112 protein-coding genes, 1 pseudogene, 1 riboswitch and 1 other annotated feature (2 of these 115 running past the window's edge) are annotated in these 115,343 nt (G+C 51.6%); of the genes and pseudogenes, 51 read left to right on the forward strand and 62 right to left on the reverse strand.

Annotated features, from left to right (window positions below; translation table 11 throughout):
- The 8 genes from LDO05_RS17515 to LDO05_RS17550 form a co-directional block, all read right to left on the reverse strand.
- Nucleotides 1-1,190 carry the 5' portion of an oligosaccharide flippase family protein gene (locus LDO05_RS17515; RefSeq protein WP_251376592.1) on the reverse strand. Its footprint begins 739 nt before the window's first position, so the window shows 1,190 of its 1,929 coding nt (coding positions 1-1,190); its start codon is at nt 1,188-1,190; the stop codon falls past the left edge of the window.
- Between the two features lie 6 nt (nt 1,191-1,196).
- Nucleotides 1,197-2,321: a DegT/DnrJ/EryC1/StrS family aminotransferase gene (locus LDO05_RS17520; protein WP_251376593.1), complete on the reverse strand. Its 1,125-nt coding sequence runs from the start codon at nt 2,319-2,321 to the stop codon at nt 1,197-1,199.
- Between the two features lie 3 nt (nt 2,322-2,324).
- A complete protein-coding gene (locus tag LDO05_RS17525) occupies nt 2,325-2,906 on the reverse strand; it encodes an acyltransferase (RefSeq protein ID WP_251376594.1) in 582 nt (193 codons plus the stop codon).
- Nucleotides 2,907-2,999: 93 nt separating this feature from the next.
- Complete coding sequence (locus LDO05_RS17530) at nt 3,000-4,337, reverse strand: nucleotide sugar dehydrogenase (protein ID WP_251376595.1); 1,338 nt, start codon at nt 4,335-4,337, stop codon at nt 3,000-3,002.
- 26 nt (nt 4,338-4,363) lie between these two features.
- Nucleotides 4,364-5,377 carry a Gfo/Idh/MocA family protein gene (locus LDO05_RS17535; protein ID WP_251376596.1) on the reverse strand — a complete coding sequence of 338 codons (1,014 nt, stop codon included), beginning with the start codon at nt 5,375-5,377 and terminating at the stop codon, nt 4,364-4,366.
- Between the two features lie 343 nt (nt 5,378-5,720).
- Nucleotides 5,721-6,362, reverse strand: a complete 642-nt coding sequence (locus LDO05_RS17540) for a YveK family protein (RefSeq protein WP_346657593.1) — start codon at nt 6,360-6,362, stop codon at nt 5,721-5,723.
- 50 nt (nt 6,363-6,412) lie between these two features.
- The gene (locus tag LDO05_RS17545; RefSeq protein ID WP_251376598.1) at nt 6,413-7,465 is read right to left on the reverse strand and encodes a polysaccharide deacetylase family protein; all 1,053 of its coding nucleotides are present in this window, start codon (nt 7,463-7,465) and stop codon (nt 6,413-6,415) included.
- A 127-nt stretch (nt 7,466-7,592) separates the two neighbouring features.
- Nucleotides 7,593-8,972, reverse strand: coding sequence for a glycoside hydrolase family 55 protein (locus tag LDO05_RS17550; RefSeq protein WP_251376599.1), 1,380 nt, complete (start codon nt 8,970-8,972; stop codon nt 7,593-7,595).
- A 273-nt stretch (nt 8,973-9,245) separates the two neighbouring features.
- Between LDO05_RS17550 and LDO05_RS17555 the strand changes: the two genes are divergently transcribed.
- Complete coding sequence (locus tag LDO05_RS17555) at nt 9,246-10,211, forward strand: GNAT family N-acetyltransferase (RefSeq protein WP_251376600.1); 966 nt, start codon at nt 9,246-9,248, stop codon at nt 10,209-10,211.
- A 59-nt stretch (nt 10,212-10,270) separates the two neighbouring features.
- Here LDO05_RS17555 and LDO05_RS17560 read toward each other — a convergent pair.
- Nucleotides 10,271-10,639: pseudogene (locus LDO05_RS17560) on the reverse strand (HNH endonuclease); the annotation flags it as partial.
- A gap of 969 nt (nt 10,640-11,608) precedes the next feature.
- On the opposite strand from LDO05_RS17560, the gene LDO05_RS17565 reads away from it, so the two are divergent.
- Together LDO05_RS17565 and LDO05_RS17570 are read left to right on the forward strand one after the other, a co-directional pair.
- On the forward strand, nt 11,609-13,153 hold the full coding sequence (locus LDO05_RS17565; protein WP_251376601.1) for an alpha-amylase: 1,545 nt from the start codon (nt 11,609-11,611) through the stop codon (nt 13,151-13,153).
- Nucleotides 13,154-13,264: 111 nt separating this feature from the next.
- Nucleotides 13,265-13,438, forward strand: coding sequence for a CsbD family protein (locus LDO05_RS17570; protein WP_251376602.1), 174 nt, complete (start codon nt 13,265-13,267; stop codon nt 13,436-13,438).
- Nucleotides 13,439-13,642: 204 nt separating this feature from the next.
- Here LDO05_RS17570 and LDO05_RS17575 read toward each other — a convergent pair whose 3' ends face one another.
- Nucleotides 13,643-15,106 (reverse strand): MFS transporter, encoded by a 1,464-nt coding sequence (locus LDO05_RS17575; RefSeq protein ID WP_251376603.1) that lies wholly within the window; start codon nt 15,104-15,106, stop codon nt 13,643-13,645.
- A 175-nt stretch (nt 15,107-15,281) separates the two neighbouring features.
- On the opposite strand from LDO05_RS17575, the gene LDO05_RS17580 reads away from it, so the two are divergent.
- Nucleotides 15,282-15,875, forward strand: a complete 594-nt coding sequence (locus LDO05_RS17580) for a TetR/AcrR family transcriptional regulator (protein WP_251376604.1) — start codon at nt 15,282-15,284, stop codon at nt 15,873-15,875.
- Nucleotides 15,876-15,992: 117 nt separating this feature from the next.
- Here LDO05_RS17580 and LDO05_RS17585 read toward each other — a convergent pair whose 3' ends face one another.
- Nucleotides 15,993-17,000, reverse strand: a complete 1,008-nt coding sequence (locus LDO05_RS17585; RefSeq protein ID WP_251376605.1) for an iron-hydroxamate ABC transporter substrate-binding protein — start codon at nt 16,998-17,000, stop codon at nt 15,993-15,995.
- Between the two features lie 238 nt (nt 17,001-17,238).
- Between LDO05_RS17585 and LDO05_RS17590 the strand changes: the two genes are divergently transcribed.
- The 5 genes from LDO05_RS17590 (at nt 17,239) to LDO05_RS17610 (ending at nt 20,632) form a co-directional block, all read left to right on the forward strand.
- Complete coding sequence (locus LDO05_RS17590) at nt 17,239-17,472, forward strand: helix-turn-helix transcriptional regulator (protein ID WP_346657594.1); 234 nt, start codon at nt 17,239-17,241, stop codon at nt 17,470-17,472.
- Nucleotides 17,465-17,794, forward strand: a complete 330-nt coding sequence (locus LDO05_RS17595; RefSeq protein WP_251376606.1) for a hypothetical protein — start codon at nt 17,465-17,467, stop codon at nt 17,792-17,794. The genes LDO05_RS17590 and LDO05_RS17595 overlap by 8 nt, the downstream gene beginning before the upstream one ends.
- 142 nt (nt 17,795-17,936) lie before the next feature.
- Entirely contained in the window at nt 17,937-18,563 is a 627-nt protein-coding gene (locus tag LDO05_RS17600; RefSeq protein WP_251376607.1) for a TetR/AcrR family transcriptional regulator, read from the forward strand.
- Between the two features lie 36 nt (nt 18,564-18,599).
- Complete coding sequence (locus tag LDO05_RS17605; RefSeq protein ID WP_251376608.1) at nt 18,600-19,874, forward strand: MFS transporter; 1,275 nt, start codon at nt 18,600-18,602, stop codon at nt 19,872-19,874.
- 308 nt (nt 19,875-20,182) lie between these two features.
- Nucleotides 20,183-20,632 (forward strand): hypothetical protein, encoded by a 450-nt coding sequence (locus LDO05_RS17610; RefSeq protein ID WP_251376609.1) that lies wholly within the window; start codon nt 20,183-20,185, stop codon nt 20,630-20,632.
- 369 nt (nt 20,633-21,001) lie between these two features.
- Here the strand turns inward: LDO05_RS17610 and LDO05_RS17615 are convergent, their stop codons facing one another.
- On the reverse strand, nt 21,002-21,328 hold the full coding sequence (locus LDO05_RS17615; protein WP_251378774.1) for an MGMT family protein: 327 nt from the start codon (nt 21,326-21,328) through the stop codon (nt 21,002-21,004).
- Between the two features lie 176 nt (nt 21,329-21,504).
- Here LDO05_RS17615 and pepT point away from each other — a divergent pair, with 176 nt between their 5' ends.
- Nucleotides 21,505-22,740, forward strand: coding sequence for a peptidase T (gene pepT, locus LDO05_RS17620; protein ID WP_251378775.1), 1,236 nt, complete (start codon nt 21,505-21,507; stop codon nt 22,738-22,740).
- 145 nt (nt 22,741-22,885) lie between these two features.
- Here the strand turns inward: pepT and LDO05_RS17625 are convergent, their stop codons facing one another.
- The 4 genes from LDO05_RS17625 to LDO05_RS17640 form a co-directional block, all read right to left on the reverse strand.
- Nucleotides 22,886-23,425 carry a DinB family protein gene (locus LDO05_RS17625; protein WP_251376610.1) on the reverse strand — a complete coding sequence of 180 codons (540 nt, stop codon included), beginning with the start codon at nt 23,423-23,425 and terminating at the stop codon, nt 22,886-22,888.
- 104 nt (nt 23,426-23,529) lie between these two features.
- Nucleotides 23,530-24,474, reverse strand: coding sequence for a helix-turn-helix transcriptional regulator (locus LDO05_RS17630; protein WP_251376611.1), 945 nt, complete (start codon nt 24,472-24,474; stop codon nt 23,530-23,532).
- 165 nt (nt 24,475-24,639) lie between these two features.
- The gene (locus LDO05_RS17635) at nt 24,640-25,674 is read right to left on the reverse strand and encodes an NADH:flavin oxidoreductase/NADH oxidase (RefSeq protein ID WP_251376612.1); all 1,035 of its coding nucleotides are present in this window, start codon (nt 25,672-25,674) and stop codon (nt 24,640-24,642) included.
- 258 nt (nt 25,675-25,932) lie between these two features.
- A complete protein-coding gene (locus tag LDO05_RS17640; protein WP_251376613.1) occupies nt 25,933-27,078 on the reverse strand; it encodes a GGDEF domain-containing protein in 1,146 nt (381 codons plus the stop codon).
- A 260-nt stretch (nt 27,079-27,338) separates the two neighbouring features.
- Here LDO05_RS17640 and LDO05_RS17645 point away from each other — a divergent pair, with 260 nt between their 5' ends.
- Complete coding sequence (locus LDO05_RS17645; protein ID WP_251376614.1) at nt 27,339-28,379, forward strand: LLM class flavin-dependent oxidoreductase; 1,041 nt, start codon at nt 27,339-27,341, stop codon at nt 28,377-28,379.
- Between the two features lie 316 nt (nt 28,380-28,695).
- Here the strand turns inward: LDO05_RS17645 and LDO05_RS17650 are convergent, their stop codons facing one another.
- From LDO05_RS17650 to LDO05_RS17680, 7 genes are all read right to left on the reverse strand, one after another.
- Nucleotides 28,696-29,073, reverse strand: a complete 378-nt coding sequence (locus LDO05_RS17650) for a winged helix-turn-helix transcriptional regulator (protein ID WP_251376615.1) — start codon at nt 29,071-29,073, stop codon at nt 28,696-28,698.
- A 237-nt stretch (nt 29,074-29,310) separates the two neighbouring features.
- The gene (locus LDO05_RS17655) at nt 29,311-31,164 is read right to left on the reverse strand and encodes a zinc ribbon domain-containing protein (RefSeq protein ID WP_251376616.1); all 1,854 of its coding nucleotides are present in this window, start codon (nt 31,162-31,164) and stop codon (nt 29,311-29,313) included.
- Nucleotides 31,165-31,304: 140 nt separating this feature from the next.
- On the reverse strand, nt 31,305-32,141 hold the full coding sequence (locus LDO05_RS17660) for a zinc ribbon domain-containing protein (RefSeq protein WP_251376617.1): 837 nt from the start codon (nt 32,139-32,141) through the stop codon (nt 31,305-31,307).
- Nucleotides 32,142-32,352: 211 nt separating this feature from the next.
- Entirely contained in the window at nt 32,353-32,880 is a 528-nt protein-coding gene (locus tag LDO05_RS17665; protein WP_251376618.1) for a hypothetical protein, read from the reverse strand.
- A 103-nt stretch (nt 32,881-32,983) separates the two neighbouring features.
- Complete coding sequence (desA, locus tag LDO05_RS17670) at nt 32,984-34,045, reverse strand: Delta(5) desaturase DesA (RefSeq protein ID WP_251376619.1); 1,062 nt, start codon at nt 34,043-34,045, stop codon at nt 32,984-32,986.
- A gap of 93 nt (nt 34,046-34,138) precedes the next feature.
- Nucleotides 34,139-35,749, reverse strand: a complete 1,611-nt coding sequence (locus LDO05_RS17675; protein WP_251376620.1) for a phospholipase D-like domain-containing protein — start codon at nt 35,747-35,749, stop codon at nt 34,139-34,141.
- A gap of 218 nt (nt 35,750-35,967) precedes the next feature.
- Nucleotides 35,968-36,309: a hypothetical protein gene (locus LDO05_RS17680; protein ID WP_251376621.1), complete on the reverse strand. Its 342-nt coding sequence runs from the start codon at nt 36,307-36,309 to the stop codon at nt 35,968-35,970.
- A 194-nt stretch (nt 36,310-36,503) separates the two neighbouring features.
- Between LDO05_RS17680 and LDO05_RS17685 the strand changes: the two genes are divergently transcribed.
- Complete coding sequence (locus LDO05_RS17685) at nt 36,504-37,445, forward strand: TRM11 family SAM-dependent methyltransferase (RefSeq protein WP_251376622.1); 942 nt, start codon at nt 36,504-36,506, stop codon at nt 37,443-37,445.
- Here the strand turns inward: LDO05_RS17685 and LDO05_RS17690 are convergent.
- On the reverse strand, nt 37,429-38,106 hold the full coding sequence (locus tag LDO05_RS17690) for a L,D-transpeptidase family protein (protein WP_251376623.1): 678 nt from the start codon (nt 38,104-38,106) through the stop codon (nt 37,429-37,431). The two genes, LDO05_RS17685 and LDO05_RS17690, sit on opposite strands and share 17 nt — an antisense overlap.
- 275 nt (nt 38,107-38,381) lie before the next feature.
- Between LDO05_RS17690 and LDO05_RS17695 the strand changes: the two genes are divergently transcribed.
- Together LDO05_RS17695 and LDO05_RS17700 are read left to right on the forward strand one after the other, a co-directional pair.
- A complete protein-coding gene (locus LDO05_RS17695) occupies nt 38,382-38,735 on the forward strand; it encodes a DUF4181 domain-containing protein (RefSeq protein ID WP_251376624.1) in 354 nt (117 codons plus the stop codon).
- Between the two features lie 122 nt (nt 38,736-38,857).
- Nucleotides 38,858-39,205, forward strand: a complete 348-nt coding sequence (locus LDO05_RS17700; protein WP_251376625.1) for a VOC family protein — start codon at nt 38,858-38,860, stop codon at nt 39,203-39,205.
- A 185-nt stretch (nt 39,206-39,390) separates the two neighbouring features.
- On the opposite strand, the gene LDO05_RS17705 is transcribed toward LDO05_RS17700, so the two are convergent.
- Nucleotides 39,391-40,839, reverse strand: coding sequence for a DEAD/DEAH box helicase (locus LDO05_RS17705; RefSeq protein WP_251376626.1), 1,449 nt, complete (start codon nt 40,837-40,839; stop codon nt 39,391-39,393).
- 212 nt (nt 40,840-41,051) lie between these two features.
- On the opposite strand from LDO05_RS17705, the gene LDO05_RS17710 reads away from it, so the two are divergent.
- The gene (locus tag LDO05_RS17710; protein WP_251376627.1) at nt 41,052-41,417 is read left to right on the forward strand and encodes a DUF948 domain-containing protein; all 366 of its coding nucleotides are present in this window, start codon (nt 41,052-41,054) and stop codon (nt 41,415-41,417) included.
- Between the two features lie 107 nt (nt 41,418-41,524).
- On the opposite strand, the gene LDO05_RS17715 is transcribed toward LDO05_RS17710, so the two are convergent.
- The 4 genes from LDO05_RS17715 to greA form a co-directional block, all read right to left on the reverse strand.
- Nucleotides 41,525-42,514, reverse strand: coding sequence for a sigma-70 family RNA polymerase sigma factor (locus LDO05_RS17715; RefSeq protein ID WP_251376628.1), 990 nt, complete (start codon nt 42,512-42,514; stop codon nt 41,525-41,527).
- Between the two features lie 139 nt (nt 42,515-42,653).
- Nucleotides 42,654-43,100 (reverse strand): carboxymuconolactone decarboxylase family protein, encoded by a 447-nt coding sequence (locus LDO05_RS17720; protein ID WP_251378776.1) that lies wholly within the window; start codon nt 43,098-43,100, stop codon nt 42,654-42,656.
- Nucleotides 43,101-43,187: 87 nt separating this feature from the next.
- The gene (locus tag LDO05_RS17725; RefSeq protein ID WP_251376629.1) at nt 43,188-44,297 is read right to left on the reverse strand and encodes an MBL fold metallo-hydrolase; all 1,110 of its coding nucleotides are present in this window, start codon (nt 44,295-44,297) and stop codon (nt 43,188-43,190) included.
- Between the two features lie 193 nt (nt 44,298-44,490).
- On the reverse strand, nt 44,491-44,967 hold the full coding sequence (gene greA / locus LDO05_RS17730; protein WP_251376630.1) for a transcription elongation factor GreA: 477 nt from the start codon (nt 44,965-44,967) through the stop codon (nt 44,491-44,493).
- A 259-nt stretch (nt 44,968-45,226) separates the two neighbouring features.
- Here greA and LDO05_RS17735 point away from each other — a divergent pair, with 259 nt between their 5' ends.
- Complete coding sequence (locus LDO05_RS17735) at nt 45,227-46,090, forward strand: AraC family transcriptional regulator (RefSeq protein ID WP_251376631.1); 864 nt, start codon at nt 45,227-45,229, stop codon at nt 46,088-46,090.
- 206 nt (nt 46,091-46,296) lie between these two features.
- Here LDO05_RS17735 and LDO05_RS17740 read toward each other — a convergent pair whose 3' ends face one another.
- Nucleotides 46,297-47,985, reverse strand: coding sequence for a methyl-accepting chemotaxis protein (locus LDO05_RS17740; RefSeq protein ID WP_251376632.1), 1,689 nt, complete (start codon nt 47,983-47,985; stop codon nt 46,297-46,299).
- A gap of 342 nt (nt 47,986-48,327) precedes the next feature.
- Entirely contained in the window at nt 48,328-49,155 is an 828-nt protein-coding gene (locus LDO05_RS17745) for an undecaprenyl-diphosphate phosphatase (RefSeq protein ID WP_276575524.1), read from the reverse strand.
- A gap of 386 nt (nt 49,156-49,541) precedes the next feature.
- Between LDO05_RS17745 and LDO05_RS17750 the strand changes: the two genes are divergently transcribed.
- Both LDO05_RS17750 and LDO05_RS17755 read left to right on the forward strand, forming a co-directional pair.
- A complete protein-coding gene (locus tag LDO05_RS17750) occupies nt 49,542-49,823 on the forward strand; it encodes a transporter (protein WP_346657597.1) in 282 nt (93 codons plus the stop codon).
- 77 nt (nt 49,824-49,900) lie between these two features.
- Entirely contained in the window at nt 49,901-50,083 is a 183-nt protein-coding gene (locus LDO05_RS17755; protein ID WP_251376634.1) for a DUF2524 domain-containing protein, read from the forward strand.
- A gap of 114 nt (nt 50,084-50,197) precedes the next feature.
- On the opposite strand, the gene LDO05_RS17760 is transcribed toward LDO05_RS17755, so the two are convergent.
- Entirely contained in the window at nt 50,198-50,563 is a 366-nt protein-coding gene (locus LDO05_RS17760) for a winged helix-turn-helix transcriptional regulator (protein WP_251376635.1), read from the reverse strand.
- Nucleotides 50,564-50,689: 126 nt separating this feature from the next.
- On the opposite strand from LDO05_RS17760, the gene LDO05_RS17765 reads away from it, so the two are divergent.
- Entirely contained in the window at nt 50,690-51,904 is a 1,215-nt protein-coding gene (locus tag LDO05_RS17765) for an MFS transporter (protein WP_251376636.1), read from the forward strand.
- 131 nt (nt 51,905-52,035) lie between these two features.
- Here LDO05_RS17765 and LDO05_RS17770 read toward each other — a convergent pair whose 3' ends face one another.
- Together LDO05_RS17770 and LDO05_RS17775 are read right to left on the reverse strand one after the other, a co-directional pair.
- Complete coding sequence (locus tag LDO05_RS17770; protein WP_251376637.1) at nt 52,036-52,332, reverse strand: hypothetical protein; 297 nt, start codon at nt 52,330-52,332, stop codon at nt 52,036-52,038.
- Between the two features lie 18 nt (nt 52,333-52,350).
- Nucleotides 52,351-52,488: a hypothetical protein gene (locus tag LDO05_RS17775; protein ID WP_251376638.1), complete on the reverse strand. Its 138-nt coding sequence runs from the start codon at nt 52,486-52,488 to the stop codon at nt 52,351-52,353.
- Between the two features lie 140 nt (nt 52,489-52,628).
- Between LDO05_RS17775 and LDO05_RS17780 the strand changes: the two genes are divergently transcribed.
- The 7 genes from LDO05_RS17780 (at nt 52,629) to thiE (ending at nt 58,542) form a co-directional block, all read left to right on the forward strand.
- Entirely contained in the window at nt 52,629-53,099 is a 471-nt protein-coding gene (locus LDO05_RS17780) for a ferritin-like domain-containing protein (protein ID WP_251376639.1), read from the forward strand.
- 92 nt (nt 53,100-53,191) lie between these two features.
- Nucleotides 53,192-53,293: riboswitch (TPP riboswitch) on the forward strand.
- A gap of 106 nt (nt 53,294-53,399) precedes the next feature.
- Entirely contained in the window at nt 53,400-54,257 is an 858-nt protein-coding gene (locus LDO05_RS17785; protein WP_251376640.1) for an ABC transporter ATP-binding protein, read from the forward strand.
- On the forward strand, nt 54,254-55,066 hold the full coding sequence (locus tag LDO05_RS17790; RefSeq protein ID WP_251376641.1) for an ABC transporter permease: 813 nt from the start codon (nt 54,254-54,256) through the stop codon (nt 55,064-55,066). The genes LDO05_RS17785 and LDO05_RS17790 overlap by 4 nt, the downstream gene beginning before the upstream one ends.
- A gap of 41 nt (nt 55,067-55,107) precedes the next feature.
- Entirely contained in the window at nt 55,108-56,133 is a 1,026-nt protein-coding gene (locus LDO05_RS17795; RefSeq protein ID WP_251376642.1) for an ABC transporter substrate-binding protein, read from the forward strand.
- A 61-nt stretch (nt 56,134-56,194) separates the two neighbouring features.
- Nucleotides 56,195-56,986 (forward strand): hydroxyethylthiazole kinase, encoded by a 792-nt coding sequence (thiM, locus tag LDO05_RS17800; protein WP_251376643.1) that lies wholly within the window; start codon nt 56,195-56,197, stop codon nt 56,984-56,986.
- 61 nt (nt 56,987-57,047) lie between these two features.
- Nucleotides 57,048-57,872, forward strand: coding sequence for a bifunctional hydroxymethylpyrimidine kinase/phosphomethylpyrimidine kinase (thiD, locus tag LDO05_RS17805; protein ID WP_251376644.1), 825 nt, complete (start codon nt 57,048-57,050; stop codon nt 57,870-57,872).
- Nucleotides 57,859-58,542 carry a thiamine phosphate synthase gene (gene thiE, locus LDO05_RS17810; protein WP_251376645.1) on the forward strand — a complete coding sequence of 228 codons (684 nt, stop codon included), beginning with the start codon at nt 57,859-57,861 and terminating at the stop codon, nt 58,540-58,542. The genes thiD and thiE overlap by 14 nt, the downstream gene beginning before the upstream one ends.
- A 14-nt stretch (nt 58,543-58,556) precedes the next feature.
- Here thiE and LDO05_RS17815 read toward each other — a convergent pair whose 3' ends face one another.
- A complete protein-coding gene (locus LDO05_RS17815; protein WP_251376646.1) occupies nt 58,557-59,039 on the reverse strand; it encodes a GyrI-like domain-containing protein in 483 nt (160 codons plus the stop codon).
- Between the two features lie 34 nt (nt 59,040-59,073).
- On the reverse strand, nt 59,074-60,039 hold the full coding sequence (locus LDO05_RS17820; RefSeq protein WP_251376647.1) for a helix-turn-helix transcriptional regulator: 966 nt from the start codon (nt 60,037-60,039) through the stop codon (nt 59,074-59,076).
- Between the two features lie 270 nt (nt 60,040-60,309).
- Here LDO05_RS17820 and LDO05_RS17825 point away from each other — a divergent pair, with 270 nt between their 5' ends.
- Nucleotides 60,310-61,674: an MATE family efflux transporter gene (locus LDO05_RS17825; RefSeq protein WP_251376648.1), complete on the forward strand. Its 1,365-nt coding sequence runs from the start codon at nt 60,310-60,312 to the stop codon at nt 61,672-61,674.
- 188 nt (nt 61,675-61,862) lie between these two features.
- On the opposite strand, the gene LDO05_RS17830 is transcribed toward LDO05_RS17825, so the two are convergent.
- The 3 genes from LDO05_RS17830 to rlmN all read right to left on the reverse strand — a co-directional run bounded on the left by LDO05_RS17830 (nt 61,863) and on the right by rlmN (nt 64,638).
- Complete coding sequence (locus LDO05_RS17830; protein ID WP_251376649.1) at nt 61,863-62,318, reverse strand: hypothetical protein; 456 nt, start codon at nt 62,316-62,318, stop codon at nt 61,863-61,865.
- 17 nt (nt 62,319-62,335) lie between these two features.
- Complete coding sequence (locus tag LDO05_RS17835) at nt 62,336-63,217, reverse strand: PhzF family phenazine biosynthesis protein (RefSeq protein WP_251378778.1); 882 nt, start codon at nt 63,215-63,217, stop codon at nt 62,336-62,338.
- 326 nt (nt 63,218-63,543) lie between these two features.
- The gene (gene rlmN / locus LDO05_RS17840) at nt 63,544-64,638 is read right to left on the reverse strand and encodes a dual-specificity RNA methyltransferase RlmN (RefSeq protein ID WP_251376650.1); all 1,095 of its coding nucleotides are present in this window, start codon (nt 64,636-64,638) and stop codon (nt 63,544-63,546) included.
- Nucleotides 64,639-64,990: 352 nt separating this feature from the next.
- Between rlmN and LDO05_RS17845 the strand changes: the two genes are divergently transcribed.
- Entirely contained in the window at nt 64,991-65,992 is a 1,002-nt protein-coding gene (locus LDO05_RS17845; RefSeq protein WP_251376651.1) for an aminoglycoside phosphotransferase family protein, read from the forward strand.
- Nucleotides 65,993-66,109: 117 nt separating this feature from the next.
- On the opposite strand, the gene LDO05_RS17850 is transcribed toward LDO05_RS17845, so the two are convergent.
- Nucleotides 66,110-66,481, reverse strand: coding sequence for a DUF423 domain-containing protein (locus LDO05_RS17850; protein ID WP_251376652.1), 372 nt, complete (start codon nt 66,479-66,481; stop codon nt 66,110-66,112).
- 274 nt (nt 66,482-66,755) lie between these two features.
- On the opposite strand from LDO05_RS17850, the gene LDO05_RS17855 reads away from it, so the two are divergent.
- Nucleotides 66,756-67,520, forward strand: a complete 765-nt coding sequence (locus LDO05_RS17855) for a carbohydrate-binding protein (RefSeq protein WP_251376653.1) — start codon at nt 66,756-66,758, stop codon at nt 67,518-67,520.
- A gap of 212 nt (nt 67,521-67,732) precedes the next feature.
- Nucleotides 67,733-68,620 carry a TIGR01777 family oxidoreductase gene (locus LDO05_RS17860; protein ID WP_251376654.1) on the forward strand — a complete coding sequence of 296 codons (888 nt, stop codon included), beginning with the start codon at nt 67,733-67,735 and terminating at the stop codon, nt 68,618-68,620.
- A 131-nt stretch (nt 68,621-68,751) separates the two neighbouring features.
- Here the strand turns inward: LDO05_RS17860 and LDO05_RS17865 are convergent, their stop codons facing one another.
- The 7 genes from LDO05_RS17865 to LDO05_RS17895 all read right to left on the reverse strand — a co-directional run bounded on the left by LDO05_RS17865 (nt 68,752) and on the right by LDO05_RS17895 (nt 74,297).
- Nucleotides 68,752-69,192 carry a DUF2269 family protein gene (locus LDO05_RS17865; RefSeq protein ID WP_251376655.1) on the reverse strand — a complete coding sequence of 147 codons (441 nt, stop codon included), beginning with the start codon at nt 69,190-69,192 and terminating at the stop codon, nt 68,752-68,754.
- 8 nt (nt 69,193-69,200) lie between these two features.
- Nucleotides 69,201-69,548: an ASCH domain-containing protein gene (locus LDO05_RS17870; RefSeq protein WP_251376656.1), complete on the reverse strand. Its 348-nt coding sequence runs from the start codon at nt 69,546-69,548 to the stop codon at nt 69,201-69,203.
- A 138-nt stretch (nt 69,549-69,686) separates the two neighbouring features.
- Complete coding sequence (locus tag LDO05_RS17875; RefSeq protein ID WP_251376657.1) at nt 69,687-70,427, reverse strand: Bax inhibitor-1/YccA family protein; 741 nt, start codon at nt 70,425-70,427, stop codon at nt 69,687-69,689.
- Between the two features lie 120 nt (nt 70,428-70,547).
- The gene (locus LDO05_RS17880; RefSeq protein WP_251376658.1) at nt 70,548-70,706 is read right to left on the reverse strand and encodes a FeoB-associated Cys-rich membrane protein; all 159 of its coding nucleotides are present in this window, start codon (nt 70,704-70,706) and stop codon (nt 70,548-70,550) included.
- A 25-nt stretch (nt 70,707-70,731) separates the two neighbouring features.
- A complete protein-coding gene (feoB, locus tag LDO05_RS17885) occupies nt 70,732-72,744 on the reverse strand; it encodes a ferrous iron transport protein B (RefSeq protein WP_251376659.1) in 2,013 nt (670 codons plus the stop codon).
- Nucleotides 72,741-72,968, reverse strand: a complete 228-nt coding sequence (locus tag LDO05_RS17890) for a FeoA family protein (RefSeq protein WP_251376660.1) — start codon at nt 72,966-72,968, stop codon at nt 72,741-72,743. The genes feoB and LDO05_RS17890 overlap by 4 nt, the downstream gene beginning before the upstream one ends.
- Before the next feature lie 216 nt (nt 72,969-73,184).
- Entirely contained in the window at nt 73,185-74,297 is a 1,113-nt protein-coding gene (locus LDO05_RS17895) for an NADH:flavin oxidoreductase (protein ID WP_251376661.1), read from the reverse strand.
- Nucleotides 74,298-74,534: 237 nt separating this feature from the next.
- On the opposite strand from LDO05_RS17895, the gene LDO05_RS17900 reads away from it, so the two are divergent.
- Together LDO05_RS17900 and LDO05_RS17905 are read left to right on the forward strand one after the other, a co-directional pair.
- Complete coding sequence (locus tag LDO05_RS17900; protein ID WP_251376662.1) at nt 74,535-75,866, forward strand: diguanylate cyclase domain-containing protein; 1,332 nt, start codon at nt 74,535-74,537, stop codon at nt 75,864-75,866.
- Nucleotides 75,863-77,104 (forward strand): extracellular solute-binding protein, encoded by a 1,242-nt coding sequence (locus LDO05_RS17905; protein WP_251376663.1) that lies wholly within the window; start codon nt 75,863-75,865, stop codon nt 77,102-77,104. The genes LDO05_RS17900 and LDO05_RS17905 overlap by 4 nt, the downstream gene beginning before the upstream one ends.
- A 2-nt stretch (nt 77,105-77,106) precedes the next feature.
- Here LDO05_RS17905 and LDO05_RS17910 read toward each other — a convergent pair whose 3' ends face one another.
- From LDO05_RS17910 to LDO05_RS17930, 4 genes are all read right to left on the reverse strand, one after another.
- Complete coding sequence (locus LDO05_RS17910; protein ID WP_251376664.1) at nt 77,107-77,349, reverse strand: hypothetical protein; 243 nt, start codon at nt 77,347-77,349, stop codon at nt 77,107-77,109.
- 13 nt (nt 77,350-77,362) lie between these two features.
- Complete coding sequence (locus LDO05_RS18875; protein ID WP_276575525.1) at nt 77,363-78,286, reverse strand: methyl-accepting chemotaxis protein; 924 nt, start codon at nt 78,284-78,286, stop codon at nt 77,363-77,365.
- 116 nt (nt 78,287-78,402) lie between these two features.
- Nucleotides 78,403-79,308, reverse strand: a complete 906-nt coding sequence (locus tag LDO05_RS17925) for an HD domain-containing phosphohydrolase (protein WP_251376665.1) — start codon at nt 79,306-79,308, stop codon at nt 78,403-78,405.
- A 94-nt stretch (nt 79,309-79,402) separates the two neighbouring features.
- Nucleotides 79,403-80,086 (reverse strand): hypothetical protein, encoded by a 684-nt coding sequence (locus tag LDO05_RS17930; RefSeq protein ID WP_251376666.1) that lies wholly within the window; start codon nt 80,084-80,086, stop codon nt 79,403-79,405.
- A 237-nt stretch (nt 80,087-80,323) separates the two neighbouring features.
- Between LDO05_RS17930 and LDO05_RS17935 the strand changes: the two genes are divergently transcribed.
- From LDO05_RS17935 to LDO05_RS17945, 3 genes are all read left to right on the forward strand, one after another.
- Nucleotides 80,324-81,220 carry a phosphotransferase gene (locus LDO05_RS17935; RefSeq protein WP_251376667.1) on the forward strand — a complete coding sequence of 299 codons (897 nt, stop codon included), beginning with the start codon at nt 80,324-80,326 and terminating at the stop codon, nt 81,218-81,220.
- A gap of 167 nt (nt 81,221-81,387) precedes the next feature.
- The gene (locus LDO05_RS17940; protein ID WP_251376668.1) at nt 81,388-82,608 is read left to right on the forward strand and encodes an NAD(P)/FAD-dependent oxidoreductase; all 1,221 of its coding nucleotides are present in this window, start codon (nt 81,388-81,390) and stop codon (nt 82,606-82,608) included.
- A 147-nt stretch (nt 82,609-82,755) separates the two neighbouring features.
- On the forward strand, nt 82,756-83,784 hold the full coding sequence (locus LDO05_RS17945) for an N-acetylglucosamine kinase (RefSeq protein ID WP_251376669.1): 1,029 nt from the start codon (nt 82,756-82,758) through the stop codon (nt 83,782-83,784).
- Between the two features lie 89 nt (nt 83,785-83,873).
- Here the strand turns inward: LDO05_RS17945 and LDO05_RS17950 are convergent, their stop codons facing one another.
- Nucleotides 83,874-84,149, reverse strand: a complete 276-nt coding sequence (locus LDO05_RS17950) for a hypothetical protein (RefSeq protein WP_251376670.1) — start codon at nt 84,147-84,149, stop codon at nt 83,874-83,876.
- A gap of 254 nt (nt 84,150-84,403) precedes the next feature.
- On the opposite strand from LDO05_RS17950, the gene LDO05_RS17955 reads away from it, so the two are divergent.
- Nucleotides 84,404-84,829, forward strand: coding sequence for a MarR family winged helix-turn-helix transcriptional regulator (locus LDO05_RS17955; RefSeq protein ID WP_251376671.1), 426 nt, complete (start codon nt 84,404-84,406; stop codon nt 84,827-84,829).
- Nucleotides 84,830-84,855: 26 nt separating this feature from the next.
- Nucleotides 84,856-86,487, forward strand: a complete 1,632-nt coding sequence (locus LDO05_RS17960; RefSeq protein WP_251376672.1) for an MDR family MFS transporter — start codon at nt 84,856-84,858, stop codon at nt 86,485-86,487.
- Nucleotides 86,488-86,666: 179 nt separating this feature from the next.
- On the opposite strand, the gene LDO05_RS17965 is transcribed toward LDO05_RS17960, so the two are convergent.
- From LDO05_RS17965 to LDO05_RS17980, 4 genes are all read right to left on the reverse strand, one after another.
- The gene (locus tag LDO05_RS17965; protein WP_251376673.1) at nt 86,667-87,170 is read right to left on the reverse strand and encodes an EVE domain-containing protein; all 504 of its coding nucleotides are present in this window, start codon (nt 87,168-87,170) and stop codon (nt 86,667-86,669) included.
- 118 nt (nt 87,171-87,288) lie between these two features.
- Nucleotides 87,289-87,645 (reverse strand): nucleotide excision repair endonuclease, encoded by a 357-nt coding sequence (locus tag LDO05_RS17970; RefSeq protein WP_251376674.1) that lies wholly within the window; start codon nt 87,643-87,645, stop codon nt 87,289-87,291.
- Nucleotides 87,646-87,664: 19 nt separating this feature from the next.
- Entirely contained in the window at nt 87,665-88,006 is a 342-nt protein-coding gene (locus LDO05_RS17975) for a zinc ribbon domain-containing protein YjdM (protein WP_251376675.1), read from the reverse strand.
- A gap of 179 nt (nt 88,007-88,185) precedes the next feature.
- A complete protein-coding gene (locus LDO05_RS17980; protein WP_251376676.1) occupies nt 88,186-89,247 on the reverse strand; it encodes an LLM class flavin-dependent oxidoreductase in 1,062 nt (353 codons plus the stop codon).
- A gap of 295 nt (nt 89,248-89,542) precedes the next feature.
- Between LDO05_RS17980 and LDO05_RS17985 the strand changes: the two genes are divergently transcribed.
- The 7 genes from LDO05_RS17985 (at nt 89,543) to LDO05_RS18015 (ending at nt 97,817) form a co-directional block, all read left to right on the forward strand.
- Entirely contained in the window at nt 89,543-91,015 is a 1,473-nt protein-coding gene (locus LDO05_RS17985) for a sensor histidine kinase (RefSeq protein ID WP_251378780.1), read from the forward strand.
- Between the two features lie 6 nt (nt 91,016-91,021).
- A complete protein-coding gene (locus LDO05_RS17990; RefSeq protein WP_251376677.1) occupies nt 91,022-91,714 on the forward strand; it encodes a response regulator transcription factor in 693 nt (230 codons plus the stop codon).
- Nucleotides 91,715-91,850: 136 nt separating this feature from the next.
- A complete protein-coding gene (locus LDO05_RS17995; protein WP_251376678.1) occupies nt 91,851-93,347 on the forward strand; it encodes an S-layer homology domain-containing protein in 1,497 nt (498 codons plus the stop codon).
- A gap of 546 nt (nt 93,348-93,893) precedes the next feature.
- A complete protein-coding gene (locus LDO05_RS18000) occupies nt 93,894-95,291 on the forward strand; it encodes a phytase (RefSeq protein ID WP_251376679.1) in 1,398 nt (465 codons plus the stop codon).
- A 302-nt stretch (nt 95,292-95,593) separates the two neighbouring features.
- Nucleotides 95,594-96,127: a sigma-70 family RNA polymerase sigma factor gene (locus LDO05_RS18005; RefSeq protein WP_251376680.1), complete on the forward strand. Its 534-nt coding sequence runs from the start codon at nt 95,594-95,596 to the stop codon at nt 96,125-96,127.
- Nucleotides 96,114-97,244, forward strand: coding sequence for a DUF4179 domain-containing protein (locus tag LDO05_RS18010; RefSeq protein ID WP_251376681.1), 1,131 nt, complete (start codon nt 96,114-96,116; stop codon nt 97,242-97,244). Before LDO05_RS18005 ends, LDO05_RS18010 begins: the two co-directional genes overlap by 14 nt.
- 15 nt (nt 97,245-97,259) lie before the next feature.
- Nucleotides 97,260-97,817 carry a VanZ family protein gene (locus LDO05_RS18015; protein WP_251376682.1) on the forward strand — a complete coding sequence of 186 codons (558 nt, stop codon included), beginning with the start codon at nt 97,260-97,262 and terminating at the stop codon, nt 97,815-97,817.
- 194 nt (nt 97,818-98,011) lie between these two features.
- On the opposite strand, the gene LDO05_RS18020 is transcribed toward LDO05_RS18015, so the two are convergent.
- Nucleotides 98,012-98,860 (reverse strand): SDR family NAD(P)-dependent oxidoreductase, encoded by an 849-nt coding sequence (locus LDO05_RS18020; protein ID WP_251376683.1) that lies wholly within the window; start codon nt 98,858-98,860, stop codon nt 98,012-98,014.
- A gap of 275 nt (nt 98,861-99,135) precedes the next feature.
- On the opposite strand from LDO05_RS18020, the gene LDO05_RS18025 reads away from it, so the two are divergent.
- On the forward strand, nt 99,136-99,789 hold the full coding sequence (locus tag LDO05_RS18025; RefSeq protein ID WP_251378781.1) for a TetR/AcrR family transcriptional regulator: 654 nt from the start codon (nt 99,136-99,138) through the stop codon (nt 99,787-99,789).
- A 224-nt stretch (nt 99,790-100,013) separates the two neighbouring features.
- Here LDO05_RS18025 and LDO05_RS18030 read toward each other — a convergent pair whose 3' ends face one another.
- The 3 genes from LDO05_RS18030 to modA all read right to left on the reverse strand — a co-directional run bounded on the left by LDO05_RS18030 (nt 100,014) and on the right by modA (nt 103,879).
- A complete protein-coding gene (locus LDO05_RS18030; protein WP_251376684.1) occupies nt 100,014-101,825 on the reverse strand; it encodes a serine hydrolase domain-containing protein in 1,812 nt (603 codons plus the stop codon).
- Between the two features lie 313 nt (nt 101,826-102,138).
- Nucleotides 102,139-102,900, reverse strand: a complete 762-nt coding sequence (locus tag LDO05_RS18035; RefSeq protein ID WP_251376685.1) for a GNAT family N-acetyltransferase — start codon at nt 102,898-102,900, stop codon at nt 102,139-102,141.
- 127 nt (nt 102,901-103,027) lie between these two features.
- Nucleotides 103,028-103,879: a molybdate ABC transporter substrate-binding protein gene (gene modA / locus LDO05_RS18040; protein WP_251376686.1), complete on the reverse strand. Its 852-nt coding sequence runs from the start codon at nt 103,877-103,879 to the stop codon at nt 103,028-103,030.
- A 229-nt stretch (nt 103,880-104,108) separates the two neighbouring features.
- Between modA and LDO05_RS18045 the strand changes: the two genes are divergently transcribed.
- Genes LDO05_RS18045 through LDO05_RS18060 form a run of 4 tightly spaced genes read left to right on the forward strand, consistent with a single transcriptional unit; the run spans nt 104,109 to nt 108,056 of the window.
- Nucleotides 104,109-105,179: an iron-siderophore ABC transporter substrate-binding protein gene (locus tag LDO05_RS18045; protein ID WP_251376687.1), complete on the forward strand. Its 1,071-nt coding sequence runs from the start codon at nt 104,109-104,111 to the stop codon at nt 105,177-105,179.
- Nucleotides 105,176-106,216 carry a FecCD family ABC transporter permease gene (locus tag LDO05_RS18050; RefSeq protein ID WP_251376688.1) on the forward strand — a complete coding sequence of 347 codons (1,041 nt, stop codon included), beginning with the start codon at nt 105,176-105,178 and terminating at the stop codon, nt 106,214-106,216. Before LDO05_RS18045 ends, LDO05_RS18050 begins: the two co-directional genes overlap by 4 nt.
- Nucleotides 106,213-107,244, forward strand: coding sequence for a FecCD family ABC transporter permease (locus LDO05_RS18055; RefSeq protein WP_251376689.1), 1,032 nt, complete (start codon nt 106,213-106,215; stop codon nt 107,242-107,244). The genes LDO05_RS18050 and LDO05_RS18055 overlap by 4 nt, the downstream gene beginning before the upstream one ends.
- Nucleotides 107,244-108,056 (forward strand): ABC transporter ATP-binding protein, encoded by an 813-nt coding sequence (locus LDO05_RS18060; RefSeq protein ID WP_251376690.1) that lies wholly within the window; start codon nt 107,244-107,246, stop codon nt 108,054-108,056. The genes LDO05_RS18055 and LDO05_RS18060 overlap by 1 nt, the downstream gene beginning before the upstream one ends.
- Before the next feature lie 151 nt (nt 108,057-108,207).
- On the opposite strand, the gene leuA is transcribed toward LDO05_RS18060, so the two are convergent.
- The gene (gene leuA / locus LDO05_RS18065; RefSeq protein WP_251376691.1) at nt 108,208-109,884 is read right to left on the reverse strand and encodes a 2-isopropylmalate synthase; all 1,677 of its coding nucleotides are present in this window, start codon (nt 109,882-109,884) and stop codon (nt 108,208-108,210) included.
- A gap of 82 nt (nt 109,885-109,966) precedes the next feature.
- Nucleotides 109,967-110,228: a binding site (T-box leader), on the reverse strand.
- Between the two features lie 137 nt (nt 110,229-110,365).
- Entirely contained in the window at nt 110,366-112,804 is a 2,439-nt protein-coding gene (locus tag LDO05_RS18070; RefSeq protein WP_251376692.1) for a M13-type metalloendopeptidase, read from the reverse strand.
- Nucleotides 112,805-112,984: 180 nt separating this feature from the next.
- On the opposite strand from LDO05_RS18070, the gene LDO05_RS18075 reads away from it, so the two are divergent.
- A complete protein-coding gene (locus tag LDO05_RS18075) occupies nt 112,985-114,505 on the forward strand; it encodes an MDR family MFS transporter (protein ID WP_251376693.1) in 1,521 nt (506 codons plus the stop codon).
- Nucleotides 114,506-114,552: 47 nt separating this feature from the next.
- Nucleotides 114,553-115,343, forward strand: the 5' portion of a protein-coding gene (locus LDO05_RS18080) for a helix-turn-helix transcriptional regulator (RefSeq protein WP_251376694.1). Its footprint extends 172 nt past the window's final position; only the first 791 of its 963 coding nucleotides appear in the window; it begins with the start codon at nt 114,553-114,555; the stop codon falls past the right edge of the window.

Below are 115,343 nucleotides of genomic sequence, written 5' to 3' on the forward strand. Positions count from 1 at the left end.
ATCTCCGGCGTCTGGTTCGTGTACAGTGCCAGAACCAGTGCCGAGGCAATGATGAATGCACGGATAATCTCCCGGTATAAATGGAGCTCCTGCCTCTCCATAACATCAATGGTGCTGCCAACGGAATTGGCTACGAACTGGCTTAAATACATCACCGACAGAATACGAATGTAGTGTCCGGACTCCCTCCACTCATCACCGAACAGGAGAGAGAACGCAGCCGGACCGATGGTGAAGAAGACCGCAATGATGGCAAGTCCCAATACGAAGACATGCCGCACAGTCTTGAGGAACAATGGCCGCAGCTGGCCGGGGTCCGAAATCATATATTGGGATGACTCTGCCAGATACACATTGCGGACAGAGCTCATAATGAGTGTCATCGGTGAACCCAGAATACGCTGTCCCAGCGCGAACCAGCCGGCTACATGGACTCCATAAAAGGTTGCCAGCCATATCGTCGGCAGATAGATGACCACGCTGTTAAGCATATTGGATGCCAGTGACAGCTGAGGGAAACGCCTATACCGATAGGCGCTCTCCCGCAGATCCGGCCACTTGAGCCGAATGGAATGCTGCCGCATGTCACTGCGCCACTGCTTCCACTGGGGAAGCAAGCCGCCGAACCTTCCGAGAATGTCCCCCGCAATCAGTCCGAGCGGCCCGAAGTGAAATAAGCTTAGGGTTATCTGCGAGGACACCTGCCCGATGCTCTGCGTATACTTGGTTCTGGCGAGCTTGTGGTAATGCTTCTTCCGGATCAGCCAGTAGTTCAGAATCTGGTAACAGCCCCCGAAGAACAGGCTGATAGCGAACAGCAAGGAGTAGTGGGGCAGGTCTCGGTCCTGCAGCCAGACCGAGAGCGGCTGCTGGAGCAGATAGATCGCAATCCCGCTGACCACACTCACCCCGCTGCAGATCAGCAGACATAGTCCGAGAACGCTGGAGGCTGTCTTGTCGTCTTCGGGCAGCGTGACGGCATTTTCATAGGAGAAGGACACCAGCATTAGCAGAATACCCATGACGGACAAGTAGATAGAGTAGGTGCCGTATTCAGCCGGGGTATATAATCTTGTCACTAGCGGCAGTGTCGCAAGAATGATCAGCTGGCTGATCAATGTGCCGCTGGCAAGCACAAGGACACTGCGTAAGAATTTATCCAGCGCTAGCTTTCTGAAATAATTCCGCATGGGTTCCTACCCGAGAGCCAGGATCACAGACTCAGCCACAAATTGTTGTACAGAGACTTCGATCTTCGGTCCGATCGGCAGAGACAGAACCTCCCCGGCAAGCTGCTCCGCAGCCGGCTGGCTGATTCTCAAGTGATGATAGACAGGCAGCTGATGCACAGGAACCGGATAGTAGACCACCGAGCTGATTCCTTTTGCCGCAAGCTTGTTCTGAATCTCATCGCGTCTTCCATCCAGCACACGGATCGTGAACTGATGATAGACATGCCTTCCATAGCCCTCTTCAGCAGGCAGGAGAATCCCCGGAGTTCTGTACAGCAGCTCCCGGTATACACCGGCTGAGTTTCTGCGCGCTTTATTCCATTCGTCGATATAAGGAAGCTTCACCCTTAGAATGGCGGCCTGTATTTCATCCAGACGTGAGTTATAGCCGACAAGCTCGTTCAGATACTTTTTCTTCGATCCATGGGCTCTGAGCATAGAAATTTTCTCCGCGAACACCTCATTGTTCGTCGTAATCATTCCCCCATCCCCATATGCCCCCAGATTCTTGGAAGGGAAAAAGGAGAAGCAGCCGAAATCCCCGATCGTACCGGCCTTCCTCCCTTTATACTCAGCTCCAAAGGCCTGGGCGGTATCCTCCACAACATAGAGCCCGTAGCGGTCCGCCAGCGCCAGAATCGGATCCATGTCCACCACTTGACCGAATAGATGAACAGGAATCACCGCCTTGGTCCGCGGGGTAATTACGTCCTCAACCCGGTTCACATCCAGATTGAAGGTCCGGGGATCGACATCGGCGAATACCGGGGTTGCTCCCACCTGGCTGATGGCCTCGGCCGTAGCGAAGAAGGTGAACGGGGTGGTAATTACCTCATCGCCCGGGCCCACCCCGGCAGCCAGCAGCGCGAGTACAAGCGCGTCTGTTCCCGAATTGAGTGCAATCGCATGCTGCACACCGAGGTATTCCGCGGCTTCCCGCTCAAATTCATGCACATTCTCCCCCATGATGAACGCGCCTTTGTCCAATACGTCCTCAATCGAACGCAGCAGTTGGGGCTTCAGCTCCAGAATCTCGTGGCTAAGATCCAGGACTGGGACGCGCTTTAAGGTTACTTGCGGCTGCTCCATCCTCTACACCTCTTTCGTTAAATGAACTATGTCCTGGTCCAATTCATATTCGCGTCCGCATGCCGCGCAGACAGCATCTCCATCCGCGAACTGAAGCGTCACCCCGCACTTGCACACCCAGCCGATCCGGCGGGCTGGAACTCCCGCACAGAGGGCATGGGACGGCACGTCCCTGTGAACAACGGCCCCTGCCGCAATCAGGGCCCACTCGCCAATCGTCACCCCGCATACCACAGTGGCATTGGCTCCGATCGAAGCTCCCCGCTTCACAACAGTTCTCCGGTAATCTTCGCTTGTATTGCGGGGAAATGCCGCTCTCGGCGTCAACACATTCGTGAACACCATACTGGGCCCACAGAATACGTCATCCTCAAGCACGACCCCTTCATACACGGAGACATTATTTTGGATCTTCACTCCAGTGCCAATCGTGACATGATTCCCGACGTATACGTTCTGCCCCAGGCTGCACCGGCTGCCAACAATAGAGGCCGAAGACACATGCGTGAAATGCCAGATCCTCGAATCCTCCCCAATGACGGCCCCGTCATCAATGACCGCGGTGGGATGTGCATAATAAGTCATGAGTACCTAAGCTCCTTTGGAATTGCTCTAAAATAACTCTGGAATGCGGACTGCATGCAGCCCGTTCAAGCCGCGTTACACCCCGCACCACAGCTATAACAGGTAGTAGTCCTTGGGCTTATCCATTCCCCTCAGCCCATTGCGCGTATCGAACAGGCATCGGCACGAGCTGCGGATAAGCTCGTAATCAAATCCCGAATGATCCGTTGTGATGACCGTAATGTCCGCTGCCTGAGCCCGGCCTGCGGTCAGCTCCACACATTCGTAATCCCGCCCGCCATGTCTGAATGCCTGAATGTGGGTATCGCTAACCCACACCTCGGCGCCCCGCTCCTCCAGCTGTTCAATGATCTTGAGCACCGGCGACTCCCGGTAGTCATCGATGTCCTTCTTGTAGGCGACGCCAAGCAGATAGACCCGCGAACCGCTGATGGGCTTCTTGTATTTGTTCAGAATCTCACCTATTCTTTGTACAACGAACTCGGGCATCGCATGATTAATCTCTCCGGCAAGCTCGATGAGCCGGGTATGGTAGTTGTATTCCCTAGCCTTCCAGGTCAGGTAGAACGGGTCGATCGGGATGCAGTGCCCGCCAAGTCCCGGACCAGGATAGAATGCCATGAACCCATAGGGCTTCGTCTTCGCCGCGTCGATGACTTCCCATACATTGATGCCCATTCGGCTGCACAGCACGGCCATTTCATTGGCCAAGGCAATGTTAATATGCCTGAACGTATTCTCGTAGATCTTCTCCATCTCGGCGACAGAGGGACTGGAGACCACATGGACATGACCATCCAGCACCTCGGCATACAAGGTCTGTGCCACCTTGGAGCAGGCTGAAGTAATCCCGCCCACCACCTTGGGCGTGTTCTTCGTGTTGAACGATTTATTGCCCGGATCCACCCGCTCCGGCGAATAAGCGAGGAAGAAGTCCTCTCCGCATCTTAGGCCCGTCGCCTCCAGGATCGGTCTCACCAGCTCCTCGGTCGTCCCTGGATATGTAGTGCTCTCGAGCACCACCAGCATGCCCGGATGAAGGTATCTGGCGATCTCCCGGGTGGAATTCTCCACATAACTCGTATCCGGCTGCTGATAAGTATCGAGCGGAGTGGGCACACAGATCGCTACTGCATCCACTTCCCGGAGAAAAGAGTAATCCGGCGTAGCCTGCAGCAGCCCCTTCTGCACAATACTCCGCAAATCCTCATCCACCACATCTCCAATGTAATTGACACCGCTGTTCACCATATCGATCTTGCTCATCTGCACGTCAAGACCAATCACACGGTAGCCTGCCTTCGCCTTCTCTACAGCCAGCGGCAGTCCAACATAACCAAGACCGATCACTCCGATTACCGCTGCCCTGCTCAGCAGCTTCTCCATCAAGAGCGCGCTGTAATCCTGCTGCTTAGCCTTTTCCCCAAGCATGATCTAGCCTCCGTCCTCATATTCGGTCAGGTATGAATCTCCTGCCGGCCGGCAGCCGCGATGATCTCATCCACCAGCCGGACAGCGCGAATTCCGTCGTCCACCGTTACAGCCGGATTCCGGTCCTCCTCAATCGCCCGCATCATGTCCTCAAGAATCCGCTGATGGCCGGGTATTCCATAAGGGTCCAGCTCCACCCGCTGGGTGATCATGTCGATCTCCCCCTGGGTCATGGTGGAGCACTTCCATTGCTTGATCCAGTTCGCGGTAGGTCCTCCGATCATCACATAACCATGCTCGCCGAATATACTGATCGACTCCTCAAGGTTATGTTCATATACAGTCGTTGCCGCCTCTACAACTCCCAGCACCCCGCTGTTGAACCGCAAGGCCGCGATCGCCACGTCCTCGGTCTCGATCCGGCGCAGTCTCGTATCCGCCATGGCCTGCACCTTGGCGACAGGGCCCAGCAGCCAGAGCAGCAGATCAAGGCTGTGTATAGCCTGGTTCATCAGCACCCCGCCATCCATCTCCCTTGTGCCGCGCCAGGCCGCCTGATCGTAGTAAGCCTGGGACCGGTTCCAGCGTACGGTAGCATTCACATGGCTGATCTTGCCGAGCAGCCCGCTGTCCAGCGCCCATTTCAAATAACGGATGGCCGGCCGGTACCGGTTCGGGTGCACGACAGCCGCCTTGACTCCGCTAAGCCTGACCGCCTCCCGGATGATCTCCCCATCCCGGAGCGTCAGCGCCACCGGCTTCTCGATTACCAGGTGCTTGCCCGCCAGGGCCGCCGCCTCAGCGAGCCTTGCATGAGTTCCGCTCGGCGTGCAGATGCAGACCAGGTCAATCTCCGGCATCTGCCGGAGCATCTCGTTCATGCTGGTGAATGCGGCTGCTCCGCATCTCGCCTGCAGCGCCTCCAGCTTGACCGGGTCTGTATCGCACAACGCGGCCAGCTTGGCACCCTCCAGTGCCCGGATAGCCTCTATATGCCTCAGGGCAATATGCCCACACCCTACGATGGCGCATTGGATCATAAGTAACTCCTCCATGTCTTTTTTCTATTTGCAAATATAGGCTTAGCTGAAATGTTCACTTGTCAGGGTACGGTCATAACTTGGGAAGATGCTGGGTTTGCTGGGTTTGCTGGGTTTGCTGGGTTTGCTGGGTTTGCTGGGTTTGCTGGGTTTGCTGGGTTTCCTGGACTCTTGGATCTCCTGGATCTCCTGGATCTCCTGGTTACCCTTGGTCACTGCCCATCTCCAGGGTTCTTTGGTATATAACGCAACCACGGCTGCATTCCGTATACACAGGCGCAGGTGTCCGCTGCTGCAGTTCCAAGCATCCCCCTTTGCCCGCGGCTCCCTGTATGCCATTTTGCTAAGCCGACTTCCCGATTTTGCCGCTCCGCGTGCCGCTGCCCGGGCGCGACAACCGCCGCTTCTCCAGCAGCAGAGAGAGGCTTAAGGCGGTAAATACACCGATAAGCACGCCCAGCGCCAGGTTGAACATCTTCTTCGGGCTCACCGGCTCGGAAGCCTGATCCATATCCGCATAATCGAGCACCGTCACCTTGGCGCTGGAGACAATCCCTTTGGACTTGCTGATGAAGGTATCCGCGAAAGCATTCACAATAGATACCGCGCTCTGTGGATCACGGTCTGTGGCATACAAATGAATGACCAGCGTGCCGGGATCGGTGCGTACCTTGATTTTCCGCAGCAGCAGGGTCGGGGACTCTTTCAGGGACAGCTTCCTCTTCACTTCACCCGCCACACTGCGGCTCTGGATTGTGTCCTCATAGGTCTTGGTCAGCATCTGACTCGCCAAAAGCTCATTGTAGGTGCCTGATTCATTCGACTGGGAGATATTCGCCATCAAGCTGGCGGAGGCCTGATACTGCGGCTGAACGAGCACATTGATCAGATAGGCGCCGCCCACGCAGACCAGAATCGCCAGAGTGGCTACGATGTAATGTCTTTGGACCGATTTCAATAGGAAAATGACATTCAACACACTCACCCTACCTTTTACCTTTATAGCTGTACGGAATGGAACTTGGGGCCGGTTCCCTAAGCATTCAGTTCTCTGGGCCCTTCCACAGGGTCTCCCATGAACGGCAATTCACAGGCCGGCTCGCTGCCAAGGATCTGATCGCTCAGTTCCTCCATATTGCGGCTCTCCATTCCATACAGCGACTGCAGCCTCTTATAATGAGCGATGATCTCCTCCAGCAGCTTCAAATTGCGGCCCTGTTCATCCACCAGATTGTAGGGATGGCACCACAGATGATAGACCTGCTTGTTCCGCGCGGCATAAGTCATTCCCTTCAGAATTCTTCTCCGCCGAAGCGGCTCCAGAAGCGCGAGTCTCCCCGAGTAGGATCGCAGGAAGTGGCTGGCCGGCAGGTCAAGCGGCTCCCCCTGCTCGGGAGCTTCCGGGGTATAGCAATGAAATCCCGACAGGTTGAGATAGGTATCCATCAAGCGGAGAGCCCGCCGCGGCAGGGCGTCGCCCGTGCGGTATCCCCTCCTGTACAGCCAGTGCTTCGGGTTGCCCCGATAAGCCCGGATTCCTTCTGGAAGGAGCAGCGGCAGATAGGCGGGGTTGACCTGATTACGCGGGAACACGATACTTTCAAGCCGTATCCCCTGACGCTCCGCGATCCGGACTGCTGCCTGCAGGTCTGCCTGGAATGCCGCCGAGTCTTGTCCCGCTTCCAGGCAGTAGTAATGCGAGAATGTATGCGTGGATACGCGCTGATACCGGGTCTCCTCAATCCGTCTGATCAAGGACAGACCGTAATGCGAGGCGTCAGTCTGCTCATCCGTACCGACAACGCCGCTTGCCAGATGCGGATAGGGAGACAGATTGGCATCCTGATAAGCGGGGAGCCTTGCGGGTATCCCGTGTAACAGCTGGTCCTTGGAATTGAAGAACATCAACCCTACGGTTGCCCAGGTCGCATGAATTCCACTGCGCTCAAATAGATCCAGTACGCGCGGAATAATCTCTCTTTCTTTGGCCAAATGCCCCAGGTAGTGGGATATCGGGCAAATATCCCGGATTCCCCAGTACAATTCAAAATCCATGGATATGACGAATTGACCGTGGTTCATAGGCATTGCGTTATTAAGTCCCCCTTAGTCCCGAATCCTTGTCATACGCTATTTCATAGATATACAAATAGAGCGGCCGTTATGCCAAAAACATAGCTTCAGCATAAAGACCGCTCTATAATCGGGCTCAAGATCAGGCTCTGACTGTCACATTCCGGTTGGTTGGAGCCAATTGAATGTTGAAGGTGGAGGCCTCAATCCGATTTCCCCCAAGCGCAAGATTAACCTGCGTATATCCGTCAAGATAAGTAGACAGATCGATACCACCGCCATCACTCATCCGAATCGTATTGTCCTTGATAACTCCGAAGTCCGCATTTTGCCAGGTCCAGATCGCCCGCTCGCCGTTCTCGATCGTATTGTTCTTGATCGTGAAATTGTGAATGTTGCCCAGACGGATTGCCGTGGTTCCCTTGATATTACTGCCGCTGCCCATGATAATTCTGTTGTTCGAGATCACCGTGTTGCGCACCGTCTCCATAGCACTGACCTCAATCGCCGCGTAGAAGCTGCCGATTCCGTCAATCACATTCGAATAGATAATATTGTTGCTTCCGTACACACTGACCGCGGAGAACATATCCGGTGCAAGCTTCCCCTTATTGACGCCCTGATAGAAGTTGTTGTTCAGAAAAGAGTTCACAATATGGTTGCCGCTAACCTTGACTCCCTGGGCGTAGATCTTCATTCCGCGCTTCGCGCAGTACTCAAGCAGATTGCCTGAGATCAGACTGTCTGTGTTCTCGCCGCCATTCTCATCCATAGCCGGGTCTTCATAGTAAATGCCGTCTCCATCGTCGGCAGGACCGATATGATGGATATGCGAATTGGTAATCATGACCCGTCTGGCTGCTTGCTCATTCGAGCCCCATGTTGTTGTAATATAGATCCCCCGGGCAATCATAGACCCATTTGCCTGGTTGATCGCATAAATGTTTTTCACTTCCGAGCTGTCGATCTTAATCTGGCTGGTATTGCCGTATACCACAATTCCGGCGACCACTTCCGAGTAACCCTCTTCATCCGGGTTCCTGCTCTGGGAAGCATTGGCGGCCGTAACTCCGGATATATTCACGCGCTGAACGCCCCCGCCCACGACAAGAACGCGGTTAACCTGCTTGTTCCCGTCCAGACTGAGATTGCAGATCTCCACATCACTGCCGGTAACCCGCATCAGCTCCCAGCCGAATCGACTGCCCGAAGCCTTAATCACCGAATCACTGCCCTGTCCCACCAGCTTGGTTCTGCTGCCGACGATCAGCGTGCGGTTAGGATCTATCACATAGGAACCTTTGGGGAAAAACACACTCGCCCCTCTTCCAGCCGCCTGATCAAGCGCCTTCTGGACAAAGGGGGTATCATCATCCCGCCCGTTTCCTTTGGCACCGATCTGCCTTACATTGATGACGCTGCCGGGGCTGCCAAGCTGGCTGATCACAGCCTGCTGGACCGTATCGCCCGAATTCGCCATAGCGAGAATGGCGAGCATGACCTGCTTGAAGAATCTTTTCACTCTGCATCCCTCCATGACATGACACAATAGCTTGGCTAACCTTCTGGTTGTAACCGTCTGTCGCTGTATATAAGATAGGGTCGGATGCGTCCTCTATAGCCAAATTCTAACATCCCGTCTGTGCGTTAAGAATCAGTATTAGCCTAATTCCCACTGTCTAAGCAGCCCGAATATGACAGGAGCATAAAGGGGCGGGACGGGAATATACATGCATGTATGGGGAGTTTGGGAAGACAAGCTCTATATTTCTGTAGGATAGGAGAGTAAGGATCCATGTATGATATGAAGCTGCTGGAGCAATGGGCAGAGTTCAACCGCCGGAAATGGGGATGCCGTGCCGCGATTCGCAGCTTCCAGGCGTCCCGCTCGAACAGCCGCTGTGAAAGCCTGTTTTTCTATACCCGGAGGGGAAAGCTCTACCTTCCGCCCCTTAATCTATATCATCCTACTCTATTTCAAGCCACGCCTACGTCCAAGGCCCACCGGATCAGCACCCAGTGGCACGAAGCCGCAAGGCAGATGATCGCGGAGATGTGTACGGTTATGGGAACCGCCGGCTTCTGCCTGCCGCCCGGATTCACCGATGTGCGTCCATTTATCTGGCAGGGCTTCGAGGTGGTCGTGAAGTACACCTACTATCTGGACTTTCCCTTTAGCCTTGAGAATGCCAGCGGCGATATCCGTAGCCGGGTCAAGAGGGCCTCATCAGAAGGCTACTATGTCCGGCGGACGGCGAATATGAAGGAAGTGCATGAGTGCCTGACCGGTACGGAGGCCAGGCAAGGCTTTTCACATAATTTGTCACTCCGGGATCTGGAGCTGGCTCAGGAGCTTCTAGGTGAGAATGCCTTCCGCTGTTATGTGTGTTATTCGAGGGAGGGGGAGCCGGTCAGCGCAAGCGCGGTTCTGGTGCTTGACCCGGATCGGCCCCAGTGGTGGATCGCCGGCAGCAAGGCGGCGCATCTCAGCAAGGGCGTAGTCCAGCTGCTGCAGAGCGTCCTGCTTCAGGAACTGTCGGACCTCGGCATGAAGGGGTTTGACTTCGCCGGAGCCAACATTCCGTCCGTAGCCAAGTCCAAGGCACCTTGGGGCGGCAATCTCGTTCCCTATTATCTGGTCAAGAAACGGGTATTCAAGGACGTGCTGCGGGTGTCCTGGAACTGGTGGAGATTCAGATCCAACAGACTTCAGCGCCGCTTAGGCAAGGCAAAAGGGCTATTCCGCCGTCATCTTGGATGACTTGGGGAATAGCCCTTCGTTATGGCCAGATATACAATTTGCTGCGTTCTTGTAAAAAGCTAAATTTCCTTCAGGAATTCCTCCGCATCCTTATCCGCCTTCATCTGGTTGCACAGGTTGCAGGCACAGACACAATTGTCCGGTGTCGTATGGCCTCCCTTGGCCCGTGGCAGCAAGTGGTCAATGGTATCTCCATACTTACCGCAGAAGTAACAGGTATAGTCATCACGGGTCAATATATACCTGCGGAAGCCCTTGCTTGTGTACAGGCGGCGGATCGTATGTGGATTCACCACGACGGCGGCGTGCTCCCTGACCAGGGTCACGGCCAGCTCCAGATCAACCTCCTGCTGCCAGCCCCGGCCCCGGTCGGTCCGGCCGCGCATGCGGATCGAGCCGAGATGATTCGGCCGCAGCCGGGTCGGATCACCCGGGTCGGCTGTATTCGTCTGCCTGCCGGGGACAGGCCGGGTCGGCGGGCTCTGCCGCTGGGCTCCGCCGCCCGGCTGCTCTGCTCCGGGCGGTCCGGCAGCCAGCGCCCGGGAGACACCCGCCCATGCGGACGGTCCGGCGGACAGCGCCTCGGGGGCTCCCGCCGACGCGGACGGCACGGCGGACAGCGCCTGGGAGGCTCCCGCCGACGCGGACGGCACGGCGGACAGCGCCCGGGGGGCTTCCGCCGACGCGGATGGCCCGGCGGACGGTGCCTGGCGAGCTCCCCCGGCGGCGGCGCTCGCCGCTGTCGCGGGCTTCCGCAGCTGAGCGGGACCTCCCGCGGGCGGGTGCGAGGGATGCTCCGGTGCCGCGGGTTGGGAGGCATCCATCGCAGAGGAAGCCTCCTTAAGCTTGCGGCGGCAAGCGCGGCAGGTTCCCCTGCGGGCGCCCGGCCTGCTCCCCCTGCCGGTTCGGCGGAGAAATTCCGTAACCGGCCTCTTTTCGTGACACTGGGCACACTGCTTATATGTAGTCGGTTCGTTAGAAGTCATTGTGTGCGGGGCCTCTTTTTCCGGATGTATGACCTGATCCTGCCCCTTTTCTCACCTCTTATTGTTCATTGATTGGACACGAAGATCCCTGCCCGTCCTACCGCAAATGATGGAAGAATGCCCCCGGCCATACTCGGAATAATTCCAGCCGGGCTCCTCCTGACTTATTAGACTCTGACTGGCACAGTCTCTTAATTTATACCACTTTTTCGTGCTTTTGAAGCTGCGATGCGGGTTAAGGTGACCTTTGAACGAACTTCCTTTCCTATATTTATGGCCAATTTCATACTATTTCAGAAATCCTGCACTCCCTCGGACCTTGCTTGGTTAAAATATACAGCCGATTGGGTAATGCTTAATTATGCAGGTTTAAGTACAGGATGCCTGTGCTGATGGAGGAGGAGTCCAGAGTTGAAGAGAAATCATACGATTATGCAGTTTTTTGAATGGCATGTAGAGCCGGACGGGAAGCACTGGAATCGGCTGTCGGAGCTTGCTCCCGAACTCAAGGCCGTAGGCATTGATGCCGTATGGGTACCGCCTGTCACAAAAGCAATTACAACTGAAGATACCGGCTACGGTGTTTATGACCTATATGATCTGGGTGAGTTTGACCAAAAAGGAAACGTGCGCACCAAATACGGAACAAAGGATGAGCTGGTCAAGGCCATCGCGACCTGTCAGCAGAATGGGATTCTCGTCTATGTGGACCTTGTTATGAATCATAAAGCAGGCGCGGACGAGACCGAGCGCTTTGAAGTGATTGAAGTCGATCCGAATAACCGGACCGAAGACATATCGGAGCCGTTCGAGATCGAGGGATGGACCAAGTTCACATTCCCTGGCCGCGGTAATACTTACTCCCCTTTCAAATGGAACTGGAAGCATTTCAACGGAACGGATTATGACAATAAGGAAGGGCGTTCCGGTATCTTCCGTATCCATGCGGAGAACAAGCAGTGGGCCGAGAATGTGGATGATGAATTCGGCAATTATGACTATCTGATGTTCGCGAACATCGATTACAGCCATCCGGATGTACGTCAGGAGATGCTGGATTGGGGCAAGTGGCTCGTGGATACGCTGCAGTGCGGTGGATATCGGCTTGATGCGATCAAGCATATCAACCACGACTTTGTCCGGGAATTCGCAACAGCGATGAAGAAGAAGCGCGGAGAGGACTTCTACATCGTAGGGGAGTTCTGGAAGGATGAACTGGAGGCGTGTCAGAACTTTCTCAACACGGTCGATTACAAAATCGATCTGTTCGATGTCTCTCTCCACTACAAGCTGTATGAGGCTTCGCATGCGGGGAATTCCTTTGACCTCACGACCATATTCCACGATACGCTAGTTGGCTCCCACCCGCTGAATGCTGTAACTTTTGTAGATAATCATGACTCCCAGCCCAATGAGGCGCTGGAATCATGGGTGGAGGATTGGTTCAAGCCAAGCGCATATGCCCTGATCCTGCTCCGCAAGGATGGCTATCCGGTTGTATTCTATGGCGATTATTACGGCATAGGCGGAGAGCACCCGATTGAAGGGAAAAAGGATCAGCTCGATCCCCTGCTCTGTGCCCGCTATAACAAGGCTTACGGGGATCAGGAAGACTACTTCGACCACCCGAATACGATTGGCTGGGTACGATTTGGAGTTCCGGAGATTGAGCGCTCCGGCTGTGCAGTAGTCATCTCCAACGGAGATGATGGAGAGAAGCGGATGAATGTCGGGAAGGACCGGGCCGGTGAAGTGTGGGTGGATCTCACAGGAACCCGTGAAGACCAGATTACCATTGAGGAAGACGGTTTTGCCGTCTTCCCGGTTAATGGCGGTAGTGTATCCGTCTGGGCCCAGCCAGACACCGATGTGGATCCTGGGGAAGAGATTCGGCCTGAGGACCTTATCTGCGGACAACCGGAAGAGGGACATTTCGGGCTTGAAGAGCAGGCTTAAGAAAGACCGCCGGAGGTTCTGCCGGGACTGCCCGGTTATTCCCGCCCATCTGATTGATTATTCTCCTATCGGGTAAATACTCTATACACTAACCGTAAGGAGTTGTTGAATATGAGTCATGATAACGGACTTAGCGATAAGATCAAAGGCGGCGTATCCAAAGCCAAAGGCGAAGTGAAAGATCAGGTCGGGAATGCGACGGACAACGCTTCACTTCAGGCTGAGGGCAAGGCAGACAAAGCCAAGGGCGCTGTTCAACAAAAAATCGGCGAACTCAAAGACTAAGACAGCTTAAAGATCAAGGCACTCTCAGCAGAAGCTAACATAGATAATTAAGAAATACCCCCTCCCATGTTGAAGATGGGCGGGGGTATTTTGCAGATGAAAGACACCTGATGAAATGAACTAAGCTAAATCATACATAACCTTTATTCTCTTGGTGATGGATTTATCCATTTTATTAACCGCAGTCCATGCCTAAGCGGAGAGCTAAGCCTGAGCCTCCCGGTTACCCGCAAGCGGGCGGCTCCGATATCTGCGAACAAGGATATATCCGGCTGCAGCCAGGGTAGCAAGGCCGGCGTCCGCAGCGATGAGAAGCTGATAACTCTTCATATAATCGTACAGGATTCCACCAAGCAGCGCCCCCAGAATTCCTCCGCCCTGATGGAATAGGAGCAGCGTTCCTACAAGCTTGCCTTTAATTCCTGCCAGCTGATCCGCGATCATAAGTCCGCCCGGGATCGCTCCCAAGTAAGTTATTCCGAAGGCAAAAGCAAAAACGGCCGGCGACCAGGAGAAATGCGCGAACAGTATCATAAAGCCAAGTACGCGAATCCCATATAGCATGGACATGATATAGGTCTTATCCCCCCGGTCCAGAAGAAATCCAAAGGTGAAGGAACCCACAATCTCCATGATGCCCAAAATTGCCATGCCTGCGGCTATAGAGGTTTGGGAGACCCCAGCCTCCTGATGAATAGCTACGAGATTCATCTCCACGGTTCCCATGTTGAACCCGCACACGAACAGTGCGAGCCCAATCACCGTCAGAACCGCCAGCTGTGATCTCCCGAGCTGCTTCAAGCCTCCTGCAGCCATGGATGTACCAGGAACTGTTCCTGCTGCGCTGTTGGAAGCCCTGTTTCCTTTGTCTCCAGCTCCCTCTGCTCCGTCAGGAACCCCAGTTCCTCTACCTCCAGCTCCCTCTGCTCCGTCAGGAACCCCAGTTCCTCTACCTCCAGCTCCCTCTGCTCTGTCAGGAACCCCAGTTTCTCTACCTCCAGCTCCCTCTGCTCTGTCAGGAACCCCAGTTTCTCTACCTCCAGCTCCGCTATCTCCCGTTCCTCCTGCTGACGCTTCATGCTTCCCCGGGTGCGGGATGAATAACAGAATTAAGGGAAGGGTTACAACAAGTCCAAGCAGACATGAGGCCAGGAAGGTAACCTTCCAGCTGAGCCAGGCATTCTGTGCGAAGATCGGTGTACATACGGCGAGCCCGATGGAAGAAGCACTCTGGATCAAAGCGATCGCCTTCGCTCTGTGCTTACTGAACCAGCTGAAGAGCAGAACATAGGTTGCTGAGGCTCCAATTCCGGCAAGGCCGCTAATGACCCCATACCCGGTGAAGAACAGCAGCGGATGCTGCCCGAGGCAGACCACCCCTGTACCGATTATGCCGAGAGTCGTGCTGAGCAGCATCACCTTTCTCACCCCATAGCGGTCAATCATCCAGCCGCCGAGAGGGGCGCAGAGAGCTGCAATCAGTAAGTTGGTTGACCAGGATAACGAGATGAATCCTCTCCCGATATGGAGATCATCTGAAATCTGTATCTGATAGAAGGCCATGATGAACCGGGATAATGCCCCAATGAAGCCAACAACCCATAAGACTCCGAGCCCAATCCATGGGCTTCTGCGGCCCTTGTCTACAATATTTCTCAAGCCTGCCAACAAGCCTACTCCCCCTTTACTTCTCTCTAAAAATTGAGCATGCTATAATCTCTTTAGTTCGTGAAAATCTAAATATCACTCTAAAGGTACCGATCGGTATCTTTATATTAGCATAAGAATCCCATTCTTCAATACCATAATTTAACTATTATTCAGATTACGGAGGGAATGCGTCATGACCAAGGGGGAGCAGACTCGCAGATATATCATCAAGCAGTCCGCAGAGCTTTTTAACCAGCATGGATATGCAGGTTCTTCTCTTTCAGATATCACCCTCGTTACAGGGATTAAGAAGGGGGGATTGTACCGCCATTTTGCGAGTAAGGACGAAATTGCCGTTGAGGCTTTCCAGTACGCCTGTCAGGTCGTTGGAGGCAAATTCAGAGAAGCTGCCGAGCAGGAGAGTACTTCATCCGATAAGCTGATGGCCTACTTCCGTGTCTATGAGCATGTAGCTGATTCACCGCCTTTCATTGGCGGCTGTCCTCTGCTGAATACGGCAGTAGAGTCGGACGATTCCCATCCACTACTGCGCTCCGAAGCTCAGGAGAGCTCACGGAGAACCTTGGAGGCACTCAGGAATATTGTAGAGCAGGGCAAGGCGGATGGTGAATTCAGGGACGAGGTTGACGCGGAAGCCGTTGCTATGTTCACCTTGTCCCTGCTTGAAGGCGGAATCATGCTGAGCAAGCTTGAAGGCAGCAATCGGCCCATGCAGCTGAATATGCGGAACTATTCGAGCTATCTCGAACAGCTCTGTCGTAGATAAGCACCGTTCGGCAATTCTGAAAATTCTATTACATCCGTTACGCCAAAAACCCGGCTTGCGCAGGATCAAGAACCTCGCAAGCCGGGTTTTCTATAGAATATATACTCTCGATTAGTGTTACTTCACTAATGATTTGACCGCATCATCGATGGTCAGCTGGTTGGCAACCGCACCGCTGTACAGCCAGCTGCTCGTCCTGCTCATCTCAAAGACATGGCCCGCTTTGACCGCCGGGATTCCCTTCCAAATCGGGCTGTTCAGCGTGTCATCCGCACCTTGGCCTTTGTCGCTGTTCACCAGGAAAATATAATCCGCCTTCAGCTCCGCCAGCTTCTCAAGCGTGATCGGATTCCAGCTTGCGCGGTCCTTCTCCGGAATATCGGTAACCAGATTCGGAGGCTGAATGCCCAGGTCGCCGTACAATACCGCTCCGCTGGAGACAGTCTGATCTACCAGGTAGAAGTTCTTCTGTGTAAGCCAGAGAATGGCTGCTGTCTTCGTCCCGATAGAAGCGCTGATCTTCTCCTTGGCCTCTTTGGCTTTGGCATCATAGTCGCTGATTGCCTTCTTCGCTTCCTCGGATTTGTTCAGAATCTCACCAATCTTAAGCAGCGCCTTCCGCCAATCCTTGTTCACCGCATCCCCGAGTACGTAGGTAGGTGCGATCTTGCTGTATTGATCATACAGACCCTTCTGAACCTGAGACTCCGAACCGATAATGATTAGATCCGGACCCAGGCTCAGCACCGACTCAGTCGGCAGATCATAAGAGATTGTTGGAATGCCTTTCAAGCTCGTCTGCAGATATTCCTGAATCCCGTTAGCTACAGACCACTGGGCAACCGGCTTGACGCCAATGGCTGCTAAATGATCTTCAAGATACGAAGCCAACACCTTCTGCGGATTAGCCGGAATAGTGACCTTATGACCCATCGCATCGGTCATTACCTTCTCCTTGGGCCCTTCGGCGCTGCCCGCCGGTGTACTGCCTTGCTCAGCCTGACCTGCTGAATTATTCGTATCTGCAGCCTTGCTTCCACAAGCGCTAAGAATCATAGTTACAGCCAACAGACTGATAAACAACAGACTCCACTTATTTCTTCTGTTCTGAAATGAACCTTTCATGACTTCCTCCTCGGGTAAATAAATTCATAATATCAATGATAATAATTATCATTATCACTGTCAACTCCTAAATCAGCTGCATCTGCCTAACCTGGCTGCTAGCCTCTATATATTACCCAAGCTGGAATAAATTCAACGGAACCTCATTTCCAGAAATAATTTTATACAAGTTAGTATAACTTTACTTTACTTTTTTAAAAGTATAAGTTACACTAAGAACGGAAGGAGTTGTTAAACATTGGAAAACACATCAGATTCAATTGTGAACAAGGTTTATGAATTCAGAGTGCTGAAAAAGATGTCTCAAAGTGAGCTTGCCAAGGTGGTCGGTGTATCCAAACAGACCATATTTGTCATGGAAAAGAATAACTACTCTCCCTCCCTCCTGCTGGCTTACCGCATTGCCAATTTTTTTGAAGTGAGTATTGAAGAAATCTTCGCCTACAAAGAAGGGGGCCCTCACAATGATTAATAACCTGGACACGTGGTTAGGCAACGGCAGCAACTTCAATCTGTTCATCGGAATCGTTACTTTCATTGGAATCCTAAGTATAAGTATATATACTTACTTCCTGAATAAGATTGGCAAAAAAGATGAATACAGCATGCAAATCAGACTTAATGTAATGAATAAGATGTTCATCACGCTTGCGATCTTGTTCATCGCTTTTATCTTTGTGGTTCCAAGTGGTCTCGTGTACTACAAACAGTTAATCTACCTGTGTGTATCTATTACAGCCCTTGTTGGCGCTGTATCCGCTGCATATTACTATGTTAGGGACTTCAAGAATTAAGGTGAGAATCCAGTCATTCAGTAACCTGAACCGACTCAGCTCCCCCATTAAATTCCAAATCCCCTCTTGCAAAATGAACCGTGTGTCATTTATATTAATGACACACGGTTCATCTATTTTTTTCAGCCAGAAAGGTGATCATATGTCCCCGAAAATTTCAGACGAAGTCAAAGAGCAGCGCAGGCAGCAGATTCTCGAAGCGGCAGAACGTGTCTTCATACGCACAGGTTATGAGCTGGCTACGATGAAGGATATCGTGGAGGAAGCGGAGATGAGCCGCGGCTGGATTTACCTGTATTTTCAGACCAAGGAAGAGATCTTTGAAGCCCTGATTGCGAAATATGAACAGGAGACCGAGACTATATTTAGTGTATTGATGACCACCTCTCCAAGCATCTGGGCAGCCCTTGAGACCCTGCTGGGCGAACAGAAGAAAGCCATGTGCACCTTAGAGAACAGCCTGGCTTCTGCCTACTATGAATATTTCATCTCAGGTTACCGTGATCAGGACAGACGAGTACGCCTGACCCGTCACTATGAGAGGACGCTTGGCAACATCCGTCGTCTTATCGAGGCGGGGACCGCCGCAGGTGAATTTCACCCCACTCTGCCAACTGAACTCATCGGCAAGATCATGACTTCGAATATGGAAGGCATCATGAGTCTGGCCATGGCTGTGGGAACAGAACAAGCGGAAGCCTCCGCACAGATTGATGCCCTGATTCCCTACTTCAAGCTGCTGCTGGGCGTTAACGAACTATCGGATTAGTGGAATTACATTTCGTTAATAAAGGAGCCTGTTCATATGCAGTTGTTCAAAAATTTAACGTTCACCAAAATGTTCCTCGCCAATTTCACCTCGCAGCTGGGTACGGTGGTCGGAAATATGGCCTTTGTCTTCTACCTGCTGGATCACTTCAGCACCCAGCCAGTCTACGCCACGATTGCCGAGCTGATGTACTCGCTCCCCACCCTGGCCGTCTTCCTGTTCGTGGGGGTACTGGCTGACAAGCTGGACCGCAAGCGGATCGCCATGAACAGCGATTGGATCCGGGCCGGGCTTACGATTCTGCTCCTCGTGGCTGTTCACCAGGAGTGGATCACTGCGGCCTTCTGCATTCTGTTCCTGCGCAGCGCGGTATCCAAATTCTTCGTGCCTGCCGAGACAAGTCTGCTTCAAGGCATTATGAGGGAGGATCAATATGTTCAGGCTGCGGGTCTGAATCAATCGGTCATGGGGATCTTCATGCTCTTCGGAACCGGCCTCGGATCGATATTCTACACTTATCTCGGCATTGAGGCTGCCATCATTATTGATGGCGTCAGCTTCCTGGTCTCCGGGCTGCTGATCGCCAGATGCAGGTTCGAACCCGAGGTTCGCCTCCCGAACGGCCCGGCGAAGCTTGGCGATCTGCATATCCGCAGCATAGCGCGGGAGTTCTGGCAGGGCCTGACGTATATCCGCGGCAACCGGCTGCTGATGGCTATCATCTCCGGCTTTCTCGTATTTGGCCTGATCAACGGGGTGTTCGCGGTCCTGCCTATTTTCACGATGAAATATAAGCTTAGCCCGGAGCATTATCAGACCTATTCAGCCCTCATTACCGTATGCCTGGGAATCGGCTACCTGATCGGCAGCGCCGCGGGACCTACATTGATCAAGAAGTTCTCCAAAGTATCCGTCCTGATTGCGGGTCTTATGCTGTCTGCGCTATTTACTCTTCTGCTTGGATTCATAAATGAGGTATGGGTCTATCTCGCACTTGTTCTTGTCGTTGGAGTGATTCTCGCCCCGGTCAACGTGGTCTTCGGCGGGTGGCTGCCGGAGCTGGTGGACCCGGGCAGCATGGGCCGCGTCAGTGCCTGGATTGATCCTCTGATGATGCTGGGCCAATCCGTCTCCCTGGGGCTGCTTGCGATTGCTTTTCCTAAATATGTATCCATTGAAATGCTCTACATCCTGCTGGGCTTCTGTATTCTTGCTGTCAGCTCCTATTACTGGTTCGTGCTTCCCTCACTGGACCGGAGATATCGGGCGAAGAATTCTCATACACCGGCTGCATCGATATCCGCTGAATGAACTGCGATTCAAGCAGCTGGGTCTGTGGTAAATAATCGGGGCCGGGACATTGGCAGCTGGCTTGCTTCAGCTGAGCAGAGGAGAACGGCCTGACTATCTATGCAATGCGGAATGTACGACGCCTTTCAGCTAAAACTAAGGTTGGGCGCGTAGAATGACTACTAGCCCAGTTCGGCCTGGATGGGAAATGTGAAAGCGTGTAACTTTTACCCGGGTCATCCGTAATATACACCAAGAGTGAATTGTCGTACCTAAGCCAGCGATCCTGCCTGTACATACAACCAACCCCGAAAAGAGGTTATACCTAGATGCATCCGAAACGAATTATTATTAGTGGAACCATTGCTGTAGTCGTCACGATAAGCACGGGCCTGCATAGTGAAAGAATATATGCCAGTCCGCTTGTTAAGCTGATTAGCGTCAACGTGGATAAGATGAAGCCGGGACTCAAGAAGAGTGAGCATCAAGCCCCGAGCCTGGCTGTTCTGACGGCGGGAGACCCGCTGCATACGGCGCTCGGCACCTCATCTGACGAGGAGCTGTATCAGGCCGTATACAGCGGCCAATCGCTCGCACAGATTGCCAGCGCCAACCAAGGTGATGTTCAGCAGGTTATTGATCTGCAGCTGGCCGAGCTGACACAGCAGCTGAATGAGCGGCTTGCGGCTGGCAGCTTGACTCATGAGCAGTATGAGGCCCAGAAGGCTGAACTGCCGGCCATTGTGGCAAGCAGCGTGTATGGTCAGCGGTACAGCTAGAATCTTGTTCTTTTGCAAGGCCGGCGGCTAAGCAAGCAAGAATCCCCAGTCCGGAGCGGGCTGGGGATTCTTGCTGTATCCGTAAGTTCTCAGAGTCCTCTGAGGACTCCACTCAACATGCCGCACCATCCACGACATTACTACGTTAAATGCTTTAAGGTTCGGTCTTCGGGGCTTCGGGGCTCTGGGCTCTGGGCTCTGGGCTCTGGGTTCTGGGTTCTGGGTTCTGGGTTCTGCGTTCGGAGTTCGGTCTTCTATGTACTGTGTCGGGTTTCTGTGTCCGGTGTGCTATCTCCAGATGGTACAGGTTCGCAGTTCCGGATTGCCAAATTCCCCTCTTCCCGCTCTTTTAACCGCAGAATCATAACACTACCCTTCTTCACATGCCTGCTCCATATCCCATTGGTATACGGCCAGATCTACCCGATTGCCTGGCAGCAGCTCCACTCCCTCACTCTCAAGCAGCAGCATCTGAAGCGACTTCGATTCGTCCTCTTTCAGAGCGATCTCTCCCTGTTTGTTGACCACCCTGTGCCAGGGCAGCTGATGGGGACCGCTCATGGAATGCAGAAGACGCACCACCTGTCTGGCCGCCCGCGGCGAACCCGCACAGGCTGCAATTTGGCCATACGTCATCACTTTACCTTCTGGGATGGCTTGAATGACCCGGACAACCCGGGCCGTAAATGGAGTCATAGGATTCACCCGGTTTCTGTATTAGAATAAAAGATGCCTAATTGGAATGGTAGCCCATTTCCAGGACAAAAACCACCTCAACAGATGCCCCGGGTTGATAACTTAAATGGCCTTGACTATCCTAAAGAGTAAGTATGACCCCAAACTTGTGACTGGAGATGAAGGGAATGAAGCAGATGAAAGACGAGATTATTGAACGGTTCACCTCCTATGTGAAAGTAGATACTCAATCAAATGAGGACCATGAGTCCTGCCCGTCCACGCCTGGACAGCTGACTCTCGCCCATATGCTGGTTGAAGAGCTGAAATCCATCGGCATGGCCGAAGTAACTATAGATGAGAATGGTTATGTTATGGCCACTCTTCCGTCCAACACCGGGAAGAAGGTACCCGTCATCGGGTTCCTGGCTCATGTGGACACCGCCACTGACTTCACGGGAGCAGGCGTGAATCCGCAGATCAGAGACCATTATGACGGCGGAGATATCCTCCTGAACGATCAGCTGAATGTGGTCCTCTCTCCGAAGGAATACCCCCAGCTGTCCAATTACATCGGACATACCCTGATTACCACGGATGGAACTACCCTGCTCGGAGCCGATGACAAAGCCGGGATTGCGGAGATTATGACCGCGATGGCATATCTGATTCAGCATCCGGAGATTAAGCATGGAACGATCCGGGTGGCTTTTACCCCTGATGAAGAGATTGGACGGGGCCCTCACCGCTTCGATGTCGGCGCCTTTAACGCGACCTATGCCTATACCATGGATGGCGGCCCGCTGGGGGAGCTGGAGTATGAGAGCTTTAATGCGGCGGCGGCCAAGGTTACCTTCAAAGGCAACAACATTCACCCGGGTACCGCCAAAGGGAAGATGATCAACTCTGCCAAAATCGCGATGGAGTTCAACCGCCGGCTGCCTGCCAGCGAAGCGCCCGAGTTCACGGAGGGCTACGAAGGCTTTTACCACCTGCTGTCCATACATGGCGACGTGGAATCCACAACCTTGTCCTACATCATTCGCGACTTTGACCGCGTGAAGTTCGAGGAGCGCAAAGCGATGATTCAGATGCTGGTGGAGGAATTCCGCCAGACGTATGGGATTGATGGCGTTCTGCTGGACATGAACGACCAGTACTACAATATGAGAGAGAGAATCGAGCCTGTCAAAGAGGTGGTCGACATAGCCTATCAAGCTATGATGAATCTCGGCATCCAGCCGGATGTCAAGCCGATCCGGGGCGGAACCGACGGTTCCCAGCTGTCCTATATGGGTCTGCCTACCCCGAATATATTCACAGGCGGAGAGAATTATCATGGCAAGTTCGAGTTCGTCTCGGTTGACAATATGATCCAGGCTGTTAAGGTGATCGTTGAGATTGCACAGCTCTTTGAGCAAAAGGAAGCCTAGGTCCATCCATAACCAGCCGCGGCTCGATTGATCCCCCGCTAGTTATGCCAGCTCCGCCCGGGTTAATCCCGAACAGCAATAAGCCGCCGGATAACCGGCGGCTTATTGCTGCTATCGTCCAGACTTCTGCCCTCCGAGTTCGGGCTCAAGCACCCAGCGCTTGCAGCAATCGCTCCTCCTGAAGCAGATGATGCCGATAATGCATCTCGGTGAGAGCGAACCACTCCAGCGCGGTCAGAGCCCCCAGCCTTGGATGCACCGCTCTATGCTCCTCCGCAGATTCATTTACCCGGGCCTCAAGCTCTTCCATCTTCGCCGCTGCCTGGTGAAGGCCCGCGACGAGCTGCTCCTTGCTCTCCGGCTGAGCAGGCGTATACTGAGGGGAAGGAGGGACCTGGACTCTGACAGGCGGGAAGCCCCCGAGTTCAAAGATCTTGGTTCCTGCCTCCGTTTTGGCTGGCTCCTCGAATGGGTCCCCATTTCCCGATAGACAACGCTCCGCATTCTTCAGCTGCATATGCAGAGCGGTCCCGATCAGGTGCATATACATCTGCCCCAGTGACCATCCGCCTTCTGACGGTACCTGCTGAAGCTGCTGCAGACTGAGACGCTCAACATTCTCCAGATAGTGGCTTGTTAGCTGCTTCAAATCCTGCACGATGACTGATGTCTTCTTTATATTCATAAATTACATGCTCCCTTCTATGTAAAAGATCACCCGGACTAAGATTCCATAACCCGGTTATCTTCCTGATCTAAATATAACCCACCCCTCCTGACAGCATTATGTCAGTAGTGTTCCAGTATCTTCTTAGCTTCCTCGCGGACACGCTCTCTCAGCACTGCCGGCTCCAACACGTTCATGTTCGCTCCATAACTCATAATCCAGGAGAGGACATCCTCCGGCTTTCGTACGCGCAGAGTCAGGAGCAGCCGATCCTCCTGCTCCTCTATACGGTCCAGATAGAAATTGCCGGTATCCTTGAGATGATCCGCAATCGCGAGGCTGGCCTGCACGATAACCACCTGATTCCGGTCATCGGGAGGCGAGTAAGCCTGAAGATCAAAGTCATCCGGCAGATGGAACTTCTCGTCCAGCAGGGTCAGATCTGTAATCCGGGAGACTCTGAAGTGCCGGATCTCACGCCTGAGCTCACAATAGCCAAGCAGCATCCACTTGCCTTGAACCAGCATCAGCCCGTAAGGCAAGACAATCCGGTCGCTCCGCTGTTCACCGTGGGTTCCTGGAGCTATGCGGATATATCGGAGGCGAACCTTCCGCTGCTGCAGAACAGCGAGACGGAGCTTCCCAAGTGACGCATATTCCCCGGTCGCATCCTCCCGGGATTCCGAGAGCAGCCGAATCGTTGCTCTTACCTTCCCGGCTTCAGTACGTATATTCTCCGGGAGAATAGCCTCAATCTTTCTTCGTGAAGTCTCAGCACAACTGCCATATCTATCATCGAAGTACCGTCCTATGAAATCTGTTCCGATGAGGAGAGCTACCGCCTCCTCGGACGTGAAGCTCACTGGAGGCAGGAAATACCCCTCCATCAGCGAATAGCCCGTGCCCGGCGCGCCGACTACGGGCACTCCTGCCTCACTAAGCGCCTGCATATCCCGGTAGATCGTCCGGACGCTCGTCTCAAATTCAGCGGCCAGATCTTCTGCCCGCAGGCTTTTTCTGGACTGAAGTGTAAGCACAATGGCTAACAGGCGATCTGTTCTGTTCACTCCCATCCCCCCTTCATAGAAATGATCGTTCAACTTATCTAGAGGGATTCTACCACAAAAGGGATCAACAGGGCTCGCCCGCCTGAGATCTATATCCTCCGGTATACACAAGGACCCTCTATGCCCGTTCTGGCACAGAGGGTCCTTATATATAGATAACTGAGCTTAGTACGCGCGTGTGTACGGCTCAGGAATATGACGGTCGTGATCGCCCCGCTGCTTCGCTACGGCTGCGTGGGTCGCCCAATAAGGATCACGGAGCAAGCCTCTCGCAATGGCTATGAGATCCGCATCCTCGTTGCCCACCACATATTCAGCCAGTGCAGGATCTTCAAGCATCCCTACCGCAATAACCGGCACCTTCAGCGCATCCCGGATCTGCCGTGCGAACGCGACCTGGTATCCTGGGTAATTGCCCGGCTTCCTTGCTCCGGCAGGGCCCTCTCCACCTGAACTCACATGGATAAGGTCTACTCCCGCCGCCGTATAGGCCTTTGACAGCTCAATCGCATGGTCAATGTCATAACCTCCATCGGCATACTCCACCGCAGAGATTCTGAAGATCAGAGGCATCCCGGCAGGCATCTCTTTCTTGACAGCCTGAATGACCTCGACTCCGAATCTTGAAAGTTCCTGACCATAGATATCCTCCCGCTTGTTCGTAAGGGGCGATTGAAATTGGTGGATCAGATATCCATGCGCACCATGCAGCTCAATCGTGTCCACCCCGGCCTTCACCGCGCGGCGTGCCGCATCTGCGAATAGCTGTACACGTTCCTGTACCTCGCTCGTTGTCAGTGCGCGAGGCATTGTGTACTCATCTCCCGGGAACTTGATGGCTGAAGGAGCCACGGGCTCCGCTGCATCCTCCGCCTTGCGGCCCGCATGGGCAATCTGGATTCCCACTTTGGCGCCATTGTCGTGAATACCTTGAACGATGCGGGCAAATGCCGGAATGTGTTCATCCGACCAGATGCCGAGATCATAATCTGTGATTCGGCCATCCGGCTCCACATCCGTCATTTCAATAATGATCAGGCCCGTCCCTCCCACAGCCCGGGTTACATAGTGGACATAATGCCAATCATTCGGAATCCCGTCCTTAGCCGTCACAGAGTACTGGCACATCGGCGCCATTACAATCCGGTTCTTAAGCTGCAGATCCTTGATGCTATACGGGGTAAATAGTGAAGTTGTCATTGGCTGTCTCCTTTATCTAATAAAGATTGAGTAACACACAATCCAGTATAGGATTATGTTACACATTCATTCTAATAGTTACGTTTATTATTCATCATTACATACCCTGATACAAGTACGTACATATTTGTAACTAAGTATAATAAGTATACTTAATAGTTAATCTCCGCATTTACTAATGTAACCTCAATTCCCAAAAATCAATCAAGGACTTCAATCAACTCTAAATACAAGAAAAAAGCCAGGAGACTACAGCTCCTAGCTTGATTTGCTGCAAACGATCCGGTTGCGTCCGCCCCGCTTGGCCTCATATAGAGCCTGATCACTAAGCAGATACAACCGGTTAACCCGTGTATCCGCAGTGGCCCGAACCGTTACAAGCCCCATACTTACTGTGAATTTCAGCGAAAAGCCTGTTAAGCGGGATCGGCTGATACTTGTACGCAGCTGCTCGGCTATCTTCTCAGCTTCAATCCCTTGGTGACCCGGGAGAAGAATGGCGAACTCATCACCGCCGTAGCGTCCAAGGAAGCCCCTGGTTCCCAGGTTGTCCTGTACAAGCTTGCTCATGTACTTCAGCACCTGGTCTCCCACGTCATGCCCATAGGTATCATTAATGGTCTTGTACTCATCGATGTCGAACAATATGAAGGATACAGGCTCACTTTTACCGGCTAACTGCTTAATTTCGGCCTCCGCCTGCTGGATGAACGTTCTCCGGTTAAGCACCTCGGTGAGATCATCGTAGCTTGCAAGACGGATCAGACTATCATCCGCCCGCTCCTTGGAGAGCAGAATGAATCCCGTATTACCGAGAATCATAATGAAATATAGAGAGATGAACTGAAGATTCTGGTAGATGCCCGGATAGAACAGGCTCATCATCCCGAACCTGTCTATCGTCATCACCGCCCTACCCACCAGCGACAGGGCTACAACTCCATAGAACCAGCCCATCATTCTCATCAGCGTGGAGGCTGAACGCTTCGTAATCATTCCATAGGCGGGATATACAATCAGCGCCGATGTGCAGAGCGAAGCATACACTATGCGGACATTCTCATGATTATAGAAGTAGTAAATTCCCGTAAATCCCACAATATACAGGAGCGTCAACCAGAAATAGAATTTCTTCACTCTCCTGCTGAATGCGCCCTGAACCAGGAGCAGGGCAATCGCCTCGAAGGCGGAGCCCACAAACAAAATGGAATTCATCAGCGGAATCGACACGCCACCCGGGAGAAAATTCCGGAAGATCAGCGTGCCCCAGGCAAGGGACTGCAGGCATCGGGAGACAAAGAACCAGTTCACCGCGATATCCTTCATATGCTTATGACGGTATGCGCTGACCAGGATCACAGTAAATAAATTACCAATTACAATAGAGATAAATACGGTTGTCATGTCCAGATTAAACTTCATGCCTGCTTATTCACCATCTTCTAATTATAATCTGGCACTTCTCGGCTAATTATAGCAAAGGGAGTCAAGTTATGTATATTCGTTCCATTCATTGGTCCTCAATATTTCAATACTGCGGAGGTTATACCTGAGCCACGCGGCTTAAAGTGGGCCGCAGCGGCCGATATGGTTATAATATAAGAGGAGCCGGGGCTCAGCCACCGCAAATGTCAAGGCTCGTTACAGATAAGGAGGAGCTATATATGCCTATAGAACAACAAGACTCTTCTTCACCCCAGGATAGCGTCCGCTTATCCATACTGGATCTGGCCCCCATTACGGCTACGGGAACGCCAGCGGATTCATTCCGTCATTCATTAGATCTTGCGCAGCATGCCGAGAAGTGGGGCTACCACCGCTACTGGCTCGCTGAACATCACAATATGCCGGGTATAGCCAGCTCTGCCACATCCTTGGTCATCAGCCATGTTGCGGCTGGCACGAAGACGATTCGTGTCGGATCAGGCGGCATTATGCTGCCGAACCATGCGCCGCTCGTGATTGCCGAGCAATTCGGCACACTCGAGTCGCTGTATCCCGGCCGGATTGATCTTGGCCTGGGGAGAGCGCCAGGGTCCGACCAGCCGGCTTCCCGCGCCCTGCGGCGCGGCGCCGCGAGCGATGGCCAGGACTTCCCGGAACGTCTGGCCGAGCTGCGGGCTTACTTCAACCCAGCCTTGGGCTCAGGCACGGGCCTCGTTCGGGCCATACCCGGCGAAGGAATGAATATTCCGATCTGGCTTCTTGGCTCCAGCGGATTCAGCGCACAGCTTGCGGGACAGCTCGGTCTGCCGTTTGCTTTTGCCAGCCACTTCGCCCCGGATTATCTGCTGCCTGCCCTGGATCTCTACCGCAGGAACTTCCAGCCATCAGAGCATCTAAGTGAGCCCTATGTCATGGTGGGTCTGAATGCGATAGCCGCCGACACGGAGCGGGAAGCCCACTTCCTGGCTACATCACAGCAGCAGCAGTTCCTTAATCTGATCCGCGGCCGCACCGGCCCGCTGAATCCGCCGGTAGAAGACATGGAACAGCTGTGGAGCTCCCATGAGAAGGCGATCATCCAGGACAAGCTCCGCTATACCGTAGTAGGTACAAGAGAGACCATCCGTACCCGTCTGGACCGCATTATTCAGGAGACTGGAGCGAATGAGCTCATTGTGGCTGCTCAAGTATACGAGCATACAGCCCGGCTCAGATCCTTCGAGCTTGTTGCAGAAGCGATGCAGTTGAAAGAAGTGTAATCCATGAGGGGTGTCCCTATAAGGTTCCTGGAACCGGGACACCCCTTATTTGCGGTAACTGCTGGCTTGGCACAGCTATTCTCGGCGCCATGCTGCCCTATCTGTCTGTATCGATGATTTGCCTGCTGCCTAATAATCAGCTCTGTAAGTGACTTGCCTAACCGCGCCGCAGACTACACATTCCCGTTACGGACTAGCTAACACTCCTGCGGCTAACAAGGCTTAACCTTTGTTACAGGCCAGACTTCAGCCCGCTACAGACTATCCAGCCATACTGCACCCTGGCTCGCTCTGTTACAGACGACCCTTCTGCCCGCTACACACTAGCTTGCGGCTCCTCTTCGCTTGACGTCTTCGTCCTATAAGTCTCGCCCCACTGCTTCATACTCAAAATAATGGGCTCCAGTGTGCGTCCGAAATCGGTAAGCGAATACTCCACCTTGGGAGGCACCTGATGGTAGACCTCGCGGTGAACAATGCCGTCATGTTCAAGCTCTCTGAGCTGCAGGGTCAGCATACGCTGCGTGATATCCGGACATATTTTGCGGAATTCATTGAACCGCTTGGTCCCGTCAATCAAATGATACAGCAGCACGCCCTTCCATTTGCCGCCAATTACATCCAGTGTATATTCAACAGGACAGCCCTCCTTGTTAGGACAGGTCTCCCCATAACCAGTCTTACGGCTTCTCATACGAATCATCCTCTCTTACAGTATACAAAGTGATACTACATAACATAAACATGCGTACTCACATCTATGCTTGTTATCCCATATAAGCATACCAAAATCAATGTTAAAGAAAGGAATGACTCTTAGGCCGCAAATGAAGGACCATCCGCCTAACCTATAATGACATCAATAAGCCCCTGCCTGTCGCTAGCTTACAGGCAGGAGCCTCAGTCCATGCTCATGCAGGTGCAGCGCCGCTTATTGCTCTTTGGTGCTGATTAATTTATGCAGCTTCAAGGAGCCGTCTATGACGACCAGCTTATACACCGATTTGAACTTCTTATACTTGCTCTTACCGTCACTGTAGTTAATATTGTATTCCTCCGCTGTCGTTACCTCATAACTTTTGCTGTCCGCACTGGCCTTGAAGCTGGTTACGGTCTGAGCGAGCAGATCTTCTGTAATGCCCTTCTCGTTCAGATGGTCGATATAGCTTGAAGACTCTCTATAGGCAGGACCTGCGGGGTCTATGTAAGCAGCAACTACAGAGAAATTGCGGTCGTTAATCGCATAGACAGCGGTAGTCAAATAATCACTCATGAAGGACTCAATGGCTGAGGAATCCGCTTGTTCAGGAGCGTTCACCGAGGATACCGCTGAGCCGCTGGTATACATCTGCGGAGCTTTCTCCTTGATCTCCTTTACATTCTCATCACTGAAGCTGTAGGTCTGTACCTCGGAGTCCACCAGCCAGGCCTTCTTGGACGTATCATAAGTCAGAACGAACCGCTCATCACGGGTAGCCTCCACCGGAACCGGAACCTCCCCTTCGTAGAAGGTATCTTCGTTATACATACCTTGGGCGAGTACCGATGCATACCATTTCCCATTGTCGCGAGACAGGCTGAATGAGTTCATATCAAACCGGGTTCCCAGATACTTGCCTTTATAATAATTGCCGGATACTATGTTGTACTGAATGGTCGAGAGTTCATTCTCTGTATAGCTCTGTGTAGCTTGGGTAAATGCCGCAGCATCCCCGGTTGTGGAAGCCTTGAGCTTCTCCCCTGAATGCTTGGTAATCACCTTCATAAGGCCGCTCTCAAATTCACTGTTCGCCGCCAGGTTGACCTCTACATAACGTCCATCAATGGTGACTTCTTCCGTTCTCATCTTGCCCCATGGGTACTCCCCCTCGATAGCAAGCTTCACCGAGCCGTCTGTCATCACCGGTCCGAATGAAGATTGTTCGAATGGATCCAGACCCACATCCTTGCCATTAATGATCAGACTGCCTTTCAAGCCGGACTCCGCCCCGAGGCCTGTAGAGATCGTGACATCCTCTCCCTGAAGCTCAAGATTCTCCGAATACTCGCTGCCGGAGCCGAACAGATCCACCTCCTCTGACTTCACCAGATCCACGAAATCCGTCTTAAGTCTGGCCTCCAGCTTATATGTTCCCGGAACATATGGACCTACTGTCTTCTCATAGTACTCCTTGTCCGACTTGGCAACTTCCTTACTGTCTACCAGAAGACTCACGTCTTTGTAGTTCGTGCCAAGCTTCAGATATACCGGATTTACATTCAGCTCATAATTGTTATAGATCAGCAGCTTCCTGCCTTCCTTCTCAAGGCTGATGGCACCGGAGGAATAGGCCTCGTCTGGCTGCTTCGCCTGGGCTTTGAGTTCCTGAATCAGACGGCTTTGCTCGTCCGGGTGCTTCGCCAAGTAAGCCATCAGGCTCTTGACTGAAGTCTCGTTAATCACCAGCTGCTTGTCATTTGAGGTTAGAAGCGATGCTGCCTTCTTGCCGTCTTTCGCTTGAAGGGCTAATTCGAGGCGGCTGACCAGTCTCTCTTTGGAGAGGAGATACTCCCCCGTCTTGTAGCCGGCAATCAGCACAATGATAAGTGCTGCCGCCGAGATCAGAGTCCATTTCGTTCTCTTCGTCATCGGCTTGGACGGAGTCGGCTCGCTTGCCGGCATCGTACTGCGCTGGAGCTGGGCTGAAGCCGAATCCTCCCGCAACTCACCCGCCCGGGTACCACATTCCTTACAGAAAGCTGCATTCTCTTGAAGCGTTGATCCACATTCTTTGCAAAAAGCCATTGCTGTACTCCCCCACTAAAAACACCTCCACGACCCCGATTACTGGAGTGATGGAGGTGATCTGATTATTTATTGTTGATACGAAATGAGCTTAACAAGTCTACAGCTTCATTCACCTTCAATAACGAATTAAGATTGCCTTAGAAGAACATGCTGCCTGGAACAATATCATCAAGAATATTCACAATCGCTTTGCCGATGATATCCAGCGTAATGAACGTGGCAATATAGGTAAGCAGAACACCATAGACGGCATCCAGACCTCTGGCGTCTTGCTTGACCCAGCTGGTGATCACAAGCGGCGGCGCAATGAACACAAGTCCAAGGAATGCTCCAACCAGGAAAATGCCGAAAATCTCAATCTGCAGAATGGACAATACAAAAGCGATGCCCATGAGGCCCAGGAAAGGAACCAGCATGGCGCCGAACCTTGCGATCACATCACGATAACCCGCATGCACCTTGGCAAGTCTGACGGCGCAGTAACAGAAAGTAGCTATAAGTAGGATAAGAATAACCAGCGAAAGTGCCGGCTTAACTACAATATCAAGAAACGGACTCTCCGTGAGATAGTTCCTCGCTCTGGCGCCAAGAGTGAAATAGACCATTAAAGGGGCAATCAGACTAAGCAGCACCATCGTAATAATTCCATTTACCAGCTGATCCCCGCCAATACTGTGAGAGGCAGAGAAAGGTCTCTTAAGAATTCCCCCGAAATAGTTGAAGTAGCTTCTCGATACCTTCTTCGCATTCTGTAAATAGACATTCGGTTGAGCCGAAGGCTGTCCGCTACCCGGATATCCTGTCTGCTGAGGCGGTGTATGATACACAGGCTCCTGCTGCTGCGTATAGTCAGGCTGTACCGGAGACTGACCGGCAGTCTCGGACGTTGCAGCGACCTCTACCGGAAGCTTAGCCCCGCAACTCTCGCAGAATTTGCCGCCTTCATTGTAGTGATTACAATTAGTACAATGCATTGAATTTGTTCCTCCTACTTATGTATGTCCTAGTTATATAGGTCTTTTTATCTATGAATCTTTCATTATTATGATATAACTTATTGGATTAATCAACCATAATTTCTCTGATGCGTTAAAGGAAACCACTGTCTTTTCTACACAGAGGTATACGCAAAAAAAGCGGCCCTTCTCCGGTTATATCCCAGAGAAAGACCACTTCAGCTCTCATTTAAATCGTAAGAGTGTCCTCTTCCCAATGTATGAACTCATCCGGGTGCTTCCGGATATAGGCGGCAATCCGCCCTACTGCCCCCGGCACAGCATCCTGGTATTTCTCCTCCAGACGTTCGATGGACGCGAGCAGCTTCGGATGCTGGTGCAGATGATCTCTCGACAAATCGAACTCTTCCAGCTTCCTTGGATGTCCCGTGTCCACAAGCACCTTCTCCGTAGACTCCAGAATATCCAGAAGCTCCTCTTCTCCGAAGTACCTGAGGCTGGCCTTCAGTGCGGTCCAGCGCTTCTCGGTCGCCAAGAAGTACGCACTCCACCAATAGAACTCGGTTAAAGATTCGACCGCATGCAAGTAATGCGTCCGGAATACAAATAAAGCCTGCTGTCCCCGGGTAAGCTGACCGAACAAGGAATTCAAGTCATCTCCCAGTGTCTGTACCTCTTTGTACCTTCGAATCAGTGGATCAAAGCACGCTTGCCCAAGCTCATCATCACCCAGCAACTGGAACGTTCGCCTGTTCATATGGATCAATAGAATAAGAATCACTCCTTCGGAATGATTATATAATACATCCACTGGAATAATCCATAATTTAGCAAATTATCAAGTGATTATAAAGCGGTCTTTACAGGGTGTCCTGCCGGGCCCGCTTAAGCTCATGCTTCTCTACGACCGAGGATATTTTGTCATGCACCGCCTTGCGTTTCATATCCCGGAACCCGATGAATTTCTTCTTCTGTTCACTCCAGATCCGGAACCGGAGCGACTTCAGGCTTGTTAACAGCGTAATTGTCTGCACCTTCTGAAGCTGCGGGTTCTGATTGTGAACCTTCTCCAGGTAGTAGTTAGGCACCCTTGAGCTCAGATGGTGGATATGGTGAAAGCCGATATTGCCGGTGATCCAGTGCAGCAGCCTTGGCAGCTTATAGAATGAGCTTCCATGCATCGCCGCTTGAACATAGTCCCAATCATCTTCAGGCTCGAAGTAGCTGTCTTCAAATTGATGCTGAACATAGAACAGCCAAATGCCGGCTACACCCGAGACGAAGAAAATAGGCAGCTGGACGAGAAGGAAGGCCTGCCAGCCAATAGCCCACACAAGCAGACCAACCGCTGCGGCAATTCCCAAATTGGTGATATAGGTATTCATGCGCTCCTTAGGCTTGGCGCCTTTGCGGTTAAAGCGGTAGATAATCAGAAAAACATATACGGGACCGATGGTGAACATCACCAGCGGGTTGCGGTACACCCGGTAATAGAATCTGCGAAGCGGGGATAAGGACAGATATTCCTCTTCCGTCAGAGTCCAAATATCGCCGATCCCCCGCCGGTCGAGATTGCCATTGGTGGCATGGTGGACCGAGTGACTGTAACGCCACTGCTGGTAAGGGCACAGAGTCAGAATTCCTGTCAGCGTGCCAAGGACCTCATTAGCCGTACGGCTTTTGAAGAAGGAATGATGACAGCAATCATGGAAGATGATGAAGGTGCGAACCAGAAATCCCCCGGCTACAATGGCTAGAGGCAGTGTAATCAGATAAGAGACGGACAGGCTCAGATAGGCCAGATACCACAGTACAAAAAAGGGAACGAAAGTATTAATCATCTGCAGAGTACTACGCCGCAGCTCAGGCTTCTCGTAAGGAGCAACCTGCTTGCGCCATCCACCCTGTTCCTTGTTAAACATGTTGATGCTTATCCCTCTTTCTTGGAAGCTAAATTTTATAGATATTGCTATTACGTACTACGTCAAGGCTGCCGGAAAGGTTTCAACATAGTCTCAAGTAAAATATTCCGTAATCTTATTAAAGTAGGTGCTCGGATGCAGGTAAGGGTGCTTGAAGAAAGCCTTGTCGTCCGCCACCTGCTCCGACACGCTGAGGTCATACCCAATGATCCCGCGGACCTTGTCGGCAAAGGATGCGCTCTTGACAAGGATGCCCAGTTCAAAATCGTGGCATGCGCTTCGCTCATTTATATTATAAGAGCCGTGGAACACACAATGGGCTCTGGCATCATACGTGATTTTCCAGTGGGAGAAGCGGCCTGTCTTGCTGTAGTCATAGTAGGATACCCCTTTGTGAAAAGGGGCGTACATATGGCTCTGTACCGCGGCCTTGTTGGTCGGATGATCGTTCACGTTCAGCGGGTTGCATATTATGATGTGCCTGGCCTGCTCCTCCTCCAGACTCTCCAGTGTCTCCCAGAACGCATTGTCAATCAAATAGGGGTTCACAATGATGGTCTCATCGCCCGCATATTTAAGCAGGTCCAGATAATACTGCTGAATGAGATTCACCGGGTTCCCCGGAAAGCTGGCGAACAGGGTACACTGCTCCTCACCAAAGCGGCGGTCCATCTCCGGATAGTAGAAATCATCCGCCGGATCGAACACATCCCCGCCCAGCACCGTCCACTGGAATACAAAGATCTGGTTGAGTGAATAAGCCGCGGCCCCCCGGATGCGAAAGCAGCCGTCGTGCCATTCATCCTCCTTGGCCGGATATCCAAGCTTGGTGCCCTCAATCCGGGTCTTCGGGTCTCCTTCGGACACGACCGGAGTCTCGAACAGATATTGATCCCCTACATTAATGCTTCCCACAATAGACGTAACTCCGTCGATCACAAGGAACTTGCGGTGATTAATCACGTTCAGCCCCGTTGTTACCTGCTCCTGTACATAATCCTGAAGGAACAGACCGTGCTCCGGCACCCCGGCGGCGGCAAGCTCCTTTCTCTTGCTCTCCCAATCCACGTTGTTGTAACTGGTTGTAAAAGTATTGATAAGCTGACAGCCCGCGGCTTCCAGCTGCTCAGCCAGACTGCCGAAGTCACCATACTTCAGGTTGCTGTTATATCCTACGGCAGTAATGCCGTAATCCACCATAACTCTTACGACAACTCCTCTAGCCCGCGCGTCCAGCAGGGCCTGAACCACCTTGTTACCAGCGTGATCATTGAAGAAGAGCATCACCGACAGGTGGATATACCGCTCCGCCTGGTTAATCTCCTCCAGCAGAACCTGCAGGCAGTCAGGGCCGTTGACATAGGCATCAACTTTATTGTTCTCTGTGGTTCCTGGGAGCAGGGCGCTCAGTCTTCCCAGATCAAGCTGGCACACCAGGTAAGCCAGCTGCTCCAGAAGCTCTATAGATAAGCCGGGCAGCCCCTTCAGCTGCACAGCTGAGGTGAAGAACCCGCCAAGCTCCTGCCGGTAACGGGCCGCAGCCTCGAACGAGATATGGGTATCCGCGAATACTTTTGCCAGCTCCGCTCCTTCTATAACCTTCTCAACCGGGCCATGTGACAAATAGTAGTTCATGAAATTGATCATTCCGTCTTGAAGCTCCTGATCCCATTGATCCATGGATACAACCCCGCCATGCTTCATTAGTGAATCCACTCCCTATACATTCGTCATCTTGCTAATATATTAAACACAACTTGCTTATTATGACCCCCGGACAGACAGCACAAAGAGACCACGCTGTACAAGTCTTGTGACTCTAGGGCGTAGTCTTCTTGAATGCTGGTGCCTTTTATGCTCTCCACTGAAACCGAAGACCGTCTCCAGCTTAGGTTAAGAGTCAGGATGATGACACTGATTGCTTACTTCCCTCTCAGAAAAGCCGCCGCGAACTCGATCGCCTGCACGACCTCCTTCACGAACTGGGCGTTCTCCTTCTCCCAGTTGGCGGGATTGTCCATCTCATACTCCTCCACCCAGTCCTTAAGCTGTGCCGCAGCCTCCTGTCGCTGGGCCGGCTTTGCAGCTCCGCCTTTGCCGCGCAGGGCCTGTGCCGCGAACTGCATCGCTTTGCAGCTGTCTTTGACGAAGCCATACTCATCCCTGTCCCAAGCCTTGGGATTGTTCATATCATAGAAGGAGATCCATTTCTCCAGCAGCCCGGCTGCTTTCACAGGATCCATTTTTGCGCCTGATTGTGCCATTTTCACGTAACTCCATTCTTTTTGTCATATAATAGTTAGGATGCGGATTGAATTTCTGTATTTCCTTCTAGTGTACCACCCCGGCGGGGGAGAATTCGTGTTTTGCTGCATTTTTATGGCCGGGTCATTTGAAAAGCAAGCTGGTTTATGTATTATACTTGATGCATTCATTTAAGAAGCGAAGGAGATTTCAATTGAATACAACTGAATTCATATACACTTATGCCTATCCTGAGGAAGAAGTCTCATTATGTCACCTGGAGATGCGGGCCCTCTTCGGGTTCGTGCCGGAGACCAGCCTGCTGAAGAGCACCACCAGGATTGATCCCAGCCGCAGTCCCTTCATTCGGGAACGGATCGATGTGATGTACGAGGGGGACAAGCTTGAGGATATACTCAGCCAAGTGGAGCAGATTGAACTGAATGGAGATACATTCAAGGTCATCTTCGTGAAGACGAACGACCTCATCGGCGATGATCGAATCGAGTATGATGAGCGCCGTGCCATCGAAAGAGAGATGGGGATGCACATTGAAGGTGAAGCGGACGTGAACAAGCCTGACCACTGGTTCGGCCTGGTGGCCATGGGCGGACGCTGGTATTTTGGCCGCTACCAGAAGAGCACCGCCGTATGGCTTCATCATATGAAGAAGCCGCGCAGCTATTCGATCGCGCTTAGCACGCGGGTAGCCCGGGCCGCGGCGAACATCGCCGTTCCGAGGCCCGAAGGCATTCGGGCCATCGATCCCTGCTGCGGCATTGGAACCGTTATGATCGAAGCCCTGTCCATGGGCATTAACATTATCGGCCGGGATATTAATCCGCATATCGCCCGCGGCGCGCGGGAGAACATCGCTCACTTTGGCTACGATGCGCCGGTAACCCTGGGTGATATTGCAGAGGTCACAGAGCACTATGATGTGGCTATTGTCGATATGCCGTACAATCATTTCTCCAAGGCCAGCTCAGAGACCCAGCGATCCATTCTGAAGCACGCCCGGCGGATTGCAGACAGAGTGGTCATCATCAGCGTCGAGTCGATGAATGAGATGATTGCAGAGACCGGACTAACCGAGCTCGACAGGGGGATTGTCCGCAAAGCGGGCTTCACCCGGCAGATTATTGTCTGCGGGTAATGGTGATCACCGGGGACTGCTTCGGATCAAGCTTGCCCATTAGCTTAAGGAGATTCCCCTCCGACATCGCCACACAGCCGGCGGTCGGCTTGTCTTGGCTTCGCCAAATGTGCATGAAGATAGCGCTGCCTTTACCCTTCACAATCGGGTTGTCGTTGTACCGGATTACCACAGCGTACTTGTACTGCGGGATATACAGCCGCTCGAACGACTTCCACCTCGAAGCCGGGTTGCCTGCGTAATGAACCCACTTGTTATAATCCGCTGATGCAGCGTCATCGACCCAGTAGTCCTGCTTGCCAGCCAAGGCATAGGTCAGCTTCAACCCTGCCGGCTTCGCTGCCGTACCAAAGGCGTGCCCGATCGGGAAGGTGCCTGTCGGCGTCTTCCCGTCACCTTCGCGCAGCTTGCCTATTCCGTTCTTGCCTAGAACCACCGGGATTCCGCTAAGCGTGGTTTTCCATTCGCCGTTAAGCTTCTCACGCAGTGACAAGGTTCCCTTGAAGGAGGAACCACGGGCTGCCTCGACCACAATAATCTGACCTCCGGAGGCCTCCTTGCGAACAGGAGGTATCTTCCCAGGCGCGCTCTCCGCCGATACTCCGGTGCATATCACCAACATAGCCGCGATTATCAGAAGTATGCATCTTAACCCTCTCATCCGTAATCCCCCTCCAAGGTACCTATTGTACCGAGCTTCTCATAGGCTCATTACCCTTATTTAACGACAGAATTCCGGGCTTTTCTAGACAAAATTTAGGGAATGTGGCGGATGGAAAAGATTTTTGGCGGGGCAGCAGGTTCACAAATGTCCAGTCATGGGGAAAGCTCCAGCCAAACTTCCTATTTGAATTAACAAGCTGGCAAGGGCTACACCAGGTTACATATTATGGTAGTATAGTTTTTAACAGAATAGTGTCCAAGGAGGGAGCCGGAATGGAGAAGGCCGGAACGGTGATCATCATTATAATTCTCTCTATTTCACAGTATCTTCTAAGAAGATGGATTGTGGGAGCGGAAGCGAAAGATGAGCTGCCCCGCGCGGGCAAGCGAGTTGACCTATGGGGCAAGGTTATTCTGCTCCTTATTGCGATGATCTGGGCTGTTAATTTGATTGTTGAAGATAGACTGACGGACGATATTTTCAAATGGTTCATGATTGCAATCATAGTCCTTGCAACTGGCTTTCAGGCCTTTGTAGACTGGAAGTATAGGAAGAGCTCCAAAGAATATATAGTTTCACTTATTGTGTTAGTTATGGGTGTAGTCTTAGTCTGTCTTCTTCTCTAGTTAGTGGAAGGGTCGAACCTATGGAGTGATTTGAATTTGTATTTCGATTTGGATTTGGGTTTCAAATATCTAATGGGAGCGGAAGTAGCTAATAATTTGATGATAGTTAGGAGCTAACTACGATGATAAAAGGCTTTGGAGGCGTTTTCTGGAGAACCAGGAATCTCGAGGCTACTAAAAAATGGTACAGCGATGTATTGAAGCTTGAAATCGAAGATTGGAATGGCACTGTGATTAAGCCCCACTCGGCCAATGAGACGATCTTGTCCTTCTTCACGGAGAATGACAACTACTTTCCAGCAGAACAACAAGTGATGTTGAACTTTCAAGTCTATAATCTGGACGAGGTGATCAAGCATCTTGAACAAATAGAAGTACCTCTTGCCAAGCAGCAAGAGACTAGTGATTACGGCAAGTTCATATGGATTAAGGATCCCGATGGCAGGCTGGTCGAGCTGTGGGAGAAATAACATAGAAACTTTACCTCAATCCTAATCGAAAGCAAGCAAAGGCGTTAGCACATGAAAATGATAAAAAGGGCAGCTCAAGGACTTATTTCATCAGTCCAAGGCTGCCCTGCTTCATTACTTGAGCCCGCAATACGTCTAACCACTGGATACCAGCTGCTACTTGGCATCCACTCTCCGCGTACCCGCTACTTATTTGCCTTATGCACCTTCAGCTGCTTGCCCTTAATCGTGGTATTCTTCATGACCTGAAGCACGTGTGGTCCCTTGCCATTAAGAATCTCCACATAGCTTACATTATCCTGGATGGTAATGATGCCGATATCCTCCGCAGTTACACCTTCGATCCGGGCTAGAGTGCCCACGAAGTCCACGGCTCTAAGCTTCTTCTTTTTGCCGCCATTGAAGTAGAGCTTCATAATCTCCTTGTTGATCTCTTCACTCTTCTCTTTCTTAAGGGCGGTCCGGGAATAGATCTTCTGTTCAAAAGCCTCCATCGCCCCGCTCACTTCCTCCTCGGAAGGAGCCTCCGTCCGCGGAATTTCAAATCCGATATACTGCTCGATCTCGGCCAAATACTTGTCCTCTCGCGGGGTCATCAGCGTAATGGCCTGCCCGGTGCGTCCCGCCCGGCCTGTCCGGCCCGTCCGGTGGACATAGCTCTCCTTGTCCATGGGGATATCGTAGTTGATGACATGCGTGATGTTCTCAATATCGATCCCGCGCGCGGCTACATCTGTGGCAACCAGATAGCGGAATTGCCCCCGGCGGAACGCATTCATGACCTCGAACCGGTCCTCCTGCATCATGCCTCCATGAATCCGGTCACATGGATACTCCGCATCGGCAAGCTGGCGGAATACCTGATTCACCAGCTCTTGAGTCCGGCAGAAGATCATACAGCTGTCCGGGTTCCTTGTAATCAGGAGGTTCTGGAGCACCTGCGGCTTGTCCGCTTCCGTGACCTCGATAAGAGAATGCTCAATCTGATTCGTTGTAATGCCGCCCGTCCCTTGAATTTCAATATAGTCCGGCTCATTCATATATTTGCGGCTCAGATTGTCGACATCCTCTGGCAGCGTAGCTGACAGCAATACGGTGACCCGCTCCGCCGGCAGGGTCTGAATAATCGCTTCCACCTGATCAATGAAGCCCATATTCAGCATTTCGTCCGCTTCGTCAATCACAAGATATCTTAGGCGTCCAAGCGGAAGAGACCCCCGCTCAATATGATCCAGCACGCGCCCTGGAGTGCCTACCACAACGTGATTCTTCTGCTTCAGCTCCAGCTTCTGTACCGCGTAGGGATGTCTCCCATATACAGCCGCCGCCTTCACCCGCTTGAAGCGGCCTATGTTCGTAATGTCTTCCTTGACCTGAACAGCAAGCTCACGGGTCGGGGTGAGGACGAGCGCCTGCGGCTTGTTCTCGTTCCAGTCCACAAGCTCACACAGCGGGATAGCATATGCGGCAGTCTTGCCGCTTCCCGTCTGTGACTTCACCACAATATCCCTGTCTGCGAGCAGCAGGGGGATCACCTGACTCTGCACATCGGTGGGACGGTCGTACCCCAGGCCCTCCAGGGCGCGGACAATCTCTTCACTTAAGCTGGCTTCTGCAAAATGTTCTATGTTCATCGCTGCAACCTCTTTTATCATCAGTTATGTTCGCTGGTAACCTAAGCTAAATGCCGCTCAGCAGCTATTAAGCTTATTCTAGCACAGTCCCGCGGGCTCCCGCCTACCCGTAAGCTGCCGCTGCCGGTCTATACGCCATAGGGTCTTCTAAGTTTAGCAGAGCATATTTCATATCCTTGTACATATGGTAATTACAGAGGAGGAGATGTCCTATGACTATTCAGCTTAGTGTGACGTTGATCGCGGTGGCTTTTGCCGCTCTTGCTGCCTTCGGCATTCTGACCCTGCGCAAGACCATGACTTCTCTTGATGAGACGAACAAGACGCTCGGCGAGGTCCGAAATGCGGTTCACGGCTTGACGAGAGAAGCACAGACCCTGATTCATAATGCCAATCAAGTCACTATGGATGTGAAGGGCAAGATGAAGGCGGTCGATCCGATTGTTGAATCCGCGCATGATGTGGGTGAAGTGCTGCATCATGTTACAAGCTCGGTTAAGCAGGCAACCTCGGCCACCCTACAGAAGGTGGATGAGCAGCGTGCTCACGGGCACAAGGTGAATGTGAAGGTGAAATGACACACCCTCACAGATGAAGACGACAACAATTCATAGCTGATTCATCGCACCAACAGGCTGCCCCATTGTCAGGGCAGCCTGTTGGTATTTCCGTATCCGCTTAGCGTCTACTGGCCGTCACCGCAGTAAATATGGCCTAGTTTGTCCGGATTCAGCACTATGAATACCCGCTGGATCCGGTCCCCTTCAGGTGACAGCTGTGCGGTGATCACCGCTTTTACCGTGTGCTCCGCGTGGTAGATCAGACACAGCTCCCCATTCATCGTCACCTGACGTATATCCCAGATACGCAGCTTCTTGAAGGCCCGTTGTGATGAGAGTAGAGCCACAACCCGCTCCCTGCTGATAATCGGATTGATTGCGGACCGCACCCGGCCGCCGCCATCCGTGATCAGGACCGCATCCTGCGTAAGCAGAGTTAACATCTCGCCTATATCATAATGCTGGATAGCAGCCGCGAATCTGTTCATAAGCGTAGCCCGGCTGCCGGGAGAGGTGGCAGGCGGTACCGGACAGGAAGCCTCCGGGCTAAGGTTCTGCTTAGCCCGGCTCAGGATTTTACGGCAAGCTGCCTCTGACTTCCCTACTGCTTCGGCAATCAGCTCATACTCATATTCGAACACTTCCCTGAGCAGGAAGACCGCCCGCTCGGCCGGCGTCAGCCTCTCGAGCATGACTAATAGCGCATAGGACAAGTTATCTGCACGTTCCGCCGCCTCATAGGGTCCATCAACCTGCACGCCATAGGTATCCGGCAGCGGTTCGGGCAGCCACTCACCGACATAGGTCTCCCGTCTCCGGGATGCGGACTGCATGAGATTAAGACATCGGTTCGTAATGGATTTGGCGATATACGCCTTCACATCCCGAATGCCCGACAAGGGCCTTCCGTGCATCTCCGAGAACCAGTCCTGAACGATATCCTCCGCGTCCGTAATGGATCCCAGCATCCGGTAAGCCACTGTGAGGGCATATCGGCGATAAGTCCGGTACAGCTGTTCCAGATCAGGCGGACTCTCAACGAGCTCGGGAACTCTTCGGCCTTCATTGCCGCTCATATGCGCAAAATTAACCGCATCCGCACCCCTATTAGTCATGTTCTCACTCCCATCAGGTATGGAATCCAGAAGGGAGCCTGTCAGGATTCCCTAATCTATCTGGTCCGTCTTCCTATACTATTCTTCCTGCTCCAATCTTCTGGCCAGCTTACTGCTCAGGCCCTTCCGTATCCGCGATTCAGTCAAAACATCCCGGGTACATCCCGGTGGAAATAGCTATCCGATTCCAGCTGCAGATCGCATTCACCGCCATCACCAGATCGATATACTCCTTCTCGCTAAAGTGCTCCCGAACCCGCTCATAGACATCCTGCGGCACACCCGCTTCCGATATCCGGGTGACGTATTCTGTCAGCTCAAGCGCCGCCTTCTCTTTATCCGAATAGGTCGGCATCTCCTTCCATACACTCAGCATCAAGGCCCGTTCCACCGGCTCCCCAAGCTGTAGCAAATCTTTCACGTGGTAATCGATACAGTATGCGCAGCCGTTAATCTGAGAAGCGCGGATCTTGATCAGCTCATACAGGACCTTATCGACCCCGCTGCCACTCACCGCCTGCTCAAATGCCAGCATAGCCTCCAGCATGGATGAATTGACCTTCCGATAATTAAATCTTACACTCATCATTGTCGCCTCCTTAAGTTACCATCATTAAGAAGACAGAGTACCCCTTAAGTTTGTGACAAGGATGAGAAAATAATTTCAGCCGGATCATTCCGCTTCCCGCCACCAGGCGGTCCCAATATGCTCCTGCTGCCCTCCGACTCTGACCGTCTCTCCGATTCGGGGAGTGATAATCTTCACTTCCCGCCTGGCGGCTTCACTTCGTGCACGCTCCACCGGCTCCGTCCATGGATGCAGAGCCAGCGTGAAGGCTGCCCAGTGAATGGGCATCATCACAGCGCCGCGCACATCCAGATGAGCCTGCACCGTCTCTTCAGGCATCATATGAATGCTCGCCCAGCGCTGATCGTACTGTCCACATTCCATCAGGGTCAGATCGAAGGGTCCATACTCGGTGCCAATTTCGGCAAAATGAGGGCCATACCCGCTGTCCCCGCTATAAAAGATTCTGGCCTGCTGCCCATGGAGAACCCATGAGCACCAGAGTGTTGTATTACGGGTCAGGCTGCGGCCCGAGAAGTGACGGGCAGGTGTACACGCCAGCCTGATTCCTTCAAAATCAGTCTCCTCCCACCAGTCCAGTTCCTCAATTCTCTCGGGACTGATTCCCCACCGCTCCAGATGCGCGGACACGCCAAGCGGCACGAAGAATCTGCGCACCTTATTCCTGAGCTTCAGTATGGTGGCATAATCCAGATGATCATAGTGATCATGAGACAGAATGACGGCATCCAGCTCCGGAAAATCCTCAGCCTCACAAGGAAGCTTATTGCTGTACCGCTTACCGCCTGCAATAGACGTGGGTGACGGAGATCTTCCGAGCATAGGGTCAAGAAAGATCCGCTTCCCATCCAGCTCCAGGAGCAGCGCAGAATGTCCGAACCAGGTGACTCTGGGCTCGGAAGCCGGCTGGGCTGCGGGTGAGTACGATACGACATTCAGCGGGTGCCGCGGTCTTCGTCCGGGTCCCCCTGCGATCATATCGTACAGAATGGACAGGTTCGCGCTAAGACTGCTGCTCACCGAAGTCTCCAGTTGATTCACGAATCTGCCCGCGGCCCGGTTCTTAGAGCGGTGGATATGCTCCCGTGATGATTGAGAGGGACGCCCCCCAAAGACCGGATGCAGCAGAATATACAGATAGACCATCATCGTTAAGATTAATAACCCAGAGACCACGTAGATCCAAGCGGGCATTCAAGATGACTCCTTTACTATAAAATTCCGAGTTGTTATATTCTGGATAGGTGCCTGTGAATCAATCATAATACTATGCAGTACCAATGCCAAATGGGAAACGCCAAGATGGTGTCAAGACTCTACCCTTGAAATCACAAACAGCTCCATCTCGGCTAAATTTAGCTGATGAAGCTGTTCTAGAACTCTATGTTTAGGCCAAGCCTTTAATCTCAAGCAGTTCGTATTCGATTCTTCCCATTGGGGCTTCCACACTGATCTTGTCTCCAACGGATTTCCCCATGAGCGCAGCGCCCAGCGGGCTCTCGTAAGAGATTCTGTTCTCGGCAACATCCGCCTCTGCGGGGCCTACGATTCTATATTCGATCCGTTCGGCGAATTCCAAGTCATTGAGAATGACCACGGAGCCGACCTGAACGACGGAATTGTCGACATGGTCTACAATACGTGCATTTTTCAGCATCTTCTCAATGGTAAGCACTCTCGTCTCCATAAAGGATTGATCATTCTTAGCCGAATGGTACTCACTGTTCTCCTTGAGGTCCCCGTAGCTAATTGCCGTCTTAAGGCGCTCTGCGAGCTCTCTGCGTTTGACTGTAGTCAGCTCTTCGAGTTCCCGTTCAAGCTGGGCATAGCCCTCGCGTGTCATAATAACTTCGTCTTTAGACATTTCGTACCTCCTGTATAGATTCAACTAATACTTTCTAAGACGCAGTCTGAGAAATGACATGCAGGCAGGCATAGACCTGCGTCTTATATATTAATCATTGTAACCGATTTACAAGCCCCCGTGATGGGTTAATCCGGACTTTGATGGATTTTTAATATAATTGGCAGATGTCACCTAGTCCTATTCACTGATCGCACGCAAAGACAGGAATTCATGGTTGCCCGGTGATAAGATCTTATCATAAAGGAGGTGATGCGGTATGGATTGGTTGAACCGGATGAATCATGCTATTGAAATGATGGAGAACAGGATGGAAGAGCCCTTCGATATCGGCGAGGCAGCCAAAGCGGCTTACTCCTCCCCCTTCCACTTTCAGCGCATGTTCCACATGCTGACCAGTATGACTGTTGCGGAATACATGCGCAAGCGCAGGTTAACATTAGCCGCACAAGAGCTCGCCAGTTCAGGCTCCAAAGTGCTCGATATCGCGCTGAGATTCGGCTATGAATCCCCAGAGTCCTTCTCCAAAGCATTCCGCAAGCTCCACGGTGTCTCCCCTTCCGAAGCGCGGAATCCGGGAGTTACCCTCAAGGCCTTTCCCCGCATCTCCTTCCATCTATCACTGAAGGGAGATCAAGGAATGGACTATCGTATTGTGGAACAAGAGGAATATGAGGTTGCGGGCAAGTTAATCCAGGTTACTACCCGGGACGGGGAGAACCACCGGGATATCCCTAAGTTCTGGGAGGTCTGTAACACGGATGGCACATCTGACAGGCTGTTCTCGATCGCGGAGGACAAGGCTCTGCGGGGGATCTGTCTCGATATGCAGCAGGAGCAGGAGTTATTCAATTACATGATTGGCGCCCGAGTAAGCCCGGGAACCCCGCTGGAGGAAGGATTCACCGTGCGGACCATCCCCGCTTCGACCTGGGCGGTGTTCACTTCGGTGGGACCGATGCCAGGGGCGATTGAAGACGTATGGATTAGAGTCTTCCAGGACTGGTTCCCCTCCACAGGATATGAACACGCGGCAGGTCCCGAAATTGAACTCTACCCTATGGGCGACGTCTCCTCGGACAGCTACCAATGCGAGGTCTGGATTCCGGTGATCAAGAAATAATAGCAAGTCTGACGATGGGGCAGCTTCGGCATTATTGCCGGAAATGAGTCTCTTCGCCTGGAGCCGCAGTCTCTTCTTCATCGTTAAATCCGAGTCCCCCGTTCCTGACAAAATAACAAGAAGGCCTCCCGTGCCACACCGTGGACAAAGAGGCCTTCTGTATTACGCAGGAACAGAGCTCCCCTGCTTGGGATAGATGATGGTTCCTACACTTTAAACTGGCTAACCAAAGTCTGAAGCTCCTGGGACATGTTGCTTAGAGCTTCCGCCGAAGAAGCGACCTCTTCCATGGAAGCATTCTGCTCCTCCGCGGATGCGGCAACATTCTGGGTATTCGCAGAAGACTGCTCCGCAATCAGGGCGATATTCTCAATCATCTCGACCATCACGCGGGCACTTGCATTCACCTGCTCAACAACTGCGGATACGTCACGTGTCTCGGAGGACACTTGCCCGATCGAATTCAGGATATCCGTGAATACCTCGCCAGTCCGGTCAACCTGCTTAATGCCTTCCTGGAATGTTTCCGTCCCCTCATTCATGGACAACACAGCCTTCTCCGCCTCGCTCTGCACCTCCATGATAAGATCGCGCACCTGTGTCGCGGCTCCTTCCGTCTGCTCTGCGAGCTTGCGGACTTCACCGGCAACCACCGCGAATCCCCTGCCCTGCTCTCCCGCGCGTGCCGCTTCAATTGAAGCATTGAGAGCCAGCAGATTCGTCTGACCGGCAATTTGCGTAATGAGTTGAACAATTTGGCCGATCTCGGTCGATTTCTCACCCAGTGTGTTGACCACCTCGGCCGAAGTCTTGATCGATTGCTGAACCCGTCGCATTTGGCTGATGGTCTCGCTAACTACCGCATTCCCCTGCCCTGCCTTCTCATTGGCAAGATCGGTCAGTCCGGTGACTGCGCGAATAGAGGCCTCTGCCTGATCCATACCTTTGGAGATCTCACCTACAGCCTGTGTGGCTTCATAGGCGCTGCTTACCTGCTTCTCTGCCCCCGTAGCGGCTTCCTGCATCGAGATTGTAATCTGTTCGGTAGCCCGGCCGGTCTGTTCCGCATTCGCGGAGAGCTCCTCCGCCGTTGCCGCCACTTGCTCGGTATTGAATCCCACCTGGGAGATTACATTCCTCAGATTCGATTTCATCTGATTGAAGGACCGGGCCAGGTCGCCGATCTCATCACGGCTCTTCACAGCAATATCCTCCTGGTTCAGATATCCTTCGGCAATTTTCTCAGCGCCCTCCGCCAAAGCCTTGACTGATCTGGAGATTAACCTGGAGATAATAATTCCGATAATGACAGCTAACAGGATTGAGATCAGGCAGGCAATAATCAGCGTGGTCTTAATCGAGGATACCATTGCCGTAGTGTCCTTGCTTCCTTGGGTCATCATTTGCTGCTGGGCCTTGGCAACCTGGTCAGCTAATCCACGCAGCTCTCTGGCAACAGGAATTGCTTTCTCGATTGCAGTCTGCTGAGCCTGGGCAACCTGACCCGTTCTCATGAGAGCAGCTGACTCATCCGCATTCTTCTTGAATTGTTCATTCAGGGCATCCATGCGCTTTAGCATATCTTTATGGGCAGCAATCTGTGTAAGGCTGTCCGTTGATTTAATATAAGCCTTAAGCTCTTCATAGGCTGAAGTCATACCATCCGCGGCGCCTTCCTCCTTCAGCAGCAGAGCTCTTAAATTACTGATCTCGCGTGATGCGGCATTCTGAATATCCTTGGTACTTGATACGATCGCAGCCCGCCGGTCAACCAGATCCGAATACGTGTTATCTACCCTTTGCAGCTGTGTATAAGAAAGAAAACTTATAATCACAAGCAGTACAGCAATACCTAAAAACCCAGCTATCAATTTCATTCCAATCGTAAATTTCATATCTTGTTGCCCTCCCAAGTGATGTTAGCTTTATAGTAATGAAACTGGAAAGAAAAAACAATGACAAAAACCCACCTTTTCTAAAAAGGTTAAACCGCACGAAGTGTCTCACTCATGTAAATAAGCCACTTTGCTCATAAATGCCTCTCCCTTAACTTACAAAATAATAGAGATAACTTTTAATTCTAAATTTCTTCAACTCCTGCCCCTTATTTCCCAACAAAAATACACCCCTTAGAATTTATCGGCTAAACCATGCGATTTTTCCAATGTTTATTCAAAGGGGTGTACATCAAGCTGGCCTAATTACGAGCAATAAGCTTGTTCTCAGGTGTATGATGGTTACAGAAATACGAAATATATAAGTGCCGCTAGCACAATACGATATAGCGCAAAAGGAACCAGCTTAATCCGGTTAATCAGCTTCAGGAAGAACCGGATGGAGATCAGCGCGAAGACAAAAGCACTGATGAAGCCTACGATAAAAAAGGGAATGACGTCAGCCGTGATCGACTCCCAGTTCTTAAGCAAGGAGAAGAAGCTCACGCCAGCCATGATGGGAACCGCCATAATGAAGGTGAAGTCGGCCGCAGTCCGGTGCTTCATTCCCAGCAGGACACCTCCGGAGATTGTGGAGCCGGACCGTGAGAATCCGGGCCACATGGACAAGCACTGAATCAGACCCACGATGAACGCCTGCTTGTATGTAATTTGATCTAAGGACACGGTCTTCGGCTCACGAGGTCCGAACCGGTCAGCCACAATCATCAGAATCGCTCCAAGCACGAGCCCGATAACCACTGTCTCGGTGGAGAATAAATAGGTATCGATCAGATCATCCAATAGCAAATACAGCACTCCGGCAGGGATCAAGGCCACAATAACTTGTCCAAGATTCAGGCGCGGCCCGCTGGTTGACTGTCCCGGAATTTTCTTCAGCCCCAGCAGATTCAGGAACCGTTCCCGCATAAGCACGACAACCGCAAGGATGGAGCCAAGCTGAATGACAATCTTGAACGTTATGGCTGCCTCGGGCGAGAACATCTTCTTCGTCTGGAACAGGAAATCATCCACAATAATCATATGACCTGTAGAGGATACAGGTGCAAATTCAGTTACACCCTCAACTAACCCCAGAATCAAGGCCACAAATGCTTCCCACAAATTCAAGCTATTTCACACTCCTAATTATAGATAATGACAGTGTACAACTTCGGAAGGGCAGCTTTCAAATTTATATTGCGCAGAGTTACACGAAAGAGCACCTTGTTCCTCACCAATCATGCAGTCTATAGTTCAATATCTGTCCTAAAACACCCGGTTGATAGAGCAGAACAGTGAACAACTTGCCTCAGACCCAGGCATCAGCCCAGCCCAAACCCGGTCCTTCCGCATACATTGCATTAGCCTACAATTTAGAAGGAGTGAATGAAATTATGGGATTTAATCCACCCCCAGGACCGTTTAACCCTCAGCAGAATCCACAGGGATCACAGGGGCCATTCGGGCCCCAAGGTCCATTCAGTCCAGGACCGCCGGGACCGGGAGGGCCTGGAATGCCGCCATTTCCTCAGGGTCCAGGAGCTCACCAGCCTCCCGCATCACCTCCGCCTTCCTTTATCCCTCAGCAGCAGGTATCCGCGTATGCGGTAGACCCGGGATCGATTGCCGGTTGTCTGTTCCGGTTCACTTACATTTGGCAGACCAACCGGGATCAATACTGGTTCTATCCGATCTTTGTCGGACGCACCTCCGTATCAGGCTATAGATTCTTCGGGGGACGCTGGAATTATTACGGCGTTGATCTGCGAAAAATCAGTTCATTTACCTGCTACTAATAATCCGGGCACGAATAAGTACAGCGAAATTCTCCATAATAGGGAGGTAATCTTAAGACCCGAATGGAGGATTCGCCATGATTGACAATCTGGAGAGCAGCTATAACTGTGCTAGTGCGGGAGACGATCTGCATCAGCTCAAGCAGGAGCTTGCTTCCTTACGCGCCCAAGGGATACAGACCGAGGAACAGCAGGAGAACATCAATCGGCTGGAGAACCAGATTTCGTTCATCTTGAACAAATGCGGGATTAACCATTGATCTGATCTGTGATGCTCCTTAGCTATGCAAGCAAGCCCTCCTTCATCTAAGGGTGAAGTGAGGGCTTTTTTTCCTGATGGGAAGCTCCCGTTGCCATTACAGTATGGATCTGGTTCATTTATTCAAAATACTGTCCTTAAGCATGACAGACTTATCTCCGTATTCCTTGATAATATGCCTCTCTCCCCAAGAACATAGGGAATCAAGAATTTCCTTCAAGCTCCAGCCATACTCTGTGAGTTCATATTCAACTCTAGGGGGAACCTCATTATAGCTGATCCGATTCACAATACCGTCGTCCACCAGCTCTTTAAGCTGCTGGGTCAGCATTTTCTGGGTAATGCCCGGCATAAGTGCCTTTAGCTCACTGGTCCGTCTCTTGCCATGCGTCAGGTGGCACAGAATTACACATTTCCATTTCCCTCCGATAACCTCAAGGGTCGCTTCAATCGAAATATTATATTTCTTGCCGGCTTCCATCCATTATTCCTCCAATAGTTACTTTTTGGTGACTATATCACTTGAAAGTACGTACTATTCATTCTGAATCAGTTCATACATAATAACATTTGCCGGTTGGCGATTACTATACTAGGAGTGGATGGAATGTCTTTAGATAAAAAAAGAAGCACGTTCGCGCTTCTGGCGCTGGCTATTAGCGCTTTTGCCATTGGAACGACAGAGTTCATCAGCATAGGACTGCTGCCTCTGATCGCGGATAACCTGCATATTCCGGTCACCCTTGCCGGGTTGACCGTTACCCTATACGCTCTCGGAGTCACCTTCGGCGCGCCTGTATTGACCTCTCTGACCTCGGGCGTACCGCGCAAGACGCTGCTGATGTGGATTATGCTTGTCTTTATTGCAGGCAACAGCCTGGCTGCGGTCTCGGGCAGTATCGCTCTGCTCCTTACCGGACGCGTGATCTCTGCCCTTGCCCACGGGGTATTTATGTCGATCGGCTCTACAATCGCGGCTGACCTTGTGCCGGAGAACCGCAGAGCAAGTGCGATCTCGATCATGTTCTCAGGTCTTACCATTGCCACCGTCACCGGAGTGCCCCTGGGAACCTGGATCGGGCAGCAGCTCGGATGGCGGGCCGCGTTCGTGGCCATCGCCGCTGTCGGTATTATAGCCTTCATCGCCAATATGATCCTTGTTCCGGCAGGGCTTCGCAAAGGAACCCGGACACCGGCAAGAGAGCAGCTGAAGCTGATCACCAATGGCCGGTTGCTGCTCTCCTTCGCGATCACAGCACTTGGCTATGGCGGGACATTTGTTGTGTTCACTTACCTGTCCCCACTGCTTCATGACATCACCGGCTTCAAGGAAGGAACCGTAGCCTTCCTGCTGCTGCTCTACGGCATTGCGATTGCCGTAGGCAACGTGATCGGCGGTAAAGCGGCGAACCGGAATCCGGTCTCTGCCCTGTTCTACATGTTCGCCGCCCAAGCCCTGATCTTGTTCATACTAATGTTCACAGCGCCCTTCAAGGCTGCGGGCCTCATCTCGGTGCTCTTCATGGGACTGTTCGCCTTCATGAATGTGCCTGGTCTGCAGATCTTCGTCCTGACGCTGGCTGAACGGTATGCGCCTAAGGCGGTAGATGTCGCCTCCGCGCTAAATATAGCTGCTTTCAACGCAGGCATAGCGCTCGGAGCTTATCTTGGCGGCATCGTGACCGAAAAGCTCGGGCTGATTCACACCACTTGGGTCGGAGCCTTAATGGTGCTGGCCGCGGTGCTGCTGACAGGCTGGAGCCGTGAACTGGAACGAAGCGGCCATCCGGCGGTACAAGCCGTACCCGAGCCTGGCCGCTGACCCGGCAAGCAGACTCAAGCCCCTCCGCACAGGTCCATCAGCGGAGGGGCTATTTGTATCACAAGAAGACCGGACACTCCTGGCATGGCGCTGGCAGCAGCTTGTACGGCCCTATTGCCCTGATCCTTGGATCAACTGTTCATACGGGCAAAGGCTTCCATCAGATCAGCCACACTCATATCCCCAAGCTCTTCTGCTATCCGGTCCGCCTTTGTCTTCCTTCTAATAGAACCTGTCAGTACAATCTCAATATTCTGGTCTTTGTCCAGCAGGATGGAGTTGACCTTAAGCACATTGGTAAGCAAGCCTACAACCACTGCGATCTGCCCGGGGGAAAGTTTGGCGGGGGGAGTGCTCTTCTTTTTCCCGTTACTGCCGTTGCCGTTGCCATTCTTGGTCCCATTTCCACCGTTACCGTTGCTCCTCACGGGCCTCTCCCCCAAAGTTCACACTATAATCGTATCCCCAGTGTCTACGCCACTGTCTGCGCCACCCTCTTCCGCACCGAGTCCTAGAGCGAAGGAGGCAAATATAACAGCCATGACAATTGCAGTTATCAGTATCTTACTGTTCTCTTCATCCATATGCGGGCCACCTTATATTTGAATCTATCCTACTCCATCATATGACAGCACCTTCAGGAGGTGCACCCCTCCGCCCAGAAGTGAATACACTACAGCACAACGTATATAACTTTTTTTGAATGAGGCGGTGTTCTTTGATTATGTATTTCCAACCTTATGTAATTCCTCACCCTGCGGCTTTTCGTTCCGTGTCTTACTATCGCAATAGCGACCTTGTAATCAAGCTTGTCGGGGAGTCGATTCAAGGTGAACGAAATGATGAACTGTTCTATGACGCCCTTATTAAAATGGCCCCTACCCAGCAAGAGAAGGATGTTATTGCCGGTATACGTAATGACGAAAGAAAGCACCGGAACATGTTCCGAACCCTGTATACCCGGTTAACGGGAATGGCTCCTGCTGGAGGCGGGAATGAACAGGCAGAGGCACTGCCCGCCACTTATCTGGAGGGAATTGAGAAGGCGCTTATGGGGGAGTTAAAAGCATTTGAGAAATACCGCGCCATCTATCTGAATATCGACCCTGCGTACCGGGACTGGATATTCGAGATCATGACGGATGAAATCAAACATGCGTCTTATTACAACTGGCTCTATGCCAAGAATAAGTAATAGTAGAGTCGGGTATTTGAGGTTCCTCAAAATTGTGTTATATTAAATCCGTTAATTGTCAATGGACCATGGAACAACCAACCTTATACGTCTGTATTCACTAGGGGAGCCCGCCGGCTGAGACGAAGCAATACTTCGGACCCTTGGAACCTGATCTGGATCATACCAGCGTAGGGAAGTGAAGCGCCTGTGAATTATGATCATAGTTCATGAACTCAGCCGAGCTGTAGGCCCTTCATCCTGTACGGGAATGAAGGGCCTTTTTGGGTTCTCTCCAGCGGAATTCACATGTGCATCCGAATGCTTCGCCCGGTCCTGACGGGACTCATCTTCATATGGGAGGTCTGCCTTATCACGCCAATATTATCACTCGATCATCTGTCTTACTCTTATGAGTCCGCTTCCGCTTCCGGGCAGGTGCCGATCATTGACCATTTGTCCATGAAGGTGGACCGGGGGGAATTCGTATCCATCATCGGTCCAAGCGGCTGTGGCAAAAGCACGCTGTTCAAGCTGATTGCCGGCCTGCTGGAGCCGACCGGCGGTGTCATCAGCTGGGCTGGCGGTGAGGTGTCCAGACGTCTCGGCTTGATCTCCTACATGCCGCAGCAGGACCTGCTGCTTCCCTGGAGAACCGTCAGGGACAACTGCCTGCTGCCATGGGAGCTGAAGAAGCGCCGGGCGAAGCCAGGGAAGCTGAAGAAGCACGGGGCCGATCAAGCCGTGCAGCTTGCCTTCATCATGGACATGCTTGATCGGTTCGGCCTCAGCCGCTGGGCCGATGCCTATCCCCATGAGCTGTCGGGGGGAATGCGGCAGCGGGCGGCCTTCCTTCGGACGCTTGCCGCAGGCGGCGATCTGATGCTGCTCGATGAGCCATTCGGAGCGCTTGATGCATTGACCAAGCGGGAGATGCATCACTGGCTGCTAAGTCTATGGGGGGAACTGCAGCGGACCCTCCTGTTCATCACCCATGATCTGGAGGAAGCCCTCCTGCTGAGCGACCGGATTCTCCTTATGCCGCGCGGGGGCGGTGTCTTGGAGGAGATCATCGTCGATCTGCCCCGTCCCCGTCAGTACGGGGTGCATGCCTCGGCGCGGTTCCTTGAGCTTCGAGTGGAGCTTGAGCGTCGGCTGGCGGGAGTTGCAGGCCGATGACAGCCCTGGTCCATTACCTGCATAAGCTGCTGCGCAGCTACGGCCCGTTCCTGCTGCTGCTCACCTTCATTCTGATTCTATGGGAATGGCTGGTTCGCGGCGGGACCGTTCCTGCCTTTATTGTGCCGGCTCCCAGCTCTATCCTTGCGGCCCTGATCCATAACCGGGAACTGCTGCTCGGTACTCACCTGCCGGTCACCCTGGCCGAATCAGCACTCGGATTCGCCTTGTCTGTCCTGTTCGGAACCTGCCTGGGCACCTGGATGCATCTGTCCCGTACGGTGGAGAGAGCTGTGTATCCTTTTGTCATCATCAGCCAGACTCTGCCGCTTATTGCCTTGTCCCCTATCTTCATCATGTGGTTCGGCTATTCGATCTGGAGCAAGGTCGCCGTGGTTATTCTTACGGCCTTCTTCCCCATCGTGGTGGGCGCTTACGATGGACTTCGAACAGGAGGCCAAGCCTATAGTGAACTGCTGCGCACGATGGGCGCGAACCGGCTCCAGCTGCTGCTGAAGCTGCAGATTCCGCTTGCGCTTCCTTCCTTCTTCTCGGGACTGAAGCTCTCCGTGGTCTATTGTGTCATCGGGGCCACTATTGGAGAATGGCTGGGCGGCAGCAGCGGGCTTGGCTACTACAGCCGCCGAATGGCAGGTAATCTGAAGAGCGATCAGCTATTCGCGGCTGTACTTCTGCTGTCCCTGCTTGGCCTGGCCCTGTTCCTTGCCGTAGCGCTCATGGAGAGGGCTGTTCTCAGCCGGGGCGGCTTCGCTGCAATGACGGGACGCACGCGTAGGAAGAACGTTTAGCGATATCGATTAGAGAAAAAACCGAAAAGAGGTTGTCTTTCATGCATAAATCTATTAAATTCTCCCTTCTGCTGCTCTCCCTTCTGTGGGTGCTTGGCGGATGCAGCTCCAGCTCAGATCCCGGGCAGCAGGAGGTCAAGTCCTCAGCCTCTCCCGAGGCACAGCCGCTGCAAAAACTCAGCATCATGCTGGACTGGTATCCGAACGCGGTGCACTCCTTCTTGTACGCAGCCAAAGAGAAAGGCTATTTCGCCGCTGAAGGCCTGGATGTCGATATTCAAATGCCCGCGGGTACGAATGATTCGCTTAAGCTGACCGCTGCCGGCAAGGTTGACCTGGCGCTCAGCTACCAGCCTCAGGTGCTGCTGGCCCGGGGTGAGCAGATTCCTGTGAAGTCGATCGGAGCCGTGGTCAGGCATCCGCTGAACCACCTGATGGTTGCCGAGAATAGCGGAATCACGCGTCCCAAAGACCTGGCCGGACGCACTGTAGGCTTCTCTTCCATCCCACTCTACGAAGCCATGGTCAAGACCATGGTCAAGCAGGATGGCGGTGATCCGGGTTCCGTGAAGCTGGTCGATGTCGGGTTCGATCTGATTCCAGCCCTGTCCACCGGGCAAGTGAATGGACTCATCGGCGGGTTCATCAACCATGAACAGCTTCTGCTTCAGAAAGAAGGCCACCCCGTAACTTCAATAGACCCAACCCAATATGGGGTGCCGGATTATTATGAGCTGGTGCTTGTCGCAAGTGAGACAGGGCTATCGAACAAGCAGGATGAACTGCGGCGGTTCATGAAGGCTGCGGCAAAAGGCCAGCGCTATGTCAGTGAACACCCGCAGGATGCCCTGAGTCTGTTAATGAAGCACGAGGACAGCACCTCGCCGCTGGATGCGGACATTGAGAGTCAGAGTCTCAATATTCTGCTGCCCCTTATGGACGCAGGAGACAAGGCCTTCGGATATCAGGATCCGGCTTCATGGACCCTGATCGAGAAATGGCTGAAGGACAATGAGCTGCTTAAGCAGTCCGGCGAGATGGCACAGGATGCCTTTGTTAACCTGTAGACGGCGGCCGCGGGAATTGCCCGGTGGTCCGAACCACACCTAACTTTAAGGAGGACTAATCATGAGCTATTTATCCAAAGTACGGGAGCAGAATCCCCTGATCCACAACATTACGAACATTGTCGTGGCCAACTTCTCCGCCAACGGGCTGCTGGCGCTCGGCGCCTCTCCATTCATGGCAGACTCACATGAAGAGGTCGCCGATGTGGCACAGATGGCGGCTGCCGTAGTTCTGAATATCGGCACGCTGAACGAATATGTCATTGAGTCCATGCTGCTGGCCGGCAGATCGGCTAACCGGCATGGTGTGCCTGTAGTGCTGGATCCGGTTGGAGCCGGGGCCACGGCCTACCGCACAGAAGTCACCGCGAGATTAACCGGTGAGATCAAGCTCACCGCCCTCAGAGGCAACGCGGCGGAGGTTGCGAATGTGGTTGGACGCACCTGGACCAGCAAGGGCGTAGATGCGGGCGAAGGGGATGGCGATGTGATCGGCATGGCCGAGGAAGCCGCGGCCAAGCTGGGCTCCATCGTGATTATTACCGGTAGAGACGATGTGATCGCGGACGGGAACAGCACCTACATTGTAAGCAATGGCCACCCGATATTGACCAAGGTCACGGGCACCGGCTGTCTGCTGAGTGCTGTGGTTGGTGCTTTTCTGGCTTCCGGGAGAAGTCAAATTGAGGCCGCCGTCGAAGCCATCTCCTTCTATGGAGTGGCCGCTGAACTTGCTTATGAACGGACGGAAGGTCAAGGGCCGGGCAGCTTCCAGACTGAGCTGCTGAATCAGCTGGCGGTTCTGACCCCGGAGCAGCTCCAGAGCCGCTCCAGAATTGTCCGGCACAGATAAGGAGGAGCCGGCTGACAGCAGCCGTTCCATAACCGAACATCAAGAAGGAGGTCTATAGGATATGAGCATCAAGAAAGCATTGACCATCGCCGGCTCTGACAGCGGCGGCGGGGCGGGGATTCAGGCGGATATCAAGACATTTCAGGAGCTGGGTGTCTTCGGCATGTCCGCCCTTACAGCGGTCACCGCGCAGAACACGCTCGGCGTTCAGGGAGTCTATCCTCTGGAGCCGGATGTGGTAGCACGTCAACTGGACTCCGTTGGCGAGGACCTGCAGCCGGATGCCGTCAAGACGGGCATGCTGTTCAGCCCGGAGATTGTCCGCATTGTGGCGGACAAGGCGCAGCAGTATGAGTGGAAGAATCTTGTGGTTGATCCGGTGATGATTGCCAAAGGCGGCGCTCCTCTTCTACAGCAGGAAGCCGTACGCACTGTAGTACGCTATCTGCTGCCCCTTGCAAGGATAGTCACGCCTAATATTCCCGAGGCCGAGCTGCTCACGGATATGAAGATTGCCACCCTTCAGCAGCGGGAGGAAGCGGCAAGAAGGCTCTTGCAGGCAGGCGCACGTTGTGTGGTTATCAAAGGCGGACATGCCGCAGAATCCGAGCCAGCAGTGGATATTCTATTTGATGGGCATGAATTCACATACCTGGAGAGCCCGCGGATTCCTACACGGCATACGCACGGGACAGGCTGCACCTTCTCGGCTGCGGTTGCGGCAGGGCTGGCACAGGGACATCCAGCCACGGACGCGATTCGGACCGCGAAGCTGTTCATTCAGGCAGCCATTGAGGACGGCCTGCATATCGGCGGGGGTCATGGGCCTACCAATCACTTTGCCTATCAGCGGAGACAGCGGGGTGCGGGCCATGACGGACAATAGCCGGATATCTTCTGCAGCCCTGCGAAGCCTGCTCAAGGTCTATTTCATCATGGGCAGCGTGAACTGCCGCCTGGATCCTTCCGAGGTGCTGACAGAGGCTCTAACCGGAGGAATTACGTTATTTCAATTCAGGGAAAAGGGGAACGGCGCCCTCACGGGGCGCGGCAAGCTCGAACTGGCCCGGAGCCTGATGCAGCTGTGCCGGGCACACGGCGTGCCTTTTATCGTGAATGATGATCTGGAGCTGGCGATCGCTCTGGACGCGGATGGCATTCATGTAGGCCAGGACGATGCTCCTGCCGGCATGATCCGCCGCAGGCTGGGAGCGGGCAAGATCATTGGGGTCTCCGCCCATAACCTGCAGGAAGCGCAGCAGGCCATCCAAGACGGGGCGGATTATCTGGGCGTTGGCCCGGTCTACCCGACCAACTCGAAGGCGGATGCCCAGCCTGTTAGAGGAACACAGTTAATCGAGGAGCTGCGGATGCGTGGGATCGATATCCCCTTGGTCGGCATCGGCGGCATTACGCTCTCCAATGCCGCACCGGTCATTGCCGCAGGGGCGGATGGCATATCACTGATCTCCGCCATAGCACAGGCGGATCAGATCAGCGATACGGCAAGGGGATTCGTGAAGAAGGTCGACGAAGAATTACGCTTACGGGGATAGGAACGGGATCAGGTTTATTTTACAGCGATATAGATCTGAACTACGGCATCCTCAGGATTCATGTTACGCGCGTCATACAGCTCATAATCCCCAGTGTACGCCCGCTGTTCCTCCGCATCCCGGAAGTATGACCAGATCCGGCCCCACGCCTCGGCCACAACCTCGTACACCGGTCCCCGGTTGGTGGTGAACACCTTGTACTTGGACGCAGGCACAACCGCGACCTCCAGTCCGCTGAGGTCCGCGGCTTCACTGCCGTTCAGCTCGTGGCCGATCAGAAGCGTATAGGCGCCGGAAGCATCACTTTCATAATCTGTATACAGGGCATAGATCAAATGGGGCTGTTCTGTGTGAATCCGGTCTGCGATGGCCTCCTTGAAGTAGGCTTCCCACAGCCCCGGGATTTGGCCATTCGGACCGGCCTCCTGGCTGTTGGTCGTTCGGCAGGTGATCCCCGCCAGTCTAAGTTCTGACCCGTTAGTGTATGCTTGACTCATCTCTCATCCTCTTTTCCATTAATATAACTTCATTCTACCTTGGAAAAGTGGACATCTGTGTGTCCGGGTTCGGATACAGACTGAGCATTCTCTGTACCCGGCTGCGGATCTCCTGCGCCGCCTCGGGGGGCTGCTCGATTCGAACCCGTTCCCCGAAGCTGAGGATCATGCTGTAGAACCACTCATCTACCGGGTAAGGTCCTTTCACCCTTATCGTGCCGTCAGGGAGCTGGGTGACCAGCTCAGGGGCGAAAATATCCTGCACCCGGTAACGAACCTCGGGATTGAAGATCAGCACCACTTCCAGCTCGTCAGGCCCGGACCACTCCTGTCTCCATTCGTAGCGGTCCAGAGAAGGCGCCTCCTGTGGCAGGAATAATTGATCCAGCACCTCAAGACCCTGAATTCGGGTCAGGCGGAACATCCGAAATTCATTCCTCAGTCTGCAGAAAGCGTGCAGATACCACAGGTGTCCTTTCAGGATCAGAGAATAAGGCTCTGCCACCCGCTCGGTATGCACCCCATTCATATTGCTGTAGCTGAAGCTAACCAATTGCAATCTCTCTATGGCCGCCTTCAGCAGACTGACCTTCGACTTGGCGCCTGAGCCCTGTCCCCACGGATTGAAGTCAAATACCATCCTCGCACTCTGCCTGGATGTCTGCAGATCAGATCTGCCGAGCAGCGTCTGCACCTTCTCCAGCAGATTGTCGAGATTCTTGTCTTCAAAAGCGGTGCCCATCCCCTTGATAGCTGCAACCACGGAAGCAATCTCATCCAGGGTAAGGAACTGGCGGTGAATCGTATAATGCTCCATGATCTCAAAGCCGCCTGTTGTCCCCTGATGGGCAGCAACCGGGATGCCTGCCTGGCTGAGCGTATCCATATCCCGGTATATGGTCTTGGTCGAGACCTCGAATCTCTCCGCAAGCTCTGCGGCACTAATACGTCCGCGGTTAAGCAGCAGTACGGTAATGGCCAGCAAACGGTCAATTTTCACAGCAATCCTCCTTGTAAGTGAATTTAGATAATTTTATCATGATAGATACATAGATGTTTTGAATTATAGCGAATCGACACTGTTTTGCTTACTTCGACAACCCCCGTGTGCTATAGTGCTGTTGAGAAATAAGGTTCATCTCTTATAATTTGAAGGCCATGTTACCTGTTATGGGTACAACCCGAGCTATTTTATTGGGTTGTACCCTTTTTTATGTGCAGGAATGGCTGACCAGCAACTCATATAATCATATAGGAGGACAGACACAATATGAAAAAGTCGGATGATTTTTATAAACAAGTGTTAAAAATTGCCGTTCCAGTAACGCTGCAAAGTTTAATTATGTCCTTGCTCAACCTCACGGATCAGCTGATGGTCGGGCAGCTTGGTGACGTGTCCATCGCATCGGTAGGCATGTCGGTGAAAATATACGGTATCCTGTCGGTCGTTCTCGCGGGTCTTGCGACGGGGGTATCCATCTATGCGTCCCAGTTCTGGGGCGGCGGGGATCGTAAGAGTATATCCCAGCTTCTCGGTCTTGGCCTCGGAGCAGGCCTGGTTTTGTCCGGATTGTTCACCATATTCGTATTTTTCATGCCGGAGATGTTCCTCGGTATTTTCACTTCAGATACTGCAGTAAAGACCGAGGGATCGGTGTTTGTCAGCGTGTTTGCGCTAAGCTTTATACCTGCCATGTTAACGATGATGTACTCGGCTATCCTGCGCAGCACAGGACACACCCAACTGCCAATGTACATAAGCCTCATCGCCGTAGGACTTAATATCGTTCTCAATTATGGACTTATTTTCGGCCAGCTTGGTATGCCTGAATGGGGACTCATGGGAGCAGCTGCCGCGACGGCTATTGCACGGACAGTGGAATGCCTTCTAATTATCGGCGCAGTATATAAGTTCCGGCTTCCTGGCGCAGATGGGTTTAAGCAGCTGTTCGGCGTGTCACAACCGCTGCTGCGCAAGTTCTTCTCAACATGCTACCCCATTATTCTGACGGAGCTGATCTGGGTGCTTGGCGAGACCGCCTATGCTGTTGTCTACAGCCGGATGGGGACCGCGGAGATGACCGCAATGACCATTACTTTCCCGCTACAAGGTTTAAGCATTGCCCTCTTGGCGGGACTCGCTAGTGCGGCTGGCGTTATGGTTGGGCAGAAATTAGGTGCAGGTGACAACGACGCTGCATATGACTTTGCCCGGCGACTGATTAGACTTGGTGTAATGGTCTCACTGGGGATCGGTGTGATTCTTGCAGTGATCTCTCCGCTCTATGTGTCCGCATTTAACATTTCTGATGAATCACATCGTCTGGGGATGTATCTCGTATGGGTGTTCGCTGGCTTCCTCTGGGTGAAGGTTGCCAACATGATCCAAGCTGGCGGCGTGTTGAACAGCGGCGGAGACAGCAGATTTGTGTTTGTCATGGAGGCGGCTACAACCTGGATCATCGGCGTGCCATCCGCCTTACTCCTGTCATTCGTCTTCAATCAGCCTATTTACTGGGTGTATCTTATCCTGTCTCTTGAAGAGGTCGTTCGTTTCTTTGTCGGCGCTGCGCGTATCCGTTCCAAGAGGTGGATGAAGAACCTTGTATCTGATTTATCTGATTTATCTGCATAACATCAAAAACCAGCTAGTTCAGGATAATTCCTGGCCCGGCTGGTTTTTTTCATTACGGTGGGCATCGCAGTAGAGTTTGCATTTTCCCCAACATCAATGTTTTAACTAAAAAAATCTGCCCGTTAGCTTAATGACATCTGTACAGATACCGTTCCCATTAGCACGACAAATGCATGGTCCTCGGGAGTTCAGATTTTATCTTTCGCCTTTAAGCGGATAATCTGAACTTTCCCATCAACCGTCCAAAATTCTTCTATTAATTTGTTTTTCGAATCTTGATAAGTGTAAACTTTTGCTCCTTGTTCGATACGGGTGGAGTATTTCTTTCCTAATTTTTGGATGACCTTATCCACCGAGTCCTCCTGCCTGATTCCATCTCTACTTTCGAAGGGCTTCATTTCAGAGCGTGTTTCGATGCTCAAGATGATGTTTTCAGGGCTCACAATAAAATCAATTCCATCTTCATATCTTATAGAATGGTTCGTTCCTATATTTATCTCTTCAACGATTGGATATGCCCGTTCCTTTTCAAACGGAGTATTTGGCTTATATCCATATAGTGCTTGACCAGACAAATCAATATCGCCTACTCTCAAGCATCCAGCAATTATCAAAAAGCTTAGAAAAATAAAGAGTTTTTTCATTTAACCTTCATGCCACCTCATCTTTTTATCAAGTGTCTGCGCTCAATGCAAGCCACTGCACCGCCAACCAGAACCTGGATGATTTCACCGCTCTCGCTCAGGCGCAATCCTGCCTTGATTTCAGAAGGACAGTCCATCGAATACCCTTGCCTGAATACGACTTGCTCCACTTCCCGGAAAGACCGCTTACCATGATGGTACAAATAGCTGATCAGAGCACCGTTGGATGTTCCTGTCGCGCTCTCCTCGGGAATATCGTACAGCGGCGCAAAATTCCGACATTCCGCAGCAGCACCGTCTGGAGCATCCATTGTGAACAGGTGATATCCAATCACATCATATTTTTCACTAATGGCGGTGATGGCGTCAAAATCTGGTTGAACCTCATTCAAGAGCTTCCTGCTGCTGATCGGGATCAAGATGTCCCGCAGTCCTGTCGAGACAATCTGGATAGGCAACCCGGTCTCCAGATCCTTGGCATCTATCCCTAAAGATGGGGCAATTTCCTCACAGGATATCCTTTCAAGAAATTGTGGTAGCGCCTGTGACAAATAAACAAGACCCCCGGAGCTTATAACAACGTCCAATATCCCTGCTTTGGTTTCTATCGTGTAGGAAGTCTCTTCCTTTGCCAAACCTAACGAATGCATAAGTCCAAATGCAGCGATCGTTGCGTGTCCGCACAGATCAACTTCACTGATGGGGGTGAAATAACGAATTTTGTAATCCGCAAGAAGGGATTTCTCCATAAAGGCCGTCTCCGAATAGCCTAATTCCTTCGCTATGAGCTGCATTTCAGCAACATCCAACGAAAGGTCATTCTCCAAGACAACACCTGCTGGATTACCGCCATGCTCACCTTTCGCAAATGCATTTAACGTATACACTTCCACATTCATGTTCCGCTCGTCCCCTATTGTGATCAATACTCTTCCCCGCATTAAATGCCAGTTTCTCGTCAACTAGTGAAAATTCAGCCTGATAAAAATCGTTATGTATAATTATGGATATCCGTTGATAATAATTCAATTATTTTGTGTTGTTGTCAATCACCTGCCAGTGAGTTCAATAAATAGTTCACTCCCAACAGATCGCTCAACTGCTGTTCATATCCTCATTTACATGTAATAGAAAAAGAGTGCCTAACGGCACTCTTTCTGTTGCAACTAAGTCTTGATAATATAATCGGTCACAGTTATTAGTTATTCGGCATATCCAAGCGAATCTAGCCTACCGTCACAGGACCCTGGTCTTTCTTAATCTGCTTGCTTCTAAGCTGTCCGCAGGCGGCGTCAATATCCGTGCCGTGTTCTAACCGTACACTCACACTGACATTCTGCTTCTTGAGGGTATCGTAGAACGCGCGGATCGTCTCCCGTTCCGGACGCTGATATTGGCTGTGCTCATCAACCGGATTGTACGGGATCAGGTTCACGTTGGCCAGACTGCGGCGGTCACCAATCAGCTCAGCCAGCTCCAGTGCATGCTCTCTCTGATCATTGATGTCCTTGAGCATGATATATTCAAGGGTAATTCTGCGGTTAGTCCGCTCCAGATAGTAGTCAATAGCCTCCATCAGCTTCTCGATCGGAATCGCCCGGTTGATCTTCATGATCCGGGTGCGAATCTCATTGTTCGGGGCGTGCAGGGAGATCGCCAGATTCACACGCAGATCGGTATCTGCGAATTCCTTGATCTTGTCCGCCAGACCGCTGGTCGATACAGTGATGTGTCTCGCTGCAATCGCGAGCCCCTTCTGGTCCTTCACAATCTGAATGAAGTTCACCATATTCGTGAAATTGTCGAACGGCTCGCCAATCCCCATCACAACGATGTGACTGACCCGTTCGCCTTGCCCAGCAGCATCCAGATGCAGCTGAACCTTCATAATCTGCTCTACAACTTCTCCGCCGGACAAATCCCGGCTCTTCTTCAGCAGCCCGCTCGCGCAGAAGCTGCATCCGATATTGCAGCCCACCTGCGTCGTTACACATACCGACAGGCCGAACTTATGTCTCATCAGCACAGTCTCGATCAGATTCCCATCCTGCAATCTGAACAGGAACTTAATCGTCCCGTCCTTGGACTCCTGCTTCACATGCTCGGCCAGCGTCTGAATGACGAAGTGGTCCGCAAGCAGCTGAACGCACTCCGGATTCACCTCTGTCATCTCCGCGAAGTCCGTCACGCGCTTCACATAGAGGTAATCCCATACCTGGGAAGCCCGGAACTTACGATGCCCGCGCTCCTCAAGCCAAGCGGTCAGCTGTTCAAACGTCAAGCCATATATAGTTACTTTATTCGTATTTACTTTATCCATAATAATTGATCCTCTTTCCAAACGCTCGAATTCTGTATTTCTTCCCTGGAACTACAACTCGCCCAATCTATATTATTGTCCCAGACTTTTTTTGTGAACACAAGGCCTGAGGCATGATTTCCAGAAAAGTTACGTCCTTTCAGAACGCGGTTAACCCTCCGTGTACAAAATAGGCGCCAGGCTCAGCAGATATCCGGCCATTCCATTGCTGCCCCTGTGAATAAATTAATCATATATATAAGTTGAGCAGCTCATTTACATCCCCAGAATCCTTTCACACTCTTGCCTGTTGGTAATTCTTAAATTCAACTTATACAGGACCTGTCTGAGACAAAGAGGAGCGAGATCACGTATGGCACACCCGTATACCCAGAAAGAAATACACCGGATTACCCGGCACTTCGGCCTGACTCCGCTAAAGGCCGTACCTGTATCCTCCTTATACCGCAGGAATGCTGTCTATCAGGTGACAACCAGCACTGGCGGCTATGCGCTGAAGCCCTACAGAAAGAGCGAAGCTTCGAGTACCAACGCCATGCAGCAGATCAGAACTACTGTGCGCCACATCAAGCGTCTTAAGCAAAAAAAGTACCGTAATATGCCCCGGTGGCTCCGCACAAGTACCGGACGGTACTGGATAGAGCTCAAAGGAACCCCCTTGTATATGACGGAATGGATTCAAGGACGGAGGATGGAGCTGGCTCAAGATTACACAGCACTTGGCCGTGCCCTGGCTAACCTGCATCTTGTCTCACCAACCCCCTCCAAGGGACCTAATTCGTCCATCCTTAGCTATCTTCCCGGGTGGAAGGCCAGATCGGGCAGCTTCCAGAGATATATGGCTGCGGCGATCCTGCAGAAGGCGCCTCACTTTGGATGGTACCAGTTACATGGCCCCGCGTGTAACCGCCTGTCCAAGCAGGCTTGGGCTTATTTCAAGCGGCCATCCATGGCAAAGCTCCTCCTAAAGGATGCCCGTCGTCCCTCTCTGGTTCACGGCGATATTACCACGCTGAATGTCGTAATCTCGGAGAACGGTCATTTATATATCATCGACTGGGATCGGGTTAAGCTGGGGTCAAGTTATCTTGACATGGCCAAGGCACTGCGCAATACATGTCAATTCAATCCTGAATTCATCCAGTCCTTCCTATTGGGCTACGAAGAAGTCCGCCCCCTGTCCAGATCTGAACGCAGGCTGATCACGCTATTGTTCAGCCTGCCCCAAGAAGCATGGAATGGCGCACGCTTTCCGAGCCATACCAAGAACCGGGAGATGATGGATATCTTTGTGAGGACCTGGCCTGAGCGTAAACAGGCGATTCGGGTGCTGCAGCAATGGTCTCATCTCTAATTCCTGGTCACCCTTGCTGACATGCCAAAGAAGACGGGAGCTATACGCCCCGCCTTTTCTATTGGACAACCTCTCTACGCCGGGTGGACCCCCTCTGTGCCGGGTAGATCCAGCCTGTTACGAGCCTTGTATAACTGCGGCAATCAGAATTCCCCATCCCGCCAGGAACGCAAGCCCGCCAAGCGGCGTAATGGCACCCAGCTTCCGGATACCCGACAGACTGAGCGCATACAAGCTGCCTGAGAAGAGCAGAATCCCCGCGAACAGGAACCAGCCGGCAAGGATGATTTGATGAGATTCATTCATTTGACCTGCGAGAACCCCGAGCAGCAATAACCCTACACCGTGAATCAAATGATACTGAATTCCCGTCTGATACACCTTCATCATATCCTCAGACAGCTTCTCTTTCAGCGCATGCGCGCCAAAGGCACCGAGAGCAACGGCGAGGAACATCATAATTCCACCGAGCAGCAGCAGTGTATTCATGTGCAAGATCACCTCCGTAAGACAGATATTACCGGGTCCGTACAGGACCGTCAATTTCCAAGGATGAGGGAAGCTGATATACAACAGAGTGGAATCATGTTCTCTCGCAAATTTCAATGGAGTGGGATTCGATATGTATAGAAAAAGTTACAATTTTACCCTTGGAAGCGTTTTACACTTTTACAAAAATTTAACCATTTTGTTGTTTATTTTTGGAATATTTAGTGGTATTTTAACTATGAAATACAAATATATAAATAGGAGATGGTAGAGAATGCTAGGAAAAATGAAGAAGTACCTGTCGGGCGTCGCTTTTTTAGCGATTTTTGCGCTAACGTTTGCACAATCCGCTTTTGCAAGTGAACAACCGGCACAATTGATTTCAGCCAATCTGTATGCTTACAAGTATGGCTACGTGGCTTTCAGCGGTAATGTTGAAGTAAGCAACCTGGACTATCAGAAGAAAGTAACCATCCATTATACTCCTGGAGATGGCAAATGGTATGATACACCTGCTTCCTATCAAGGTCCTACAGACTCCACTCATGAGAAATGGAATTTCTCTGTGTCCACTTACAGCGGGGATACTACAAACCCTCAGCTGCTTAATGTCCAAAAAGTTCAATTTGCAATCAAGTATGAAGTTGGCGGTCAAACCTACTGGGATAACAACAACGGGCAGAACTATTCGGTCAGCCGTTATAACATGAGCTCAACTATTCTTGGCAAGCCGAACGTCCTTAAGGCTTTCGATTCTTTGTCCCAGAACACCTTCTCAGGCGGTGTATACCTTAAGAACCTGGATTACACCAAGACCGTTAAAGTCCGTTACACCACAGATAACTGGAATACAACCAAAGAAGGCTACGCCTCTTACTATGCGCCGGCTAACTCCGATGGCAGCGTGCAAGAATGGCACTTCAGCTTCAACAACATTGACTCCGGTGTGTCCCAGATTAAATATGCCATTTCTTACACTGTAAATGGACAAACCTATTGGGATAACAATTACGGCAGTAACTACACAGTTAACAGATAATCTGGATTAACAACACATAGGTGACTGAATCGCCTTCCGGCTGCCTCCCTGGCATGCCGGAGGGCGATTTCTGTTGAGAAGACATTATCAAATGGGCTAGAAGTAATGCACAACTGCTCTCCAGCCGGATTATCGTCTCCACGCTCTATCTTGCCACCACATGGTAAAATGAGGTATATGCGCTTGCAATAAAGTGAAATGGGGTGTTGGGGATGCGTCCAAAAATCATTATCGCCGGAGGAACCGGCTTTATAGGCAAATATCTGCAAGAGAAGTTCCATAGTCTCGGCAAGGAAGTTCTCATCATCTCGAGACAGCCTCAGCATATTTCCTGGAGCGACCTTCCCGGCATTACCAATGCCTTGGACAACTCCGAGATGCTGATCAATCTTGCAGGAAAGTCTGTGAACTGCAGGTATAACCGAAGGAACAAGGAAGCGATTATGGAGTCCAGAACGGAGACAACACAAATTATGGGCCATGCTCTGCTGGCGTGTCAGACTCCGCCTCCACTGTGGCTGAACTCCAGTACTGCTACGATATACCGGCATGCTGAAGACCGTCCTATGACTGAGGAGGCCGGTGAGATTGGATCAGGGTTCTCTGTAGAGGTAGCCCAAGCCTGGGAGAAAGCCTTCTTCTCGTTCAAGCTGCCGCGAACCCGCCAGGCAGCCCTGCGAATCGCCATTGTTCTTGGCGCGGATGGTGGTGTCATGACCCCCTATCAGAATCTGGTCCGCTTCGGACTTGGCGGCATCCAGGGATCAGGCCAACAGAAATTCAGCTGGATTCATATCGAGGATTTATTCCGTATTATGCTGTTCCTCCAGGAGAGAGAGGATCTAAGCGGGGTATTCAACTGCTCTTCTCCCCATCCTGTAACCAACCGGGAGCTGATGAGCCAGCTGCGAACCGCCATGAACCGAAGCTTCGGGCTTCCCGCAGCGAAGTGGATGCTTGAGGCTGGCGCCCTTTTTCTTGGCACGGAGACCGAGCTCATCCTGAAGAGCCGCTGGGTTATTCCGGAGCGGCTTGTGCGAGCAGGGTTTGAATTTGATTTTGCCAAGCTGGAGAGCACTCTTGAAGACATTCTGCATTAACGGGGCTAGGCAGGCCTCATGCTGCCTGATTATCTGGGCTTGGAGAGTTGTTCCTGCCGTCACATGAGGCAGTCCATATATAACATAGATATGATTCCAGATCCGCAGGGCAATGCGGCATCCTTCCCCTCCTACCACAATTGGGGCTTAGCCACCATTAACCATAACATGATTAATAGGATCACCAAATACATCCATACCGACCGGACCAGCTGCTGTACCAGCAGTTCCTGATTATAATCAGGCTTCGAGAATTGCCGAAGCTTCGGCGTGAATGCACGCGCCAGAAATACAATGGATCCAGCCATTACTAGAAGGGTGGCGACGATCCACGGAGTATCCCAGGCGTAGCCCGCCATGTACGCTAGCAGGATACCGGATACCACCAGAACATGTCCCATATGCTTGACCAGCCGGGTCGAAGATCTGAACGTAGTAATATAGGCGCCCAGCTCCGGCCCCTCTGCTGTCCGCATTCTCCGAGCGAGGGAGATGAGAACGAAGAAAGGCCCGATGGAAGCAACGGCACTGAGTATATGAATATAAAGCAGCAGTGTATACAATAGATTCACGTTGATTGTTAGTCCTGAACCGGGCTGAACTCGTGAACCCACACGCGCATTTGCGGCAGCCAAGGCATTCCCGGATGATAGGATAGAATCGAATTCTTGTACTCCTCCACGGTTGCATACCCCTCTTGAACAGCATGCTCATCCGTTAATTCGCCAAGAGACTGTGAATAGACCTTGTTCACCACGAAGCTGCGGCCTTCAAGGATCATAATCTCTCCCACATCCGCGTAACGGCCGTTGCGGCGGGTAGCGGTCTTCTTCCCGGCAAGGGCCTTGTCAATATCAGGCTGCTGTGTAATCAGGCGTTCAATCGTACAAGATTTAGGCGGTAGTGCATCATGATTGTTATTTTCCATATGAAATAACCTCCCTAGTAATAGCTTACATCCCCCACTTTAGCATAAATTAGGAGTGAAATCACATCATAGAGGCCATCCTAAGGGGATGACCTCTATCTACCTCTTTATATGGCATACGTACGAATGAGGCACGGCCTAATTCCGGCTGAATACCTTGGCAAGCAGGCGAAGCATCTCCACATACAGCCACACGAGAGTGACCACCAGGCCGAATGCTCCGTACCATTCCATATATTTGGGAGCACCCTGTCCGGCTCCTTGTTCAATGAAATCGAAATCCAGCACCAGATTGAGTGCCGCAATAATTACGATCACAATAGATATTCCGATCCCAACCAGACTGTTGTCGTGCAGGTAAGGAATCGTAATGCCGAACATCCCCAAGATGAAGCTCAGCAGGTACACCAGCAGAACTCCGCCCGTTGCTGCGATCACACCTAGCTTAAAGTTCTCGGTTGCCTTGATAAGCCGGGTCTTGTACGCCAATAGCAGGGTAATGAACACCCCCATCGTCAGCAGGGCCGCCTGCAGGGTAATCCCGTTATACAATGTCTCGAACCGCGCTGAGAGCCCGCCCAGGAACATGCCTTCCGCAATTGCATAGACAGGCACCAGATAAGGAGCCGTGGTAGGCACGAAGCTGATAATCAAGGCCAGCAGCAATCCAGCGATAGCTCCGCCTATCATATAAGGAAGGGCATTACCCCCGCTGAAATGCATGGACCAGGTACCGAATGCCCCGCCCAACAACATCACCAGTGTAATCATGGTTTTGTTCACGGTGCCGTCAATGGTCATTTGATTCTGTCCCGAATAATGCCCGCTTCGCCCAAAAGTGTTGTCATTCAAAGTCGGATTGCCGCTGCGTCCGATCAAGGATCATCACCTCTTGAATTTATTTATGGTTATTCTACCATACCTTATAGCGAAGTCTCATGTTCTTCTGCCAAGCCATGACATGCTATATATCTATGCAGTTCCTTGCAGTGTATGCCTTCATTTAGAAGCAGAGTCAACCTCATTACACGCGGCTGCACAGGACTTCGCCAGTGAACAGCCAGCGCATTTGCCTTTCTTCGTCTTGCGTATATAGGAGGTCAGTGTCCAGCCCGCGTATCCAAACACAGCTGCGCCAATCACAATACTCGCTACCATGGTATCCCTTCCCTTTTGCCCGTGATTAGTTGTAACCGAGAGCTCTTCCGACAAGTGTAATGATATAAGAAACCATATAGGCAATCACCAGCGCATACAGCACGGAGAACCAGGTCCACCGGGCGGACATCGTTTCTTTGCGGATAACCCCAACGGTTGCCAGACAAGGCACATAGAGCAGGATGAATGCCATGAAGGAGTAGGCCTGCAGAGCTGTGAAATGACCTGCCAGCAGCCCCTGCAGCGCAGCTGTATCCGGTGCGGCATAGATAATATTCATCGTGGAGACCACCACTTCCTTGGCCAGGAACCCGGTGATCAGAGCGGCGCCAGCCTGCCAGCTGCCAAAGCCAAGCGGGGTAAGCACCTGTCCGATCAAGCCGCCAATTCCGGCCAGGAAGCTCTGATCCATAGCCACGTTGAGGCCCTGCGGGCCCGTATAGCTTAACAGCCAGATCAGCACAGATCCGCCAAAGATGAAGGTGCCGGCTTTGCGGACAAAGCCCTTGCCCTTCTCCCAGGTGCTCCGCGACAGCGTCTTCCACTGCGGAATCCGGTAGGGGGGAAGCTCCACCACGAACATTGATTCCTGCTGCTTCAGAATGGTCGATGAGAACAGCTTCGCAAGAAGAAGCGCCAGGATAACACCAAGCACGTACAGCGAGAGAACGACCAGTGCCTGATTGGACTTGAAGAAGATGCCCACGAACAGGCTATAGACCGATAACCGTGCTGAACAGGACATCAGCGGGGTGAGGATAATGGTAAGCAGCCGTTCCTTCGGCTGTTCGATCGTCCTAGCGGCCATAATCCCCGGCACATTACAACCGAATCCAATGATCAGCGGAATGAAGGTCTTGCCGTTCAGGCCAACCAGCTCCATCAACCGGTCCATAACCGAAGCGATCCGGGCCATATAACCGGAATCTTCGATGAATGAGATAATGAAGAACAGGATAAAAATCTGCGGTACGAAAACCAGAACACCGCCGACTCCGGCAAATATCCCTTCAAAGACAAGGGCTTTGATGAAATCGTGCGCGCCTATGCTGTCCAGCAGCCAGGTGGTTCCGCTGCGCAGCGGACCGTTAATGAAGGCATCCAGCAGGTCGGATAACGGGGTCCCAATCCACTCAAAGGTTAGCTTGAACGTGAGATACATGAACAGCAGAAAGATCGGAATTCCAAGGAACTTATCGGTAACGATCCGGTCAATCCGCTCCGAGAAGCTGTGGTAACCGTCCTTGGTATGCCTAACACATTGTTCAAGATAAGTATGAATGTGGTCTGCACGCTGCTTGCGAATGTATTGGGACAGCGTTCTTACTCCAAATGTACGGCTATGAGCCATTTCTGTATTCCTGTACAGTTGGTCCAGCCAATGTTCATCCATACCTGCTGCCTTCAGGGCAGCACGAACGACGGAGTTGCCCTCGAAGAACTGAACTGCCATCCAGCGCGGGGACAGAGTCTCCTCGGGCAGCTGCTCCATAAGCTTCGTAATAGCATTCTCCAGCTGCTCTCCATATGAGATAAAGTAAGGCTTTAATGCCTCACCAGACGTAGAGCCGGTTATCGCCTCAAGCACCTGACCAGTTCCTTTGCCACTCCTCGCTACAACAGGAATTACCGGTACACCCAGCAGATCCGATAATCGGGTCGTATCAATCTCAAGCCCGCTGTGCTTCGCGACATCCATCATATTCAGCGCGATCACCAGCGGCTTGCCGTACTCCAGCAGCTGAACCGTCAGATTCAGATTCCGTTCAAGCTGTGAGGCATCCACCACGTTAAGAATGGAGCCAAAAGACTCCTCCAGCAGAAATCGGGAAGCAACCTCTTCATCATGAGAGAGGGGGTTCAGCGAATAGAGACCTGGAAGGTCTACAAGCGTGCCACCGCCAGCCTTCAGCGTACCGATCTTCTTCTCTACCGTTACACCAGCCCAGTTGCCCACATATTCATAAGAGCCGGTTAATGCGTTGAACAAAGAGCTCTTGCCTGTATTTGGGTTCCCGGCTAGAACGATGTTGTTCATACGGCTTCAACTAGAATCTGAAGCGCCTCACTCCGGCGGATAGATATCCACTGGCTGCTTGCTTCTAACGTTATCGGTCCACCGAAAGGGAGTCTTTTGATAATGGATACCTGTGTCCCTTCCATAATCCCCAGATCGTTCAGCCTTCTGCTTACAAGCTGATTACTGCAGGCCATATCTATGATGCGGACCGGTGTGCTTAGCTCGATCTCTGTTAATTTCATTGGTTTCACCCCGAATAAGAATGATAATTATTATCAATTGATTAAATTGTATGGTAATAATTATCATTTTTCAATGCACTTAATATGAAGTATTTGTTACAAATTTCACAAGTTTCGGTTGATTCGAACTGCGCACCTTCGAATTTGCAGGCTAGAAATACGCACCAAAACAGACTCCATTCCACAAGGGAACGGAGTCTCCGGATTCAGCTGTTATTAAGATAATGTCGCCAAGGCCTCAGTTGAGAAAGGAACTAACTCATTCAGCTTGCCCTCGCGAACCTTGTCCGCCCAAGCGGGGTCCACCAGCAATGCGCGGCCAACCGCGACCAGGTCGAACTCTTCGCGGCTGAGCCGCTCCAGCAGCCCGTCAATATTGGTGTTGCCAGCTCCCTTCCCCTCGGTAAAACCGCTCATAAAGTCCGTATCGAGACCGACGGAGCCGACCGTAATTACAGGCTTCCCGGTCAGCTTCTTGGTCCAGCCAGCCAGGTTCAGGTCCGAGCCTTCGAATTCCGGCTCCCAGAAGCGGCGGGTCGAGCAGTGGAACACATCAACGCCCGCTTCAACAAGCGGAGCTAGAAATTGACCGAGCAGCTCAGGTGTCTCTGCCAATTTGGCTGTGTAGACGGAGGACTTCCACTGGGAGAATCGGAATACAATCGGGAAGTCCGGCCCTACCGCCTTGCGGCAAGCCTCAATGACTTCCACAGCGAACCGGGTGCGTCCAATCATATCACCACCGTATTTGTCGGTGCGCTTGTTCGTTCTCTCCCAGAAGAATTGGTCTATCAGGTAACCGTGCGCCCCATGGATCTCCACGCCGTCGAAGCCTATTCTTTGGGCATCCGCAGCCGCCTGGGCATAAGCAGCAATGACCTGGGCAATCTCTTCCTCCGTCATAGGGTCTACCACTTTCTCACCAAGAATATTGATGCCTGACGGCCCGATTGGCAGAGCTTCAGGATTAGGTGAATCTCCGATCTTGCGATCTGTACCCACATGCCAAATCTGCGGGATGATTCGTCCACCTGCGCTATGTACAGCATCCACGACTTTCTTCCAGCCGTCTAGAGCATCCTCGCCATGGAACCGTGGCACATTGGGATTCCCTGTGGCCGCAGGGTGATTAATTACAGTACCCTCGGTAACAATGAGCCCTACGCCATTCTCCGCCCGGCGTCTATAATATTCCGCCACATTCTCTCCTGGTACACCTCCCGGCGATTGGGAACGTGTCATCGGAGCCATCACAATTCGGTTAGGGAGCTCCAGCTTCCCCGCATGAAAAGGTGTAAATAATGGATTCGTCACTTGATTGCCTCCCATATAATAAATTTAGTATAGTTAATTCGTACTGACTAGGTTGGTTTAATCTTCCACCCCTATTATATCGATAATTACCGAAATGTAAAACTGTTTATCCCCCTGTGCGCTCATTATGGTCAAAAGCTGCCGGAATTGTGTTTTTACCCTGCTGCAAGGGGCTTCTGAGTGGTATGATAGACGTAATGGTAGACTTGGCTATGTTTAGTCTAATTTATGATAACCGGAGGACTCCTTGATTTGAGATTACCACTTCGCAAAAAGCTGTATTTCAGCTTCCTTATTATCATCGTCCTGTTTCTGGTTACAGCTTCTATATCTACAATCTTGACTCAGAGAATTGTTCATTTTACTAATGACATTCTCGTATCGGAGAAGCGTCTTGAGGCTGTTCAGAGACTTAACCTTTTTGCCCGAACCGCTAATGACAACGGAGCCCACTATTTGCTTGCTCCACTCTATATAGAGGATGACTTCAAATCACAATTTGAAGCGAATGTGAAATATCTCGATCACGAATTCGGGAAGCTTGAAGACATGACTACCGAGCCTTCAGATCTGGCCATGATCCGCCAATTCTGGGACAAATGGAAGGCTTACGTCGCAGACAGACGGAATATTATGAACCTGAAGAAAGCCGGGAAAGTCACGGAAGCCCAAAACAACTATACCAAGATCAGCTATGACCCGATCGCCTTTGCCCTGCATGCCTTCTCTAAATCCGAGCAGGCTCAGATTGACGGGTATAAGAGTAGAATTGAGGCAAGTGGACGAACGATTCAGATCATGAATCTCTTCATGGTCTCCTTGGCTACGCTGCTCTCGCTCTTCATTGCCATAGCGCTCTCGAACTCCTTGATCCGCAGGATTCTGCTTCTGCGCTCCAATGCCCAGACGGTTGCCAGCGGCAATCTCCAGGTTCCGGATCTTCACTTCAAGAGCAAGGACGAGCTTACGGATCTGGCTAACTCCTTCAATGCCATGACCGAGTCCCTTAGGTCAGTCATGGATTCCAATCAATTCCTTCAGCAGCTGTCATTCAGGGATGGACTGACCGGAATTGCGAATCGCCGCTGTTATGATGAGTCGCTGGAGCAAGCATGGGTTCAGTCTGCGGCTGCGTCCAGACCCATCTCATTAATCTTGTTAGATATTGATTGTTTCAAGAGATTCAACGATATATATGGCCATCAGGCCGGGGATCTATGTCTCAAGCAGGTCGCTGACCTCCTGCAGGAGCAGGTGAGAGAATCCGGCGGACTGGCAGCCAGGTATGGCGGAGAGGAGTTCGCCGTGCTGTTGGCAGGCAAGACAAGCGGGGAAGCCTGCCAGATTGCGGAACACTTCCAGAAGGCACTGGCCGAACAGTGTATTCCCCATACCGGTTCAGATATCAGTGAATTTGTTACCGTAAGCATTGGAATATCCAACCTCACCGCTACCGGGGAGAACGCCCCCGATGATCTGCTGATTGAAGCAGACCACGCGCTGTACCAGGCCAAAGAGCATGGTAGAAACCGCATCTGTGTGTATGCGCATGATCAAGTAACCGAAGGGGGTCTTACCCCATGAGAAGACAGCTGGCAGTAATAGGTATAATCGCAGTACTACTCAGTCTAGCAGCCTGTTCAGGCACAAGCTCCAAGGATAAGCAGCCTGTGACGCTGACATTCTGGACCACCACTCCGAGCCCTGAGACTGCGTTCTTCCAGGAGCGGATCAATGCTTTTGAGAAGGAACATCCAAATATTAAAGTCAATATAGCTATGCACGAGTTTCCTTTTGCGACCAATGAATTCAAGACTGCTGTCCTGGGTGACCAAGAGGTGGATATCTTCCGGGCAGATAATACCTGGATTCCCGAATATGCGAATTTGAATATTATATATCCCCTGAATACGCTTGGCCCCCGTGCTGACTCATCAGGGTTCGTCAGTTCCGCGTTGGACGCAGCCACATACCAAGGGAATATCTATGGCTTCCCGTCTGTCATGGAAGTGCCGGCTCTCCTGTATAACAAGAGGATCCTTCGAGAAGCAGGCTTCACCCGGCCTCCGCAGACGATGGACGAACTGCTGAAGATGGCTAAGGCGCTAACCGGCAAAGAGAGGTACGGCCTGTACGTCACCGAGGACTCTTACTTCTCCTTGCCCTATCTATGGGCTTTCGGAGGGGATATGATTTCAGACCAGGGACACATTCAGATCGCCTCGGTCCGGTCCAAGCAAGCTTTTGAATTCATGCTGAAGCTGCGGCGCGAAGGCGTTACCCAGCCATACGACAACTTTAACAACTGGCACTATACGATGATGAACGACTTCACCGAGGGCAGATCCGCTATGATGATTAATGGTCCCTGGGCCATTCATGATGTATTGAAGGGTAAGGAGTTCCAGAACCCTGACAATATCGGCATCGCCCCGATTCCGCGCGGACCTGGTGGGCAGGGATCTCCTATCGGGGGACACAGCCTGGTCATTAACAAATACAGCCGTCATCCGAAGGAGAGCTATGAGTTGATTCGCTACCTTACAAGCACGGAGACTGAAATTCTCCAAAGCGAAAGGTTCAAGACTCTGCCGACGCAGCAGGCCGCTTATACAGATCCAAGACTCGCCTCCGATCTTCTTGTTCAAGGCTTCCGGGCCCAGCTGGATGTAGCCAAGACCCAGCCCAAGATTCCACTGAGCTCCAAGCTGTATATGGACTTCACCCCCAATCTGAACGCCATGCTCTTCGGGAAGGAGTCGGTTGACGAAGGGGTGCGGAAGATTGAGAGCTCATGGCAGAATCTCCTTGAGATGCAGTAATCCTACTTAAAGGGGTTATAAAACCGTGTTCCATCATAGAAGGTAACCAGTGTCACGACCACTCCAACGACTATAATCAGGCCAAGTGCCGCGTAATCCAGCGTGGTAAATGGACGCGACTTGTACCAGGTCCGCCTCCCGAAAGTGAACTGTGGCAGGCTGAGGGCACCCAGGCCATTGAGCAGGATAGCAAGCACAGAACTGATCGAATCTCTCCATAAAAAAAGGACGCCTGTGGCGTCCATGACTCTGATGATGTTACAGTGTATCCGCAAGTACCTTGGCCTGGGCATCGAGCTGTCGTGCAGCTTCTCCGATACCCAGAAATTCATCAACAGCCTGCCGGATACAGGTCTGGCTATCTTCAATAGAGGTTTGGGAACGCTGGGTCACGCTTAGTGTCTCGAGGACTTTGCTGGTAATGCCCTCGGTGTAGGAATTCACTTCCTGTATAGCCTCCTGTACCTGCTGAGCCAGCTTGCGAACTTCTCCCGCCACCACATTGAAGCCCCTTCCGTGCTCACCCGCATGAGCTGCCTCAATTGCGGCATTTAGAGCGAGCAGGTTGGTCCGGTTCGCAATATCCCGAACGGTCTTAACAATTCCCCGGATAGAATTGCTCTGCTTCTCCAGCAGCTCGAACGAGGCTAGGTTATCGTGTGCTTCCTTGGCCACCTGTCCCATGACCGCCTCCACTTCCTGACTCCGGGCCACGCCTGCGGCAGCCCTGCGCAGGAGATCCTCTGCCGTATTCTGAAGCTCGCTGGTTAACCGGGTAGTGGCATTCTCCCGGTAGGTTATATCGGTAGCAATCTTGAGGACAGCATGAACCTCCCCATCTTCATTGTAAATGGGGGTATAGGTGGCCTCCAGCCATAAGATTCTTCCATCTTTGGCCACGCGCATGATCTTCTCCTGAAAGGCATAACCTTTCTTGAAGTTCGCCCAGAAGCCTGAATACTCAGGGCTGCGTATGAATTCAGGTGTGCAGAAGCTCTGGTGATGCATACCCGGCATTTCTGCGGCGGTATAACCCATAGCTCTGGCGAAATTCTCATTTACCCATAATACATTTCCTTGGATATCGAACTCGATCATGGCTAGTGACCGCTCAATGGCGGCAAGAACAGACTTCTCATTCAGGACTTGGGAGCTGTGGTAGTTAAATCCTTCTTTATGCATGCGGGTCTCTCCTCTTAGGTTGGCCTGACTTCCGGGGCACGTCATACTCCCGATCAAAGGCCCAACTTTTAAATATATTAACCTTGTCTCTGAAATCTACACCATTACCTGTATCCCTAGATCCGTCCCTCTTCTTTCAAAATATCCTCAAAAGCATCCACAACAGCCTTATCATAATGGCTGCCTGTGAGTCTCCGAAGCTCATCCATGGCCACCTGTGCGCCAGAAGCCTTACGGTAGGCCCGGTCCTCGGTCATCGCATCGAACGTGTCGCTTACCGCAATAATCTTGGCCTCGAGAAGGATCTCCTCCCCCGTCAACCCATGCGGGTAACCGCTCCCGTTAAGCCTTTCATGATGCTGCTCAATAATAGGCGCAATCTCACCGTAGTAGGTCTCCTTGATCATTTCCGCCCCGTCAGCGGGATGTCTCTTGATCATTTCATACTCGTCACCTGTCAGGCGCCCCGGCTTATTCAGAACCTCCTCAGGAATATGAATCTTGCCAATGTCATGCAAAATGGAGGCGATAGACAGATTCTCCAGCTGTTCTTTATTCAGCTTCAGCTTCTTGGCGATCTTCACCGCATACTCCGCTACCCGATCACTATGCATATAGGTGTAGCGGTCCTTCTTCTCCACTTCCTTCACCATGCTCATCAGCTTGGAGATATCCTTACTCAGATGGACAAACGTTTGCTCTGTGATGACCCACAGGTACGTAATATCGGTCAGTGCGGTGAAATGAATCGGGTCCTTAAGCCCTTTTGCCGTATAATAATCATGTGGTCCAAGTTCAATCTTCTCATCGTCTAATTCGCATACCAGCGTGCCGGACAATATATAGAAAAATTCCATTACATTTGAATTATCACTTGGATATACAAAGAACAATCTATCTTTCTCAATGGTCTGAAGCAGAACCTCTACTCCATCTCCCCGTGAAAGCAGCTTGATTTCATTCTTGTCGAAGTGTACTTCTTCAAGAAATGACCCTTTCCTTCCGATTGTGAACCCATCCATTATGATCCCCCTTATATGAGAAAAAACGAGCTCGTAAAAGAACTCGTTTTTTCTCTAGATTATACTATTTTGTGGATGGTAGGAAGGGCTAATCTTAATTTATTCCAACAACCCAAACCGGGTCGATCCATACTTCCCGATCAGCGAAGCGAACAAGCTTCCAGTAACGCTCTACCACGAGGCCCTGCTCAGCAGCCTTCTCAATGGCATAGGTGGCCAAATCGTAAGTAGTATCGTAGACATCTGTAATAATTTTGTTCAAATCTTCCGTATACTTATTGGTTAGTTCCTCGTAATCTCCGGTTCTTTGATTCAACTTGTCCTCAAGCTGCTTGATACGAGCGGAAGCGAGGCCGGCATCCTGGACATCCGGGGTGATAAGCTGGGCTGTAGCCTGTTCAATATCTTGTTGGATAACAAGAATCTGCTGGTCCACCTTGCTTGTCTCCGCTTGGATCTTGGCGCTAAGAGCGGCAGCTTCGTGATTATCAGCCGCTTCAAGGCCAGCCTGGGCTACTACGCTTATCTTTCCTGTATCCTTCAACAGTTGAGCGACTTTATCCTTCACTTCCAATTTGCGGATATCAGACAGATACTTCGCTTCCAGCTTGTCAGCCGCAGCAACACCGTCCTTAATAATCTCTTCAATCTGTTCATTAGTCTGGTTAATCAGCTCGTAAATGGCATCAAGGTCCGAATTGCTGCTTTGTGCAAAGGCGCTTGTCCCAAAAGAGAATACCAAGGTCAATGTGAACAGGACTGCTAGAGCTTTCTTCATTAATTCTCCTCCAAATCATATATATTCTGGTCACCTGCGAAATGAAATCTATGAATTCACAGTTACCAATATACCATTTATAACCAAACTAGGATAGGACATAAATTGTCGATTTAATAATATTTTTTTCGTACCTACTCCATATAAAAATCACCTATCCGCAACCTTTGAATAGACTAATACCCACAGGGATTTAAGCAAGAAGCGATATGCCTAAGTGAGGGAAGTGAGTACTACATGCAGCTTTGGCCGATTGTTGAGACCGGGTACGGGATTCGTATACGCCGCGCGACCCGGGTCAAGGATGTCTATAAGATAGAGACCGGGCATGCCGTCTACTGCTTGAAAGCATATGACTTCCCGGAAGAAGAGGTCAGGTTTATTACGCGGGTTCTGTCCTGCCTGGATGAGCATCAGTTCACCCGGAGCCAGAAGGTCTATCCTACGGTAGATCAGGCGGCTTACCTCAGCCATGAGGGGACTTATTACACCCTGACGAACTGGGTACATGGACAGCAGCCCAAATTCGCAAGAACCAGCGACTTGAGACGAGGGATAGCCACCCTGGCCAAGTTCCATCTTCTAGCCACCGGCTTTCCGGCTCTGGAGGCACCCGAGTCACGGATCCGCTATTCCAGGCTGCCGGGTGAACTATCCGATTACAAGAACCTGCTGCTTCCTCACCCGAGAACGAATCACCTTGTAGAACAATGTGATGAAGCGCTGGAGCTCTTGCAGCAGCCCAAGGTGCTGGAAGCTGTTCAGCAGGAGCAGGTGAACGGTGCATTTATACATGGAGACTATAATTACCCCAATCTGGTCAAGGACAGGAAGAATACCATACACCTGATTGATTTCGAGAACACCTCCATGCATGTCAGAACTAAAGATCTGGCCCATATTCTGCATCGCAATTGCCTGTGGAACGCTGCGGGGATGCTTCGGTTAATCGAGTATTATCAGCGGTACCGTCCTATGGGCACCTCTGAGCTGCGCCTGCTTCTCGCCCTGCTGACAGCCCCCTATCACGTGGTCCGCAACCTCCGGATCGGGGGCCTCCGGAGCGCCGGGCCTATCATCCCTTCCCCAGGACTGCTTCGCAGATACCAGCGTGAACTTCGGGCTTGGCTCTAGCTTCGAACTCACCTGACTTATAACTTGGAATGCAGCGAACAGCAGAAGACCGTCTTTGGCCGCCAGGCTGAAGGCGGTCTTTATGGTCTGCAACTTTGCGATGAGGTTTCTCTGATTTTAAAGCAGGGCAGACTCTACAATAGATGCGTAGAATTGGAGGCATAATTATGGACTTATATAATGGCAAACCGCTGTGGGCGGAGGACAAGCCGGATTCCCCATTCACCCGAAGCGAAATGCTGAACCACTATGATGTCATCATTGTCGGCGGGGGAATATCCGGTGCCTTAAGCGCTTATTCCCTCGCGGCTGAGGGCCTGAGTATTGCTGTGATCGACAGGGGCGCCATGGGCGGCGGAAGTACCTCGGCAAATATGGGACTCCTCCAGTATTCAAGTGATGTTATGCTGCATGAATTGATTGAACAGATTGGCAGGGACAAGGCCATCCGCTTCTATAAATTATGCGAGCAGGCTCTGACTCAGCTGCAGGAGATTGCCGGTAAGCTGGATACGCCTGCAGACTTCATCCGCCGCAACAGTCTATATTTCGCAAGCGAACAGTCCCACGTGGCCCCGCTGAAGAAGGAGTATGACACGCTTGCCGCCCATGGCTTCAAGGTCGATTACTGGACGGAGGGTGACTTGCGCTCTTATTACCCCTTCTCGAAGCCGGCAGCCCTGATCACTTACGGCGATGCGGAGGTTAACCCTGTCAGGTTCAGCAGGGGAATTCTCCATCAATTACACCCGCACCCTGTGCATGTATTCGAACACGTCCGGGTAACCGGAATTGAGGAGGCCGTGCATCGGCTGAGGGTGCACACCTCAGTGGGTCCCTTTCATTGTTCCCAGGTGATATTCGCGACAGGCTATGATGCGGCCCCAGGCCTTATGCGGACCCGAGTGAATCTTACCCGCTCCTATGCCATTGCTACTGAACCTGTTGACGATCTCTCGTGCTGGAAGGATCGGGTATTAATCTGGGAGACCAGGCGGCCGTATGTGTACATGAGGACAACTCCCGATGGGCGAATTATAGCTGGCGGCTTGGACGAGGATACGCCGGGGACGAAGCATAGCGAGGCATCCCTTCGTAAGCAGGCCGAGACCATCAGGAGGAAGGTCCTGCAGTTATTTCCGCTGCCCAGCCTCAAGACCGCCTTCGCCTGGGCCGGGGTATTTGGCCAGTCGGTGGATAGCCTGCCTTTTATCGGAAGACATCCTGTCAAAGAGCGTATCTACTATCTGCTCAGCTACGGTGGCAACGGAACCGTGTATGGTATGGTGGGCGCGCATATTCTGAGAGATTTGATCCTGGGGCGGTCGAACCCCGACGCGGATATCGTGAAGCTTGCACGAGATGCCGACTCTACAGAGGAGTTGTAGCAAAATACGAGACCTATTTAATAAGACAGGAATGAGGCTGGTAGAGCTCTCCCTGTCTTTTTGAATGTAACCCGCTTGCGTAGTAGAGTAATCCCTGCACTTATGAACCAGCATCAAGTATAATTCTGAACTATATGAAGGAATTAGATGGGGCAGGTGACCGAGTTGACAGATCAGGCAGACAAAGTAGTAATTGGAATCGACGGGGGCGGCACACATACGCGCGCTATGGTGTGTAATCTACGCGGAGAGGTGCTGGCTTATACCGAGAAAGGCCCTGCCTCGATCTATAGGGACGCTTCTGCCGCGAGAAATGTGACGGGGGCTATCGAAGAGGCCTTGGTACAAGCAGGCAAGTCCCCGGAGCAGGTGCTCGGGGTCGCTGCCGGCATCGCCGGATATGATACGGAGGATGACTTGGCGTGGATTATGACGCTGACCCGGCTGCCCGGGTTAATCTGCCCGACATGGCATGTGAACGATGCTGTGATTGCACATCAAGGTGCCTTGGGGATGCAGCCGGGCATTGTCGTGATTGCGGGAACGGGTTCAAACATATTAGCCATTACAGAAGAGGGACAGCAGCTTAGAAATGATCAATTCCATCATTACGCAGCCAGCGGCGCGCGGCTCATTGCTTATGATGCCGTGTACGAGATCCTTGCCGGAAATACGGATTCTACAGATGAAGGCCTTATTGCTGCCATGAAGACACACTGGCATGTGGAGACCTTGTCTGAATTCTATCAGCTGGCGAAGAAGGGATTTGAAGCTGACCGGCAGCTCCGTGACCGTACCTTTGGCAGATTTGCGCCCTGGATTACGGAGGCAGCTTCCCAGGGAAGCTCAACAGCCATGCGGGTCTGCGATCGTGCCGTAAGCCAGATCAAAGTGGGCGTTGAGCTCTTGGGGAGCTCTTTTGCAAATGAATCCGTTGATGTCGTCCTGATTGGCGGTGTAGCCAATTCCACCTATGTAAGCAGAGCTCTGACCCGGCAGCTTCAGTGTGGATCCCATCGGCGGTATCAGGTTCATAAGCCTATCCTCTCTCCCGTGGCGGGTGCAATTCTTCTAGCTCTTCATGAGCTCGGAATGCCGGTCCTGCCCGCAGTGATCACGAATCTGCAGAGAAGCCCCTTTGCTAGGGGCAGCAAAGAACAGCCAGCGGGACATTAACCGCTTGGCTGTTCTTTGGTGTAGGTACATGTAATGCTTGGCCGCTAAAGGCTAATGGCAGCATAGCCCTGATCAGCCGCCTAGAATAATTACTCCGCGGACCGTGTCCGGTTACCCAGGGACGACATCCGCTGCTTCTCCTCGGCCAGAAGTTCCTCCGCAAGCTCCACTCCCGCCCTTCCAAAAGACGGGTCCGCCTGCTGCACAGCCCGTTCGGTATGCTCAAGGCTGTTCTCGGCTTGCTCAGCCATCTGCTCCGTCGGGTGGCTGAGGGCCGATGATACGGCATAATGCAGCTTGTTCACTGAGTTCAGAGCTCCGGCAACGCTGCTGTTGGCTTGAAGACTGGAATCATAACGCTTCATGAATAAGACCTCTCCTTTCAATGAAAAAACTCTCCGGTTCTCCTATAGCATGGTTAGCAGGAGGCGATCTTATGCGCTTCATAGCCAATATTCATTTATTTTCTGAAACATCTTGACATTATTTTCATTAAGTGATAATTTATTAAATGCATTTATAGTTTAGCACTAAACTATTATTTGGTTAACTAACTCGTATTCGCCAGAATATGAGGTTGGAATCATGCGAATCTATCGCAGCTCTGGAGGGGGTACTAGTGGCTGAAAGTGAACTGCTATTCGAGGTAGCAACCATGTTCAGAACTCTGCTGAAGGGAATATCGCATGAGTGGAACAAGAAGAACCAGCTTCTAAGCCTGGCCCAGTTCCGAGTGCTCTATGTACTGAGCAAGGAGGGTCCCAGGAAGGTATCCCAGCTGGCCCATGCGCTCTGCATAACACCCGCAGCGATCACGGGGATTACCGACAAGCTGCTTGAAGAGGGTTATATAAGTCGCGAGCGCGCCGAGAAGGACAGGCGGGTCGTGAATATTTCCATAACAGAGAAAGGGGAAGCGATCATCCAAGAAGCGAAGGAAGGCCATAGTGAAGCGATCCACTCGTTCTTCACTCTGCTGCCTGAAGAAGATATGGAGCATTTGAGACGTATTTTTGGCACCATGCTGCAGGCCATGGACAAATAACTTTTTTAGAGGTGAGATTAACTTATATGGAGCACTTATCACATAAACGAAAAATCACGATCATGTTCGGCATTATGGCCGCCATGTTCTTCGCCGCGATCAATCAGACGATTACCAGCACAGCAATGCCGCGGATTATCGCGATCCTTGATGGTATGGATTATTACACCTGGACCATCAATATCTATCTACTTACATCTACAATTGCGACTGTTCTTGTCGGCAAGCTGTCCGATATTTATGGCCGCAAGCCCTTCATATTAATTGGTATTCTATTATTTATGATCGGGGCTTTCTTGACGGGGACCTCCTCTGACGTCTATCAGTTCATCATCTACCGGGGGATCCAGGGAATTGGCGCCGGGATTATCCAATCTACGGCATTCACAGCTGTAGGGGACTTGTTCTCTCCACGCGAGCGCGGTAAATGGATGGGCTATATGACCGCAATCTTCGGCTTCTCCAGTGTGCTTGGACCTACGCTGGGCGGTTATCTGGTGGACAATATGGACTGGCACTGGCTGTTCTGGATCTTCCTGCCGCTCGGAATTGTGGCCTTCATCATGATTCTTATGTTGTTCCCTAAAGTGGAACGCAGACCGTCCGAGGGGATCGACTATCTCGGCTCTCTCTTCATCACTACCACTATCGTTCCCCTTCTGCTCGCTTTCTCATGGGCAGGCACGAAATATGAATGGGGATCATCGGAGATTTTAGGGCTTCTTGGTGCAACCCTTGTATCTGCCATTATCTTTGTCTTTGTGCAGTCCAAAGTGAAGAATCCAATTCTTCCACTTCATCTGTTCAAGAACAGCGTGGTGACCATCTCCAACATTATCGGCTTCATTATGAACTTTGGATTGATGGGAGCCATGATCTATATCTCCTTCTTTGTGCAAGGTGTTCTCGGTATCAGCCCAACTCTTGCCGGTTATGTTACCATGCCGATGTCGATCGTTATGGTGGTTATGAGTGCTATTGCAGGACAACTGATTGCCAAGAAGGGCAAATACAAGCGTTATGCGCTGATCGGGGTACCGATTATGATCGCCGGCATGGCCATTATGATCGTGATGAATAGTGTGGGAACCGCCATTCTTAGTATGGCTGTGTTCGGAATGGGTCTTGGACTCGCTATGCCGGTCTTCTCCCTGGCCACACAGAACGCCGTATCCCATAAGGAGCTGGGTGTTGTTACCGCGTCCAATCAGCTCTTCCGGAATCTTGGAGGTACCATTGGGATCGCTGTAATGGGTACGGTCATGTCCAACAACCTGACGACCAATTTGAAGAATGCTCTTCAATCGTCATCAAGCACGCTTGATCCCAGCAAGGTAGACCCGGCGCTTGCCGAGAAACTGCGCGCCTTTGCGGATCCGCAGATGCTCATGAACAAGCCCGTGCTTGAGGCAACTCAGGCCAAGCTTCCGGCAGAGGTACAGCCTATGTTCGCACAGATGATTGACAGCATCCGGGATGCGCTCGGCACGACATTGTCCACCGTGTTCCTGACAGGAACGCTCGTGCTCGTAGTCGCCTTTGTCCTTGTGTTCTTCCTTAAGGAGCTTCCTCTGCGGACCACGAACCAGACCGCAGGAGAATCCACTCCGCAAGGCAGCAGTGAAGATGGAGCCTCATCAAAGCTTGTAGCTGAATAGGCTTGGTATCGTAACACAACCATTATTGTGGTCCTAGTGCAAGCAGGACAGTAATATTCTCTCTCTTCTTCACAGTATCCAAAAAGGTCATGTTCCGGGTTGCCTGGGCATGGCCTTTTTGAGTCACTGTTCAATCTCTGGACTTGGGCTAATGTTAAACATCATAGCTCTTCCCCCGGCTACAGGTTCCCTTCATGGATGCCTGCGGCCTGCTCCAAGCAGCTTGATTGCAGCATGGCTTCCGCAATGATCAGGAAGTCCTCTCTGCCGATCTCAAGATGTCCAAAGCGGAAGCGGTAGCCCCAATTGGTTACCCCCTTGGTGAAGCTGAGCTGCTGAAGCAGGGAGCTGATCTTCACTTCCCGGCATGGAGAGTAGCGGATATTTCTCCGGAAGGGCACAAAGGTCTCTGACATGCGGTATTCATACACCCGGTCATCCGCGACTTGTCCGATCGCGGTGAAAGCTTGAAGCGGCTGTCCATTCGCCATATCTGTCCGGGGGGAGTAATAGATAAGCCAGTCTCCGGGCTGCATCCGCTTAAGCGGGGCAGACTTGCCATGACACAGCTGGGCGAATCCGCCCTCCACCCCCCGGGCCACATGTGAGGCGGACACCACACCGATCCAATATCGGCCTTGTTCCTGCAGCGGAAGCCGAAGCTGTTGTGGTTCATCAAGCATGTCTTAGTCCTCCTTATTCTTAATTTAGTTACAGTATATAAAAAGGCTACTGACACCATCCTGTCAGTAGCCTTTTTGCTTTTTTTTCTGGCTTTATTGCTTGTTGAGCTTGTATTTATTACCTGAAAAATACGTTGTCAACATTGTATTTCGCCCTAAGCTCATTAATAATATACGTCTCATAAATTTCTCTATGAACCGGGTCCTCTACTACACAAACCTCAATCCGGGCCACTTCATCCCGGTGTAATTTGATTGGGGATACCGTATCTTCGAAGTGCTTCTTAATTCTGGGTCTCAGCTTTCTGGCCTTACCTACGAACAGCAGCTCATCCCGGTCGTTGTAGAACATAAATATCCCGCCAACTTCTCTGGAGATCAGGTGAAAGTCCGTGAACCCGTAAATATGGCTCAGCTGAGGATTCTCCTGCTTATGAATCGTTACGTCCGGTGTAGGAATAGTAATGTTAATCATGGTGGCTACAGCTCACTTTCTATATTTTCTTTACGAACTCCGATTTGAGCTTCATGGCACCGAAGCCGTCAATTTTACAATCGATATCATGGTCTCCGTCAACCAGACGTATATTCTTCACTTTGGTTCCGATCTTCAGAACGGATGAGCTTCCCTTGACCTTAAGGTCCTTGATTACCGTTACCGAGTCCCCATCGTTCAGGATATTCCCATTAGCATCTTTGATTATCTTCTGGTCCTCTTCTTGGCCGTTCTCGGAACCTGGAGCCCACTCATAGGCGCATTCCGGGCATATAAGAAGACTTCCATCCTCATATGTATATTCTGAGTTGCATTTTGGACAGCTTGGCAATTTTGACATGACTGGTTATTCCCCGTTTCTAAATTAATGGAGTGCACTATACAAAAAAGAGCACATAAGGAGCTCCTTGTCCTTACATGCTTTTATAGTGTCACAGTCTTCATCTATTGACAAGCCGCCTTATTCACCGCACTGGGACGGCCCGCAGGAATCTGCGTCAGCATGCTTCTCTACGAATCTCAGCCATTCGTCTCCTGGTCTGCTTCCCACCTGGATATCTCCTCACGCACCCGCGGGGCGACTTCGGTACCAAGCAGCTTGATCGCATTCATGACTTCCTCATGCGGCATTGAGCCGACCGGAACGTGCAGCAGGAAGCGGGTGATGCCCACGTGCTTGCGCAGGTGAATGATCTTCTCCGCCACCGTCTCGGGATCGCCTACATACAGAGCGCCTTCGAACCGCCGTGCGGCGTCAAAGGAGGCTCGGGTATAAGGCCCCCAGCCGCGTTCCCGTCCCAGCTTGCTCATTGCTGCCTGTGTGGATGGGAAGAACTTGTCTGCGGCAAGCCCGGTATTCTCCGCAATGAAGCCGTGTGAGTGTGAAGCTACGGGAAGCTTCGAAGCGTCATGCCCGGCATGGGCGGCGGCCTTCTTATACAGCTGCACGAGCGGAGCGAACTGCAAGGGGCTGCCTCCGATGATGGCGAGCACCAGCGGAAGTCCGAGCAGACCGGCGCGGACCACGGATTCCTGGTTCCCACCGCTGCCCACCCATACGGGAAGAGGATTCTGAACCGGACGGGGATATACACCGAGGTTATCTATGGCCGGACGGTGCCCGCCGCTCCAGCTTACCTTCTCGGACTCGCGGATTTTGAGCAGGAGCGCAAGCTTCTCCTCGAACAATTCGTTGTAGTCATCCAGATCATATCCGAACAGCGGGAACGACTCGATAAAAGAACCTCTTCCCGCCATAATCTCCGCACGCCCGCTCGATATTCCATCCAGGGTGGCGAAGTCCTGGAATACCCGGACCGGATCGGCTGAGGAGAGAACTGTCACCGCACTGGTCAGCCTGATCCGCGTAGTCTGGGACGCTGCAGCTGCCAGTACGACGGCAGGCGAAGACGCCGCATAATCCTCACGGTGATGCTCACCTACTCCGAATACATCCAGCCCCACCTGATCGGCGAGCACAATCTCCTCCACCACTTCACGTAGCCGCTGGGCATGACTTACCACCTCTCCGGTGTGAACATCCGGCGTTGTTTCTACAAATGTGCTAATCCCTATCTCCACTTGATGTTCCTCCCTGTTGTAAGCTGTTAGGTTAGTTATTTAATCACGAATGCCGAAATTGCCCGAATCCCCGAACCACAGCATGTCAATTCTATATAAGACGCGGTTACAATGTTGAGTTCTCTATATGCATCTATCTATAGTGTCATAGTCTTCCCCTGTTAGCAAGAATCAGCTGCTTCCGGCCCTTCAATAATACGGTTGCCAGGAACCGCGAACTAAATTACAATTCATGATTATCGCATACCCTACATCCAGCTCGTCAGTTGGTGTAAGGATACGGGAGGATGACAAATTGTCGATTCGATTCAGGCTGTTGATTTCTTTTACATCGGTAGTGGTGGTCTCCGTGATTCTGTTCGTGCTCACCGCTTATCTGCTGTCCGTTGCTGTAACCGGTGATTTCCGCAGCATCAGCAGCTTCTATAATATCCACTATTCCCTTCACCCGCTCTCAGAGGAAGAGGAGAATCTGTTCATCGATATGAAATATCTGGCCAAGCACGACCCCGAACAATTGAAGGATCAGGCTCTGCTCAAGAAGTATGACTATCAGTTGAAAATGGTACAGGCCGGGCTCGTCGTCCGGGACAATAATACAATCGTCTATGCCGCACCTGCATTAAAGGGTATAGATCTGACTTCCAGCCTGCCCGCCTATGATATGGGCAATACGTCAATCCGGAATACGATGAACGCGGGCAATCGATTCTTCTCCTATTCCAAGTTCGACTTCTATTTCTCGGCAAAAACAGGTGAGAAAGGGAGCGTCTTCGTCCTTCGGGAGAGAAGTCCCTTCGCAGAGCTTGTGCGGACACTGCTCCCTATTCTGATATTTATCTTCACCGCAATCTTGTTATTAACCGGCTTGCTGCTCTACCGGTATGTGACTCGGACCATCATTCGCCCTTTGGATAAGCTTAGACAATCCGCTGAACATATCAAGGATGGAGATCTGACCTTTGAGCTGCACGCAACCTCCCGCGATGAAGTCGGACAGCTCGTTCACACCTTCGATCAGATGCGTCAGCAATTATCTGACTCTATCCAGCGGCAGCTCCACTATGAAGAGAACCGGAAGCAGCTGCTGTCGAATATTTCCCATGACCTAAGGACTCCCATTACGACGATAAAAGGTTATGCGGAAGGCATTCGGGACGGTGTGACGAATACCCCGGAGAAGCTGGACAAGTATGTCGGGGCGATCCATACGAGAGCGACAGACATGGAGCGCCTTGTGAATGAACTGCTGTTCTATTCCAAGCTGGATTTGAAGAAGGAGCCCTTCTCGTTCGGACAGGTGGAGCTGAGTCCATTCCTTCACCGCATTGCTGACGAATTAGCCATCGAGTTCGATAACCATGTCGTTGAGGTAAAGTGGGAAGAGGCGTCACAGGAGCCGTTATTCGTGCTCGCAGATCGCGAGAAGCTCAAGCGTGTGACCATGAATCTGCTCGATAACTGCCTCAAATATATGAATCAGGATCCTAAGCAGCTAACTATTGGGACGGAGAGGCAGGATGAATATGCCATCGTCAGGATCTCGGATAACGGTTCGGGCATTCCCCAGGATTCCCTGCCGCATATTTTTGAACGATTCTATCGGGCAGAGCCCTCACGGAGCCAGACTGCCGGAGGAAGCGGGCTTGGTCTTGCCATCGCCCGGCAGATCATCGAGGGACATGGCGGAACGATCTGGGCCACCAGCGTAGAGGGTCAAGGGACCAGCGTATTTTTTACATTAAAAATATTTGTGGATCGTCGGTGATGATGAATGAGGCGAATTTTAATTATTGAGGATGACCCGTATATTGCGGAGCTTCAGAGAGATTATTTCATGCTGCATGACTATGAAGTGGAGGTAAGCCACCACGGATCAGAAGGACTCGCCAAAGCCCTTGCTGGAGGATATGACCTCATTATCCTCGATCTCCAGCTGCCAGGAGTGGACGGATTCGAGATCTGCAGAACCCTTCGTGAGCAGCTGGATGTCCCTATCTTGATTGTGTCAGCTAAGAATGAAGAAATCGATAAAATCCGGGGCTTTGGCATCGGTGCGGATGATTTTGTGACGAAGCCATTCAGCCCGAATGAGCTGGTAGCCAGAGCTAAGGCCCATTTAGCAAGGTACGAACGGTTCACAGGGGGCTATAAGGTCCAAGAGTCGGACACCATCGATATTCGGGAGCTGTCGATCCACAAATCCTCCCACCGGGTATTCGTTCATGGCAGGGAAGTGGCGCTCACGGCCAAAGAATTCGAAGTGCTCGTATTCATGGCTGCGAACCCTAACCGGGTATTCAGTAAAGCTCAGCTGTTCGAGAGGATTTGGGGACTGGAATCGAATGGGGATATCGCAACCGTGACCGTCCATATTTCACGAATCCGGGAGAAGATTGAGGCTGATCCAGCTAATCCGCAGTTCATTGAGACCGTCTGGGGAGCAGGCTATCGGTTCACCATCTAGCAGTCTTTGGCAACTTTGCAGAAAGTTATCCTTCTGTTTATAAATTGTTTATACTTTCTTATCCGGCGATTTAGAGTGGTCATATAAGATTAATTCAGATATGTAACACCACTTTGAACCGAAGGGAAGATGAATAATGAACAAGTTCCATCAGAAAGCGGCCATCGCGGCTCTGACATCACTGCTAGCCGGAGGCGCGCTACTCCCATTTCAAGCACAGGCTGCACCCTTGGCGCCCGCAGCACATCTGCAATCATCGGTGTCCACGCATTTCAATCTGAAGGCCGAACAAGACATTAACCAATTAATAAATCAAGGGGTTCTTAAAGGCTACGCAGGCGGTCAGATCAAGGCTGAACAGCATGTGACCCAGGCTGAGCTTATCAAAATGATCGTACTCGCACTAAATCTGGATCAAAGCGGCGGGGCGCAGCATAGTGAAGGCAAGAAAGACAAGTGGTATACGTCTTACGTGGATACAGCGGCCGCTGCCGGTCTTATCGACAGCACAGCCAAGTTCCAGCCCAATAAGCCGGCACTTGGCGCCGAAGTCGCCCCAATGATCGCGAAGGCCTTGCAGCGTGATGTGAAATCCGTTCAATATTGGATGGAAGGCCTCGCCATCGGTAATGACAAAATAACCCGCGGTGATGCAGCCCGCCTTCTTGCACTCTCTGAGAAAGCTATCCGCTCCGCGTCGGCTGAGATCGTATCCATTAAAGCATTGAATAAAATCACACTTGAAGTGACCTTCAATGCGCCGCTCACGCTGGAAGATGAGGCAACAGCAGCTGCAAATACCCACTTCGCTTTCGACCATGGCTTGAAGCTCGTGAATCAGCCGCGCCTGAAGACAGGTTCTATCGCCACGTATATCGTTCCCGTCCAGACAATGACACCAGGAACAACCTATACTACGAACTATAAAGGCAAGGCAGCACATTCCGTGATTGCAAGCGAAGAAATGATTCAACTGAACGATGTTCGTCAAGTCACCTCCGATACCTTTGAAGTAGATTCCCTTCGCTCCGAGGGCGTAATCGATTATGGTTATATCATCTCTGCTTATGCAGGCGGCCGTGGGGCGAATGCGATTATCTTGAATGAGAATAACCAATATAATGGACAAGCTATGCAAATCATCTCTTCCCTTGCTACGAGACAGGCAACCCTCACACCGGAAGGCCAAGAGCCGATTACGGTCAATTACGTAGGGTTCACCCAATCGACAGATGGCAGACAAGAGCCTAAGTTCCGTCTGCCGGCAGGCACAACCCTGCAGCCTGGCGTGAAGTATACCGTAACCTCGGACTGGTTCAAGCTTAAGAATAATACATTCACAGCACAGAGCATTGCACCGCTAACCATTGCTTCCGTCTCCAAGATCGATCCGGTTACCCTGAATGTCACACTTACCGCGGATCCTATGGACGAGCTGTTCGCTTACCGTTCCATTCAGCTGAAGGGTTCTGACGGCACAACGCTGACGGCAATGTACAAAGTGCAGACCCGCAAAGGCGCGGTTGGCGTGTTCGAACTGCAAAATAACGGCAAGCTTGCTGAAGGCGTGGATTACCAAATCGCACCCGTAGGAAGCTGGGCAGTTGCTAGTAATGTGACCCTTACACAATAATATTGGATGCGATAATACCCTGAGAGTAGACTCTTCGGTCGTCAGGGATGCAAAAAAGCACCAACCTTTAAGGTTAGTGCTTTTTTGCTGTTCTCCGATACACTTCTAATACTAGACAGATAGATTCTCTCCCGAACGAGCAACAACCCCAACTTGTAAGTAATCCTTACAAGTTCCATATCCTTAACGGTTACACTAACACATAGCACAAGAAGCACCCTACCAGGTTAAAAGTGCCTTAGAGTACTGTCTACGCTCAAAGCTTGCGTAAGTTAAGTGGTTATAAAATCGCCCAAATTGCTCACTTATTACTTAACCAAGCTGGGCAACCGACACAAACGCAAGGTTACAGCAGCCGCAGAACTGGATTCATAGCTATATATAGAAGCCCCCTGCTTTTACAGGGGGCTTAATATATTGGAGAGGTGATAACAGATTACACAGTGATAGTAGACGTCCCAGTCTATATTTTTAACACTTCTCATACATTATGAGAACACTTCCCTTCTATACTTGTGAAAAAAGTATAAAGGAGTTTACGTCCATATGTCTAAAGTTAAAGTTCTGCTCGCTTCCACTATACTCGCAGGTATGATGGTGCCTGCCGCGAGCGCTGCCGCAAATACTGCGGATTACGTCGGTCTACGCCAATCCCTTGAGAAGATCGGGGCCAGCATTAGCTGGGACGTGGAGGACCGAGCCGCTTCCTTCAAGCTGTCCAATGGCATTTCAGGACTCGTCACCGTGGATGAAGCGAAATACCGCCTGGCGGGTAAGGAAGCTGAGCTATCCCTGCCGGTGAAGCTGGTGAACGGGAAGACGCTCATTCCGGCATCACTACTTCAAAGCATCATCGCGGAGAACAATAAGTACCGGGATGCCAAGGATGCGATTCCTACGTTCACCGTGAAGGCCCAGGGTGAGACGGAAGCGGTGGACTCCAAGTCCGGTGAAGATGCGGCTGATGACCCGGCGATCTGGCTGGACCCGCAGAATCCTGCCGGAAGCAAGCTTGTCGCCACGAACAAAGCCGGAGGCATTCTTGTCTATGATATGAACGGCAAGCAGCTGCAATCCTATCCGGTCGGCAAAATGAACAACATCGATCTCCGTTATGACTTCCCGCTAGGCGGCCAGAAGGTCGATATCGTAGCGGCAACGAACCGGTCAACGAACACGATTGATGTCTTTACAATCACTGGCGCAACCGGTGAGCTTAAGAGTGTAGTGGCTGAGCCAATCAAGTCCAAGATGGGTGAAGTCTACGGATTCAGCCTGTACCACAGCTTGAAGACCGGGAAGTTCTATGCTCTCGTGCTGGGCAAAGAAGGCGAATTCGAGCAGTATGAGCTTACGGATAACGGCAGCGGCAAAATCGCCGGTAAGCTGGTCCGCGAATTCCAATTGTCCTCCCAATCCGAAGGCATGGTAGCTGATGACGAGTATGGCAACCTCTATATTGCCGAAGAAGATGTGGCCATCTGGAAATACGATGCAGAGCCGGACGGCTCCGCTAAGCCGAAGCTGACCATCGATATTGCAGATGGACGCCGCCTGCAGGACGACATCGAGGGACTGACCCTCTATTATGGCAAGGATGGCGCCGGTTACTTGATCGCTTCCAGCCAAGGCAGCAACAGCTACGCTATCTATAACCGCACCGGGGACAACGCCTACATAAGCAATTTCACCATTGGAGATGGCGATCAGATCGATGGTACCAGTGAGACCGATGGCATTGATGTGCTGGGTGTGAACCTTGGAGACAGGTATCCGAACGGGGTCTTCGTATCCCAGGATGATTCCAATATGCACGGTGGCAAGGAGCTGAACCAGAACTTCAAGCTAGTAAGCTGGGATCAGATCGCGAACGGGCCTGCGAGCAAGCTGGAATCCGGCAACGGCGCGAATCCTAGGCAGCTGGTGAACCGCAGCGCAAAATAACCGGGGCTGATAGATCCCGGATCGTTACTAGGCAGAACAAATACTCCAACCTCCCGAATCAGTATTGGAAATTAGGGGGTTGGAGTATTTTCTCGGAGGTTCTTTCACTAGCTTGGTGAGGTTAGCCAAGTTCCAAATAAGAAAGGATTACTTTCAAGCCCTTCCGTTTCCCAAAAGGATTCGGAGGGGCTTTTAATATAATATTCATTAGAGAAATTAAATTAAATTAAATGTGACCAAATGCCGATCCCGCCAGTCAAACTAGTATATACAAAAAGACAACCAGAAAGGAGTGCAGCAGATTGGACCCTACTCTACTTGTGGTTCAAGCGATCACCGGCGACCGTAATGCATTCATTGAGCTAATCAGACAGCTGGAGAATTCGCTGCATTATATGGCCAAATCCATCGTAGGCAAGGACGAGGATGTGGCGGATGCCCTGCAGGAGACGATCCTGAAGGCATATAAATCGATTCATACGCTCCGCGAGCCGAAATTTTTCAAAACCTGGATCTTCCGGATTCTGATCAATGAATGCCATACCCTTCTCGCAGGCCGCTCCCGCACGGTCGTATATGCGGAGGTTCCCGTATCCTCTTCCCCGTCTGCCGAATACGACAATGTCGATCTTAGGGAAGCGGTTGACCGGCTTGATGAGCAGCAGCGTATCGTTGTAATTCTCCATTACTTCGAAGACCTGCCAACACGGCAGGTGGCGGGTATTCTTAACATCTCGGAGAGCGCGGTCAAGATGCGCCTGTCCAGAGCGCGCGAGACACTTCTGAAATATTTTAAAATTCTACGTGAAGGGAAGATGAATTATGGACCGATCTAAACTTGAACAGGAATTGAAAGAATTGAAGCCAGATGAGGTGGCTATCTCCCCACTTGTCCGCTTGCGTCTGGATGAGACCTACGCCTCGCTTCCAGAACAGACCATGAAGCAGAACCGCAGACGGCCAAGCTCACCGCTGCGTCGGACAACCCGTGCCGCCGCCGCTGCGGGAATCCTTGGCGCCGCTCTCTTCGCCTCCGGATTTGTATCCCCCGTCATGGCGGATTCATTGAGACAGATCCCTGTGATAGGAAGCATCTTCAGCTCGATCAAGGGTGATACAGGACTTCGAAATGCCGGAGATACCGGACTCGCCAAGACCGTGAACAGCCATGTCTCTCACAAGGATGTGAAGCTTGAGGTCACAGAGACCGTCTTCGACGGAAGCCGGGCTGCGTTCCTCGTGAACGTGACGGCTCCGAATCTGGACAACGGCCAATATGATAACGGAAGGGACATCGTGAAGCTTAGCAGCGCTGTAGATAATGTGTTCGTAACTGTAGATGGGAAGCGGCAGGGTGATCCGGGCTCAATCCTGAAGGGCACATTCTACAGCGGTGCGGGAGAGGCACACCCGAACATGTTAATCTTTGAGCAGGTACTGGATACGACCGGTGCAAGCTCCACCCCGGATTCATTTCAGGCACAAGTAGCCTTAACCCTGGATGGAATCGACCATGAATTCAAATTGGAAATTCCTTTCCACAAGACCGCATCACACATGGCCAAGCTGCATCCGAATGTCTCTGCGGCTAATGACGAGCTGACCGTTACAGTCAAAGACCTTCAGGCCACACCTGTAACCACCCGCCTGACTACATCGATTGCCCTGAATCAGGTGAAGGACCTGACTCTGCAGGACGAAGACCGGCTCCGTCATATTGGCATCGCTGTGGTTGATGATCAAGGCCGCAGGCTGACCGCGCTTAATGGAGAAGGAGAATATCAAGCGAACCAACTGAATTTTGACAGCCTGTATGCTTCAGCCCCGGAGACACACAACAGCAAGTATCTGATTGTGAAGCCTTTCGTTATCAAGGATGATTTCTCGGAGGATGTACAGGAGGATCAATATATCCGGGAGCTGGAAGTCAAGATCGAGCTGCCGCAATCTTAAAGGAGATCCCTATCTATGGACATACGATTCACCCTGCAATCCGGGTACGTGCTGATTCCCTTGTTCGTTCTAGCTCTAATCGCCTTATATGGTCTGTACAAATATAAAAGGTGGAGACTGACCGTACCGCAGCTCGTCTTACTAATCACGTTCAGCCTCTATCTGATGGCGGTTCTCCATCTGGTGTTCTTTCCAATCGAGGTGAATATCGGCCGCTATGCCAACCTGACACCGTGGTATAGCACTGTGAATTATATCCCTTTATTAACACTTGATATTAGAACCTTTGTCCTGAACATCGTCATGTTCGTACCCCTGGGAATGTATCTCCCGCTCTTGAACTCCAGGATGTACAGCAGCGTGGCCAGGACAGCGAAGCTTGCCCTGTTCCTGAGTCTCTCCATTGAGCTGGTTCAGCTATTGATCCGAATTACGCTCGGCAGTGGCAGAAGCACGGATATTAACGATCTGATCGCCAACACGCTTGGAGGCGTGCTAGGCTGTATTCTACTAAGCAAGCTGATGCAATGGAACTGGATGGAACACCGCGCGTCCAGGCTGCGTTTGCAATAAGCCTTCGGCTTGTATCCTTCCCAGATCATCCCCCAACGCCAAAAGTGGCTTGACGGTACACCGTCAGCCACTTTTGTCATTGAACTTGTGATTGAGCGAGACACATGAGATCCCCAGCCGCACAATTCGATCACCATAGTGATTGATCATCCCGGATCAGGAACCCGATACAGGCCTCCCGGGTTGAGCAGCATTCACCGGATTGTTCGTTCTGCAAGATCCGATTGATCCCCAATATTTTTATAAGGGTTAGTGCCGGATCCTCCGCTAGGACGAAGCATGCCTCCAACAAGACGCAGGCCTTGCTTACGTGTTAGAAATCGCGACAACTGTGCCCCGATATAATTCTGCACACCTGGAACGACGTAGAATTTCCCTTTCATCAGCGCGCGAAGCGCGGCCTCTACGACTCTTTCCGGCGTATCTTTCTTGCCGACAGACGCATCTTCCGTGCCAACAACATTAAAGAAGCTGGTATCCGTTGCACCAGGACACAGTGCGAAGAATCGGATACCCCGGTCACGGTTCTCCCACCACAACGCCTTAGTGAACGACAGGACGAAGGCCTTCGTTGCCCCATATACAGCCATATAGGGAAGCGGTTGAAATCCTCCAGTTGAAGCCACATTGATCACTGTACCTGAGCTTCTGCGCAGCATATCCGGTAAGAATAAGTGGGTCAGATCTACAACAGCGGCAACATTGAGCATCACTTCCTCATGCTGACGTTCACCTGACACCTGTTCAAAAAAGCCATGTGTAGCAAAGCCGGCATTGTTAATCAACAGTTCGATGTCCACACCTAACCGCTTACACTGGTGATATAATTCGCTAGGCGCCCCTTCTTGTGAAAGATCTATAGACACCACCTTCGCTTGAATCGCATACTTCGTCTTGAGCTCTGATGCCAGACTCTCAAGCTTGTTCAGCGACCTGGCTGCGAGTACCAAGTGGCTGCCCTGCTTGGCTAGCTGTCTCGCGAATTGTTCCCCAATACCCGAAGAAGCTCCCGTGACGAGTGCCCATTTCCCTTGAAAATTCATAATGTTAGCCCCCCCAAATTACATAGTTATGTACAAGAAACGATGTTACCAATAGAATATTGAAAGGCCGCCTCCATTGCCAAAAGCATGTTTTTATCATTCGGTAACACTGTTTCCATTTGAGATCATTGTAATCAGGCGGTGTTTAAAAGTCAATATGAATAAAGTAACCCTATCGTCACATTGACAATAACTCCTTCGCTGTATAAGATTCTCTGTAAGAAACTTAGAAACTCTGTTTCCTAACGATAACATAATAACCGAAGGTGACGATGATGAAAGACCAGGATAACTCCGTCAATACGGCCACACGAGTGTTAAAAACTTATAAAGAGGCTCGCTTAGAGAATATCGAAGCGCTGCGCAAGCTTGTTGTCGACGCAGCCGCCACGCTCTTGCAGGAAGAAGGACCCGAAGCCGTTACAGTGCGTAAAGTAGCGCAAAAAATGGACTGCTCGACAAAAATCATCTATAGCTTATTTGTCAATAAAGAGGGCCTGGCTCAGCAGTTGTATCTGGAAGGCTGCAAGCTTCTCGCCAACGAATTGGAGAAGACACCGCAAGCCGCTGATCCCGCGCAGCATTTACTGAATTTAGGGGAGGCCTTCTGGCAATTCGGGCAGCGTTACTCCAGCTATTATAAGCTGATGTTCGGAGGAGCCTTCGCAGACTTCAAACCGGATGAGGACAGCCTGAAGGGGACCGTAACCGCCATGCGGCAGCTGCTGACCTTGATCAGTCATGCACAAGAGCAAGGACGAATCCCCGCCCAATATGATACGGAATCCGCTGTACGGGCGGTTTGGTCTTCGCTCCACGGCGTTATTCATCTATATATGGGTGGACACTTGGGAGATGCGCACATGGCTCATGCCGTATATAAGCAGACTTTGTCCATGATCGTCAGTTCATTGCTGCCAGATCACTAGTGCGCGTCCACGATCAGAGACTATCCGGTAACCCACTGCGGTCTGGGAGGATGTATCTCATTCTCTGTAATGGACATATGAAGATTAAGGATGAAGGTGGTCAATGGGTGCCAGAAATAAGCCTTCGGCTTGTATCCTTCCCAGATCATCCCCGAACGACAAACAAAAGTGGCTTGACGGTACTCCGTCAGCCACTTTTGTTTGTCGTCGAATCTCTGATTAAGTTAGATGCTAAAGAAGCTCCAGCTGTACAAATAGATGACAAAGGCTGCAGTTGCAGCCAGGAAAAGATACTGCAGCACGGTTACTCTCCGCTTGCGGACTAAGCTTGTCAGCAGTCTCACGATCAAGACAGATACCAGGAAGACCGGCAGGTAGATCAAGAGAAATGACCACTGAGGTATCCTGTGGACGAACAGCTCCTGAGTAGAGATGACGAACAGGAAATAGACGATGAATAAGACAGAGACCAGTGTGCTGAACCAATCGATACGGACCCTTTTACGACGCACAAGCCCTATCAGCCCTAAGATCAGAGCAACAATCACCTGCAAAGGATAGATGAGGGCCAAACCAAGCAGGATACCTATATTTAAAGCAGGATGATAGATTGGCGAGTTCTGGCGCTCGTATATCATCGTAGGAATGGAGCTTAACGCCAGCGTATGCTGCTCACGATCCACATAGATTAGCTCCTGAGAACTCTCATTCCGGAAAAGGTTGGGCTCAATCTGCAGATAGCGCTGATCTTTCATTGTAATCACACCGTCTTCTACCGCCTTCACGTGAACCGCGGACAAATTCTGGGCGAAGTTGAACGGACCGCGAAGATGTGCCCGATTGGGAACATAATATCCCTCCACGCTTTTTAGTTCCTGGACGGTTGTGGGATTCGCGGCCTGCGTGACCTTATGGCTGTCAGGATAGAACCTGTCCAGATAAGCGCCGATAAGCTGCTCGATGATATTAATTCCTTCCCCGGAGTTGGTCGATATGAAAATCCCGGTACGCTCGGAAGGAAGCAGATACATGTATGACTCAAATCCATCAATACCGCCGTCATGCTCGATCAGCCTTAGACCATTCTGATTACGTTCATAGAAGCCGTAAGCCATCCCCGGCATGCTCTTATTCGGGGTGAACTGCGTCTCATGCATCAGCTTGGCTGCCTTGTTCGAGAGAATACGGCTTCCTTCATACTGCCCTTCCTGGAGATGGGCAATCATAAAATGCGTCATGTCCTCTGCCGTTGAGTTCAAGGCTCCCGAAGGGAGGTAGTGTATATAGGAGTAAGGAGCCGCCTTATAGTTCCCATTCTCATAGGAATAACTCTTGGCCAAATTAGGATCCGATTCTTCAAAGTGAAAGCTGGAGTGATTCATCTGGAGCGGCTTGAAGAGACGATCACGGATCACTTCCTCAAATGGCTTGCCTTCTATCTTCTGGACCAGGTAACCGGCTAAGGACATACCCTGATTGCTGTAGGCAATCTGTTCACCCGGCTTCCGGCAGAGACCGGGCAGCCCTGCCTTAACCGCTTCCTCAAGCGGTATCTGCTGATCCTTATCACGTCCTACGGCATAGATAGATTCGCAAAAGCCTGCCGTATGGGTCAGCAGATGATGCATCGTAATCGGACTATGATCGATATAAGATAGCTTAAGATCCGGAGCATACTGCTTAATGTCCTTATGAAGGTCTATCTTCCCCTCCTCAACCAGCTGCATAACCGCTGTAGAAGTGACCGACTTCGAGATCGACCCCACACGGAAGATTGTCTTGTGAGGATCGGCGGCCATCTTCTGCTCCAGATTGGCATACCCATACCCCTTCATCAGGACAGTCTGGCCGCCTTGCACCACGGACACCACGGCACCGGGCACAGGATACTGCTTCATCTTGCTGTTCATGAATTCATCCAGGAAAGCCTCAAGCTCTGGCTTATCTGGAGCGGACGCACTTACGGAAGCTGGAACTACGGAGCATAACAACGCTGCAAGCAGCAGCCAGCTGGCAAATTTCAATTTGATGAACAAGATTAGCCCTCCTATTAGATGAACCTGCAAATAATTAAGTTCAGTCTACCAGGGCAGCCTTTCCCTCACCTGTCGAAATTCTTACATTGATCTTAAGCTTCTTTATTTCGATATTAGGAATAACCCTTCAGCACATCCATTCAGCACATTGCTGCATCCCGCCAAACGAATACACACCAGTATCATTACTTAACCGCGCTGTCTGGCCATAACCACTTGCCCATAGTCCATATCCTTGTTTGTTCAGCATGAATGTCTTCCTTGGTTAATACGCAGCTAATAGCATTAGAAAGGTTGCTATCTAGCAGTTATACTATGCTTCCGAGCGCTTCTTCATCAGGAATTGGCTGAATTTATTACCGCTCCATATCTCGTGAGTAATGAACTTGCCGTTATAGAACAAACCGAAAGTAGTCCAGACTAATGGTGCTGTCCGCGCCTCTTCCTTCGTATTGATTCTGTGTGCCTGAAATGGGACGCCCTGATCTTCTGCTGCTTGTCCCAGTTCTTCCACCATACCCACCGCGAACGGACATTGAGCCGTGTAATAAATGCACACACCCTCACGTTCAGGAGACCGTATTGCCTGGTTAGCAAAGAAAGGTATAACCGCCCGCTCATTCCACCTCCAAACCGCTAATTGAAAGTAAGGCTCAGCTTGATCCATGATTTTGAATCCCACATGCTCAAAGAAACGCTTATCACTCAGATACGGGTAATTCTTCTTCCCTACAATATGTACAATCCCATCCATGCCTCGTGATAAGGCATCTTCCTTGCAATAATTCAGCAATTGTCTGGCATAGCCATGATTCTTATATCTGCCGGAGACCCACAAACAGTTGATATACATGTAGTTGGGAGCCTCAACAGGAACCCATGCGCTTTCGGCGGGCAGATATTCAATAAATACTTTGGCCCGCTCATCCAGGCGATAGAACACAAGACCCTCACTCATTCTTTCGGAAATCCATTTCTTCTTTTCGCCCACGGCATTTTCATAAGATTTGGCGCCTAACGCGCAGCATAGATGCTCATCCGCAATATTATCCTTGGTAATCTGAAGAAAACCCATTTCCCCACCTCCAATTGCAATGTAGTTAGAGCCAGCTATAATCCTCCACCCATTCGACAATAAGCCTGAAAAAGTTCCACGTGGAGCAATATTTTGCAAATAATGAGACTGAACGCTGCCTCCCCGGTCAATTCAGAATGGAGAATCCATATTTAACGAAGACGTCAAGCGCCTCTTTTGACTGCAAGTATGTGTAAAAGTCCGCGGTCTCTCTGGGATGCCTGGTCGCCTTAACGATACCGATATGGTACTCGATTGGCTTGTACAATTCGGGGTCTACTGTGAAGGCGACCCTTACCTGCTGCGAGGTTAAGGCGTCTGTCTTATAGACGAATCCGGCGTCTGCATTTCCCGTTGCTACATATTGAAGAACCTGCCTTACGTCTTTCCCCTGGACTATCTTGGGCTGCAGCGGGTCCCACAGCTTCAGGCGTGTGAGCGCTTCTTTGGCATAACCTCCTGCAGGCACACTCTCCGGAATCCCCATCGCAATATTCTTCACACTGTCCTTGGACAAGTCTGTCATGTTCGCAATTTCTGCAGTCCCGTCTGTTGGCACCACAGCCACAAGCTCGTTGCTCAGCAGCTTCTTTTGCTGATTGATATCGATGAACCGCTGATCTACCAGTGCCTTCATATACTTTGGAGCCGCAGACAGAAATAAGTCCGCAGGCGCCCCCTGCTCAATTTGATGCTGCAGAGCGCCGGATGCGCCAAAGTTAAAATTCAGCCTGATATTAGGATGCGCAGCTTCATAAGCCTGCTGAATATCCTTCAGGGCATCCGTCATACTGGCCGCCGCCGATACAACCAATTCAGCGGTCTCGGCTGGGTTAGCAGTGGACTTTCCCGCACTCCGCGCTGGAATATCCGCCCCGCTGGGTGCCCCCTTATTATCAGGTGCTCCGCAACCTGCCAAGGCCGCCATCAAGAATAAGACTATGGACCATAACACACTAATTCTCGCCTTCTGTAACATGGGTCCCTCCTAACTGTATGGGTATGACTCACTAAACGTTTGTTCTACCATTTTATCATGCTATCGCATCTCTTTGTCCTCTCAGGGGAACTTCACCCTTGCAAGGTTACAAGCAAGATTCCAAAATTTGCATTGACAAATCGACAAAGATGAATATATATTTGATAATGATAATCATTATCAAATAATGAGACTACAAATAGATCTCACAATCAGGAAGGGTGCACATATGAATACCACAAGAAAGTTCTCATTTAACACACTATTAATCTCAGTTGTACTGATACTGGCCCTGGCCGGTTGTTCCAGTCAGCCATCTGGTTCAGCTCCTGCATCGACACCAGCTAAGGCTGCTTCAGCAGCTGCCGAGACTCCGAAAACAACGACGGAATATCCGATTAAGATCAAGCACGCTTTCGGGGAAACGGTCATCGAGAGCAAACCTGAACGGGTAGCTACGATTCAATGGGCGAATCATGATGTGGCTCTTGCGCTTGGCGTTGTACCGGTGGGCTTCTCCGCGGCAAATTACGGTGTTCAGGATAACAGCGGACTTCTGCCTTGGACTGCCAAGAAGCTTAAAGAGCTGGACGCGGATAAGCCGAACATCTTCCAGGATACCGACGGTCTTGACTTTGAGGCCATCTCCGACTCCAACCCGGATGTCATTCTTGCGTCTTACTCCGGCATCACCCAGGAAGACTATGATACTCTTTCCAAGATTGCTCCAGTTGTAGCCTATCCAACTACCCCGTGGCTGACCACATGGCGCGAGCAGGTTCTGTTGAATGCCACAGGCATGGGCATGAAGGCAGAAGGCGAACAGCTCATCAAGGATACAGAGAAGTTAATTCAAGATAAAGCCAGCGCATACCCTCAACTTAAAGGTAAAAAGGTAGCCTGGGTCAATTTCTCAGCTAAGGACATGTCCAAGCTTCATATCTATACACCGGCAGATCCCCGCGGCGCTTTCCTCCAGGAGCTTGGCATGGTCTACCCGGAGAGTGTAACCAAGGCAATTAAGGATCCTAATAACTATTCCATGAATCTGAGCGCTGAGAACGCCGATATTCTTAACGATGCCGATATCCTGATCGGATATGGCGGCGAAGACTTATATCAAGCAGTGAAGGCAGATCCTCTGCTTGGCAAAATTCCAGCAATCCAGCGCGGCTCGGTAGTGTTCATCGGTGACGGTACACCTCTGGCAGCTGCCGGTAACCCGAATCCGCTGGCAATCGGTTATACCATTGATGAGTACCTCAAATTAATCGAAGGTGCCATTAACAAGATCAAATGAGCAGCATTTCAGGTACAGGAAAAGAGAGGTTAAAGCCGCACACCCCGGCACGTTTCACACTTATCTTGGTGATCTGCCTAGTTCTGCTTGGTGTGTGCGCCTTGGCCTCTCTGGTCCTAGGCTCCCGGCTGGTGGCAATAGATGAACTGCTGAATGGTTTGTTCCATCTTAACGTGGATTCTTACGAGGCTAACGTAGTCCGCAAGAGAATATCCCGGACCGTATTCAGCTTGATGTGCGGCGCGGCACTCGGTGTATCCGGAGCGCTGATGCAGTCGGTTACCCGCAATCCTATTGCGGACCCGAGTATACTAGGGGTTAACACCGGCGCGTCCTTGTTCGTGGTATGCGGCATTGCATTCCTGAACATAAGCACCGCCAATCAATATATATGGCTCGCTTTAGCCGGAGCCGCGATAACTGCTGTATTCGTATTCGGAGTCGGCTCTGTAGGGCGTGGCGGTGCCACGCCCATTAAGCTTGTACTGGCAGGAGCGGCCACTACGGCCGCCCTCTCCTCGCTGGTCACCGCCATCATGATCCCCCGCTCTTATGTCATGGATCAATTCAGATTCTGGCAGGTGGGGAGCGTTGGTTCGGCTTCCTGGAGTGCCATTGCCACGTTTACCCCGTTCCTGCTCATTGGGGTTCTGATCGCGATCTTTACAGCTCCGGCATTGAATGCGCTGGCACTTGGAGACGAGGTTGCGACCGGACAGGGCGTTCGAACGGGAACCCTTAGACTGGTATCGGCTCTTGCGGGTGTTCTACTGTGCGGCGCAGCTACTGCGCTGGCAGGCCCTATTGGTTTTGTTGGTCTCCTATCTACGCATGTCATCCGCCTTATTCTTGGGCCTGACTTGCGTTTTGTTATCCCTATGTCCGCTATATCAGGAGCCATTATTCTGACTATAGCCGATATATGCGGCAGGCTCCTCGGCAGCCCCGGAGAGCTTGAGGTTGGCGTGGTCACCGCATTTATTGGGGCTCCCATCCTCATTATCCTAGCTATGAAATCGAAAGTGCGATCACTATGAATAATCCATCTATTGAATTTATTATGGCGGGCCGTCGCCGGAGACGCCGCCGCTGGATCCTTGTTACCAGCCTGCTGGCGGCACTCTCATGTATTCTTTGCGTCGCGATGCTTTTACTGGGGAGCACCATCTACCCGGTTGAGGATGTCATCCGCGTGCTTACGGGAGAGCATATCAAGGGCGCGTCTTTTGCCGTAAATACCATACGTCTTCCAAGAATGCTGGCAGGACTATTTGCCGGATTTGCCTTCGGGGTGGCCGGCTATACCTTCCAGACCATGCTGCGCAATCCCCTTGCGAACCCGAATGTTATCGGGATTACGTCCGGGTCCAGCGCGGCAGCCGTCTTCTGCATCATCATTCTTCACGCCAATGGGACTGTCGTATCCGTCGCCTCTGTTGCCGCGGGTCTGGCTACTGTCCTGTTAATTTATCTCTTGTCCAGAGGGAAGACCTTCTCGGTCGGGCGGTTAATCCTTGTCGGGATTGGCATACAAGCCATGCTTGACGCGGTGATATCCTATCTTCTGCTTGTCAGTGCACAGCAGGATATTCCAGCCGCGCTCAGATGGCTCACGGGAAGCCTCAATGGCTCCGCGATGCAGGAGCTCCCGCCCCTGGTTATCACGGTTGTTGTCCTTGCGCCTATTGTTATCGTGCTGGGAAGACATCTGGGCATCTTGGAGCTTGGCGAGCAATCGGCTTCCTCTCTCGGTGTGAACACGGACAAGACAAGGGTAGTGCTGATCCTAAGCTCTGTCTGTATGATTGCTATGGCTACCGCTACCACGGGACCTATAGCCTTTGTCTCCTTCCTTGCGGGACCGATTGCCAAAAGACTGACCGGAGCTGGCTTCTCGGGCGTCATTCCGGCAGGACTTGTTGGTGTTAATCTAGTGTTGGCGTCAGATCTGATCGGCCAATTTGCTTTTGAATACAGATTCCCGGTCGGTATCATAACTGGACTACTCGGAGCGCCGTACCTGATCTTCTTGCTAATCCGAATGAATCGAAGGGGTGAACTATAATGCAACCGACTCATCTTTTTAAGGCCGAACAAGTCACCTCGGGCTACGATCACAAGGCGGTGGTCCAAGGCGTCAGTCTTGTTATTCCCAGTAATCAAATAAGCGTGATTATCGGAGCCAACGGCTGCGGGAAATCCACGCTTCTCAAGACACTGGCCCGGCTGATCAAGCCTGAATCGGGCACAATTACACTTAACGAGAAGCCCATCGGCCGAATTCCTCCCAAGCAGCTGGCCCGGGTCTTGGGCCTGCTGCCGCAGTCTCCGGTTGTCCCGGAAGGGATCTCGGTCGCGGATCTTGTGGGGCGGGGAAGATTCCCGCACCAATCCTGGCACAGCGGATGGACTAGGAAGGATACGGAAGCTGTCGCCGAAGCGATGCGCATCATGAATATTACGGAGCTTGCCAATCATCATATTGATGAGCTGTCCGGCGGTCAGAGACAGCGCGTATGGATTGCCATGGCGCTGGCGCAGCAGACGGATATTCTATTTCTGGATGAGCCGACAACCTTTCTGGATATCACTTACCAGGTCGAGATCCTTGATCTGCTCACAGACCTTAACCGCAAATACGGAACTACAGTTGTCATGGTCCTTCACGACATTAACTTGTCGGCGCGTTATGCGGACCATATCTATGCGCTGTATCAGGGGGAGCTGATCGCTGAAGGCAAGCCTTCCGAGGTCATTACAAGCTCTCTGGTCAAAGACATCTTCGGGCTGGACTGCTCGGTGATCGAGGACCCCATCTCGGGTTCTCCTCTCGTGCTGCCCATAGGGCGTCATCACGTTAGAGACGCGAACCAGTGATACCGCATGCCGTTCAGCCACCAAAGGGCAGGAGCTTCTGAGAAGCCCCTGCCCTTTGTGCTGCTCGGATGCAGTTCCCTATGCAGTCTGCACCGGCAAGCTAAAGGGCCATCCCTATCCGGGATGGCCCTTGCTTGCAACGCCGATGAAGTTACTTGTTCTGATTCACACTGCGGCTCATTTGGTTCACGGCGCTAAAGAGCGCTTTTATCGAAGAGGTCATGATGTCCACGTCAATGCCGCAGCCCCAATATACGGTGCTGTCAGAGGCCGTGATGCCGATATAAGAGACCGCTTGCGATTTGGAGCCTGCCTCCAGAGCGTGCTCCGTATAGATCAGATTGCCATACTCCAGTCCAAGGTAGGATTGCAGGGCATTACTGATCGAATCCAGTCTGCCGTTCCCTGTACCCTTAATTTCCTTAACCTCACCATCAGCCCGCACAACTACAACAGTCTCGAAGTCCTCCTCGTCGTTAATGCGGTATTTCACCAATTCGACTGGCGCATTCAGATTGACATATTCCTTAACGAAAATATCATAGATTTCATCCGGGAGCAGTTCCTTCTGCTGATGATCGGATACGTTCTTGATGCAATATCCGAAGTGCTCGCGCATCTTCTGCGGAAGATCGAGACCGTACTTCTGCTGCAGGATGTAACCAATTCCGCCCTTGCCTGACTGGCTGTTGATGCGGATAATATCGCCTTCGTATTGTCTGCCAATATCCAGCGGATCGATCAGCAGGTATGGAACCGACCAATGCTGCGGATCCTTCTCCTCGCGCCATTTCATGCCCTTGGCAATCGCATCCTGATGCGAGCCGGAGAAAGCCGTGAAGACCAGCTCACCGCCGTAAGGGTGTCTTTCACTGACTCTCATCTTGGTCAGGCGCTCATAGACGGAGAGGATCGTAGGAAGGTTCTCGAAATTCAGCTTCGGATCCACCCCGTGCGAGTACATATTCAGGGCCAGCGTGACAATGTCCACGTTGCCTGTCCGTTCCCCATTTCCGAATAGCGTACCTTCGACACGCTGAGCGCCGGCCAGCATACCGAGCTCGGCATCCGCCACCCCGGTTCCCCGGTCGTTATGCGGATGGAGCGATAGAATAACATGCTCACGGTAGCTCAAGTGTTCACTCATATACTCAATCTGGCTCGCATAGACGTGCGGCATCGACATGGACACCGTTGCGGGCAGATTGATGATTACCGGATTCTCCGCCGTCGGCTGCCATATGCCGAGCACCTGGTTGCAGATATCCAGTGCAAATTCAATCTCCGTGCCTGTAAAGCTCTCCGGCGAATACTGGAACTGGAAGTTCCCCTCCGTCTCGAGCGCGCACTCCTTAAGCAGCTTGGCCCCGTTCACCGCGATGTCGATAATCTCTTCTTTCGACCTGCGGAATACCTGCTCCCGCTGGGCTACAGAAGTCGAGTTGTACAAATGCACAACGGCCTTTCTGGCCCCTTTCAGAGATTCAAAGGTTTTGCGGATAATATGCTCCCTCGACTGGGTCAGCACCTGGATGGTGACATCCTCCGGGATCAGATCCTGCTCGATCAAGGTGCGCAGGAAGGTGAATTCCGTCTCCGACGCTGCAGGGAATCCGACCTCAATCTCCTTGAATCCGATCTCCACCAGCATTTTGAAATATTCCAGCTTCTCCTCCAGATTCATCGGAACGATCAGCGCCTGATTCCCATCACGCAGGTCCACGCTGCACCAGGTCGGAGCTTCTGTAATATACTCCTTGCGGGTCCATTTCAGGCTTGCCTCCGGCGGCATAAAGTATCCTCTGGCGTATTTATCAACGTTATTCATAGGTATCCATCCTTCCATCATTTGTTGGCACCCGGTCATCGCAGGGCAGTTATAACACAAAAAAAGCCTTCCATCTCCATATAACAGAGACGAAAGACTGTGAAATCTTACGCGGTACCACTCCGAATTCATGCCGCTGGCATGCACTCTATGGATACGAGCTCCCCTACCGGGTTACCTCATACCCTCCTGATGATAACGGTCAGGATTCCGGCTCCGCCTACTTTCCCTGGTTCAGCGGGCAACTCCAAGGCGAGTTCCATTCTTCTTCGCGGCTGCTTCGCACCAACCAACAGCTCTCTGAGCGCTTAGAAAAGCGTACTATTCCTTATCAACGTATTAGGATATTAAAGTCATGCTATAACACCTGTGCGCCGTTGTCAATTGCCTTTTTGAAAGAAGGCTGTGATCCTCTCTAAGACGGTCTAAATACAAGAGGCACCCGAACGGGTGCCTCTGTCATGAGCCTGCTTGCATTCAGTTACCAGATGGAGACGCGCCGTTCCGGTGGCAGGTACATCCCGTCTTTGTCGGTAATATTGTACACCTTATAGAAAGAATCAAGCATTTGCAGGGCAAAATTCACTCTCACTTTGTTCGGAGCATGAGAGTCGGTCTGCAAATATCCGACAGTCAGCTCTACAGGCATCCATGCCGCAAATGCGCGGGAGAACCCTTCGTACACCTTGGAGAGGTCCGCGTTCGGATTGTCGTCCGCAATATCAAGGACACATGATAATCCGCCCAGATCCGCAATCGTCTCCGCAAGTGTGAGCTCTCCGTTCACTTTATGACCCGGCACAAATTCAATCTTGGACAACTCCTTGGCAACTTGCGCAGTGCGCTTGTGGAATTCGGTATAGTCCGCCTCCGTCCACCAGTTGGCCAGATTGCCGTCTTTGTCGTACTGGGCGCCATTCACATCGAAGGCATGGGAGATTTCGTGGCCGATAATTGTACCTATGCTTCCCAGGTTCTGCTCACGGCTCGCCTGTGGATCATAGAAAGGCGCCTGCAGGATTGCGGCCGGGAAAGTAATGCTGTTGGTTGAAGGCTGATAGAATGCGTTCACCGTCATAACAGGCAGCACACTCCATAAATCTATGGAATACGGCTTCTTGAGTGCTTCTCTGCCTGCTGCTTCTATGGCGATCTTCTGGCTCATTACCGCATCGAACAGGGTACCGCCTTCCGCTCGGCTTGCGAAGCGATAGGAAGGCACCGGTGTCCATTCATCGGGATAGCCGATGTTCACACTAATATTCTTCAGCTTCTCGGTAGCCTTGGCTTTGGTCTCGGCGCTCATCCATGTAAGAGCGTTAATCCGAACCTCGTATTTCGCGATAATCTCGTTCACAATATCTTTTACATCGTCTTTGCTGGATTTAGGAAAATACTTGCTGACAAACACTTTGTCAAACGCTTGCGATTCCATTCCCTGAGCCAAAGCGGCCGCTCGCTCTTCCACCGGAAGCTTCTCAGGCACAATACCGATTGCCGCCTTCATCAGATCATCCTGGAAGCTTTGGGTGGTCTCTGCAAATGCAGCTTCATACGCCTGGAACGTGCTTATAGCAAGCAAATCCTTGATCGTCTGCAGATTCTGATTCGTGATGAGGCTGTCGGCGAATTTAATATAGTCATGCTCGGGAGAGTAGACGGTCATATCGGCTGGGAGACCATACCGCTTGATGGCTAGTTCAGCCAGCCCCGAGTTCGGCGTTGCCTTCTTCATCTCGTCCCAACTGGACTTCTTGAGGAATGCCTTAGGGTCTTGCATCTGTTCCACAGGCGTAGCTTTGGTGGAGAGCTGCTTCTCAAGCTCCAATATCGCTTTGGCGCGTTCAGGAAGCTTGTCCTTCTCGCCGCTGTAGCGCAATACCCGCTCAATGTACTCAATGTAGGCCTTCTGAACATTAGCCATAGCCGGATCATTAGAATAATAGAATGTCGTGCCCAAGCCCAGTCTGGTGCCTATGAAGGCGGCCGCAAATTTCTTGCGATCCCCCAAGGTGTCTTCAACAGGCATAAATCCGATGAACGGGATCAGGTTGAACCGATCCGAATATTTATCGGCCAGGGCTCTCAGCCCCGCAGTATCCTTGACAGCATATAATTCATCCAGATAAGGACGAAGCTTCTGAATTGCGGTTTCGCGCGTATGTACATCGGTATACATCTCATAAATCTCGGCCGCTCTCCACTCGGAGGACCCGTTAGCCGCAGCAGTCTTGTTCTGCAGCAATTGCTTCATGATCTCGGTTCCCGTGCCGCTCACTTTCTTCATGACATCCTGGAATGTGCCGGCCATCGCATATCCGGGATGAATAACCGGATCCGCAACATATTGGCGGTTCGTGTAGACGTAGAAGTCATCCTTGAGTCCAACCTGCTTGGCCCCGTAGGGATTGTTGTTGGCCGCGGCTTGTACCACATAAGACAGCTTCGCCAAAAATTTCTGCGCCTGTTCTACGGTGACGTTGCCGGCGGGAAGTCCCAGATCGTCCAACAGTCCGAAGTCGCCCAGCGCGGCATAGTAAGGCGCGGCCCATGCCGGTATGTCCGCATTCTTGCCGCCTGCCTCTATACCTTTCCAGGAAAGCAGATTACAGGCGATAACGACCAGCTGAGGGCCGGTAACGTTGGCGTTAGGCTGGAATTTTTTTGCCCCGGTACCTTTCATATATCCTGCAGTCACAGCGATCGCGATCTCTTTGGCATGCGGACTGCCAGAAGGTACGTCTGAGAATGCTTGTTTGGGCTTGTCTACCTTAATTTGAAACGTCTGATTGATCAATGCTGTCAGTTGGCCCCTTGTTACCAGACGGTCGTTGCTTGCCGCATACGCGCCTGTGAGCCCCATACTGAAGAACAAGAGTAGTACTAGCATAATTGCGATGGAACGTTGTATTTTTATCAAAACAGCACCTCCAAAATTATCTGACATCCTCTCTATGTTAACATAATTGGATATATAAGGATATTGCATTCTGACTATAATCCATTCCCTCCCTGACACACAGATGTCAACAAGGGTAGCTTATGATAGCCTCAGATGATTGTTCACCAATCAATTCAGGTACAAGAGAGGAATGAGCGTATGAGAAACAGACTGGCAGCCATCGTAGGAGGGCTTTTACTCGCAATTCTGATGGCGTCGATGGACAACACGATTGTCTCCACAGCAATCGGCACCATCGTTGGGGAGATGGGAGGACTCGACAAGTTCGTATGGGTCACCACGGCGTACATGGTCGCGGAAATGGCCTGCATGCCGATCTTCGGCAAGCTGTCCGATATGTACGGGCGCAAACGGTTTTTTATCTTTGGGATTATTGTATTTATGATCGGTTCCGTGTTGTGCGGAATGGCGCAATCTATCGTAGAGTTAAGTATCTACCGGGCTGTGCAAGGGGTTGGAGCCGGAGCCATGGTATCCATTGCGTTCACAATTCTGTTCGATGTCGTGCCCTCTAAGGACCGGGGGAAGATGATGGGAGCATTCGGAGCGGTGTTCGGCTTGTCGAGTGTGATTGGCCCGCTGCTCGGCGGGTACATTACAGATCACCTCAACTGGTCGTGGATCTTCTACATCAATCTGCCGCTTGGATTCATTGCCTTGTTGATGATTGCCTTGTTCTATAAGGAATCGGCAGCGCATGCGCAGCAAAAGATCGACTGGGCGGGTGCCGTTCTACTCGTAGGAGCCGTGGTCTGCTTCATATTTGGTCTTGAGCTAGGCGGCAAAACATATGCCTGGGATTCTCCGCAAATTATCGGGTTGTTCGCAGGATTCGTAGTCCTTGCCGCCTTGCTTGTCGTGGTTGAGAAAAAAGCCGCAGAACCGATCATCTCGTTCAGCTTGTTCCGGAGCCAACTGTACACGACCAGTAATCTGGTCGCCATGCTCAGCGGCGCAGCGTACATGACAGCAGCGATCTTCATTCCAATCTATGTGCAAGGCGTGCTTGGCGGTTCTGCCTCCAATTCAGGGTTGACCTTATTGCCGATGATGATGGGTTCCGTTGTCACGGCGACGCTGGGCGGATTTCTGATGACAAAGCTGCAATACCGGACGATTATGGTCGGGACGCTGACGATGCTGTTGATTGGCCTTTTCCTTCTCTCGCAGATTACGGTAGAATCTTCTAAGCTGGCCATTACAGGAATTATGATTCTGATCGGTCTTGGAATTGGTGCTTCCTTCTCGGTCTTGAGTACTTCCGTGCTACATTCGTTCCCTGCGTCACAGCGCGGGGCGGCAAGCGCCACTTTGAATTTCAACCGTTCGCTTGGCATGTCGCTTGGCATTACTATATTCGGGATTATACAGAGCTATAGCCTGCACTCGAAGCTCACTGACTCGTTCAGCAAGGATGGCGTAGCAGTGCCGGCTGACCTCAACCTAAGCGATCCCCATGCACTGCTGAATCCGGCGTTTCGCCAATCTGTCGATCCTCATCTGCTTGATACCATTACTACAGAACTTTCGAGCTCTATTGGAGCAACCTTTGCCTGGAGTCTCATTCCTGCCGTTCTGGCGCTGATTGCAGCATTCCTGATGACGAAAAGTAAAATGGAGCCGGTTGCGGAAAGTGAAGAATTCGCAGCCGTACATTAATTCAGATATTGGCAGGCTCCCGCCTGCCGCCCTAAGGAGGGATGACCATGAAGCTTGAACGATTGATGACCATTACGATTCTGCTGCTTAATCGAAAGCGGGTTCAAGCACAGGAGTTGGCGGACCAGCTTGAGGTGTCTCTACGCACCATATATCGCGATCTCGATTCACTCGGTCAAGCTGGCATCCCCATTGTCTCCTATACCGGCATGGAAGGCGGATACGAGATTATGGACAGCTTCCGGCTGGATCGGCAGCTGCTGTCCTTCGATGAGCTAACCGTCCTCTCCACTGCGCTTCGCGGCCTCGAATCTACGAAGGCCTATGAACGCTCCAATATGGATCTCCTCCTCGGCAAAGTTGGCGCGATGGTGGCCAAAGCCGAGCAGGGCAAGGCAGGAGGAGGAGACCGTATTCATATTGATTTCACCCCTTGGAGAAATAACAATGAAGACCAAATCCGATATGATTCGATTCACCAGGCCGTGAAGGACCGGAAGCTCATTCGATTCAACTACACGAGCAGAGCGGGCGATGAACAAGCGCGCGAGGTAGAGCCGATGGCGCTTGTGCTCAAGAACTACGCTTGGTATCTTCACGGCTTTTGCCGCTTGCGGGGCGACTACCGCATCTTCAAGCTGACGCGTATTCGGGCATTGGACGTCCAGGCCGACACCTTCATCCGCCGGGCGGAGTCGCTTGCCCAGCTGAATGACAGGTGGAGGGCCCCTGAGAACAAGGAGACGGAGGGGAGAATCCCAACTGTCCTTCAGTTTAATGCCTCTGCTGCCGTGTCCGTGATGGACCATTTTGATGAAAAGGAGATTGAGCGCTTGCC

The sequence above is a fragment of the Paenibacillus sp. YPG26 genome, from assembly GCF_023704175.1.
GTDB lineage: Bacteria > Bacillota > Bacilli > Paenibacillales > Paenibacillaceae > Fontibacillus.

What these genes read in the sequence shown, in the direction of transcription:
- LDO05_RS17520 (WP_251376593.1), bottom strand. Translation starts at nt 2,321, where the DNA reads ATGGAGCAGCCGCAAGTAACCTTAAAGCGCGTCCCAGTCCTGGATCTT.
- LDO05_RS17525 (WP_251376594.1), bottom strand. Translation starts at nt 2,906, where the DNA reads ATGACTTATTATGCACATCCCACCGCGGTCATTGATGACGGGGCCGTC.
- LDO05_RS17530 (WP_251376595.1), bottom strand. Translation starts at nt 4,337, where the DNA reads ATGCTTGGGGAAAAGGCTAAGCAGCAGGATTACAGCGCGCTCTTGATG.
- LDO05_RS17535 (WP_251376596.1), bottom strand. Translation starts at nt 5,377, where the DNA reads ATGATCCAATGCGCCATCGTAGGGTGTGGGCATATTGCCCTGAGGCAT.
- LDO05_RS17545 (WP_251376598.1), bottom strand. Translation starts at nt 7,465, where the DNA reads ATGCCTATGAACCACGGTCAATTCGTCATATCCATGGATTTTGAATTG.
- LDO05_RS17555 (WP_251376600.1), top strand. Translation starts at nt 9,246, where the DNA reads ATGTATGATATGAAGCTGCTGGAGCAATGGGCAGAGTTCAACCGCCGG.
- LDO05_RS17570 (WP_251376602.1), top strand. Translation starts at nt 13,265, where the DNA reads ATGAGTCATGATAACGGACTTAGCGATAAGATCAAAGGCGGCGTATCC.
- LDO05_RS17580 (WP_251376604.1), top strand. Translation starts at nt 15,282, where the DNA reads ATGACCAAGGGGGAGCAGACTCGCAGATATATCATCAAGCAGTCCGCA.
- LDO05_RS17585 (WP_251376605.1), bottom strand. Translation starts at nt 17,000, where the DNA reads ATGAAAGGTTCATTTCAGAACAGAAGAAATAAGTGGAGTCTGTTGTTT.
- LDO05_RS17595 (WP_251376606.1), top strand. Translation starts at nt 17,465, where the DNA reads ATGATTAATAACCTGGACACGTGGTTAGGCAACGGCAGCAACTTCAAT.
- LDO05_RS17600 (WP_251376607.1), top strand. Translation starts at nt 17,937, where the DNA reads ATGTCCCCGAAAATTTCAGACGAAGTCAAAGAGCAGCGCAGGCAGCAG.
- LDO05_RS17605 (WP_251376608.1), top strand. Translation starts at nt 18,600, where the DNA reads ATGCAGTTGTTCAAAAATTTAACGTTCACCAAAATGTTCCTCGCCAAT.
- LDO05_RS17610 (WP_251376609.1), top strand. Translation starts at nt 20,183, where the DNA reads ATGCATCCGAAACGAATTATTATTAGTGGAACCATTGCTGTAGTCGTC.
- LDO05_RS17615 (WP_251378774.1), bottom strand. Translation starts at nt 21,328, where the DNA reads ATGACTCCATTTACGGCCCGGGTTGTCCGGGTCATTCAAGCCATCCCA.
- pepT (WP_251378775.1), top strand. Translation starts at nt 21,505, where the DNA reads ATGAAAGACGAGATTATTGAACGGTTCACCTCCTATGTGAAAGTAGAT.
- LDO05_RS17625 (WP_251376610.1), bottom strand. Translation starts at nt 23,425, where the DNA reads ATGAATATAAAGAAGACATCAGTCATCGTGCAGGATTTGAAGCAGCTA.
- LDO05_RS17635 (WP_251376612.1), bottom strand. Translation starts at nt 25,674, where the DNA reads ATGACAACTTCACTATTTACCCCGTATAGCATCAAGGATCTGCAGCTT.
- LDO05_RS17640 (WP_251376613.1), bottom strand. Translation starts at nt 27,078, where the DNA reads ATGACAACCGTATTTATCTCTATTGTAATTGGTAATTTATTTACTGTG.
- LDO05_RS17645 (WP_251376614.1), top strand. Translation starts at nt 27,339, where the DNA reads ATGCCTATAGAACAACAAGACTCTTCTTCACCCCAGGATAGCGTCCGC.
- LDO05_RS17650 (WP_251376615.1), bottom strand. Translation starts at nt 29,073, where the DNA reads ATGAGAAGCCGTAAGACTGGTTATGGGGAGACCTGTCCTAACAAGGAG.
- LDO05_RS17655 (WP_251376616.1), bottom strand. Translation starts at nt 31,164, where the DNA reads ATGGCTTTTTGCAAAGAATGTGGATCAACGCTTCAAGAGAATGCAGCT.
- LDO05_RS17660 (WP_251376617.1), bottom strand. Translation starts at nt 32,141, where the DNA reads ATGCATTGTACTAATTGTAATCACTACAATGAAGGCGGCAAATTCTGC.
- LDO05_RS17665 (WP_251376618.1), bottom strand. Translation starts at nt 32,880, where the DNA reads ATGAACAGGCGAACGTTCCAGTTGCTGGGTGATGATGAGCTTGGGCAA.
- desA (WP_251376619.1), bottom strand. Translation starts at nt 34,045, where the DNA reads ATGTTTAACAAGGAACAGGGTGGATGGCGCAAGCAGGTTGCTCCTTAC.
- LDO05_RS17675 (WP_251376620.1), bottom strand. Translation starts at nt 35,749, where the DNA reads ATGAAGCATGGCGGGGTTGTATCCATGGATCAATGGGATCAGGAGCTT.
- LDO05_RS17680 (WP_251376621.1), bottom strand. Translation starts at nt 36,309, where the DNA reads ATGGCACAATCAGGCGCAAAAATGGATCCTGTGAAAGCAGCCGGGCTG.
- LDO05_RS17690 (WP_251376623.1), bottom strand. Translation starts at nt 38,106, where the DNA reads ATGAGAGGGTTAAGATGCATACTTCTGATAATCGCGGCTATGTTGGTG.
- LDO05_RS17695 (WP_251376624.1), top strand. Translation starts at nt 38,382, where the DNA reads ATGGAGAAGGCCGGAACGGTGATCATCATTATAATTCTCTCTATTTCA.
- LDO05_RS17700 (WP_251376625.1), top strand. Translation starts at nt 38,858, where the DNA reads ATGATAAAAGGCTTTGGAGGCGTTTTCTGGAGAACCAGGAATCTCGAG.
- LDO05_RS17705 (WP_251376626.1), bottom strand. Translation starts at nt 40,839, where the DNA reads ATGAACATAGAACATTTTGCAGAAGCCAGCTTAAGTGAAGAGATTGTC.
- LDO05_RS17710 (WP_251376627.1), top strand. Translation starts at nt 41,052, where the DNA reads ATGACTATTCAGCTTAGTGTGACGTTGATCGCGGTGGCTTTTGCCGCT.
- LDO05_RS17715 (WP_251376628.1), bottom strand. Translation starts at nt 42,514, where the DNA reads ATGACTAATAGGGGTGCGGATGCGGTTAATTTTGCGCATATGAGCGGC.
- LDO05_RS17720 (WP_251378776.1), bottom strand. Translation starts at nt 43,100, where the DNA reads ATGAGTGTAAGATTTAATTATCGGAAGGTCAATTCATCCATGCTGGAG.
- LDO05_RS17725 (WP_251376629.1), bottom strand. Translation starts at nt 44,297, where the DNA reads ATGCCCGCTTGGATCTACGTGGTCTCTGGGTTATTAATCTTAACGATG.
- greA (WP_251376630.1), bottom strand. Translation starts at nt 44,967, where the DNA reads ATGTCTAAAGACGAAGTTATTATGACACGCGAGGGCTATGCCCAGCTT.
- LDO05_RS17735 (WP_251376631.1), top strand. Translation starts at nt 45,227, where the DNA reads ATGGATTGGTTGAACCGGATGAATCATGCTATTGAAATGATGGAGAAC.
- LDO05_RS17740 (WP_251376632.1), bottom strand. Translation starts at nt 47,985, where the DNA reads ATGAAATTTACGATTGGAATGAAATTGATAGCTGGGTTTTTAGGTATT.
- LDO05_RS17750 (WP_346657597.1), top strand. Translation starts at nt 49,542, where the DNA reads ATGCCGCCATTTCCTCAGGGTCCAGGAGCTCACCAGCCTCCCGCATCA.
- LDO05_RS17755 (WP_251376634.1), top strand. Translation starts at nt 49,901, where the DNA reads ATGATTGACAATCTGGAGAGCAGCTATAACTGTGCTAGTGCGGGAGAC.
- LDO05_RS17760 (WP_251376635.1), bottom strand. Translation starts at nt 50,563, where the DNA reads ATGGAAGCCGGCAAGAAATATAATATTTCGATTGAAGCGACCCTTGAG.
- LDO05_RS17765 (WP_251376636.1), top strand. Translation starts at nt 50,690, where the DNA reads ATGTCTTTAGATAAAAAAAGAAGCACGTTCGCGCTTCTGGCGCTGGCT.
- LDO05_RS17775 (WP_251376638.1), bottom strand. Translation starts at nt 52,488, where the DNA reads ATGGATGAAGAGAACAGTAAGATACTGATAACTGCAATTGTCATGGCT.
- LDO05_RS17780 (WP_251376639.1), top strand. Translation starts at nt 52,629, where the DNA reads ATGTATTTCCAACCTTATGTAATTCCTCACCCTGCGGCTTTTCGTTCC.
- LDO05_RS17785 (WP_251376640.1), top strand. Translation starts at nt 53,400, where the DNA reads ATGCTTCGCCCGGTCCTGACGGGACTCATCTTCATATGGGAGGTCTGC.
- LDO05_RS17790 (WP_251376641.1), top strand. Translation starts at nt 54,254, where the DNA reads ATGACAGCCCTGGTCCATTACCTGCATAAGCTGCTGCGCAGCTACGGC.
- LDO05_RS17795 (WP_251376642.1), top strand. Translation starts at nt 55,108, where the DNA reads ATGCATAAATCTATTAAATTCTCCCTTCTGCTGCTCTCCCTTCTGTGG.
- thiM (WP_251376643.1), top strand. Translation starts at nt 56,195, where the DNA reads ATGAGCTATTTATCCAAAGTACGGGAGCAGAATCCCCTGATCCACAAC.
- thiD (WP_251376644.1), top strand. Translation starts at nt 57,048, where the DNA reads ATGAGCATCAAGAAAGCATTGACCATCGCCGGCTCTGACAGCGGCGGC.
- thiE (WP_251376645.1), top strand. Translation starts at nt 57,859, where the DNA reads ATGACGGACAATAGCCGGATATCTTCTGCAGCCCTGCGAAGCCTGCTC.
- LDO05_RS17815 (WP_251376646.1), bottom strand. Translation starts at nt 59,039, where the DNA reads ATGAGTCAAGCATACACTAACGGGTCAGAACTTAGACTGGCGGGGATC.
- LDO05_RS17825 (WP_251376648.1), top strand. Translation starts at nt 60,310, where the DNA reads ATGAAAAAGTCGGATGATTTTTATAAACAAGTGTTAAAAATTGCCGTT.
- LDO05_RS17830 (WP_251376649.1), bottom strand. Translation starts at nt 62,318, where the DNA reads ATGAAAAAACTCTTTATTTTTCTAAGCTTTTTGATAATTGCTGGATGC.
- LDO05_RS17835 (WP_251378778.1), bottom strand. Translation starts at nt 63,217, where the DNA reads ATGAATGTGGAAGTGTATACGTTAAATGCATTTGCGAAAGGTGAGCAT.
- rlmN (WP_251376650.1), bottom strand. Translation starts at nt 64,638, where the DNA reads ATGGATAAAGTAAATACGAATAAAGTAACTATATATGGCTTGACGTTT.
- LDO05_RS17845 (WP_251376651.1), top strand. Translation starts at nt 64,991, where the DNA reads ATGGCACACCCGTATACCCAGAAAGAAATACACCGGATTACCCGGCAC.
- LDO05_RS17850 (WP_251376652.1), bottom strand. Translation starts at nt 66,481, where the DNA reads ATGAATACACTGCTGCTGCTCGGTGGAATTATGATGTTCCTCGCCGTT.
- LDO05_RS17855 (WP_251376653.1), top strand. Translation starts at nt 66,756, where the DNA reads ATGCTAGGAAAAATGAAGAAGTACCTGTCGGGCGTCGCTTTTTTAGCG.
- LDO05_RS17860 (WP_251376654.1), top strand. Translation starts at nt 67,733, where the DNA reads ATGCGTCCAAAAATCATTATCGCCGGAGGAACCGGCTTTATAGGCAAA.
- LDO05_RS17870 (WP_251376656.1), bottom strand. Translation starts at nt 69,548, where the DNA reads ATGGAAAATAACAATCATGATGCACTACCGCCTAAATCTTGTACGATT.
- LDO05_RS17880 (WP_251376658.1), bottom strand. Translation starts at nt 70,706, where the DNA reads ATGGTAGCGAGTATTGTGATTGGCGCAGCTGTGTTTGGATACGCGGGC.
- feoB (WP_251376659.1), bottom strand. Translation starts at nt 72,744, where the DNA reads ATGAACAACATCGTTCTAGCCGGGAACCCAAATACAGGCAAGAGCTCT.
- LDO05_RS17890 (WP_251376660.1), bottom strand. Translation starts at nt 72,968, where the DNA reads ATGAAATTAACAGAGATCGAGCTAAGCACACCGGTCCGCATCATAGAT.
- LDO05_RS17895 (WP_251376661.1), bottom strand. Translation starts at nt 74,297, where the DNA reads ATGGGAGGCAATCAAGTGACGAATCCATTATTTACACCTTTTCATGCG.
- LDO05_RS17905 (WP_251376663.1), top strand. Translation starts at nt 75,863, where the DNA reads ATGAGAAGACAGCTGGCAGTAATAGGTATAATCGCAGTACTACTCAGT.
- LDO05_RS17910 (WP_251376664.1), bottom strand. Translation starts at nt 77,349, where the DNA reads ATGGACGCCACAGGCGTCCTTTTTTTATGGAGAGATTCGATCAGTTCT.
- LDO05_RS18875 (WP_276575525.1), bottom strand. Translation starts at nt 78,286, where the DNA reads ATGCATAAAGAAGGATTTAACTACCACAGCTCCCAAGTCCTGAATGAG.
- LDO05_RS17925 (WP_251376665.1), bottom strand. Translation starts at nt 79,308, where the DNA reads ATGGATGGGTTCACAATCGGAAGGAAAGGGTCATTTCTTGAAGAAGTA.
- LDO05_RS17930 (WP_251376666.1), bottom strand. Translation starts at nt 80,086, where the DNA reads ATGAAGAAAGCTCTAGCAGTCCTGTTCACATTGACCTTGGTATTCTCT.
- LDO05_RS17935 (WP_251376667.1), top strand. Translation starts at nt 80,324, where the DNA reads ATGCAGCTTTGGCCGATTGTTGAGACCGGGTACGGGATTCGTATACGC.
- LDO05_RS17940 (WP_251376668.1), top strand. Translation starts at nt 81,388, where the DNA reads ATGGACTTATATAATGGCAAACCGCTGTGGGCGGAGGACAAGCCGGAT.
- LDO05_RS17945 (WP_251376669.1), top strand. Translation starts at nt 82,756, where the DNA reads ATGGGGCAGGTGACCGAGTTGACAGATCAGGCAGACAAAGTAGTAATT.
- LDO05_RS17950 (WP_251376670.1), bottom strand. Translation starts at nt 84,149, where the DNA reads ATGAAGCGTTATGATTCCAGTCTTCAAGCCAACAGCAGCGTTGCCGGA.
- LDO05_RS17960 (WP_251376672.1), top strand. Translation starts at nt 84,856, where the DNA reads ATGGAGCACTTATCACATAAACGAAAAATCACGATCATGTTCGGCATT.
- LDO05_RS17965 (WP_251376673.1), bottom strand. Translation starts at nt 87,170, where the DNA reads ATGCTTGATGAACCACAACAGCTTCGGCTTCCGCTGCAGGAACAAGGC.
- LDO05_RS17970 (WP_251376674.1), bottom strand. Translation starts at nt 87,645, where the DNA reads ATGATTAACATTACTATTCCTACACCGGACGTAACGATTCATAAGCAG.
- LDO05_RS17975 (WP_251376675.1), bottom strand. Translation starts at nt 88,006, where the DNA reads ATGTCAAAATTGCCAAGCTGTCCAAAATGCAACTCAGAATATACATAT.
- LDO05_RS17990 (WP_251376677.1), top strand. Translation starts at nt 91,022, where the DNA reads ATGAGGCGAATTTTAATTATTGAGGATGACCCGTATATTGCGGAGCTT.
- LDO05_RS17995 (WP_251376678.1), top strand. Translation starts at nt 91,851, where the DNA reads ATGAACAAGTTCCATCAGAAAGCGGCCATCGCGGCTCTGACATCACTG.
- LDO05_RS18000 (WP_251376679.1), top strand. Translation starts at nt 93,894, where the DNA reads ATGTCTAAAGTTAAAGTTCTGCTCGCTTCCACTATACTCGCAGGTATG.
- LDO05_RS18010 (WP_251376681.1), top strand. Translation starts at nt 96,114, where the DNA reads ATGGACCGATCTAAACTTGAACAGGAATTGAAAGAATTGAAGCCAGAT.
- LDO05_RS18015 (WP_251376682.1), top strand. Translation starts at nt 97,260, where the DNA reads ATGGACATACGATTCACCCTGCAATCCGGGTACGTGCTGATTCCCTTG.
- LDO05_RS18020 (WP_251376683.1), bottom strand. Translation starts at nt 98,860, where the DNA reads ATGAATTTTCAAGGGAAATGGGCACTCGTCACGGGAGCTTCTTCGGGT.
- LDO05_RS18025 (WP_251378781.1), top strand. Translation starts at nt 99,136, where the DNA reads ATGAAAGACCAGGATAACTCCGTCAATACGGCCACACGAGTGTTAAAA.
- LDO05_RS18035 (WP_251376685.1), bottom strand. Translation starts at nt 102,900, where the DNA reads ATGGGTTTTCTTCAGATTACCAAGGATAATATTGCGGATGAGCATCTA.
- modA (WP_251376686.1), bottom strand. Translation starts at nt 103,879, where the DNA reads ATGTTACAGAAGGCGAGAATTAGTGTGTTATGGTCCATAGTCTTATTC.
- LDO05_RS18045 (WP_251376687.1), top strand. Translation starts at nt 104,109, where the DNA reads ATGAATACCACAAGAAAGTTCTCATTTAACACACTATTAATCTCAGTT.
- LDO05_RS18050 (WP_251376688.1), top strand. Translation starts at nt 105,176, where the DNA reads ATGAGCAGCATTTCAGGTACAGGAAAAGAGAGGTTAAAGCCGCACACC.
- LDO05_RS18055 (WP_251376689.1), top strand. Translation starts at nt 106,213, where the DNA reads ATGAATAATCCATCTATTGAATTTATTATGGCGGGCCGTCGCCGGAGA.
- LDO05_RS18060 (WP_251376690.1), top strand. Translation starts at nt 107,244, where the DNA reads ATGCAACCGACTCATCTTTTTAAGGCCGAACAAGTCACCTCGGGCTAC.
- leuA (WP_251376691.1), bottom strand. Translation starts at nt 109,884, where the DNA reads ATGAATAACGTTGATAAATACGCCAGAGGATACTTTATGCCGCCGGAG.
- LDO05_RS18075 (WP_251376693.1), top strand. Translation starts at nt 112,985, where the DNA reads ATGAGAAACAGACTGGCAGCCATCGTAGGAGGGCTTTTACTCGCAATT.